This is a genomic window from Rhodopseudomonas telluris (genome assembly GCF_042432815.1).
GTDB classification, from domain to species: domain Bacteria; phylum Pseudomonadota; class Alphaproteobacteria; order Rhizobiales; family Xanthobacteraceae; genus Rhodopseudomonas; species Rhodopseudomonas telluris.
Genome location: NZ_JBHLWM010000001.1, coordinates 966,665 through 1,082,007, shown reverse-complemented (window position 1 = coordinate 1,082,007; position 115,343 = coordinate 966,665). Strand labels below are relative to the sequence as shown.

The 115,343-nt window shown below is 65.9% G+C and carries 97 protein-coding genes (2 of these 97 running past the window's edge); 49 read left to right on the top strand and 48 right to left on the bottom strand.

Annotation, left to right across the window (positions count from 1 at the left end; all coding sequences use genetic code 11):
- Positions 1-290: the 3' portion of an acyl-CoA thioesterase gene (locus ACFFJ6_RS04940; protein WP_378384950.1), read on the top strand. The gene continues 160 nt to the left of window position 1, outside the view; 290 of the gene's 450 nt are visible here — the last part of the coding sequence; its start codon lies beyond the left edge, outside the window; it ends in the stop codon at positions 288-290.
- A gap of 247 nt (positions 291-537) precedes the next feature.
- Here the strand turns inward: ACFFJ6_RS04940 and ACFFJ6_RS04935 are convergent, their stop codons facing one another.
- Both ACFFJ6_RS04935 and ACFFJ6_RS04930 read right to left on the bottom strand, forming a co-directional pair.
- Positions 538-858 (bottom strand): 2Fe-2S iron-sulfur cluster-binding protein, encoded by a 321-nt coding sequence (locus ACFFJ6_RS04935; RefSeq protein WP_238732486.1) that lies wholly within the window; start codon positions 856-858, stop codon positions 538-540.
- Positions 859-1,037: 179 nt separating this feature from the next.
- On the bottom strand, positions 1,038-1,379 hold the full coding sequence (locus ACFFJ6_RS04930) for an Hpt domain-containing protein (protein WP_378385739.1): 342 nt from the start codon (positions 1,377-1,379) through the stop codon (positions 1,038-1,040).
- Between the two features lie 410 nt (positions 1,380-1,789).
- On the opposite strand from ACFFJ6_RS04930, the gene ACFFJ6_RS04925 reads away from it, so the two are divergent.
- Complete coding sequence (locus ACFFJ6_RS04925; RefSeq protein ID WP_378384948.1) at positions 1,790-7,804, top strand: apolipoprotein A-IV repeat region-like domain-containing protein; 6,015 nt, start codon at positions 1,790-1,792, stop codon at positions 7,802-7,804.
- A gap of 296 nt (positions 7,805-8,100) precedes the next feature.
- Positions 8,101-9,246, top strand: coding sequence for a restriction endonuclease (locus tag ACFFJ6_RS04920; RefSeq protein WP_378384946.1), 1,146 nt, complete (start codon positions 8,101-8,103; stop codon positions 9,244-9,246).
- A gap of 1,311 nt (positions 9,247-10,557) precedes the next feature.
- Here the strand turns inward: ACFFJ6_RS04920 and ACFFJ6_RS04915 are convergent.
- The 5 genes from ACFFJ6_RS04915 to ACFFJ6_RS04895 form a co-directional block, all read right to left on the bottom strand.
- Positions 10,558-12,156, bottom strand: coding sequence for an MFS transporter (locus ACFFJ6_RS04915; RefSeq protein ID WP_378384944.1), 1,599 nt, complete (start codon positions 12,154-12,156; stop codon positions 10,558-10,560).
- Entirely contained in the window at positions 12,153-13,256 is a 1,104-nt protein-coding gene (locus ACFFJ6_RS04910) for an HlyD family secretion protein (protein WP_378384942.1), read from the bottom strand. Before ACFFJ6_RS04910 ends, ACFFJ6_RS04915 begins: the two co-directional genes overlap by 4 nt.
- Before the next feature lie 163 nt (positions 13,257-13,419).
- Entirely contained in the window at positions 13,420-14,337 is a 918-nt protein-coding gene (locus ACFFJ6_RS04905) for an MlaD family protein (protein WP_378384940.1), read from the bottom strand.
- Between the two features lie 116 nt (positions 14,338-14,453).
- A complete protein-coding gene (locus ACFFJ6_RS04900) occupies positions 14,454-15,224 on the bottom strand; it encodes an ABC transporter ATP-binding protein (RefSeq protein ID WP_378384938.1) in 771 nt (256 codons plus the stop codon).
- A 2-nt stretch (positions 15,225-15,226) separates the two neighbouring features.
- On the bottom strand, positions 15,227-16,378 hold the full coding sequence (locus tag ACFFJ6_RS04895) for an ABC transporter permease (RefSeq protein ID WP_378384936.1): 1,152 nt from the start codon (positions 16,376-16,378) through the stop codon (positions 15,227-15,229).
- Between the two features lie 104 nt (positions 16,379-16,482).
- Here ACFFJ6_RS04895 and dgcA point away from each other — a divergent pair, with 104 nt between their 5' ends.
- Positions 16,483-17,478: an N-acetyl-D-Glu racemase DgcA gene (dgcA, locus tag ACFFJ6_RS04890; protein ID WP_378384934.1), complete on the top strand. Its 996-nt coding sequence runs from the start codon at positions 16,483-16,485 to the stop codon at positions 17,476-17,478.
- Here the strand turns inward: dgcA and ACFFJ6_RS04885 are convergent.
- Positions 17,448-18,662: an MFS transporter gene (locus tag ACFFJ6_RS04885; RefSeq protein ID WP_378384932.1), complete on the bottom strand. Its 1,215-nt coding sequence runs from the start codon at positions 18,660-18,662 to the stop codon at positions 17,448-17,450. The genes dgcA and ACFFJ6_RS04885 overlap by 31 nt on opposite strands.
- 77 nt (positions 18,663-18,739) lie before the next feature.
- Here ACFFJ6_RS04885 and ACFFJ6_RS04880 point away from each other — a divergent pair, with 77 nt between their 5' ends.
- Positions 18,740-20,119 (top strand): cyclic nucleotide-binding domain-containing protein, encoded by a 1,380-nt coding sequence (locus tag ACFFJ6_RS04880; protein WP_378384930.1) that lies wholly within the window; start codon positions 18,740-18,742, stop codon positions 20,117-20,119.
- Between the two features lie 28 nt (positions 20,120-20,147).
- Here ACFFJ6_RS04880 and ACFFJ6_RS04875 read toward each other — a convergent pair whose 3' ends face one another.
- The 7 genes from ACFFJ6_RS04875 to thiD all read right to left on the bottom strand — a co-directional run bounded on the left by ACFFJ6_RS04875 (position 20,148) and on the right by thiD (position 26,073).
- The gene (locus ACFFJ6_RS04875; protein ID WP_378385737.1) at positions 20,148-21,131 is read right to left on the bottom strand and encodes a threonine ammonia-lyase; all 984 of its coding nucleotides are present in this window, start codon (positions 21,129-21,131) and stop codon (positions 20,148-20,150) included.
- Positions 21,132-21,189: 58 nt separating this feature from the next.
- Complete coding sequence (locus tag ACFFJ6_RS04870; RefSeq protein WP_378384928.1) at positions 21,190-22,248, bottom strand: glycosyltransferase family 4 protein; 1,059 nt, start codon at positions 22,246-22,248, stop codon at positions 21,190-21,192.
- On the bottom strand, positions 22,248-23,045 hold the full coding sequence (locus tag ACFFJ6_RS04865) for a UDP-2,3-diacylglucosamine diphosphatase (protein ID WP_378384926.1): 798 nt from the start codon (positions 23,043-23,045) through the stop codon (positions 22,248-22,250). The genes ACFFJ6_RS04870 and ACFFJ6_RS04865 overlap by 1 nt, the downstream gene beginning before the upstream one ends.
- Positions 23,046-23,098: 53 nt before the next feature.
- The gene (locus ACFFJ6_RS04860) at positions 23,099-23,755 is read right to left on the bottom strand and encodes a class I SAM-dependent methyltransferase (protein WP_378385735.1); all 657 of its coding nucleotides are present in this window, start codon (positions 23,753-23,755) and stop codon (positions 23,099-23,101) included.
- Between the two features lie 162 nt (positions 23,756-23,917).
- The gene (locus ACFFJ6_RS04855) at positions 23,918-24,502 is read right to left on the bottom strand and encodes a DUF1989 domain-containing protein (protein ID WP_378384924.1); all 585 of its coding nucleotides are present in this window, start codon (positions 24,500-24,502) and stop codon (positions 23,918-23,920) included.
- On the bottom strand, positions 24,499-25,167 hold the full coding sequence (gene gntA / locus ACFFJ6_RS04850) for a guanitoxin biosynthesis heme-dependent pre-guanitoxin N-hydroxylase GntA (protein ID WP_378384922.1): 669 nt from the start codon (positions 25,165-25,167) through the stop codon (positions 24,499-24,501). The genes ACFFJ6_RS04855 and gntA overlap by 4 nt, the downstream gene beginning before the upstream one ends.
- A gap of 105 nt (positions 25,168-25,272) precedes the next feature.
- Positions 25,273-26,073 carry a bifunctional hydroxymethylpyrimidine kinase/phosphomethylpyrimidine kinase gene (gene thiD, locus ACFFJ6_RS04845; RefSeq protein ID WP_378384920.1) on the bottom strand — a complete coding sequence of 267 codons (801 nt, stop codon included), beginning with the start codon at positions 26,071-26,073 and terminating at the stop codon, positions 25,273-25,275.
- Positions 26,074-26,222: 149 nt separating this feature from the next.
- Between thiD and ACFFJ6_RS04840 the strand changes: the two genes are divergently transcribed.
- A complete protein-coding gene (locus ACFFJ6_RS04840) occupies positions 26,223-26,468 on the top strand; it encodes an Lrp/AsnC ligand binding domain-containing protein (protein WP_378384917.1) in 246 nt (81 codons plus the stop codon).
- A gap of 10 nt (positions 26,469-26,478) precedes the next feature.
- Here ACFFJ6_RS04840 and ACFFJ6_RS04835 read toward each other — a convergent pair whose 3' ends face one another.
- The 4 genes from ACFFJ6_RS04835 to ACFFJ6_RS04820 form a co-directional block, all read right to left on the bottom strand.
- Positions 26,479-27,396 carry a c-type cytochrome gene (locus ACFFJ6_RS04835; RefSeq protein ID WP_378384915.1) on the bottom strand — a complete coding sequence of 306 codons (918 nt, stop codon included), beginning with the start codon at positions 27,394-27,396 and terminating at the stop codon, positions 26,479-26,481.
- Between the two features lie 188 nt (positions 27,397-27,584).
- Entirely contained in the window at positions 27,585-28,034 is a 450-nt protein-coding gene (locus ACFFJ6_RS04830; protein ID WP_378384913.1) for a c-type cytochrome, read from the bottom strand.
- A 209-nt stretch (positions 28,035-28,243) separates the two neighbouring features.
- Complete coding sequence (locus ACFFJ6_RS04825; protein ID WP_378384911.1) at positions 28,244-30,550, bottom strand: xanthine dehydrogenase family protein molybdopterin-binding subunit; 2,307 nt, start codon at positions 30,548-30,550, stop codon at positions 28,244-28,246.
- Between the two features lie 180 nt (positions 30,551-30,730).
- On the bottom strand, positions 30,731-30,997 hold the full coding sequence (locus ACFFJ6_RS04820; RefSeq protein ID WP_378384909.1) for a hypothetical protein: 267 nt from the start codon (positions 30,995-30,997) through the stop codon (positions 30,731-30,733).
- A gap of 481 nt (positions 30,998-31,478) precedes the next feature.
- On the opposite strand from ACFFJ6_RS04820, the gene ACFFJ6_RS04815 reads away from it, so the two are divergent.
- Positions 31,479-33,287, top strand: coding sequence for a carbamoyltransferase family protein (locus ACFFJ6_RS04815; protein ID WP_378384907.1), 1,809 nt, complete (start codon positions 31,479-31,481; stop codon positions 33,285-33,287).
- Positions 33,288-33,517: 230 nt separating this feature from the next.
- Here ACFFJ6_RS04815 and murJ read toward each other — a convergent pair whose 3' ends face one another.
- The 4 genes from murJ to ACFFJ6_RS04795 all read right to left on the bottom strand — a co-directional run bounded on the left by murJ (position 33,518) and on the right by ACFFJ6_RS04795 (position 38,559).
- Positions 33,518-35,047, bottom strand: a complete 1,530-nt coding sequence (gene murJ / locus ACFFJ6_RS04810) for a murein biosynthesis integral membrane protein MurJ (protein WP_378384905.1) — start codon at positions 35,045-35,047, stop codon at positions 33,518-33,520.
- 175 nt (positions 35,048-35,222) lie between these two features.
- On the bottom strand, positions 35,223-36,374 hold the full coding sequence (locus ACFFJ6_RS04805; protein WP_378384903.1) for a DegT/DnrJ/EryC1/StrS family aminotransferase: 1,152 nt from the start codon (positions 36,372-36,374) through the stop codon (positions 35,223-35,225).
- Positions 36,375-36,446: 72 nt separating this feature from the next.
- Positions 36,447-37,442: a Gfo/Idh/MocA family oxidoreductase gene (locus ACFFJ6_RS04800; protein WP_378384901.1), complete on the bottom strand. Its 996-nt coding sequence runs from the start codon at positions 37,440-37,442 to the stop codon at positions 36,447-36,449.
- A 133-nt stretch (positions 37,443-37,575) separates the two neighbouring features.
- Positions 37,576-38,559 (bottom strand): NAD-dependent epimerase, encoded by a 984-nt coding sequence (locus tag ACFFJ6_RS04795; protein WP_378384899.1) that lies wholly within the window; start codon positions 38,557-38,559, stop codon positions 37,576-37,578.
- A gap of 270 nt (positions 38,560-38,829) precedes the next feature.
- Here ACFFJ6_RS04795 and ACFFJ6_RS04790 point away from each other — a divergent pair, with 270 nt between their 5' ends.
- Together ACFFJ6_RS04790 and ACFFJ6_RS04785 are read left to right on the top strand one after the other, a co-directional pair.
- Positions 38,830-39,852, top strand: a complete 1,023-nt coding sequence (locus tag ACFFJ6_RS04790) for an MraY family glycosyltransferase (RefSeq protein WP_378385733.1) — start codon at positions 38,830-38,832, stop codon at positions 39,850-39,852.
- Positions 39,853-40,047: 195 nt separating this feature from the next.
- Positions 40,048-40,509: a GtrA family protein gene (locus tag ACFFJ6_RS04785; RefSeq protein WP_378384897.1), complete on the top strand. Its 462-nt coding sequence runs from the start codon at positions 40,048-40,050 to the stop codon at positions 40,507-40,509.
- A 53-nt stretch (positions 40,510-40,562) separates the two neighbouring features.
- On the opposite strand, the gene ACFFJ6_RS04780 is transcribed toward ACFFJ6_RS04785, so the two are convergent.
- The 3 genes from ACFFJ6_RS04780 to rfaD are packed head-to-tail and all read right to left on the bottom strand — an operon-like array spanning position 40,563 to position 45,000.
- Positions 40,563-42,491 carry an SDR family NAD(P)-dependent oxidoreductase gene (locus ACFFJ6_RS04780; protein WP_378384895.1) on the bottom strand — a complete coding sequence of 643 codons (1,929 nt, stop codon included), beginning with the start codon at positions 42,489-42,491 and terminating at the stop codon, positions 40,563-40,565.
- A gap of 31 nt (positions 42,492-42,522) precedes the next feature.
- Positions 42,523-43,995, bottom strand: a complete 1,473-nt coding sequence (rfaE1, locus tag ACFFJ6_RS04775; RefSeq protein ID WP_378384893.1) for a D-glycero-beta-D-manno-heptose-7-phosphate kinase — start codon at positions 43,993-43,995, stop codon at positions 42,523-42,525.
- A 24-nt stretch (positions 43,996-44,019) separates the two neighbouring features.
- Entirely contained in the window at positions 44,020-45,000 is a 981-nt protein-coding gene (gene rfaD, locus ACFFJ6_RS04770; protein WP_378384891.1) for an ADP-glyceromanno-heptose 6-epimerase, read from the bottom strand.
- 191 nt (positions 45,001-45,191) lie between these two features.
- Here rfaD and waaF point away from each other — a divergent pair, with 191 nt between their 5' ends.
- The 3 genes from waaF to ACFFJ6_RS04755 all read left to right on the top strand — a co-directional run bounded on the left by waaF (position 45,192) and on the right by ACFFJ6_RS04755 (position 47,475).
- Positions 45,192-46,268, top strand: coding sequence for a lipopolysaccharide heptosyltransferase II (gene waaF, locus ACFFJ6_RS04765; protein ID WP_378384889.1), 1,077 nt, complete (start codon positions 45,192-45,194; stop codon positions 46,266-46,268).
- Between the two features lie 81 nt (positions 46,269-46,349).
- Entirely contained in the window at positions 46,350-46,928 is a 579-nt protein-coding gene (locus tag ACFFJ6_RS04760; RefSeq protein ID WP_378384887.1) for a D-sedoheptulose 7-phosphate isomerase, read from the top strand.
- Position 46,929: 1 nt separating this feature from the next.
- Complete coding sequence (locus tag ACFFJ6_RS04755) at positions 46,930-47,475, top strand: D-glycero-alpha-D-manno-heptose-1,7-bisphosphate 7-phosphatase (RefSeq protein WP_378384885.1); 546 nt, start codon at positions 46,930-46,932, stop codon at positions 47,473-47,475.
- Here the strand turns inward: ACFFJ6_RS04755 and waaC are convergent.
- Positions 47,472-48,416 carry a lipopolysaccharide heptosyltransferase I gene (gene waaC / locus ACFFJ6_RS04750; RefSeq protein WP_378384883.1) on the bottom strand — a complete coding sequence of 315 codons (945 nt, stop codon included), beginning with the start codon at positions 48,414-48,416 and terminating at the stop codon, positions 47,472-47,474. The genes ACFFJ6_RS04755 and waaC overlap by 4 nt on opposite strands.
- A 186-nt stretch (positions 48,417-48,602) precedes the next feature.
- On the opposite strand from waaC, the gene galE reads away from it, so the two are divergent.
- The 4 genes from galE (at position 48,603) to ACFFJ6_RS04730 (ending at position 52,574) form a co-directional block, all read left to right on the top strand.
- Complete coding sequence (gene galE / locus ACFFJ6_RS04745; protein WP_378385731.1) at positions 48,603-49,616, top strand: UDP-glucose 4-epimerase GalE; 1,014 nt, start codon at positions 48,603-48,605, stop codon at positions 49,614-49,616.
- A 117-nt stretch (positions 49,617-49,733) separates the two neighbouring features.
- Positions 49,734-51,536, top strand: a complete 1,803-nt coding sequence (locus ACFFJ6_RS04740; protein ID WP_378384881.1) for an ABC transporter ATP-binding protein — start codon at positions 49,734-49,736, stop codon at positions 51,534-51,536.
- A gap of 64 nt (positions 51,537-51,600) precedes the next feature.
- Complete coding sequence (locus ACFFJ6_RS04735) at positions 51,601-52,302, top strand: fumarylacetoacetate hydrolase family protein (protein ID WP_378384879.1); 702 nt, start codon at positions 51,601-51,603, stop codon at positions 52,300-52,302.
- 134 nt (positions 52,303-52,436) lie between these two features.
- Positions 52,437-52,574, top strand: coding sequence for a hypothetical protein (locus tag ACFFJ6_RS04730; RefSeq protein ID WP_378384877.1), 138 nt, complete (start codon positions 52,437-52,439; stop codon positions 52,572-52,574).
- Positions 52,575-52,675: 101 nt separating this feature from the next.
- On the opposite strand, the gene ACFFJ6_RS04725 is transcribed toward ACFFJ6_RS04730, so the two are convergent.
- Both ACFFJ6_RS04725 and ACFFJ6_RS04720 read right to left on the bottom strand, forming a co-directional pair.
- On the bottom strand, positions 52,676-53,530 hold the full coding sequence (locus tag ACFFJ6_RS04725) for an NAD-dependent epimerase/dehydratase family protein (RefSeq protein ID WP_378384875.1): 855 nt from the start codon (positions 53,528-53,530) through the stop codon (positions 52,676-52,678).
- A gap of 136 nt (positions 53,531-53,666) precedes the next feature.
- Positions 53,667-54,854, bottom strand: a complete 1,188-nt coding sequence (locus ACFFJ6_RS04720) for an ATP-binding protein (RefSeq protein WP_378384873.1) — start codon at positions 54,852-54,854, stop codon at positions 53,667-53,669.
- Between ACFFJ6_RS04720 and ACFFJ6_RS04715 the strand changes: the two genes are divergently transcribed.
- On the top strand, positions 54,855-55,073 hold the full coding sequence (locus ACFFJ6_RS04715; RefSeq protein WP_378384871.1) for a hypothetical protein: 219 nt from the start codon (positions 54,855-54,857) through the stop codon (positions 55,071-55,073).
- Here ACFFJ6_RS04715 and ACFFJ6_RS04710 read toward each other — a convergent pair.
- Positions 55,049-55,711 carry a response regulator gene (locus tag ACFFJ6_RS04710; RefSeq protein WP_378384869.1) on the bottom strand — a complete coding sequence of 221 codons (663 nt, stop codon included), beginning with the start codon at positions 55,709-55,711 and terminating at the stop codon, positions 55,049-55,051. The genes ACFFJ6_RS04715 and ACFFJ6_RS04710 overlap by 25 nt on opposite strands.
- A gap of 120 nt (positions 55,712-55,831) precedes the next feature.
- On the opposite strand from ACFFJ6_RS04710, the gene ACFFJ6_RS04705 reads away from it, so the two are divergent.
- From ACFFJ6_RS04705 to ACFFJ6_RS04685, 5 genes are all read left to right on the top strand, one after another.
- Entirely contained in the window at positions 55,832-56,425 is a 594-nt protein-coding gene (locus ACFFJ6_RS04705; protein WP_378384867.1) for a hypothetical protein, read from the top strand.
- Positions 56,426-56,611: 186 nt separating this feature from the next.
- Entirely contained in the window at positions 56,612-57,706 is a 1,095-nt protein-coding gene (locus ACFFJ6_RS04700; protein WP_378384865.1) for a metallophosphoesterase family protein, read from the top strand.
- A 2-nt stretch (positions 57,707-57,708) separates the two neighbouring features.
- The gene (locus ACFFJ6_RS04695) at positions 57,709-58,164 is read left to right on the top strand and encodes a DMT family transporter (protein WP_378384863.1); all 456 of its coding nucleotides are present in this window, start codon (positions 57,709-57,711) and stop codon (positions 58,162-58,164) included.
- A gap of 7 nt (positions 58,165-58,171) precedes the next feature.
- On the top strand, positions 58,172-59,434 hold the full coding sequence (locus tag ACFFJ6_RS04690; RefSeq protein ID WP_378384861.1) for an MFS transporter: 1,263 nt from the start codon (positions 58,172-58,174) through the stop codon (positions 59,432-59,434).
- Positions 59,434-60,690 (top strand): arsenic transporter, encoded by a 1,257-nt coding sequence (locus ACFFJ6_RS04685; protein WP_378384859.1) that lies wholly within the window; start codon positions 59,434-59,436, stop codon positions 60,688-60,690. Before ACFFJ6_RS04690 ends, ACFFJ6_RS04685 begins: the two co-directional genes overlap by 1 nt.
- A 1,154-nt stretch (positions 60,691-61,844) precedes the next feature.
- Here ACFFJ6_RS04685 and ACFFJ6_RS04680 read toward each other — a convergent pair.
- Positions 61,845-65,045 carry a patatin-like phospholipase family protein gene (locus ACFFJ6_RS04680; RefSeq protein WP_378384857.1) on the bottom strand — a complete coding sequence of 1,067 codons (3,201 nt, stop codon included), beginning with the start codon at positions 65,043-65,045 and terminating at the stop codon, positions 61,845-61,847.
- 249 nt (positions 65,046-65,294) lie between these two features.
- Complete coding sequence (locus ACFFJ6_RS04675; protein ID WP_378384855.1) at positions 65,295-66,800, bottom strand: sensor histidine kinase; 1,506 nt, start codon at positions 66,798-66,800, stop codon at positions 65,295-65,297.
- A gap of 324 nt (positions 66,801-67,124) precedes the next feature.
- Here ACFFJ6_RS04675 and ACFFJ6_RS04670 point away from each other — a divergent pair, with 324 nt between their 5' ends.
- Positions 67,125-69,224, top strand: a complete 2,100-nt coding sequence (locus tag ACFFJ6_RS04670) for a DEAD/DEAH box helicase (protein ID WP_378384853.1) — start codon at positions 67,125-67,127, stop codon at positions 69,222-69,224.
- 215 nt (positions 69,225-69,439) lie between these two features.
- The gene (locus ACFFJ6_RS04665; protein ID WP_378384851.1) at positions 69,440-69,886 is read left to right on the top strand and encodes a hypothetical protein; all 447 of its coding nucleotides are present in this window, start codon (positions 69,440-69,442) and stop codon (positions 69,884-69,886) included.
- Between the two features lie 88 nt (positions 69,887-69,974).
- Here ACFFJ6_RS04665 and ACFFJ6_RS04660 read toward each other — a convergent pair whose 3' ends face one another.
- Positions 69,975-70,184: a DUF2934 domain-containing protein gene (locus ACFFJ6_RS04660; protein ID WP_378384849.1), complete on the bottom strand. Its 210-nt coding sequence runs from the start codon at positions 70,182-70,184 to the stop codon at positions 69,975-69,977.
- A 333-nt stretch (positions 70,185-70,517) separates the two neighbouring features.
- On the opposite strand from ACFFJ6_RS04660, the gene ACFFJ6_RS04655 reads away from it, so the two are divergent.
- The gene (locus ACFFJ6_RS04655) at positions 70,518-70,655 is read left to right on the top strand and encodes a hypothetical protein (protein ID WP_378384847.1); all 138 of its coding nucleotides are present in this window, start codon (positions 70,518-70,520) and stop codon (positions 70,653-70,655) included.
- A 94-nt stretch (positions 70,656-70,749) separates the two neighbouring features.
- Here the strand turns inward: ACFFJ6_RS04655 and ACFFJ6_RS04650 are convergent, their stop codons facing one another.
- Positions 70,750-71,709: a LysR family transcriptional regulator gene (locus ACFFJ6_RS04650; RefSeq protein ID WP_378384845.1), complete on the bottom strand. Its 960-nt coding sequence runs from the start codon at positions 71,707-71,709 to the stop codon at positions 70,750-70,752.
- A 102-nt stretch (positions 71,710-71,811) separates the two neighbouring features.
- Between ACFFJ6_RS04650 and ACFFJ6_RS04645 the strand changes: the two genes are divergently transcribed.
- From ACFFJ6_RS04645 to ACFFJ6_RS04635, 3 genes are all read left to right on the top strand, one after another.
- The gene (locus ACFFJ6_RS04645; protein ID WP_378384843.1) at positions 71,812-72,765 is read left to right on the top strand and encodes an alpha/beta fold hydrolase; all 954 of its coding nucleotides are present in this window, start codon (positions 71,812-71,814) and stop codon (positions 72,763-72,765) included.
- Positions 72,766-73,752: 987 nt separating this feature from the next.
- A complete protein-coding gene (locus ACFFJ6_RS04640; RefSeq protein WP_378385729.1) occupies positions 73,753-76,917 on the top strand; it encodes an autotransporter domain-containing protein in 3,165 nt (1,054 codons plus the stop codon).
- 191 nt (positions 76,918-77,108) lie between these two features.
- The gene (locus tag ACFFJ6_RS04635) at positions 77,109-77,645 is read left to right on the top strand and encodes a DUF6790 family protein (protein ID WP_378384841.1); all 537 of its coding nucleotides are present in this window, start codon (positions 77,109-77,111) and stop codon (positions 77,643-77,645) included.
- 225 nt (positions 77,646-77,870) lie between these two features.
- Here the strand turns inward: ACFFJ6_RS04635 and ACFFJ6_RS04630 are convergent, their stop codons facing one another.
- The 4 genes from ACFFJ6_RS04630 to ACFFJ6_RS04615 form a co-directional block, all read right to left on the bottom strand.
- On the bottom strand, positions 77,871-78,773 hold the full coding sequence (locus ACFFJ6_RS04630; RefSeq protein ID WP_378384839.1) for a restriction endonuclease: 903 nt from the start codon (positions 78,771-78,773) through the stop codon (positions 77,871-77,873).
- Between the two features lie 287 nt (positions 78,774-79,060).
- Entirely contained in the window at positions 79,061-80,476 is a 1,416-nt protein-coding gene (ahcY, locus tag ACFFJ6_RS04625; protein ID WP_378384837.1) for an adenosylhomocysteinase, read from the bottom strand.
- A 181-nt stretch (positions 80,477-80,657) separates the two neighbouring features.
- Entirely contained in the window at positions 80,658-81,854 is a 1,197-nt protein-coding gene (gene metK / locus ACFFJ6_RS04620) for a methionine adenosyltransferase (RefSeq protein ID WP_378385727.1), read from the bottom strand.
- 62 nt (positions 81,855-81,916) lie between these two features.
- A complete protein-coding gene (locus ACFFJ6_RS04615) occupies positions 81,917-83,269 on the bottom strand; it encodes a hypothetical protein (RefSeq protein ID WP_378384835.1) in 1,353 nt (450 codons plus the stop codon).
- Positions 83,270-83,465: 196 nt separating this feature from the next.
- Here ACFFJ6_RS04615 and ACFFJ6_RS04610 point away from each other — a divergent pair, with 196 nt between their 5' ends.
- The gene (locus ACFFJ6_RS04610) at positions 83,466-84,773 is read left to right on the top strand and encodes a UDP-glucose dehydrogenase family protein (RefSeq protein WP_378384833.1); all 1,308 of its coding nucleotides are present in this window, start codon (positions 83,466-83,468) and stop codon (positions 84,771-84,773) included.
- 12 nt (positions 84,774-84,785) lie between these two features.
- Here the strand turns inward: ACFFJ6_RS04610 and ACFFJ6_RS04605 are convergent, their stop codons facing one another.
- The 7 genes from ACFFJ6_RS04605 to ACFFJ6_RS04575 all read right to left on the bottom strand — a co-directional run bounded on the left by ACFFJ6_RS04605 (position 84,786) and on the right by ACFFJ6_RS04575 (position 91,117).
- Positions 84,786-85,193, bottom strand: a complete 408-nt coding sequence (locus tag ACFFJ6_RS04605) for a hypothetical protein (protein ID WP_378384831.1) — start codon at positions 85,191-85,193, stop codon at positions 84,786-84,788.
- A gap of 25 nt (positions 85,194-85,218) precedes the next feature.
- Positions 85,219-86,337, bottom strand: a complete 1,119-nt coding sequence (locus tag ACFFJ6_RS04600; protein WP_378384829.1) for a cobalamin-independent methionine synthase II family protein — start codon at positions 86,335-86,337, stop codon at positions 85,219-85,221.
- 20 nt (positions 86,338-86,357) lie between these two features.
- The gene (locus tag ACFFJ6_RS04595; RefSeq protein WP_378384827.1) at positions 86,358-87,080 is read right to left on the bottom strand and encodes an ABC transporter ATP-binding protein; all 723 of its coding nucleotides are present in this window, start codon (positions 87,078-87,080) and stop codon (positions 86,358-86,360) included.
- A 7-nt stretch (positions 87,081-87,087) separates the two neighbouring features.
- On the bottom strand, positions 87,088-87,840 hold the full coding sequence (locus ACFFJ6_RS04590) for an ABC transporter ATP-binding protein (RefSeq protein ID WP_378384825.1): 753 nt from the start codon (positions 87,838-87,840) through the stop codon (positions 87,088-87,090).
- Positions 87,837-88,859 carry a branched-chain amino acid ABC transporter permease gene (locus ACFFJ6_RS04585; protein ID WP_378384823.1) on the bottom strand — a complete coding sequence of 341 codons (1,023 nt, stop codon included), beginning with the start codon at positions 88,857-88,859 and terminating at the stop codon, positions 87,837-87,839. Before ACFFJ6_RS04585 ends, ACFFJ6_RS04590 begins: the two co-directional genes overlap by 4 nt.
- A gap of 4 nt (positions 88,860-88,863) precedes the next feature.
- Positions 88,864-89,730 (bottom strand): branched-chain amino acid ABC transporter permease, encoded by an 867-nt coding sequence (locus tag ACFFJ6_RS04580; protein WP_378384821.1) that lies wholly within the window; start codon positions 89,728-89,730, stop codon positions 88,864-88,866.
- A 211-nt stretch (positions 89,731-89,941) separates the two neighbouring features.
- Entirely contained in the window at positions 89,942-91,117 is a 1,176-nt protein-coding gene (locus ACFFJ6_RS04575) for an ABC transporter substrate-binding protein (protein ID WP_378384819.1), read from the bottom strand.
- A 98-nt stretch (positions 91,118-91,215) separates the two neighbouring features.
- Here ACFFJ6_RS04575 and ACFFJ6_RS04570 point away from each other — a divergent pair, with 98 nt between their 5' ends.
- Both ACFFJ6_RS04570 and ACFFJ6_RS04565 read left to right on the top strand, forming a co-directional pair.
- Positions 91,216-91,749: a hypothetical protein gene (locus tag ACFFJ6_RS04570; protein ID WP_378384817.1), complete on the top strand. Its 534-nt coding sequence runs from the start codon at positions 91,216-91,218 to the stop codon at positions 91,747-91,749.
- A 102-nt stretch (positions 91,750-91,851) separates the two neighbouring features.
- Positions 91,852-92,436 carry a DUF2939 domain-containing protein gene (locus tag ACFFJ6_RS04565; protein WP_378384815.1) on the top strand — a complete coding sequence of 195 codons (585 nt, stop codon included), beginning with the start codon at positions 91,852-91,854 and terminating at the stop codon, positions 92,434-92,436.
- Between the two features lie 330 nt (positions 92,437-92,766).
- Here ACFFJ6_RS04565 and purU read toward each other — a convergent pair whose 3' ends face one another.
- Positions 92,767-93,627 carry a formyltetrahydrofolate deformylase gene (gene purU / locus ACFFJ6_RS04560; protein WP_378384813.1) on the bottom strand — a complete coding sequence of 287 codons (861 nt, stop codon included), beginning with the start codon at positions 93,625-93,627 and terminating at the stop codon, positions 92,767-92,769.
- 130 nt (positions 93,628-93,757) lie between these two features.
- On the opposite strand from purU, the gene ACFFJ6_RS04555 reads away from it, so the two are divergent.
- The 17 genes from ACFFJ6_RS04555 to ACFFJ6_RS04475 all read left to right on the top strand — a co-directional run bounded on the left by ACFFJ6_RS04555 (position 93,758) and on the right by ACFFJ6_RS04475 (position 111,221).
- Entirely contained in the window at positions 93,758-94,603 is an 846-nt protein-coding gene (locus ACFFJ6_RS04555; RefSeq protein WP_378384811.1) for a uroporphyrinogen-III synthase, read from the top strand.
- 194 nt (positions 94,604-94,797) lie between these two features.
- Entirely contained in the window at positions 94,798-96,027 is a 1,230-nt protein-coding gene (locus tag ACFFJ6_RS04550; protein ID WP_378384809.1) for a branched-chain amino acid ABC transporter substrate-binding protein, read from the top strand.
- A 169-nt stretch (positions 96,028-96,196) separates the two neighbouring features.
- Positions 96,197-97,144, top strand: coding sequence for a branched-chain amino acid ABC transporter permease (locus tag ACFFJ6_RS04545; RefSeq protein ID WP_378384808.1), 948 nt, complete (start codon positions 96,197-96,199; stop codon positions 97,142-97,144).
- Positions 97,141-98,442 carry a branched-chain amino acid ABC transporter permease gene (locus ACFFJ6_RS04540; RefSeq protein ID WP_378384806.1) on the top strand — a complete coding sequence of 434 codons (1,302 nt, stop codon included), beginning with the start codon at positions 97,141-97,143 and terminating at the stop codon, positions 98,440-98,442. Before ACFFJ6_RS04545 ends, ACFFJ6_RS04540 begins: the two co-directional genes overlap by 4 nt.
- The gene (locus ACFFJ6_RS04535) at positions 98,439-99,188 is read left to right on the top strand and encodes an ABC transporter ATP-binding protein (protein ID WP_378384804.1); all 750 of its coding nucleotides are present in this window, start codon (positions 98,439-98,441) and stop codon (positions 99,186-99,188) included. Before ACFFJ6_RS04540 ends, ACFFJ6_RS04535 begins: the two co-directional genes overlap by 4 nt.
- Positions 99,188-99,883, top strand: coding sequence for an ABC transporter ATP-binding protein (locus tag ACFFJ6_RS04530; protein WP_378384802.1), 696 nt, complete (start codon positions 99,188-99,190; stop codon positions 99,881-99,883). Before ACFFJ6_RS04535 ends, ACFFJ6_RS04530 begins: the two co-directional genes overlap by 1 nt.
- A gap of 103 nt (positions 99,884-99,986) precedes the next feature.
- The gene (locus tag ACFFJ6_RS04525) at positions 99,987-100,421 is read left to right on the top strand and encodes a MerR family transcriptional regulator (protein ID WP_378384800.1); all 435 of its coding nucleotides are present in this window, start codon (positions 99,987-99,989) and stop codon (positions 100,419-100,421) included.
- Positions 100,354-100,749, top strand: a complete 396-nt coding sequence (locus tag ACFFJ6_RS04520; RefSeq protein ID WP_378384798.1) for a carboxymuconolactone decarboxylase family protein — start codon at positions 100,354-100,356, stop codon at positions 100,747-100,749. The genes ACFFJ6_RS04525 and ACFFJ6_RS04520 overlap by 68 nt, the downstream gene beginning before the upstream one ends.
- A gap of 162 nt (positions 100,750-100,911) precedes the next feature.
- Positions 100,912-101,490, top strand: coding sequence for a hypothetical protein (locus ACFFJ6_RS04515; protein ID WP_378384796.1), 579 nt, complete (start codon positions 100,912-100,914; stop codon positions 101,488-101,490).
- A 129-nt stretch (positions 101,491-101,619) separates the two neighbouring features.
- On the top strand, positions 101,620-103,551 hold the full coding sequence (locus ACFFJ6_RS04510) for a glycosyltransferase family 39 protein (protein ID WP_378384794.1): 1,932 nt from the start codon (positions 101,620-101,622) through the stop codon (positions 103,549-103,551).
- 253 nt (positions 103,552-103,804) lie between these two features.
- The gene (locus tag ACFFJ6_RS04505; RefSeq protein ID WP_378384792.1) at positions 103,805-104,629 is read left to right on the top strand and encodes an ABC transporter ATP-binding protein; all 825 of its coding nucleotides are present in this window, start codon (positions 103,805-103,807) and stop codon (positions 104,627-104,629) included.
- Positions 104,626-106,557: a long-chain fatty acid--CoA ligase gene (locus ACFFJ6_RS04500; RefSeq protein ID WP_378384790.1), complete on the top strand. Its 1,932-nt coding sequence runs from the start codon at positions 104,626-104,628 to the stop codon at positions 106,555-106,557. Before ACFFJ6_RS04505 ends, ACFFJ6_RS04500 begins: the two co-directional genes overlap by 4 nt.
- Positions 106,554-106,706 carry a hypothetical protein gene (locus ACFFJ6_RS04495; RefSeq protein WP_378384788.1) on the top strand — a complete coding sequence of 51 codons (153 nt, stop codon included), beginning with the start codon at positions 106,554-106,556 and terminating at the stop codon, positions 106,704-106,706. Before ACFFJ6_RS04500 ends, ACFFJ6_RS04495 begins: the two co-directional genes overlap by 4 nt.
- A 112-nt stretch (positions 106,707-106,818) precedes the next feature.
- Positions 106,819-107,712, top strand: a complete 894-nt coding sequence (locus ACFFJ6_RS04490) for a branched-chain amino acid ABC transporter permease (RefSeq protein WP_378384786.1) — start codon at positions 106,819-106,821, stop codon at positions 107,710-107,712.
- Positions 107,712-108,785: a branched-chain amino acid ABC transporter permease gene (locus ACFFJ6_RS04485; protein WP_378384784.1), complete on the top strand. Its 1,074-nt coding sequence runs from the start codon at positions 107,712-107,714 to the stop codon at positions 108,783-108,785. The genes ACFFJ6_RS04490 and ACFFJ6_RS04485 overlap by 1 nt, the downstream gene beginning before the upstream one ends.
- A 61-nt stretch (positions 108,786-108,846) precedes the next feature.
- The gene (locus tag ACFFJ6_RS04480) at positions 108,847-110,127 is read left to right on the top strand and encodes an ABC transporter substrate-binding protein (RefSeq protein ID WP_378384782.1); all 1,281 of its coding nucleotides are present in this window, start codon (positions 108,847-108,849) and stop codon (positions 110,125-110,127) included.
- Between the two features lie 254 nt (positions 110,128-110,381).
- Complete coding sequence (locus tag ACFFJ6_RS04475; protein WP_378384780.1) at positions 110,382-111,221, top strand: ABC transporter ATP-binding protein; 840 nt, start codon at positions 110,382-110,384, stop codon at positions 111,219-111,221.
- A gap of 11 nt (positions 111,222-111,232) precedes the next feature.
- Here the strand turns inward: ACFFJ6_RS04475 and ACFFJ6_RS04470 are convergent, their stop codons facing one another.
- Entirely contained in the window at positions 111,233-112,414 is a 1,182-nt protein-coding gene (locus ACFFJ6_RS04470; RefSeq protein ID WP_378384778.1) for a glycosyltransferase, read from the bottom strand.
- A gap of 295 nt (positions 112,415-112,709) precedes the next feature.
- Between ACFFJ6_RS04470 and ACFFJ6_RS04465 the strand changes: the two genes are divergently transcribed.
- Positions 112,710-114,317, top strand: coding sequence for a radical SAM protein (locus tag ACFFJ6_RS04465; protein ID WP_378384776.1), 1,608 nt, complete (start codon positions 112,710-112,712; stop codon positions 114,315-114,317).
- Positions 114,318-114,362: 45 nt separating this feature from the next.
- On the opposite strand, the gene ACFFJ6_RS04460 is transcribed toward ACFFJ6_RS04465, so the two are convergent.
- A protein-coding gene (locus ACFFJ6_RS04460; RefSeq protein WP_378384774.1) for an AGE family epimerase/isomerase crosses the window boundary here: on the bottom strand, positions 114,363-115,343 show its 3' portion. It continues 192 nt past the right edge of the window; the window shows 981 of its 1,173 coding nt (coding positions 193-1,173); its start codon lies off the right edge, out of view — the gene reads right to left on this strand; its stop codon occupies positions 114,363-114,365.

Here is a 115,343-nt window from a genome sequence, read left to right as displayed (position 1 = left end):
GGCTGGTTCCGCAGGGCATGTCCTGGGTGCTGGCGCGGCTCGACATTCACTTCCGCAGCGAGTTGCACTGGCCGGGAACGATCGAGCTCGGCATCGGCCTGGTGAAGCTCGGCCGCACCTCGACGCATTACGATCAGGCCGTGTTTTCAGGCGGCGTCTGCGTCGCCTCGGCCCGCGCCATCACCGTGCTGGTCGATCTCCACAGCCGCAAGCCGACGCCGCTGACCGATGAACTGATCGAAAAGCTGAAGCCGTGGTGGCGGCGCGGCTACGCGCAGGAGCAGGACTAACAGCAGGTTTGTCTTGATAGCCTGGAGCCCGCCTCGGCAGCGCTCGCCACAGGCACATCCTCATGGTGAGGAGGCGCGCAGCGCCGTCTCGAACCATGGGCAACGGGGAATGCGTCGCCCCATCCTTCGAGACGCCCGGCTTCGCCGGGCTCCTCAGGATGAGGATTCAGTGCCTGCGGACAGGTCGGATCGTTTCAATCGCGCGATGAAGCGCTCTAGAACGACATCCCAGTCAGTCCGAGCAAGCTCAGGCCTGCCGGTCGGGAGTCGACACGACGAGGCCGTCGAGTTCGTCCGAGACCTTGATCTGGCACGACAGCCGGGAGTTCGGCCGCACGTCGTAACCGAAGTCGAGCATGTCTTCTTCCATCGGCGTCGGGCCGCCGACCTTCTCGCGCCAGGCCTCGTCGATATAGACGTGGCAGGTCGCGCAGGCGCAGGCGCCGCCGCATTCGGCCTCGATGCCCGGGATGGCGTTACGGATCGCCGCTTCCATCACCGTCGCGCCGTTCTCGACATCGACCGTGCGGGTTTCTCCGGAGTGATCAACAAAGTGAATCTTGGCCATGATTGCTCGTCGGACGCTCTACAAGGTTCTGACAGGGAAAGGATGACGGGCTGTCCTATAGCGGGTCGATCGGCTTTCCGCCAGCGCCGCGGCGGCAAAACCGGCGCCGCCGCATCGGCCATTCGCCGCAACGATGCGACACAACCCGCGCCCGACGTGGTGCAGTGCGGCGAAGCCGGTCAGCGTTCCAGGAGATCCCCGATCGCCACCCGGGCATGATCGACGGCCGCATCCAGCGTCGCCAGAAGCTCGGTGGCGTCGCGACCGTCCCGGAGCGCATCCTCGAATTCGCTGGCTGCATCGGCCACCGCGAAGGCGCCGATGGCGCGGGCCGAGCCCTTCAGCGTGTGCGCCAGCGCGGCGGCATCCGCCGGCCAGGACGACAGCAGCGCCACCGTGCTGGCGGCCTGCGCCGAGAACATCGCCAGCACCTCGCGCTCCAGCGCCCGGTCGCCCAGCGTCATCCGCGCGAGATGCGCCTCGTCGATCGCGAAATCCGGCACCAGAGGCGGTGACGCCATCCACTCCACCCGTTCAACCTGCAGCGACACAGCGGCCTCCTCGGGCCGCTCCACAGGGCCGGCCACAGTTTTCCGGATCGAAGCACAGGATTGGTTAACGGATCATTATGGGACAGCCTCGCAAGTTTGAGGCCATTTTGTCGGTAATTTGCTGCCGTTTCCCGGGCTACGGCGGATTTCGGCGGCGGCGGAAGGGCTTAGCGGCCGATCACGTTAACGATGATTAAGAATGTCTTAACGTCGGCCATTTCATTCGAAGCACCGAGCCAATAGGATGTTTGCGGAAGTGGTGGACAAAAGTCCGGCGTCGAGGGGGTTCGACCGCGCCGGGCTGGCACCAGGCCGGCTGGCGGGCTGCGGCTGACATGCGCGCAGCGTCCCCCGGTGCGTAGAACGAGGGCGTAGGTCACATGGCGAATAATCCCAAGAAGATCAAAGATCCGACCGAAGTGGCACTGTCCGCGATTCAGGAAGCCCTGAATATCAGCGACGCGCCCGCCGCGACCGACGCCGAGTCCGCTGCACGCGACGAGAGCTCCGCGGCGCTGACGCCACCGCCCGCTTTCAACGATGGTGCGCCCGAACCGCGCATCACCGCCGAGCGTCCCACTTTCGAACAGGCCGACGACCGCCGCTTCGCCCAGCGGCCGGCCAACGACGATCGCGAGACCATCGGCCAGCTGCTTCAGGCGCTGCAGAAGGGCCGCCCCGCCCGCAACGTCTACACCCTCGCCTCGATCTTCGCCGGCGTGTGGGTGTTCGGCGGCCTAGTGCTGACCTTCAGCTTCCTGCCCTCGCTGCAGGCGATGGTCGGCCAGGGCGCCGGCGGCACCATGGCGCTGGTCGGACTCGTCGCGCTGTTCCTCGCGCCGGTGATCCTGTTCTACTTCCTCGCCAGCCTGACCTGGCGCGGCCAGGAGCTGCGCATGATCGCGCAGTCGATGGCGCAGGTCGCGATCCGCTTCTCCGAGCCTGAAATCGCCGCGAGCGATTCCGTCGTCACCGTCGGTCAGGCGATCCGCCGCGAGGTCGCCGCGATGGGCGACGGCGTCGAGCGCGCGATCGCCCGCGCCGGCGAACTCGAAACCCTGGTGGCCAACGAAGTCGCCGCGCTGGAGCGCGCTTATTCCGACAACGAAGTCCGCATCCGCGCGCTGCTGCAGGACATCGCGCATCAGCGCGACAACCTGGTCGGCCAGGCCGAGCAGGTGCGCAGCGCCATTTCGGGCGTGCAGATCGATCTGCGCCACGACATCGCGCTGATCTCCGACGCGATCGCGTCGCGCGTCGACGAAGTCGCCAAGAGCATCACCAGCGCGCTGGAAGAGCGCGGCGCGCACATCACCACGGCGCTCGGCCATGCCGGCGACAACATGATCCTGGCGCTCGGCGAGCGCGGCGGCGACCTGCTCGACCGCCTCGAGGAAGCCAGCGGCGAAACCACCCGCGCGGTGCTCGAAGCCAGCGAGCGGCTGACCGCCAGCCTGAACTTCAAGACCGGCCACGTTCACGACGAATTCGTCGAACTCGCCGACCGCGTCCACGAGATGCTGAACGAGCGGCTCGACCGCATCACCGCGGAATTCGAGCAGCGTTCGTCCAGCATCGTCGACGGCATCTCGGAGCGCACCGAGCAGGTCCACGACTCGCTGAAGAACTCGTCGGACTCGCTGCTGCTCGAACTCGAGCTGCGCAGCGGCGATCTCGTCAGCAAGATCGACGACGCCGGCAACCGCCTCGCCGACCAGATCCTCACCAGCGGCGACAAGGCCAGCGAAGCGCTCGACGTCACCGTCAACACCCTGGTCGCCAAGGTGGTGAGCCAGACCGAGAACGCGCACGACACACTCAGCCTGCAGATGAGCGCGTTCGACGACCTGGTGAAGCAGCAGGGCTCGGAGCTCGCCGAGAAGTTCGCGCGCGACTCCGGCACGCTGGGCGCACTGATCACCCGCCACATCTCCGAATTCGACCGCACGGTGAAGACCTATGGCGGCGAGATCGTCGAGCGCATGGGCCAGCGCACCGAGGACATCGCGAGCACGCTGAAGACCTACGTCGACAATTTCGACGAGCGCGTCACCTCGCGCGGCGGCGAACTCAGCGCCACGCTCGACCAGCGCCTGTCGCATTTCGAGAACGTGTTCGACTCCCGCGTCGGCAGCCTCGACGGCTCGCTGGAGAGCAAGATCAAGGCGTTCGACGACAGCGTCGGCACGCATCTGAAGTCGCTCGACGAGAACTTCGCGACCCGCACCCAGTCGGTCACCGAGAGCATCGACAGCCGCATCGCGCAGCTGTCCGAGACGCTGACCAACGGATCGAGCCAGGCCATCGGCCTGATCGACGAGCGCATCACGCAGCTGTCGACCACGATGGAAAGCGGCGCCAGCCACGCCGTCGAACTGATCGACGATCGCTTCAGCCAGCTCTCGACCACGATGTCGAGCGGCGCCGACAACGCGGTCGCGCTGATCGACAGCCGAGTCGAGAAGCTCTCCGAGACGCTGATCGCCGGCGCCGTGCAGGCGATCGAGTCGATCGACTCGCGGCTGACCCACCTCACCCACTCGCTGACCGACGGCACCGCGCAGGCGATCGGCGCGATCGACGAGCGCATCGCCAACGTCACCGAGACCATCGACAGCCGCAGCAACAATCTGGCCGCAACCGTCAGCGCCCGCTTCCAGGACATCCACGAGGGCCTCGAAGGCCGCGTCGGCACCGTGCTGACCGACATCGACCTGCGCGTGTCGCAGTTCGAGGACCTGCTCGGCTCCCGCATCGATGCGGTGGCGGGCCGGTTCGAGCACACCGGCCGCGAGGCCAGCGACCTGCTGATGGCGCGCGCCGAAGAGCTGTCGCTCGGCATCAAGTCGCACGTCTCCGATGCGGAGCGCTCGCTCACCAATCTGGCGATCAACACCACCGAGACGATCCAGACCGGCGCCCGCTCCGCCAAGGACGCGATGCTGTCGGTGTCGACCGAAGTCGGCGCCCAGTTGCAGCTCACCTCGTCGGAGATCGAACGCGCCCTCACCGCGGTCGGCACCAATGCCGCCAGCTCGGTGGTGGCGAGCGCCACCGAGGCGCAGTCGAAGCTGGCCGCCGCCTCCGGCGACACGCTGGCGCAGCTGCGGTCGCTGTCGGCCGATATCGAGCGCACCCTGTCGGTCGCCGGGACGTCCACCGCAGCGTCGCTGCTGGCCGGCGCCCGCGAGGCCCAGAGCACGCTGGTGTCGAGCTCGACCGACGTCACCAACGAGGTCAAGGCGCTCAGCGCCGAGATCCGGCGCACCCTGTCCGAAGTCGGCAGCACGGCCTCGAACGCCGTCCTGAACAGCGCCCGCGATGCCCAGGCAACCCTGGTGTCGTCGTCGACCGACGTCGCCAGCCAGATCCGTTCGCTGTCCGCCGACATCGAGCGCACCCTGATCGGCTCCGGCGACCAGACCGCCGCGTCGGTGCTGGCCAGCGCACGGGAAGCGCAGACCACGCTGGTCTCGGCCTCGACCGAAGTCACCGGCCAGATCCGTTCGCTGTCGACCGATATCGAGCGCACGCTCTACGCGGCCGGCAACGCCACCGCGGAGTCGGTACTGAGCGGCGCCCGCGCGGCGCAGACCACGCTGCTCGCCGCCTCGCAGGAGGCCGCCGAGCGCGTCAAGTCGCTCAGCGAGGACGTCCAGCGCTCGCTGTCGGACGTCGGCACCTCGACCGCCGGGGTGATCGTCTCCAGCGCCCGCGAAGCCCAGACCGCGCTGGTCTCCGCCTCGTCCGAGGCTTCGACCCAGGTCGCGGCGCTCACCAGCGATCTCGAACGCCGGCTCACGGCGGCCGGTAGCGCCACCGTCGAGACCATCCTGTCCGGTGCCCGCGAGGCGCAGCAGACTCTGCTGACGACATCGACCGACGCCGCCAACCAGGTGAAGTCGCTGACCGGCGACGTCGAGCGCACGCTGACGGCCGCCGGCAGCGCCACCGCCGGCGCGATCCTCGCCAGCGCCCGCGACCTGCAGGCCACGCTCGCCGCGTCCTCGACCTCCGCGTCCGACCACGTCCGGTCGCTCGCCGCCGAAGTCGAGCGCAGCCTGATCAGCGCCGGCCGGACCTCGGCCGACTCGATCGTCACCGGGGCGCGCGAAGCGCAGACCTCGCTGATGGCCGCGTCCGAGGAAGCCGCCAACCACGTCAAGTCGCTGACGACGGACGTCGAGCGCACGCTGACCACGGTCAGCGCCGCCGCGGCGTCGACCATTCTGGGCAGCGCCCGCGAAGTACAGGCGACGCTCACCACCAGCTCGTCGGAGGCCGCCAACCAGATCCGGGCGATCTCCGCCGACGTCGAGCGCACCCTCGCCGGCGTCACCAGCAACACCACCGACAACATCCAGGTCAGCGCGGCTGCGGCCCAGACGGCCCTGGTGGCGGTGTCCAACGAAGTGTCGTCGAAGATCAAGTCGACCACCGCGGAGATCGAACGTTCGGTGTTCGCCGCCAGCGGCAGCTTCGGCTCGACCATCACGGCGAAGAGCGACGAGATCGTCAGCTACGTCCAGCAGCAGGCCGACCGCCTGTCGCAGATCATGGACAGCAAGCGCGGCGTGCTGGTCGAGGCCCTCTCCGGCAAGACCAGCCAGCTCACGATCGACATCGACCGCGTCACCACAGACGCGCTCAACGCGATCGAAACCCGCGGCAAGGCGTTCTCGAACTCGATCGTCGCCAACGGCACCGACGTCGCGCGCTCGATCACCGGCGCCGGCGATCTCGCCACCGGCGCGATCAACAAGTCGCTCAAGGACCTCGAACTGGCGTCGCGCTCGGCGATCGACCAGTCGCGCCAGGTGTCGGTCGCGGCCGTCACCGAGATGCAAGAGACCAGCAAGATCCTGCGCAGCGACACGGTCGCGCTGTTCGAGCGGCTGCGCGAAGGCAACATCCTGCTGCAGGAAGTGCTCACCGGCGCCCACGAGAACCTCAACTCGCTGGAGCGCGCGCTGGTCACCCGCGTGGCCGACTTCGTCGCCACCATGAACGACGTCAACGCCCGCAGCACCGCCGCGACGCAGGGCCTGGAAGACCAGCTCACCGGCTTCCACGGCAAGACCTCGCGGGCGCTCGCCGATCTCAACGCGCTGTCCGAACAGTTCGAGGCCCATGGCCGCGCGCTGGCGGAAGCCGCCGAGCTGGTGCAGCAGAGCAACCGCAGCGCCTCGACCTCGGTCAACGACCGCAAGGAGTCGCTGGAATCGCTGGTCACCACCATCGACCTGCGCACCGCCGATCTCGACCAGCGGCTGAGCCGCTTCACCAGCCTGCTCGACGAATCCCTGGCCGCGGCCGAGGAACGCGCCCGCGACATCGCGCGGGTCGTCGCCGAGACCGCCGGTGCCGGCTCGACCACCATCACCCAGCAGTTCGAGGCGGTGCGTGCCGCCGCCGAACACGAGCGCCTGCTCACCACCGAGGCGATGCAGCAGGTCTATCAGCAGGGCACCCAGCAGGCCGACGCGCTGTTCAAGCAGTCCGCCGACCGCTTCGCGGCGATCGTCCAGGGCATCAAGCAGATGGCCGCGGAGATGCACGAGGAGCTGGAATCCACCCGCGAGGAGCTGCGCCGCGGCGTGCTCGAAATCCCGCAGGAAGCTTCCGAGAGCACCGCGCAGATGCGCAAGGTGATCGTCGACCAGATCGAGGCGCTCGCCGAGCTCAACCGCATCGTGGCGCGTCACGGCCGCGGCATGGACGTGGTCACGACCTCCCGCGCCACCACCGTGCGCGAGGAAGAGCCGATGCTGGCCGCCGCCGGCGGACGCAACGAGCCGGTTTCCCGCGCCGTAGAGCCGCCGGCACGGCCGGAGCCCGCGCCGCGCCCTGCCCCGCGCCGCGAGACCAGCGCCGCCACCCTGCCGCCGCCGGACCTCGGCCTGCCGACGCCGGCTCCGCGCCGCACCGAGGCGCCGCCGGTCGCTCCGACCGCCGATCAGGGCCGCGACGGCTGGCTGTCCGAGCTGCTCAACCGCGCCGAAACCACGCCGGAGCGTGAAGCGCCGCGCGGCCGGACGGCCCAACAGGCGGTAAGCGGCAATCCGCTGGAATCGCTGTCGCTCGACATCGGCCGGCTGATGGACCGCAACCTGGTGCTGGAGATGTGGGACCGCTATCAGCGCGGTGAGGCCAAGGCCTTCACCAAGCGGCTCTACACCCCGGCCGGCCAGAAGGCGTTCGACGAAGTCGCCCGCAAGTATCGCAGCGACCGGGCCTTCAAGCAGACCGTCGATCGCTACATCACCGAGTTCGAGCGCCTGCTCGACGAGGTCGCCCGCGACGAACGCGGCCAGCAGGCACTGCGCACGCATCTGAGCTCGGAGACGGGCCTGGTGTATACGCTGCTGGCGCACGCGGCGGGCCGGCTGGGATGAGGCCCGTCGCGCGGCGGGCCACGCGCCCGCCCCGCACGGTGTCCGCCAAGCGCGGTGATCGCTCGCGACCACATCGAGAGCCATCTCGAGCAACACCCAAGCGGAGGCCCCCGGCCTCCGCTTTTTTGTTGACCGCGCAAGTCGCAACCGTCGTTCGAGAGATTGCTGCTGCCGGGTCACTGCCCAGCCAGGGGTAGCTCGACGTGTCAGCCCCGCTCCGCAGCGCGCCCCCTCTCCCGCTTGCGGGAGAGGGCTGGGGTGAGGGCGACACGGGCAATGAGTCCGCGCGATCCGCTGTGCAGAGTGCGCTCACCAGGATCACTCCTCCATCGGACCTCACCGCCGAAACAGCTTTTGCCGTGATGGAATTAAGCAGCATTGAAACTCGCGATTTCATTTCCTACGCTGCCTTCGCGAATTTCAGCAAAGTTGATTTCATCATCGCAGCTCATCCAGCTGCACTATTCGGCTACTACGCCATGCTTGACCTGCCGCGAGAGGCTATTCGGCGCTGGCTCGTTGATCTCTTCGCCAACGCGGTCAAGCGGTTGAACAACCGCGAGGATCGTTTGCAAGCGATCAAGTGGCTCGGCCAGTCCCGTGAGATCGTCGGAAGCGATCTCAACTTTCCGGAAAAGGTTGGACGTCTCCGAGACTTGATCGATTCGCGGACAGTTGTGAAATTCGTCGCAGCGCGGGTTACCGAGTCGGTTCAGAACTACCGGAAGTCGAACCTTCCGCTAGCGGTGAAAATCGCGCTTCCCGCAACGCTCGCCGCACTGCCGTTCGTTGGCGGCCAGGCCGCCGGGATCGCAGCGTTCGGAGGCGCAATCGGAGTTCCTGTCCTTTTGCTCGTCTTCCTCGGCACTGCAGGGATCACCGCAATCATCGAAGCGGTCGCAAGAGATCCCAGTGTACGGCCAGAGGTCGCCGCGATCATCGATCTCATCATCGAAGATGAACGTCTGCGTCAATCCAGTTGGAAGATAAAGGCTGCCATGCGCGAACAGCCTTGCGATCCGGTTCGGTGCGCCACGCCCGAAAACGAGGATCTGCTGCGCGAGGCGCTGGGCAGGATGGACCCGTTCAAATTCGAGCGGCACGTGATGAGCTTCTTCGAGAGCGCCGGCTTGAAATCGATCGTCACACGAAAATCAAATGACCTCGGGGTTGATGGCTTCGCGGTTCATGACCACGCGCTGATCGTGGTCCAGTGCAAGCGAAACTCTGCGGAAAACAAAGTCGGACGGCCGGTCATCCAGCAATTCAAAGGCGTGATCGAGGAGCACAACGCTTTCCATGGCTTCGTTGTAACGACATCCACCTTTTCGGAAGAAGCCGAACAGTCAGCCTCCATGTCGAAACGGATGACACTCGTCGATATTCACTCGCTGATCTCCTGGCACGTGACCGCCCCCATCTTCGATCTTGGTCACGCTTGAAGCCATATATCATGATCAACTGCGCCCGCAGCGCGCCTCCTCTCCCGATTGCGGGACAGGGGGGTGAGGACAACGCCGGCAGTGAGTTCGTGTGTCGTTCGGCTCCCGCCGAGCTTAATCAGAACAGAAACTAACCGGTCCGGACAACCGCCCTCTCGTTCGTCATTCCGGGGCGCGCAGCGAAGCTGCGCGAGCCCGGAATCCATATTCCCTGAACTCTCAGTAAGCACACAGCGCGGCCACCGCAGAGCGTTATGACGATGCACAGTGGTTATGGATTCCGGGCTCACGCGCTGCGCGCGTGCCCCGGAATGACGAACGCGAGGGCGTGCATTGCGGCGAAGTAAGTATCCCGATGAGCGTGGAGATCAATCATTCGCCCCATCCGCAGCGCGCTCCCTCTCCCGCGTGCGGGAGAGGGTTGGGGTGAGGGCGTCCCACGCAATGAGTCCCTTGACAAAATTCCTAAAAGGACTATAGTCCGTCTCAACCCGCCCCGGGGAGAGGGGCGAAACGCGATCGTCACGGTTCGCGGGGCGGGGGGCGATGGACGCGGCAGCGTCAGGCGGGGACGTGAAGGCAGGGCGGGCTCCCTTCCACTGGAAGGCCCCGTGAGCCGACACCGAAGCGCTGACGACCACGCTGCCGCGGACGGCAAAGGCGTGTGGTCCTGATGTCCCGCGTGGCATCAAGCCCCGACCAGGCGTTCCGCTTCCACCGAAGCGCACGCGAACGGTCGGACGCGACGGCGACCAAAAACCGTGTCGGGCGCCGGGGAGAGCACGAGATAAGCCGTTAAAACCATCGCGCGCGGAACGCCGGATGTTTCCGGTGTGACCGTGGTTTCGAACTCGTGTGCATTTTGTTTTACGCACACGAGGCCGCGGGTGCATCGGGCACCCGGCGTTCCGCGCGCCCTCTTCCCAAGGAGGGCGAAGGGACCGCAGCAAACCTCGGGCGCTTCGCGCCGCGAGAATGCGGGCGCGTGGCTGTTTCGGGCTGCGCAAAGCGGTGGCGATTTGATCTTTGAAGCGCGTCGAAGGGGCTGTTTGATAGTTGAATCCGTTCGTTCGACGTGGAGCACGGGCGCAACCGCATCCTCCCACGTCATCGCCCGGCTTGACCGGGCGACCCAGTATCCCAGAGCGCTCGTCGGAGCGCCGTGCCTTCTCCTCCACCGCCCTGCGATACTGGATCACCCGCATGCGCGGGTGATGACGATCTATTTCGTGGCCGCGTTTCGCACCTTGATAGCGGCGCTCCGCCACACTCCGTCGTCATGCGCGGAGCGCACTGAAGGTAGCCGATCCCCTACCCGCTTTTGGGCGTGAACGGTCCCGGCGGGGCGCGGCCGATCAGGGCGACGCAGACGAGGCCGGCGAGCGCGAACCAGAAGGTCAGCCAGAAGCCGTCGATGAACGCGAGCGTGTTGGCCTGACGCTGCACCAGGCCGGCGAGCGTGCCGATGCTGCGGGCCTGGGCGAGGCTGTCGCCGTAGCCGGCGAACAGCTCCTTCAATTTCGTGAGCGTCCCCACCACGTCGGCGTCGCCGCTGGCGACGTGCTGGCCGAGCAGATTCGAGTGCGTCTGCTCGCGCACACGCAGCCATGTCGTCATCAGCGCGATGCCGATCTCGGCGCAGCCCAACCGCATCACCTGGATGTAGGCGGCGAACGCCGTGGCGCGGGTCGGATCGGAATTCGACAGCGTGATGATGATGATCGGCAGCAGCGTGAACGACACCCCGAGCGATTGCAGCAGCACCATCGGCACGAAGTCGGAAATCGACCACGCTGACGTCACGCGGGTGCCGAGCAGCGCGGCCGCCGCGAACGCCGCGAAGCCGATGATCAGCGTCAGCTTCGGATCGTAGCGCCGCACCAGATGCACCGACAGCGGCAGCAGCACGATCATCGGCGCCACCGCGCCCAGCATGAACAGCGGACCGGTCTGCTCCGGCTTCAGCTGCGCGATGGTGACGAGGAAGTTCGGCACCAGCGACGTATTGGACAGGCTGGTCAGCGAGAACAGCAGGATCGCCAGCAGCGCCAGCCCGATATTGCGCGACAGCAGGATTTCGGCGTGCGCCCACGGCCGCTTGACCACCGCTTCGTTGATGAAGAAGCCGATCAGCAGCAGCGCGCCGCCGCCGAGCAGCGCCACGATCGTGCCCGAGCCGAACCAGTCCAGCCGGTTGCCCTGGTCGAGCCCCGCATAGATCATCGCGACGCTGGAGCCGAACAGCAGCATGCCGCCCCAATCGGCCTCGCGCAGCACGCCGCGATTGATCGGATCGCCCGGCGTGCCGAGATACACCAGGAGCGCCAGCAGCGGCGCGACGATCACGTCCTGCCAGTAGATCCATTGCCAGCCGAGATGCTCGACATAGAAGCCGGCGATCGACACGCCCGCATTGAGTGTGAAGCCGACGCGGATGGCATAGATCGCGATCGCCGGCAGCCACCATTGCATCGGCAGGTTGCGGAAGATGATGAGCAGCGTCGCCGGCACGAAGGTGCCGAGCAGCAGGCCGTGAACGATGTGCAGCCCGAGCAGCAGATGATAATCGCGCACGAACGGGATCAGCAGCGAGATCGCCGCATAGACCAGCGCCGGAATGCCGAGCACGCGGCGCAGGCAGAACACCGTCGCCAGCCACGCGACGGCGGGCGCGATGAAGATCTGCGACGCCGTCGCCGCCGTCGCGATCCAGGCGCCCTGATCGAAGCTCAGCGCCAGCCCGCCCCGCACATCCGGCAGTCCGAGCGTGAACACGCGGGAGTCGACATTGGCGACCAGCGAGCCGAGCAGAACGGCGCCGACCGCGTAGTAAGGGTGGCGCGACAGCCCGCCGGTCGAAACCGGCCCGGCGACGAGGACGTGGGGCTCGGCGGCCGCGGCCCGCGTCATTGGCCCGCCGCGCTGGTGTCGATGCGGGCCGTCACCGACATGCCGGGCAGCAGCCGGGTCAGCAGCGGCTGATCCTTCTCGAACCGGATGCGGACCGGAATGCGCTGCACCACCTTGGTGAAATTGCCCGTGGCATTGTCGGGCGGCAGCAGCGCGAATTGCGAGCCGGACGCCGGCGAGATCCGCTCGACGCGGCCGCGCAGCTTCTCGCCCGAGAAGGTGTCGACGATGATCTCGACCGGCTGGCCCGGCTTGACGCGCGTCAGCTGGGTTTCCTTGAAGTTGGCCACCACATACACGTCCGGCAGCGGCACCACGCTGATCAGATAGGTGCCGATATTGACGTAGTCGCCCGGCTGCACCTGCCGCTCGCTCACCACGCCGTCGAACGGCGCGGCGATCCGCGTGTAGCTCAGCTTCAGCGCGGCGGCGTCACGTGTGGCCTTGGCGCCGGCAAGGTCGGCGGCGCGCTGCTTCTTGGTGCCGTTCAGCACTTCGAGCTGGTGCGTCTGCGCCGCGATCACCGCCCGGCTCGCCCTGACGTCGGCTTGCGCCTTGGCCTGCGCGGCGACGGCCTGCTCGAGGCGCTGCCGCGTTCCGGCCTCGGTCTGGCTCAGCGTCTTCTGGCGATCCAGCTCCTGCCCGGCCTCGACCTCCTGCGCCTCCGCCGACACGCGCTGCGCCTGGGCCTGGGCGATCGTGGCGTATTGCAGCTCGATCTGGTTGCCGAGATTGTCGAGCGCCGCCTGCGCCGCGGCCACCCCGGCCTCGGCCTGGGCGAGCTGCGCTTCGTAGTCCGCCGGATCGATCTGCAGCAGCAGGTCGCCCGCCTTGACGCGCTGAAAGTCGTTGACCGCGACCGCCTTCACCTCCCCGGCCACGCGGCTCGACAGCCGCGTCGTCTGCGCCCGGACATAGGCGTCGTCGGTCGACTGCACGGCGCGCTGGCCGATCCAGATATCCCAGCGCAGCGTCGCCAGGATCACGAAGCCCAGGGCGACCGCCACCGCGAGGATCGGCAGCGCCAACCGGCGCAACGTGGAGGCACCGGGCTCGGCCGCTGGCGGGGGAGATTGCGGCGGCTCTTGGACCTGGGACATCTTGTTCTCGTCTGCTGCAGTTGGCGCACAAGCGCCAGTCTAGCCAAGCCGCCCGCCGAACGCTTGGACAGATCGACGGCGCCGGCGCGCCCTCATGGCTCGCCAGCGATCAGGAACCGGTCAGGTTCCCAATCCGCGCTGAACTGTGGTCGGCCGACCGAGCTTACTGCTGGACGCGCCGCCGCGGCGGGCGGGGCTGCTCGGCGCGGGCCGCGGAAGGCGGGGCCGCCTGGACGCGTGGCGGCTGCGGCGGGGCCTGCTGCTCCTGCGCGCTGTTGCTCGGGCCGAACAACAGGCGCGTCGGGTTGCGGTCGAGATTGTTCACCGCGCGGCTGATATCGGCCAGCGTGCGGCGGCCGTCGATGATCAGCGCGCTGGAGCGCTTGTCGAGATTGTCGGCAAGCTCGCGGAAGGACTTCACCGCCTGGAACAGCTCGCCGCCGTCCTTGCCGCCCGCCAGCGCGTCGATGCCCTGCATCACGCTGTCGGTCTTGCCGATCACGCCGTCGACCTTGGCCATGATGCTGTCGATCTTGTCCGAGCTGCGCGCCAGGCTCGAGGTGAACACCTGCAGGTTCTGCAGCGAGTCCTTCACCGACTCGGCGTTCTCGGCGACCACCTTGTTGACATTGCGCAGCGTCGCCTTCACCGACTCCGAGATATCCATCAGGAGTTCCGGATCGGCGGTCAGCACCGGCACGCCGTCCTCATCGAGCGGCACCGGCGGGGCCGTTTCCATGCCGCCCTTCAGCGAGATCGCGGCGACGCCGGTGAGGCCCTGGAATTCCAGGCCGACCAGCGTGTCCTTGCGGATCGGCGCGGTGTTCTCGACCATCGCCAGCGCCACCACCCGCTTCGGATTGTCGAGCTTGACCGAGATCACCTCGCCGACGCGGACGCCGTTGAAATTGACGCTGCCGCCATTGCGCAGGCCGGACGCCGCGCCCTCGAACACCACGCGCAGCGGGCTGCGCGCCTTGGTGGAATGCAGGCTCTGGAACCACATCACGAAGCCGAACGCCGCGGCGATCACCGCGAGGGTGAACGTACCGATCAGAAAGTAATTCGCCCGCGTTTCCATTCACTCAACTCCAACACCGTCCGGCGCCGTCCGCTCGCGCGCTTTGCGCGCGAATTGCGGACTTAAAGCGGCGCAACCTCTGAAATAGTCCGAAACCGATCCGAACTGATCATCATCTAACCGACGACCGCACGAGCCCGCTTTCCGTGGAAGTAGGACCGCAGCCACGGATGCTGCGACGCCTGCATATCGGCCATCGACCCGGCCGCAATCACCTTGCCGTCGCCGAGCACGGCGATCCGGTCGCAAGCGGTGTGAAGGCTGTCGAGGTCGTGAGTTACCATGAAAACGGTGAGCCCCAAAGTGCGCTGCAGGGTGCGCACCAGCTCGTCGAATTCGCCGGCGCCGATCGGATCGAGCCCGGAGGTCGGCTCGTCGAGGAACACCAGCTCCGGATCGAGCGCCAGCGCGCGGGCCAGCGCCACGCGCTTGATCATGCCGCCCGACAGCTCCGACGGAAAACGGTCCGCCACCTCCGGCTTGAGGCCGACCATCACCAGCTTGGCGACGGTGATCTCGTCGAGCAGACGCTGCGACAGCTTGAGATATTCGCGCACCGGAAACTGGATGTTCTGCCGCACCGTCAGCGACGAAAACAGCGCGCCCTGCTGGAACAGCACGCCCCAGCGCCGCTCGATGCCGCGGCGCTCGGCCTTGCCGGCGGCGTCGAGATCGACGCCGAACACCTCGATCTGACCACCGAGCTTCGGCACGAGCCCGATGATGGTCCGTGTCAGCACCGACTTGCCGGCGCCGGACGGCCCGACGAAGCCCAGGATCTCGCCGCGGCGGACATCGAGGCTGAGATTGTCGAGCACCTTGGTGGCGCCGAACTGCACCGAGACGTCGCGCACCCGGATGATCGGATCGATCACTTCGTTCGGCATCGTCAGATCCCGATCGAGGCGAAGAAGATCGCGAACACGCCGTCCATCACGATCACGAAGAAGATGCCCTTCACGACCGAAGCCGTGGTGTGGCTGCCGAGCGACTCGGCGCTGCCCTTCACCGCGAGGCCTTCGACGCAGGCGACGATGCCGATCACCAGCGCCATCACCGGCGCCTTGAGCATGCCGACGGTGAAGTGATTGATCGAGATCGCGTCGCGGAGCCGCAGCAGAAACGCCTCCGGATCGACCCCGCCATACAGCCAGGCGACCAGGCCGCCGCCGTACAGCGCCGACATCGCGCCCAGAAACGTCAGGATCGGCAGAGCCAGAACCAATGCGATCAGCCGCGGCACGATCAGCACGTCGATCGGATCGAACCCCATGGTGCGCAGCGCGTCGATCTCCTCGCGCATCTTCATCGAGCCGAGTTCGGCCGTGTAGGCGCTGCCAGACCGGCCGGCGACCATGATCGCCACCAGCAGCACGCCGATCTCGCGCAGCACCAGTACGCCGAGCATGTCGACCACGAAAACGTCGGCGCCGAACCGGCGGAAATGGAAAATACCCTGCTGGGCGATGATGCAACCGATCAGGAAGGTGATCAGCACGATGATCGGCACCGCGCGCCAGCACACCTGCTCGAGGTGATGCACCGTGGAGGTCAGGCGAAACGTCGTCGGGTGCAAGATCGCGCGCAGCACACCGGCGAGCACAGCGCCCAGCATGCTGATCAGCGCGACGATATCGTCGGCGAAGCCGTACATGGTACGGCCGAGCTTCTCGATCGCGCCCCGCAAAGCGCTTCCCTGCCGCGGCGGCGGCCCGGCTGGATTGACCTGACGGACTTCGTCGACCAGGCTCGCATAGTTCGCCGACAGCCCGGCGATACTCGCCTCGGCGCCGTTCTGAGCCAGACTGCGGCGCAGCCGCTCGATCAGCCAGGCTCCGAACGTATCGAGCCGTGCGACGGCGGAAACATCGATGGAAATATTCGGCTTGGTCCCGGTGAGCCGCTCGGCATCCGCAACCATGCGCTCCAGCGCCGGCGCAAACCGCGCCGTCCATGAGCCGGCGGCGCACAGCGCCAGCCCGTCACCCCGCGCGATGCGCTCGAGCGTCGGATCGCTGTCCAATGCCAATTGCTGTACCATTTTGAGCCAACCCGTAGCGTAAACAGGAGCTTGTGAGAAAGGTTCACTACCAGCCATACTTAGTTGCGCGCGGCAACCCTCGGCGTGAGTTAACAGAAATTCGAATGACGTCCATCAATCCGTCCCATTTGCATACTTCAAGGGAGCGCTGGCCGATCGCCGGCGCTTTCACCATCAGTCGAGGCGCGAAGACCGAAGCCGTCGTCGTCGTCGCCGAAATCACGCGAGACGGCCGGACCGGCCGGGGCGAATGCGTTCCCTACGCCCGGTATGGCGAGACGCCGGAAACGACTCTTGCGGCCATCGAGGCCATGCGCCTGCCGCTGCGGCAGGGGTTGGACCGCGCCGCTTTGCAATCCGCAATGCCGCACGGCGCCGCCCGCAACGCGCTCGATTGCGCCCTGCTCGATCTCGAAGCCAAGCTGACCGGCCGACGCGCGTGGGAGGTGCTCGGCGTCGCCGTGCCGCGTGCGGCAACGACCGCCTACACGATCTCGCTCGGCACGGCCGAGGCGATGGCCGAGGCGACCGCCAAGGCAGCCTCAAGGCGGCTGCTGAAGATCAAGCTCGGCGGCGACGGCGACGAGGCGCGGATCGCTGCCGTGCGCCGCGCGGCGCCGCAGGCCGAATTGATCGTCGATGCCAACGAAGCCTGGACTCCCGACAACCTCGCCCGCAACCTCGCCGCGTGCGCCGACGCCGGCGTCACGCTGGTCGAGCAGCCGCTGCCCGCCGGCCACGACGACGCGCTGGCAACCATCCGGCGTCCGATCCCGGTGTGCGCCGACGAGAGCGTCCACGCGCGCGAGTCATTGGCCGGCCTGCGCGAGCGCTACGACGCGATCAACATCAAGCTCGACAAGACCGGCGGACTGACTGAAGCCATCGCGATGGCGCAGGCCGCGCAGGCGCTGGGCTTCGACATCATGGTCGGCTGCATGGTGGCGACCTCGCTGGCGATGGCTCCCGCGATGCTGCTGACACCGCACGCCCGCTTCGTCGATCTCGACGGCCCGCTACTGCTCGCCAGGGATCGCGACAGCGGCCTCCGCTACGAGGCCAGCACCGTCTATCCGCCGACGCCGGAGCTGTGGGGCTGATCGCTCGCGGGCGGCGCGTCCAGCCGGCGCCGCCAGATCAGGACGACCAAGGCGCCGCTCAGCGCCATTGCCGCCATCAGCCCATAGACCGCGATGCCGTAGCGCGCGAACAGAGCGCCGGACGCCATCGCGGCGCTGCTCATCGCCAGGCCCGAGCAGGCGGTGAAGTAGCCCTGCGCCCGGGCGATGACGTGGGTCGGCACGTGCCGCATCAGCAGCCCCATCATGCCGAGCTGGGTGAGCCCGAAGGTCGCCCCGTGAAGCAGCTGCACGGCGACCAGGACTTCGAGTGGCGGATCCTGCGCGGTAATCAACCATCGCACGATGGCGCAGAGCGCGCCGATCAGCATCATGCGCGACGGCGAGATCGTCAGTCGTGGCGACCACGCGAATACCACGATCTCTGCGAGGACGCCGAGCACCCACAGGCTCGCGATCGTCTTGCCGCCATAGCCCGCGCCCTGCCAGACGATCGAGCCGAACGTGTAGTACGCAGCGTGGCTGCCCTGGATCAGGCCGGCGGCGATGATGATCGCCAGGAACGTCGGATTGCGCAGCAGCGCGACACGCCGCACCGGCGCGGCCGGCCATGTCCCAGGCGCATCGAACGGCTGCAGGCCGAATGCGGCAAACACGCCCAGCGCAGCCGTGGCGGCAATCACCCAGATCAGATGCTCCGGCGCAATCAAATCGGCCAGGACGCCGCTCACCAGTGCCCCGACGACGAAGGCAGTCGAGCCCCACAGGCGCAGCGGCCCGTAGTTGAGACCGAACCGTGCCACAGCCTTCAACGCGTAGCCGTCGGTGAGCGGCACCAGCGGCGTCCATGCGCAGGCAGTGACAGCGAATACGGCGAGAACGGCCAGCGGCGATCCTCGTAACAGACCGAGGCAAATAAAGCCCAGCGCCGTCACGGTCGCCGTGGTAATCAATGCGGCGCGCAACGCATGACGTTGCTCGGCCTGGGCCGTGATAAAGGGAAGAATCGTGAACCGCGTGATCGAAGGCGCCGCGACGATCACCCCGATCCAGAACGCTTCGATGCCGATCGCTTTCAGCCACACCGTAAAGAACGGCAGATACGTGCCGGTGACACTGAAGACGGTCGCGTAGAACACCGCGAGCCCGACCGCGAATCGCTTCGGAGCCTTTGTTTTGATGGGGATTTTTGTTCCGGGAGACATCAATTCAATTGCGATTCAGCTCGGATCGTGATGATCGTTATCGTGACGCGCAGTGATTTGTGCAATGAGTCTCCCTGATGGCCGATGAAGCATTCGCACTTTCGCCGATCTCCGCCCGCGCGGCGATGCCGAGTGATGCGGACTACGACGCGATCCGCGAAGCCTTCATGGAGACTTCGCGCGGCCGCTGGTTTCTCAACGAATACGCCAAGCGCAATCGCAATGCCGACACCCGGATGGTGCTCGATGCAGTCGCGCGAATCGAGCAGAGCCTCGCCGCGCAGAAACAGCAGCCGGCCAACGGAGCGTCGCTGAGCGAATCGCTGATCGCGATCCGCGCGATCGTCGGCGAGGCCCGCGCCAGCGTGGCCCGCAGCATCGCCAGCCTCGAGAACGAAGCCGTGCTGACCGCTGCGCGCAATGGCGCCCGGGTCATTCGTGAAGTTTCGTGGACGCTGCGCGAATGCGGCGCCGATGTGCGGATCTGCAATCTGCTCGACAGCCAGTTGGGCGCGATCGACATCGGCCACCGCCTGATCGCCGAGATCGACACCAGCGCTGTGCTCGCCGCGTTCGACGGATTGCTCGATCATATCCACGATCTCGCCGGCGAACCGCGCCCGCGGACGGCGCAGCCTGCCCCGGTCCGGGATGAGCCGGAATCGCCGGCGGCCGATGGCGACCTGCCGGAAGCGGAGGCGATTGCGGCAGACCCCATCGCGGCGGCTGTCTCTACCGCGACGACCGAAGCGGCGGCTGAGCCGGAAGCCGCGAACGATCCGCCGCTGACGATCATCACCGGCTCCGCCTCCGAGGAGATCGAGTTCGTCGAAGCCGCGGATCATAGCGCAGCCCAGGCTGGCGCGGATGCCCCTGAAACGGTGCACTTCGTTGCGCCCGAGCCGCCGACCGCCCACGCCGAGGATGTCGATTCGGTCCTCGACCTCGTCGCCATGGAGATGTCGGCGCCGCAGCCGCACGAGCCTGGTGAACTCGAAGCCGCGATCGAGGCCGCGCGCATCGAATCCGACTATCCCGACGCTCCGGTCGAACCTGGCGATCCCGCGGACATCGCGCAGATTGCTGGCGAAGTCGCTGCGCCGCACGAACCGGCCGAAACCGAACTGCCGGCCTCCGAACCTTCAGAGGCCGCGGTCGACACGGCACCTGCGGAGACCGCAACGACCGAATTGCCGAACTTCGAGATCGGCGAGCGCGGCGAACCGCTCTACGTGCCGCCCCAGCTGGCCGAGCCCGTTGCGGCGCCTGTGGCTGTTCCGGTTATGACTGCTGCGCCGCCCGTCACGGCCGCCGCGCCGGCGACCGGCGCACATGCGTCGCTCGGCGCTGCGTTGCTGGCGAGCGGCGTGGTCGGCCAGCCGTTTCAGTCACGCAGTGATGCGCTCGCGCCGTTGCGGCGGATGAGCCAGCCCGAGAAGATCGCGTTCTTCTCCTGAGCGGCTGGCCCGACGGCGTTTTCTCGCTCTAGGCGATCAGTTCGGCAAACAGGTCGGCGTCGACGTTGCCGCCCGACAGCACGATCGCGACGGTCTTGCCGCGGGCATCGAGGCGATCGGCCAGCAGCGCAGCGAGTGCGACGGCGCCGCCAGGCTCGACCACCAGCTTCAACTCGCGAAACGCAAACGCGACGGCCGTCGCAACCTCGGCATCCGAAGCGATCACGCCCCGCGACAGAAGCTGCTGGTTGATCGCAAAGGTGAGTTCACCGGGGATCGACGCCATCAGCGCGTCACAGATTGTGCGACCCTCGGCCTTGTGGGGTTCGCGGCGGCCGGCCGCGATCGAGCGGGCGTGGTCGTCGAAGGCTTCGGGCTCGGCCGACATCACCGCAGCTTCCGGGAAGCGTGTCGTCACTGCGAGTGCGGTGCCGGCCACCAGGCCGCCGCCGGAAGCCGGCGCGACCACGATGTCCGGCGTGGCGCCCAGTGCGGCGAGATCGGCTGCAATCTCGCGACCGACCGTCCCCTGCCCGGCGATCACCTTCGGATCGTCATAAGGCGGCACCAGCGTGGCGCCGCGGCTGCTCGCGATGTCGCGGGCGATCGCCTCACGATCCTCGCGGTCGCGATCATACAGAACCACCTCGGCGCCGTAGCCCTTGGTGCGCTCGCGCTTCGACAGCGGTGCGTCGGCGGGCATCACGATGGTGGCGCGCATGCCGAGGATCTGCGCGGCCGCGGCGACGCCCTGGGCGTGATTGCCCGAGGAAAACGCCACCACGCCTCCAGCCCGTGCCGCCTGCGGGATCGACGACAGCTTGTTGAAGGCGCCGCGGAATTTGAACGAGCCGGTCCGCTGCAACATCTCCGGCTTCAGATACACCCGCGCGCCAGTGACGGCGTCGAGCGCAGGCGAAGTCAAAAGCGGCGTTCGAACCGCATAGGGTGCGAGAACTCCTGCCGCCGCTTCGATATCGGCGGCGGTGATCGGCAGCGAAACAGAATCCATCATGGCCTGACAGTAACGCTGCGCATCGACGGCCGGCAACGCACGTTGCCTTGAGGCGTCAGGCGACCAGGCTGCGCGGCTTGGCGGTTTCCCGAGACAAAGCCGGCCCCGGGTCCATCAGCCAGACCCGGGTGACGTTGTCGATGAAAGCGCGGGCCGAGGCAGCCCACGTGTGCTCTGCGGCAAACTGAAGGCACGCCTCGCGCGAGATCGACAACGCCCCGAGGCAAGCCTGCCGCAGATCGTCGCTGAGCACGCCGACCGGCGCATCGCCGATCACGTCCCGCGGCCCAGTCACCGGAAACGCGGCTACCGGAACACCGCTGGCGAGCGCCTCGAGCAGGACCAGCCCGTAGGTATCGGTCTGGCTCGGGAAGACGAAGACATCGGCCGAAGCATAGACCTGCGCCAGCGCCTCGCCCTGTTTGGCGCCGAGAAAGACGGCTTGCGGAAAATCGCGCTGCAGCGCGGCGCGCGCCGGGCCGTCGCCGACCACGACCTTGGTGCCGGGCAGGTCGAGCGAGAGGAATGCCTCAAGGTTCTTCTCGACCGCGACCCGTCCGACCGAGAGGAACACCGGCCGTGGCAGGCCGAGGTCGACAGCTTCGCGCGGATGGAACAACTCACTATCGACGCCGCGCGGCCACAGCACGACGTTGTGGAATCCGCGACCGCGGAGTTCATCGGCGAGCGCCGGAGTTGCCGCCATCACCGCGTGGCTGGCGCCGTGGAAGCGGCGGAGCAGCGCCCAGACCCAGGACTCCGGAATCGGCGCGCGCGCCGAGACGTATTCCGGAAAGCGGGTGTGGAAGCTGGTGGTGAAGCGCAGGCCGCGCTTGCGGCAGTAGCGCCGCGCCGCCAGTCCGATCGGCCCCTCGGTCGCGATGTGGATGCAGTCGGCCTGGGCCGCGCTGATCAGCCGGGCGACCTTTGCGGGGTTCGGAATCGCGATCCGCAGATCCGGATAGCTCGGCAGCCGCACGGTCGGGAACGTCTCGGGCGTGAGGAACACGATCTCGACGCCGAGCCCCTTGGCGGCCTCGGCCATCATCGTAAGCGTCCGCACCACCCCGTTGACCTGCGGATGCCACGCGTCGGTGGCGATCAGAACCCGCATCAGGCGGCTCGTGCCGCCACCGCTGCGACCGGCAGGTTGCGCTTCAGCGGATCGGTCCAGGTGATGATCTCGAACCGGCCGTCGTCGTGCTCGACCAGCGCGGTGCAGCTTTCGACCCAGTCGCCGCAGTTCATGTAGTGGATGCCGTGATCGTCACGGATCGCCGCGGTGTGGATGTGGCCGCAGATCACGCCATCGGTGCCGTGGCGGCGCGCTTCCTGAGCCAGCGTCTGCTCGAACGCGCCGATGTAGTTCACCGCGTTCTTGACCTTGAGCTTGGCCCACTGCGACAGCGACCAGTACGGCACGCCCGCCCAGCGGCGCAACGCGGCGACGATCCGGTTGAGCCGGATCGCCAGATCGTAGGCCTTGTCGCCGACATGCGCGAGCCAGCGCGCATTCTGGACCACGAGGTCGAACATGTCGCCGTGAATCACCAGATAGCGCCGGCCGTCCGCTCCGGTGTGGATCGCGCTTTCGGCGACCTCGATGCCGCCGAAATGCGTGCCGTAGTAAGAGCGCAGGAACTCGTCGTGATTGCCGGGGATGTAGACGACCCGCGCACCCTTGCGCACCTTGCGCAGCATCTTCTGGGCGAAATCGTTGTGCGACTGCGGCCAGTACCAGCTCGACTTGAGCGCCCAGCCGTCGATGATATCACCGACCAGATAGATCGTGTCGGCATCGTGGACGCGCAGGAAGTCGAGCAGCAGATGGGTCTGCGAGCCCCGCGCGCCGAGATGTACGTCTGAAATGAAAAGCGTACGGAAACGCCGTTCCGGTCCGTCGTCGCTCATCGTCTTTGTCCCATGCCAGGCTGCCGGCGGCAGCGAATGACAATGCGATGGCTTCACGCTGCCAGCGACGGGCCGGCTCGTTCGAAGCACACCAGCGTGTAGATGCCGAACGGCTTGATCTTGCGCCGCTCGACCAGGATTGCGTCGCTGTTGGCCTGCGCCCAGGCCTGCAGTCGCGCGAACGGAAATTCCGGGCGCAGCCCGAGTCCGCGCGTCTTCTGTGCGGCCCACCGCTCGACCGCGGCAGCGACACCGACTTCGGAGTACAAGTGATTCACCAGGATGATACGACCACCGGGCTTCACGACGCGGTGGCATTCCGAAAGCACCTGCTCGGGATTCTCGACCAGCGTGATGACGAATTGCGCGACGACGCAGTCGAAGCTCGCATCGGCGAATTCCATCCGGTGCGCATCCATCCGGCGCACGTCCTTGACCCACGGATAGCGGCCGGTCGCCATCTTGGCGCGCGCCTTCTCCAGCATCGGTTCGCTCAGGTCGATCCCGGTGATCTCGGTGGAGGCATCGTAGTCGTCGAACGACAGGCCGGTACCGACGCCGACTTCGAGGATCTTGCCGCCCTGCATGCGCGCTTCCGCTGCGGCGGCGCGGCGTCCCTTGACCATCACCGGTCCGCACACCGCGTCATAGATCGGGGCCCAGCGCGCGTAGGCGGTTTCCACCAGGGATTTGTCGAGGTCGGGAGTCATCGGGTCCGTCACGAATCTGGAAATCATCAGTGATTTCCGAATTAGCAGCGGAGTGCGACGGTGCTGCGACAACCCGTCCCGGGTCCTCCCCGGCCTTAGTCGAAGGCGGGGAAAACTCTTCCGGAACAAGGCCCTCCTGGTGCCGTTCCGGCTCAGCAGGGATCAGTCGATGCGGTATTCGATCGGCTTGAAGGAATAATTGTTGGACTGCAGGGCCGAACAGGCCGTGAGGCCGACAATGAGATCCATCTCGGCGCAGAACTTCACGTAGTCGCCGGCGCGGCTGAGCGGAGCCTCAACGGTCAGGGCCCCGGTCGCCGGCGCGATGACGACATTCATGAAACAGTTGAATGCCACCGGGATCGCATCGGACGCCACTCCATAAGGCGCGAGAGCAGCTTCAAGGTTTCCGAAGCAGCCCTGATGCGGATGTTCGTCGTGATAGATGATCCTGAACGTGTCGCGCGAACACGGTGTCAGCAGGAAGTCGTGACGGCCGACCGTATCCTCGACGATGGTCAGCACGACGTTGCTGCGGTTCGAGTAGATCAGGTCGCCGGTCGTCAGATAGAGCTTGCTGGCATAGTCCAGGCTTCGGCCCGAAGAGATCGCTTCGCGAATATCCTGCGCGTTGAAAACGACGAGGTCGGCGACCTGCTCGCCCTGCGGATCGATAACGGTCAGGCACTCGCCCTTCGCCAGCCGGAACGCGGTGCCGGACCGCGGCGGAATCGTTGTCACCGTCATGCCCGTTCCACGGGATGAAACGGACAAACCCATTCCGGCTCGGCAATGACCCGGCCGCTGTACTGACGCGCTTCCGAGATGACGCCATGGCGCGCCAGCATCGGATTCGGCGATCCAGCCAAGGCGATATCGCGCGCGATGATCTTCTCGCGCATTTTTTCATAGAGACCTTGCTGGCGTAGTTGCTCGAACTGATCGTGCAGATTGAACACCAGCACCGGCCGCTCGAACCGCCGCGCGGGCCGGCTCGCATGCGGATGCAAGCCGACGATGAAGAACGCTTCCTCGCCGAAGCTCAGCGAGAAATGCGGATTGCTCGGATCGCTGCTGACGCGCTGATCGTGCGGCTTGCCGAGCCAGGTGTCCTTGTTGGTCAGGCTTTCGGCCCGCGCCCACAAATGCTTCTCGAAGGTCTTTTCGTCGATTTGGTCGGGCCCCTCGAAAATCACCGCGAAGCTTCTGAACAGCGCACGGTCCGCCCTGTACTCTTCGACGACCTTGGTGATGCCGTCATAGATCCGTCGGTCATCCCAATTGGACCGGATATCCCGCGCCAGCAGCACGTCCAGCGTGCCCTTGGCGAGGGCGGATTTGGCACCGACGCAGGGGAATTCGGCCTGATGAATGAAATTGCGGAAACGGTCGGACAAACTGGGTGGCGTCATCGGGACTCCTTGGACCCCGCTAACGCGCTCGGCACGGATTCGTGCCGCCATTTGCGTTAATTCCGCGCCGCCTCAACGACGGCGTGTATCGACTTTGTGCGGGAACTATTCGAAGGCGTGGAAGTGGTGAATTGGCCCATGGCCCTTGCCGATTTCCAGCCGATCCGCAGTCGCGATCGCCTCGCTCACCCAAGCCTTGGCGTGGCCGACCGCGAGATCGAGTTCCTCGCCGCGGGCCAGGTGCGCGGCGATGGCGGAGGACAGGGAACAACCGGTGCCATGGGTGTTGCGGGTCGCGATCCGCGGCGCCATCAAGACGAGGGGGCCGGCGGCGCTGAACAAGTAGTCCGTGCTGGTCGGACCGACGCCGTGGCCGCCTTTGATCAGCACCGCCTCGCAGCCGAGCGCGAGAAGCGCGGCGCCCTGTCGTTCGATCGCACCCTGATCCTCGGCCATGGCGTCGTCCAGCAGGGCCGCGGCCTCAGGGAGATTCGGCGTGATGACCCGTGCGCGCGGAATCAGCATGGTCCGCAATGCGTCGATACAGTCGTCGTCGATGAGCCGATCGCCGGAAGTCGCTACCATCACCGGATCGAGCACCACGTTGGGCGGCGACCAGCGCGCAAGCCCCTCGGCGATCGCTTCGATCACCGGCCGCTGAGCCACCATGCCGATCTTGACGGCTGCCACCGCGAGGTCGCTGAAGACGGCGTCGATCTGCGCGGTGACGAAGTCGGCTGGTACCGCATGAATGCCGGTGACGCCGAGCGTGTTCTGGGCGGTCAGCGCAGTGATCACCGAGGCGCCATACACGCCATTGGCGGAGAACGATTTGAGGTCGGCCTGGATACCCGCGCCGCCACTCGAATCGGACCCAGCGATCGTCACTGCGATCGGAATTGCCATGTCTCGCCCGTCGTCGTCCGAGGATGGGGGCCTGCCGACCCCAAAGTGCACAATCCGTGGTATCGTGCCCCCTCGACGGCTGCAAGCTTGCCTCGTACCGCCGTTTTGGGCTTGATGGCGCCCGATCAAGCCCCGGAGAAGACAACGCGATGGTCCCGTTTTTCGTTCAGTTCAAATGCGAACTCGGCAAATCCTATGCGGTGGCGAACGCCATTGCCGAAGCGGAGATCGCGTCGGAGATCTATTCGACCGCAGGCGACTACGATCTGCTGGTGAAGTTTTACGTCGATCGCACCACCGACATCGGCCATTTCGTCGCCGAGAAGGTCCAGGTGATTCCGGGCATCAAGGACACCCACACCATCATCACCTTCAAGGCGTTTGGCCCGAAGTAATGTCGGCGCTTCACTTTCGCGGCGGCCGTGCTGGTCCGTCGACCGGCGGCAGCGACTTCAGATAGACGGCGATGGCGGCGCGATCCTCGGCGCTCAGGAGCGACGTGTTGCGGATCACCCGCGCCATCGAACCGCCGGCGCTGTCGCCGTCCGGCGTCATGCCGCTCTCCAGGAAATAGGCGAGATCCTTCTCGCTCCAGTCCTTGAGGCCCTTCTGGGTGATGTTCGGCACCCAGCCCTTGCCTTCCGGATCAGGCCCACCCGCAAACCGCTGGGCGCTGACGATGCCGCCGAGCGCATTGCGCGGGCTGTGGCACTCGGCGCAGTGGCCGAGGCTATTGACCAGATATGCGCCGCGATTCCATTGCGCGCTCTGCGCCGGATCCGGCGTGAACGGTTTGGTGTCGAAGAACAGCAGTTTCCACAGCCCGACAGCGCGGCGGATATTGAACGGGAACGGCAGTTCGTGCGGCGGCGCCGTGGCCGAAACGGCCGGCAACGTCTTGATGTAGGCGAACAGATCGCGGACATCGTCGACCTTGGCGTGGGCGTAGGACGGATAGGGAAACGCCGGATAGAGGTGCGCGCCGTCGGGCGCGGTGCCGCGCATCACCGCGGTGACGAACTCCGCCTCGCTCCATTTGCCGATGCCAGTGGCCGGGTCCGGCGAGATGTTCGGAACATTGAAAGTGCCGAACGGCGAGGTCATCGCCAGCCCCCCGCCCAGCCTGGTGCGATCCTCCTGCCCCGGGGTAGCATGACAGGACGCGCAGCCGCCGGCGTCGAATGCGACCTTGCCGTTGGCGAGGTCGGGCGTTCGGTCGGGAAGCGCGCTCGCAGCGATCGTCGCAGGCGTGGTCAACACCCACAGCACGGCGCCGGCGATCAGCGCCAGCAGCAACAGAGCAATGCCCAACCGTTTTGCCACGTTCGACCCTCTCAGAGCCTCGCCGCAAACTCGGCCGACGCTCTCAGCAACTGACCTCCTCACCCGTCACGCCCGGCCTTGAGCCGGGCATCCACGCCTTGTTGAGAAACCCGCGCGCAGACGTGGATGGCCGGGACAGGCCCGGCCATCACGAAACGGGTGAACGCGGCCGGCGACCCGCCGCCGGACTAGCCGTCCTTCAGGCGGAAGCCTTCGTGGCAGCTGCCGCAAGACTTGCCGATCGCCGGGAAGGAGGCCTTCAGCGTGTCGAGGTCCTTGACGTTGGCCTTGGCGTCGTTGACCGCCTTCGCGAAGGTCGCGATCTCGGCGTCGAACTTGGGGCGCTCTTCCCAGATCTTCGGCGAGGCGCTGTACTTGCTGTCGGTCGCCTTCAGGCCCTTCACGCTCTCCGGAAACTGCTTGGGCAGGTCCTTCGCGGTCTCGTCGAACTGCTTCAGCGCGGCGTCGACGGTGGCCTGATCGTAGGGCTTCTCGCCCTTGGCCATCGCGCCGAGCTGCATGATGTTCCGGCCGTTGTCCTTCATCAGCTTCTGCGTCTTGTCGACAACGCTCTGCTGCGCGGAGGCCGCGCTCACGCCGAGCAGCAAGGCTCCGGCCACCACAACTGTTCGCAACATCGACATCTCCCTTGGGCTTTCAAACGAGGACCAGTCCGACCGACGACCGGACCGATTCCAGCAACACCGATTTGATAGAACTATTCCATATCGAAAAAGATATGACAGCGCCCGGCGTGCGATCTCTCACCGCACCCGGCGCCAATTCCGCACGATCGTACCCGGCGATCGCCCCCGATCACGCAATCGTCATCGGGGCTGCCTCGATCTTACAGGCGATGCTGCCGCTCGTGCTCGCGGATCGCCATCCAGACCCGCTCCGGCGTCGCCGGCATGTCGATGTGGTCGATCCGATACTCGCGCCAAAGCGCGTCGATGATGGCATTGACGACCGCGGGGCACGATCCGATCGCCCCGGCTTCGCCCGCGCCTTTGACGCCCATCGGATTGGTCTTGCACGGCACGTTGTGAGTCTCGAACACGATCGGCGCCCCGTCGGCGGCGCGCGGCATAGCGTAATCCATGAAGGTGCCGGTGACGAGCTGGCCGTCTTCGGCGTCGTACACCGCCCGCTCCATCAGCGCCTGACCGATTCCCTGCATGGTGCCACCATGAACCTGCCCGGCGAGCAGCAGGGGGTTCAGCGTCACGCCGAAATCGTCGACGATGACGTAGTTGACGATCCGGATCTTGCCGGTGGCGGGATCGAGTTCGATTTCGACCAGATGCGTGCCGTTCGGATAGGTGCCGTCGGCGCTGGAGAAGGTCGCGCTGGCATTGAGCTTGGACGGATCGACGCCCGGACGCTTCGCCAGATCGGCGAACGAGATCGAGCGGTCGGTGCCGGCGATCCGGACGATGCCGTCGGCGATCTCGAGATCGGCGACACTGGTCTCCAGCGCATCGGCGGCGATCTCGCGCAACTGCTCGCCGAGTTGATGCGTGGCGCGCTGCACACTGACGCCGCCGGATGGAATCGACGCCGACCCGCCGGTGCCGAGCCCGGTCGCGACCTTGTCGGTATCGCCCTGGATGACACGAACCCGCTCGGGCGCGACGCCGAACTGTTCGGCGACGATCTGCGCGTAGGCGGTCTGATGCCCCTGCCCGCTCGACTGGCTGCCGATCAGCACGGTGAGGTCGCCATCGGGATCGAGCACGACCTTGGCGGTCTCCTCGCCCATCGTGCCGCAGACTTCGACATAGGAGGCCAGCCCGATGCCGCGGACCAGTCCCTGCTTCTTGGCGGTCTTGATACGCTTGGCAAAGTCCTTCCACTCGCCGACGTCCATCGCGCGCTTCAGATGCGCGGCGAAGTCGCCGGAGTCGTACACCTTGCCGGTCGCCGTGGTGTAGGGCAGCGCGCGCGGCGGAATGAAGTTCTTGCGGCGGACCGCGTCGGGCGACATGCCGAGCTTGCGCGCGCAGGCATCGACCAGCCGCTCGATCACATAGGCCGCCTCCGGCCGGCCCGCGCCGCGATACGCGTCGACCGGGACCGTGTGGGTGAACACGGTGCGGATGCGGCAGTGGAACGCCTTGATGTCGTACAGGCCGGGCAGCATGCCGGCGCCGCCATAGGGAATGTACGGGCCGAAGGTCGATAGATAACCGCCGAGATCGCCGATCAGATCGACATCCATGCCGAGAAATTTGCCGTCCTCGGCCAGCGCCATCCGGGCCGTGGTGATGTTGTCGCGGCCCTGCGAGTCGCCGACGAAGTGGTCGGAGCGATCGGCGGTCCAGCGGATCGGCTTGCCGATCTTCTTCGCCGCGACCGCCAGCAGTGCGTATTCGCGATACGGAAACAGCTTGGTGCCGAAGCCGCCGCCGACGTCCGGGCAGACCACCCGCATCTTCTCGGTCGGGATCTTCAGCACGTTCTGGCACAGGATATCACGCAGGCGATGGCTGCCCTGGCTGCCGATCGTCAGGGTGAAGTGATCGCGCTTGGCGTCGTATTCGCAGACCGCGGCGCGGGTCTCCATGTAGTTGGTGACGATGCGCGGATTGACGATCTTGATCTCGGCAACCGTGTGGGCCTTGGCGAACGCCGCCTCGGCCGCCGCCCTGTCGCCGATCGACGCGTCGAACAGGACGTTGCCGGGAAACTGCGGCCAGACCTGCGGGGCGCCGGGCTTGATGGCATTGCCGGCCCCGATCGCCGCCGGCTGCGGCGTCCACTCGACGGCGACCGCCTCCAACGCGTCGCGCGCATGCGCCAGCGTGTCCGCGACGACGAATGCGACGGCATCGCCGACATGCCGCACTTCGCCGCCGACGAGAATCGGGTAGTCGGGGCCCTGGAACGGGTTGTCCGGCAGATTGAACAGGCACGGCAGGCCGCCGAGATCCTTGACATCCTCCGCTGTGAGGATCGCCAGCACGCCGGGCAACTGCCGCGCCGCGTTGGCGTCGAGCTTGAACGTCGCGTGCGCGTGCGGCGAGCGCAGCACCAGCGCATGCGCGGAGGCTTGCGGCGCGTAGTCGTCGGTGTAGCGGCCCTTGCCGCGGATGAGAGGGTCGTCCTCCTTGCGCAAGACGCTCTGGCCGACGCCGAATTTGGTGGGAGCCATCGTTCACCCTCTCCTGCTGCTTTCGTCTATCTTGCAGCGGAACGGCCCGGCATGCAAACGCGCGGCCGCGCATGCACCTGCGCAAAAGCGCGCCAACCGGATACGAAAAAAGGTGCACCGGTTCGCCCGATGCACCTTCATCAACTCAATCGCCCTGTTGGCGATGTCGCCGGCGTGGCGTTAGTAGCAGATCACCCGGCCGTAGACCGGATTGAACACGCAGCCGCCGCCATAGCCCCAGCCGCGACCGCGATAATAGCCGCGACCGCCGCGGTAGAAGCCGCGCCCTCGTCCACCGCGATAGAACCCGCCGCCACGGCCGCGACCACGGCCGCGTTGCGCGTCCGCCTTGGTCGTGCTGGCGGTGAGGAACACCGCCGAGGTGCCCACGAGGCTGAGGCCATAGATGCCGGTCAGCGCAACAGCCGCGAGCACGCGCGCGAGCATTCCTTTTCGGGCCTTCGAAACATTTTGAGCCATCTACGTTCTTTCTCCCGGTGGTTTGAGGATTTTGAACACAACCTCGCCCGCATTGGTGCGAGGGGACAATCTGCGGGTTCAAAAGCCCATCGATCAAACCGATGTTTTACGGCTTCAATTCGACAAGATTAGGAGGACGTCACGATTTCGGCAAGCCGCGTTTGACAAATCCTCCTCGTTGAACAAAGGCTTGCCTCTCTGCGAAACACTCTCACGCGCTGAGAGTTGCATTTGTGCGCCGCGATATTCGGAGACGCCAGGACTGCATCGATCACCACCCCAGCGAACTCCGGGCGGACGCGGCCAATCCGCTGCAGACGCTGCTTTCGGACACTATATTGCCGACAATCGCCTGTTTCACTGAACCGTGGCCCTTTGCCATTCGACTTCAAAGGTGACGTTGCATCTCGCCGCCGTTCGGACAGTCCTTGCTTCAGAAAAGTGCTCAATGTCACACCCACACACCTACATCCTCGGCCTCAACACCTACGACCACGACGTCAGCGCCTGCCTGCTGCGCGACAGTGAGATCGCGTTCGGGATCGAGAAGGAGCGCATCACCCGCGAGAAGCATGCGACCGGTTTCTACCGGGAGGTCATCGACTATTGCCTGAATGCCGAGGGCATTACGCTGGCCGACGTCGATCTGGTCGTGCGCAATTGCTACATCCTTCCGGTGCAGGAAATGGAAGACCGGCTGATGTATCAGGACATGCCGGCCTTCCTGCCCGAGCACGAGCGCGCCGACGCCGGCATCCACGCGCTGTTCCGCAGCACCTCCAACAAGGTGATGACGATCTCGCATCATCTGGCGCACGCCTACAGCGCGTTCGCGCCCTCGCCGTTCGAAGAGGGCGTGGTGATGATCGTCGACGGCGTCGGCAGCTATCGCTCCGATGTCGACGAGAGCTTCCCCGGCGACGAAGCCTCGCCGCTCGCCCGGGAGTCCGAGAGCTACTATAAATTCAGCGGCTCCAAACTGGAGTGCCTGAAGAAGGTCTGGATGGAGCCGGAGCGCGGTTTCCTGTCCGATGAGTTCTACAACATGCCCGGGCTCGGCGCTTATTACAGCCGCGCATCGAGCTACGTATTCGGCGACTGGAACAAATGCGGTGAGTTGATGGGGCTGGCGCCATATGGCCGCCCGAACGTCATCCCGCCGATGCTGCAGTTCGAAAACAACAAGCTCACTGTCCCGCATTGGACGCCCGAGCTGAACCAGCCCTACATCATGGACGCGCCGGGCAAGTGGGAAACCCACCCCGCGATGAAGCATTGGGAAGACCTCGCCTGGCGCGTGCAGGACGACACCGAGCGCGTGCTGCTTGAGCGGGCGCGCTGGCTGCGCGAAACCACCGGCGCCAAGAACCTCTGCATCGCCGGCGGCGTCGCGCTGAACTGTGTCGCCAACGGCCGGATCGCGCGCGAAGCCGGATTCGAGAACGTCTGGATCCAGCCGGCCGCGGGCGACGACGGCATCGCGATCGGCTGCGCCTATTACGGCCACCTCGCCATTCAACAGAAGCCGCGCAGCTTCGAGATGAAGCATGCCTATATCGGCCGCCCCTATTCGGACGGCGAGATCGAGGAGGCGACCAAGCGCTTCTTCGTCAAGCCGCAGATCAACGTCGTGCGCAGCAATCAGGTTTACAAGGAAACCGCCAAGCTGCTCGCGGACCAGAAGGTGATCGGCTGGTTCCAGGGCCGTTCCGAATTCGGACCGCGCGCGCTCGGCCATCGCAGCCTGCTGGCGGATCCGCGCCACGCCGAGATGAAGGACATCCTCAACAGCCGGGTGAAGCATCGCCAACCGTTCCGCCCCTTCGCGCCGATCGTGCTGAAGGAGCGTGCCGATGAGATCTTCGAGGGCGTGGGCGATTCGCCGTTCATGCTGATGGCGAAGCCGGTCGCCGCAGCGTGGCGGGACAAGATTCCCGCGGTCGTCCATGTCGACGGCACCGCCCGCGTGCAGACGGTGGATGAGGAGACCGCGCCGGACCTCTACTACATCCTGAAAGAGTTCGAGGCGCTCACCGGCGTGCCGGTGCTGGTCAACACTTCATTCAACATCAAGGGCGAGCCGATCGTCGAGACGCCGCGCGACGCGATGGCCTGCTTCCTCACCACCGGCATCGACCATCTGGTGATGCACGACACCATCGTGTCGAAGAACAAGGCGCACCGCTTCATCAACCCGGTTCTCGAAGTGTACTCGGACGTCACCAATCTGGTGCGCTCGACGACGCGGGTGGGGTGACTCGAAAACACCACGCGTCGTTGAGAGGTGGGAGCGCGCTGTGACCCGACCACGCCGCCTCCCGCACAGCGTCGTCCCCGCGAAGGCGGGGACCCATAGCCCCTAGAGTCGCGGCGGAGTGATGACGGTCCTACACATACGCCGACGTTGCGCAGAACTTTGACGCCAGGGGTTATGGGTCCCCGCCTTCGCGGGGACGACGGGCCGAGAGGTTGTTCGGATCTCGTTAATCAGCCCCGCATCAGCCGCTTCAGCCAGCGCGGGCCGAACAGCAGCAGCACGGAAGCGCCGTAGACGATGGCGCCGACGATGATCAGCAACAGCAGTGCCGCCTCGTCGCGCAACGTTGGCAGTTGCGCGAGATACGGGGCGCCGAACCAGATCGTTGCCCTTAGCGCCACACCCAGCAGCACACCGACCGCAACGAACTTGACGATGGCCGTCGTCAGCGCACGGTCGAAGGCAAGGTAGCCGGCCCGCACCGAGAAGAAGATCACCAGCAGCAGGTTGATCCAGGCGCCGGCGGCGGTGGCGAGCGCGAGACCGACCTGGGCCAGCGGCCCCATCAGCAGCACCTTGAGAATGACGTTGGCGGCGACGCCGGTCAGCGCCGCCTTGACCGGAGTCGCGGTGTCCTTGCGCGCGTAGAACGGCGCGACCGCGCTGCGGATCAGCACGAACGGCACCAGCGCGATCGCATAGGCGGCGAGCGTCGCGCCGGCGGACAGCGCGTCGGCGCGGGTGAAGGCGCCGCGGGCGAACATCGCCCGCATGATCACGTCCGGCACCGTCAGGAAGGCGGCGAGGAACGGCATCGAAAACAGCAGCGTGAACTCGAAGGCGCGGCGCTGCGACGCCTTGGCGCCCGCGTCGTCGCCGGCAGTGAGCTGCCGCGACATCTCGGGCAGCAGCACCGTGCCGATGGCGATGCCGATCACGCCGATCGGCAACTGATTGAGACGGTCCGCGTAGTACAGCGCCGACAACGCACCAGCCGGAAGAAAGGTGGCGATGATGGTGTCGGCAAACAACGCAAGCTGCGTGCCCATCGAGCCGACCGTCGCAGGTCCCAGCGCGCGGAAGAACGCGCGGACATCGACATCGAGCTTCGGCCGCGAGAACCGCGGCAGACCGCCGTGCAACGACAGGTCGCCGGCGAGCAGGAAGTATTGCAGGAAGCCCGAGATCAGCACGCCCCACGCCGCTGCGTGGCCGGCGGTCGGGAAGAACGCGGCGAGCGCCAGCGTCGCCATCATCGAGATGTTGAGGAAGATCGACGCGGCCGCCGCGCTGGCGAAGCGCTGCATCACGTTGAGGATGCCGCCATACAGCGTCACCAGCGTGATCAGCAGCAGATACGGAAAGGTGATCCGCGTCAGCTCGATGGCGAGGCCGCGCTGCGCCGGATCGTCGGTGAAGCCCGGCGCCAGGATGCTCATCATCTGCGGCATGAACGCCAGCGCGAGCGCGAGCAGCACCAGCTGCGAGACGAACAGCAGCGTGAAGATGCGGTCCGCGAACAGCTTCGCGGAAGCTTCGCCCTTCTCGCCGTGGACGTGCGCATAGGCCGGCACGAAGGCGGCGTTGAACGCGCCTTCGGCGAAGATCGCGCGGAAATGATTGGGCAGCCGCAGCGCGACGAAGAAGGCGTCGGCGATCGGCCCGGCGCCGAGGATCGCCGCCAGCATGATGTCGCGGGCGAACCCGGTCAAACGCGACAGGAGCGTGAAGCCGCCGACGGTGAAAATGCGCCTGAGCATGCGCCCGCTTCTACAGGAAGTGGCGAGTCCGCAAAACCGGAAACAGGTGCCGATGCCCCCGGGCGAGTCATTCAGGAGTGCGCGCCAACGGCGCGCGAAGCCGAAATCCCGAAATTATCGAAAGGCAGCAAGTCCGGGTTCGCTCGCTCACGCGTGAGCCCCGGAATGACGGCGCTTAGCGGCCGACCGCGGCGTGAACGGCCGCGATGACGCGGTCCTGGGTCGGCGCATCGAGATAGGCGTGCATCGGCAGGCTGACGACGTCCGGCGACAGCCGCTCGCACACCGGGAGCCCGCCGTCCGCCACCGGGAAAGCGCGGTAGGCGGTCTGCTGATGCATCGACTTGGCGTAATAGATCGCGGTCGGAATGCCATGCGCCTTCAGCGTCGCCGCGAAGCCGTCGCGATCGACGCCCTTCGGCAGGCGAATGGTGTACTGCGCCCAGACCGAGCTGCAGCCCTCGGCCAGCCGCGGCACGGTGACGACATCGCTCAGGGCGGCGGAATAGCGCTCGGCGACCCGGTTTCGCGACGCGATCTCGTCGTCGAAGATCTTCAGCTTTTCGAGCAGGATCGCGGCCTGGATGGTGTCGAGACGGCCGGTCAGGCCGAGTCGGATGTTGTCGTATTTGTCGCCGCCCTGACCGTGGACGCGGACGCTGCGCAGCCCTTCGACCAGTTCGGCGTCGTCCGTGAAGATCGCGCCGCCGTCGCCGAAGCAGCCGAGCGGCTTCGCCGGGAAGAAGCTGGTCGCGGTCGCGAGGCCGAAGGTGCCGAGCTTCTTGCCCTGATAGGTCGCGCCGAAGCCTTGCGCCGCGTCGTCGAGCACGAACAGGCCCTCGTCGGCCGCTACCGCGGCGACGGCGGCATGATCGGCCGCCTGACCGAACAGGTCGACCGGGATCACAGCCCGCGGCTTCAGGCCGAGCTTCCTGGCCGTGCCGATACCGCGCTTGAGCGATGCGACGTCGATGTTGAAGGTCACTTCATCGACGTCGACGAACAGCGGCGTCGCGCCGGTGAGCGCCACCGCCTCGCCGGTCGCGCAGAACGTGAAGGACGGGCACAGCACCGCATCGCCTGGGCCGATGCCCTTGGCCATCAACACCATCAGCAGCGCGTCGGTGCCGCTCGAGCAGGTCACCACGTAGCGCGCGCCGGTGTAGGCGGCGAGTTCGGCTTCCAGCGCCAGCACTTCCGGACCGCCGAGGAACTGGCAGTGATTCAGCACCTTGCCGACGGCCTCGTCGAGCGAAGGGCCGAGCCTGCGGCGCTGCGCGCCGACATCGATGAAGGGCACAGGGTCGGTTCGAAGATGCTGATTCATGGAGCCCGGCTTGATCGGTGAGGATGAGGACTGGGATGCGGCGCGTGGCGCGTGAATGAGGAGCGGCTCCGCCTAGCCGGCGGCGCGCAGCGGTTCCTTGCGGCCGGCTGCGGCCTTCGGCGGCTGCTCGAGACACTGGATGGCGATCTCGAGGCTGGCGACGCCCTCCTCGCCGGTGACGGCCGGCACGCCATTGGTGCGCACCGCGTTGAGGAAAGCAATCAGTTCGGCGCGCAGCGGCTCGTCGTGCCCGACCGGCAGATGCCGCATCGAGTAGCTGCCGTCGGCCTTGAAGCCGAAGCATTCGGTGACCTGACGGGTCAACAGATCGCCCATCACGTATTTGCCGCGGGTCGCCACGGTGACGTTGCGCGCCTTGAACGGCGTCAGCCAGTTGGTGTTGATATGCGCCAGCACACCCGACCCGGTGCGGAATTGGAGCAGCGCGATGTCTTCGCGCTCGGCGACCGCGCAGGTCAGCTGCGGCTGCACGTCGACGATCTCGGATTCGGTGAACCAGCGAATCAGGTCGATGTCGTGCACCGCCAGATCGATCACCACGCCGACATTGGACATCCGCGGCGGGAAAGGCCCGACCCGGGTGATGCCGATGGAGAGAATGTCCTCGTTGCGAATCGCCTGCTTGATGGCGGCGACCGCGGGATTGAAGCGCTCGACGTGGCCAACCATCAGCGTCACGCCGGCTTTGCGGGCGGCGGCGACGATCTCGCGCCCTTCCTCGACCGTGGACGCGATCGGCTTTTCGACCAGCACGTGAACACCGCGACCGATGCAGGTCAGCGCCACTTCGTGATGCAGGTGCGTCGGCGCCGCAATCGTTACGGCATCGACGCCGGCGAGCAGCAGTTCATCGACCGTCGCAAACGTCTTGCAGCCGATCAATTCCACCGCACGGTTGCGATGCTCCTCAAGGGGATCGACGATTCCGATCAGCGACACGCCGGGAAGACCCGCCAGAACCCGCCCATGGTTGGTTCCCATCACACCCGCCCCGATGACGCCGACCCGGAGCGTGGATTTCGTGGTCTGATCAGAAGGGGACGTCATGGCAGGATGCCTCGGCAATTAGGGATGCGGCTTCCTAGCACGGCGTCACAGTTGTGGCGATCTCGCTCGGAAACTGCCCAAACACGTTTTGATTCAGACAATTACAACGTTCCGGTGAGGCCGCTGGGACACATTACACACCGTAATGAGAACGATACCAGGCAACGAAGCTGCGGATTCCGTCCTCGATCGCAGTTTCGGGCTTGAAACCGACGTCACGCATCAGATCGTCGACGTCGGCGAAGGTCTCCGGGACGTCGCCCGGCTGCATCGGCAGCATGTCCTTGACGGCAGCCCGGCCGAGTTCCTGTTCCAGCAGGCCGACGACATGCATCAGCTCCTCCGGTCGGTGATTGCCGACATTGTAAATGCGCGCAGGGGCGCGGCCGGTGGCATCTGGCGGGACCTGCTCGATCAAACGCAACACCACGCGGGTAACGTCCGCCACATAGGTGAAATCGCGCCGCATCCGGCCGTGGTTGAACAGCTTGATCGGCCGTCCCTGGGTGATGGCATCGGCGAACAGGAACAGCGCCATGTCCGGGCGATACCAGGGGCCGTAGATCGTGAAGAACCGCAGGCCGGTCGTCGGCAGCCGGTAGAGATGGCTGTAGGAATGCGCCATCACCTCGTTGGCCTTCTTGGAGGCTGCGTAGAGGCTGATCGGATGGTCGGTACGGTCCTCAACCGAGAACGGCAGCTTGGTGTTGGCGCCATAGACCGACGACGACGACGCGTAGATCAGGTGCATGCAACCGTTATGGCGGCAGCCCTCGAGCACGTTGAGAAAGCCTTCGAGATTGGCGTCGGCGTAATCGTGCGGATGGCTGAGCGAATGGCGTACGCCGGCCTGCGCAGCGAGGTGGATCACCACGGCAAATCGGCGCCCGGCGAACAGCGCTGCGGTCGCCGGCCGGTCGGCGAGATCGCCATGGATGAACGTGAAGCGGGGCGATTCGGCCAGCAAGGCGAGCCGCGCCCGTTTCAGCGCCGGGTCGTAATACGTGTTGAGGTTGTCGAGACCGACGACGGTGCGGCCCGCATCGAGCAGTTCGCGCGCGACGTGAAAGCCGATGAAGCCCGCGGCTCCGGTCACCAATACGGGTTCTTCCGCCATCAAGACCTCAAATTGGATGCACCCCTCGGTTTCGCGAAGCGGGGCGCCCAAAGCGCGCCTGTTTAGCCACCGGTAAGCCTGAGCGGCAAGCACCGAGTGGCGCGGACTTGCCAGATTGGCCTCAAAACCATACCAAACGGCGACTTCCGCTGCGCTATTGGCAGTTTTGCCGCTGCAGCACCCGATTTTTCACCGCAGCGAGTCCGATGCCCCGGCCCTCCCTCGCCTTCCGCCTTCCCATGCGACGCCCTCTTCGGGCGGCGGGCTGACATGGCCGGCTGGGACACATGGTTGACTGTGGCCGCCATTGCGCTGGCGGCGTTGGCCTGCGCAATGTTGATCGTCGCCATCATGCCGCTGCTGGCCCGTTACGCGCTGGCACGCCCGAATGCGCGATCGTCGCACAAGATCCCGACACCGCAGGGAGCGGGGATCGCGGTCGTCGCAGCGACCCTCACGGTGGCTGCAGGCGCGATCGCGGTCGTCTCATCGGCTGCAGCCATTCCGGCCCTGCTGTTCGGCGCGACGGTGCTCATCGCCGTGGTCGGCACGATCGATGACATCCATCCGATCCCGGTGCTGCCCCGGCTGCTGCTGCAGGCAATCGCGGTCGGCATCGTCCTGGCGGTGTTGCCGGAGAACCTGCAGATCCTTCCTATGGTGCCGGTGTGGATCGAGCGCGCCGTGCTGCTGGTCGCGGCGCTGTGGTTCGTCAACCTGGTGAACTTCATGGACGGGCTCGACTGGATGACGGTCAGTGAAGTCGTCCCGATCGCGCTGGCCCTGGTCGCGCTCGGCCTCGCCGGATTCCTTCCAGCCGACGCAACCCTGATCGCCGCGGCGCTCGGCGGTGCGATGCTCGGTTTCGCGCCCTTCAACCGCCCCGTTGCCAAGGTCTTTCTTGGCGATGTCGGCAGTCTGCCGATCGGACTGTTGCTCGGCTGGTGCCTGCTGCAACTGGCCTTGCACGGCCATGTCGCCGCCGCACTGCTGCTGCCGCTGTACTACCTCGCCGACAGCACGCTGACGCTGGTGCGCCGGATCGCGAAACGCGAAGTCTTCTGGGAGGCTCACCGGACTCACTTCTACCAGCGCGCGACCGACAACGGCTTCCCGGTGATCGGCGTCGTCGGTCGTGTGTTCGGGCTCAACCTGCTGCTGGCCGCTCTGGCCGGTGTCTCGGTCTTGCTCGGCTCCGCCGCAGTCGACGCAGTCGCGCTGCTCGGCGGTGCCGCCGCGGTGACGTTCGTCCTGGCGCAGTTCGGCCGCCCCCGCCGCATCGGCCTTGGGTGAGTGCATGCGCCGTCTTCATCCTGCCCGATGCTTTCCGACAGTCGCCCGCAGGAGCGGCGCCGAACGTTGCGGTCCGGACGGTGCGTGCCTCGTGCCACACTCGGCCGAAGGCCGCCGGCGGTCCCCCGAAAGATACGGACTCGCCCCCTGCTTGCTGCTATTTACCGCGATCAAGCGGAGCAGGACCGACGTCCAATGAAGTCGTTGTACAATCGCCTGCGTGAGCAGCGGCGCTCGCGGCCGATGATCGCCAAGATAGTCAGTTTTGCCGGAATCGGCGTGATCAACGCGCTGATCGACCTCGCCGTATTCACGCTCGCCTACGAGGTTCTGACGCTTCCGCTGGTGCCGGCCAACATCATGGCCTGGCTCGTGGCCGTGTCGTGCTCATACGTCATGAACAGCATGATCACGTTCCGCACCGAATCCGGACGGACGTTGAAGCGGAGCGCGTATCTGAGCTTCGTCGCCTCCGGCACCGTCGGTGTCGCCGCGGCGACCACCACGCTCGTGGTGCTGTCTCACTTCATTCCGGTGCTGGCCGCCAAGTTGCTGTCGATCGCGGTCAGCTTCGTGGTGAATTTTTCAATGTCGCACTTCGTGGTGTTCCGGACCAAGCCGGCCACCGGCGATCGCCCAGCAAACTCTGATCTTTGATCATGGTGACGCGGGGCGACCGGCGGAGCTGATCGGCACGCTGCCGCTGACATTCAGGCTTGGCCCGTGTCGCCGCCGGCTTTGTATTCGGGGACGGCGTTCTTCAGAATCGCAACGACTTCGTCATGCTGCCGGGCGGCGATCGCGGTCTCCAGCGCCGTAAGCCATGTCCGCAAGGTCTCGAGCGGTAGCTCATTGGGCCGCGCCGCGACAATGCCCGGGATGCCGATTTCGGCGAAGGGCTCGTGCTTGGCGAACAGGATCTCGTGCAGCCGCTCACCGGGACGAACGCCGGTGAACACGATATCGATATCGTAGCCCGGCTGCAGGCCGGACAGCCGGATCATGCGCTCGGCAAGATCGACGATCTTCACCGGCTGGCCCATGCTGAGCACGAACACCGACGCATCGGAATGCTGCTGATCGAGCGCGTGCGTGGCAGCCGTGATGACGAGATCACAGGCTTCGCGGATTGTCATGAAGTAACGCACCATGTCCGGATGCGTCACCGTCACCGGACCGCCGGCCTCGATCTGCGCCTTGAATTTCGGCACCACCGAGCCGTTCGACGCCAGCACGTTGCCGAACCGCACCGAGATCAGCCGCATTGGGGCCTTGTCGCCCTCGGCCGTCGCCGCGATGTCGCGATCCATGCTCTGGCAGTACATCTCGGCGAACCGCTTGGTCAGGCCGAGCATCGAAACCGGCTCGATCGCCTTGTCGGTCGAGATCATCACCATCGCTTCCGCGCCGGCGGCGCGCGCCGCATCGGCGACGTTCACGGAACCGAAGATGTTGGTCTTGACGCCCTCGCCCCAGTCCCGCTCCAGGATCGGCACGTGCTTCAACGCGGCGGCATGAAACACCAGATCCGGCTTGAAGGCCGTGATGAGCTGAAAGATCCGCTCCCGGTCGCGGATGTCGGCGATGTGCCCCTCGACCACCGTCTGGGTCACCTTGGCGGACAGCGTCTCCATCGCGGCATGCAAAGCCGGTTCTGAGTTCTCGATCACCAGCAGCCGGTCAGCGCCGAAGGTCGTCACGCGGTCGCACATTTCGAGGCCGATGGATCCGCCGCCGCCCGTGACGACGATCGACTTGCCCTTGAGCAGCAATTCGAGCCGGCGGTAATCGATCTTGACGCTGGGACGGAGCAGCAGGTCTTCGACCGCAACCGGAGCGAGGCGCGGCGTATCGCGGCTCTCTTCCAGCGACGGCAGCCGGCTGACGACGAGGCCGAGCTTGCGCGCACGCATCAGCACCGCCTCAGGCTGTGCCTCTGCCTCGAACGCCGACGGCGTCATCACCGCCCGCTCGATCGGACGACCGCGATCGGCGAAATCCCTGACCACGTTCGGCAGGTCGTCGATGCTGCCGAGCACCGGAATGCCGCGGATCGTCTGCCCGCGGTCCGCCAGCGAGGGCGACAACACGCCGACAGGCCACAGCCGCTTCACCGCTCCGCTCTCGATGCCACGCAAGAACACTTCGGCATCGGCGGCGAGGCCGATCAGCAGCGTCGGCGCCGCGTTCATCGTCATCGCCTTGTTGCGGGTCCGCGTGTAGCGGAAATAGCGATAGGCGAGCCGCGATCCCGAGAGCAGAGAGACTTCGAGAAACCAGTAGATGATGATGGTAGTCTTGCCGAGAAAGAACGTGCCGTAAACATTCGGCGCGAGGAAGATGTAGTCGAGCAGCAGCAGTGCGACGGTCAGGACGCTCGCCGCCCGCAAGATGTTCAACAGGTCCGGGATCGATACGAACCGCCACTTGGTGGTGGTGAGCTGGAACGCGTAGCAGACGAAGAAGCTGAAGATCACGAAATACGGCAGGATCTTCAGAAGCAGCGGCAGCCGGTCGAGCAGATTCTCGCCGTCGAAGCGCAGGAAGAAGCTGAGCACCACCGCGATCGCGGTGACCCCGGCGTCGTGGATCGCGATCAGCCAGTTGCGATAGGTGAACGACGAAATCCTGGTCAGCATCGTTCGTCTCGCTTGCAGACAGCCCGCCGTCTCATGTCGTTCCCTCGCGGGCCTTCTCGACCAGGGACGTCGTGCTGTGGCCGGGCAGAACGTCGACCAGCAGCACCTCGCCGCCTCCGGCCTCGACCACCTCGTGGCCGACCACCTGCTCGCGCGTATAGTCGCCGCCCTTGACCAGGACGCTGGGCACGATCTGCGTGATCAGGTTCAGGGGCGTATCCTCCTCGAAGATCACCACCAGATCGACGGCTTCGAGCCCGGCCAGTACCTCGGCGCGCGCACGCTCATTCTGCACCGGGCGGCCTTCGCCCTTCAGACGGCGTACCGACGCGTCGCTGTTGAGGCCGACGATCAGCCGATCGCACGCGCCGCGCGCGGCGGTCAGCACCTTGACGTGCCCCGGATGCAGAATATCGAAGCAGCCGTTGGTGAACCCGACGCGCAGCCCTTCGCGGCGCCATTCGGCGATGCGCCGGTCGAGATCGGTTTCGTTACCGATGATCTTGTCCTCGGCGGCGAGCGAGGCGTGCGGCAACAGCTTACGCCGCAGTTCAGCAGGCGTGACGACGGCCGTTCCGTTCTTGCTGACGGCGACCGCCGCGGCGGCACTCGCGGCCCGCATTGCAGTGGCCCAATCCTGGCCCGCTGCGAGGACCACGGCCAGCACCGCTGCCACCGTGTCGCCTGCGCCCGAGACGTCGCGCACCTTCACAGGTAGCGCCGGCACATGAATCGGCTCGCCGCCGCGTGGCACCAGTGTCATGCCGTGCTCGCTCTGCGTCACCAGCATCGCCGCGCAGTCCGCCAGGGCCATTGCCTCCTGCGCAGCCGCGGCGATGCCTGCGAGCGTGTCGGCGGCACAGCGGGTCGCCGTGACGAATTCCTTGCGATTGGGCGTCAGCAGCGTCGCGCCGCGATAGGTCACAAAATTCGGGCTCTTCGGATCGACGATCACCCGCTTGCCGCGCTGGCGAGCGACGTCGATCACCCGCGCGATCACCTCTGGGGTCAGCACGCCCTTGGCGTAGTCGGACAGCAACACGATATCGGCCCGCTCGAGCTGCGGCAGGATCGCGTCCAGCAGCCGCGCCTCGATCTCGGCGGAAGCCGCCGACGCGGTCTCCCAATCGGCACGCAGCATATGCGTGGAGAAATGCTCCGAGACGAACCGCACCTTGCGCGTGGTCGGGCGCGACGGATCGCAGACCAGCAACGGCGCGATCCGCGGCTCGCGCGCAAGCTCAGCGGTCAGCGTCTGCCCCGCTACGTCATCGCCGATCAGGCCGACGAAAATGCAGCGCGCGCCGATCGCCGCGATATTGCGCGCGACGTTGCCGGCGCCGCCGACATTGATCTCGCTGCGCTGGACCGCGATCACAGGTGCGGGCGCCTCCGGCGAGATCCGGGAGACCTCGCCGTAGACGAATTCGTCGAGCATCAGATCGCCGACGCACAGAACCGTGGTGTTCTCGATCGATTGCAGCAGGGTCTCAAAATTGAACATCAAACTTCACGGGTTGGAGCGCGATCAGCGGAAACGATCGCCGGCGTCGAGATATCCCTGGACGTAGGAAGCAACCGCATCCTCGAGCGGCGTGAAGCCGCCATTGTAGCCTGCGGCCCGCAGCCGATCGCCTTTGCTCTCGGTGAAATACTGATAGCTGCCCCGGATCTGTTCCGGCATGTCGACGTACTCGATCTGCGGCGGCGTGCCGAGCGCCGAATAGGCGGCAAGGATCAGATCGCGAAAACTTCGGGCATGGCTGGTGCCGACATTGAACAGGCCGCTGACCGAAGGCGAGGCGAACAGCCACATCATCACCCGCACGACGTCGTCGACATAGATGAAGTCGCGGCGCTGATCGCCGTCGGCGATGCCGTCCCGATGCGACTTGAACAGCTGGACGATGCGGCCGGCCTTGATGTCGTCGAACCGCTTGGCCAGCACGCTGGCCATGGCGCCCTTGTGGTACTCGTTGGGCCCGAACACGTTGAAGAACTTCAGCCCGGCCCATTGCGGCGGCAACCGTTCGCCGCGCGCGGCGCGTTCCGCCACGACCAGATCGAACAAGTGTTTGCTCCAGCCGTACAGGTTCATCGGCCGAAGCTGCTTCAGCGCGTCCAGTGACGGATCATCGTCGAAGCCCTGATCGCCGTCGCCGTAGGTCGCCGCCGAGGATGCGTAGATGAACGGCACACGATTCTCGGTGCACCAGTCGAGCAGCCGCATCGACAACCGGAAGTTGGTGTCGATGACGAGGTCGCCGTCGGTCGCGGTCGTCTCCGAGATCGCGCCCATGTGGAACACCGCGTCGACCCGGCGGCCCCTCAACCAGTCGGAGAGTTCGGCCGGCGGCACCATGTCGGCGAGCTGGCGCTTGGCCAGATTCTTCCACTTGCCCTCGTGGCCGAGGAAATCGCACACCGCGACGTCGCTGCGTCCCGCCTCGTTCAGCGCCGCCACGATATTCGACCCGATAAAACCGGCGCCTCCGGTTACCAGCAGCATGACTCCCCCGCCTCAATTGACGCGGCCACCTTTGCCCCACTCCGCCCGGGCAGGCAACTTGAACTCCAGCGCCGTGTTCTCTGGGAACCCGCATCACGGCAAAATCACGGCTGGACGCCGGGCGGCGCAAGCGCTAACCGGCAGCACCGCGTTCACTGAGGGGCCCGTCGGCGCCTCTGCCAGACACCGCAATGAATTACGATTCACTCAAATCCATCCTGGCGACCGCTCCGGATCGGTCGGAGACCAGCCCGGTTCTGCTGATTCCCTATATGTGGATCGGCGATTTCGTGCGCTGTCACACCGTGGTGCGGGTGCTCAAGGACCGCTGGCCGAACCGGCCGGTGGATGTGTTGACCACGACGCTGTGCGCTCCGCTGGTCGACTATATGCCCGGCGTGCGCCAGGGGATCGTCTGGGACCTGCCGCGCGGCAAGCTCGCGCTCGACCAGCAGCGGGCGTTGGCCGCCCGGCTGCGGGCCGAAGGCTATGGCCGGTCGCTGGTGATGCCGCGGACCTTCAAATCGACCATCGCGCCGTTCCTGGCCGGCATTCCGCAGCGGACCGGCTTCATCGGCGAGGTCCGGTTCGGGCTGCTCAACGACTGGCGACGCGGCGAGAAGGCGCTGCCGCGGATGATCGACCGCTGCGCCGCCCTGGCGCTGCCCGCCAATATCGAGCTGCCGATGGACTGGCCGGAGCCGCAGCTCGTGGTGCCGAAGGATGCCATCGCCGCGTGGCGGCGCGCCAACGGGTTCGAGGGCCGGACCGCCGTGGCGCTGGCGCCGGGCGCGGTCGGGCCGTCGAAACGCTGGTCCTATTATGTCGAGGCAGCGATGGCTTTGACCGACCGCGGGCTCGACGTCTGGGTCATTGGCGGGCCGGGCGAGACCGAGAAGGCGCAGGAGATCGTCGCCGCAGCCGGGCCGAACGCCCGCGACCTCACCGGCACCGACCTGCGCAACGGCATCATGGGTCTGGGCGCGGCCGATCTGGTGATCTCCAACGATTCCGGCCTGCTCCACGTCGCTGCCGCGATCGGCAGCCGCACCATCGGCATTTTCGGCCCGACCAGCGCCTGGCATTACGCGCCGCTCAACCCGATCGAAGCGGTGATCGAAACCAAGACCGACGTGCCCTGCCGCCCCTGCCACAAGCCAGTGTGCCGGATGCAGCATCACAAATGCATGCGCGACATTCCGGTCGACGACGTCATGGCCGCGGCGCAGAAGGCGCTTGGCGCCGCCGGCCTGGCTCCGGCGCTGTGATCCGGCCCAGCATCCGCTTGCGCTTGCCCTCGCCCCGCCTCGCGCCTAACCAGTGCCGACCTTCCCGCCTTCAGGTGTGACGTGAGCCAGAACCGGATCGCCCTGCATTTCGAGAATTCGCTCGCCGCGATGACCGCCGCGGCCGGCGATGCGTCCTTGCTCGCCGCCTCGCAGGCCATCGCGGCCGCGGCGATCACGGCGCTCCGCCAAGGCCGCAAGATCCTGCTCGCCGGCAACGGCGGCAGCGCCGCCGACGCCCAGCACATCGCGGCAGAAATCATCGGACGCTACAAGCAGGACCGGCCCGGCTGGCCGGCGATCGCCTTGACCACCGACACCTCGGCTCTCACCGCGATCGCCAACGACTACGGCTTCGAGCGGGTGTTCGCGCGGCAGGTCGAGGGCCTCGGCCGGCCCGGCGACCTGTTCATCGGCATCACCACCTCGGGCCGCTCGCCGAACATCCTCGCGGCTCTGGAGGTCGCGCGCGACCGCGGCCTCGTCACCATCGGCATGACCGGGCCGAGCGGAGCGTCGATGGCTGCGCGGTGCGATCATCTGCTGATCGCCCCGGCGCCCGAGACGGCACTGGTGCAGCAAATTCATCTGATGGCCGCGCATGCGATCTGCGACGAGATCGAATGCGCGCTGATGGCGTAGCATGACCACCGCCGACCAGCGCGCACGCAAGCCCGCGGCGTTTCTCGATCGCGACGGCGTCATCAACCATAACGATCACTACATCGGCACGCGCGATCGGTTTCGCTGGATGCCGGGCATCGCGGCGGCAATCCGCCGCCTCAACGACGCCGGCTACTACGTGTTCGTGATCACCAACCAGTCCGGCGTCGCGCGCGGCATGTTCGGCGAAGAGGACGTGCGCGCGCTGCATCGGTGGATGCTGGATGAGCTGAGCCAGCAAGGCGCCCGGATCGACGACATCCGCTACTGCCCCTACCATCCCGAAGGGACCGTCGAGGCGTATCGCCGAGCGAGTGACGATCGCAAACCGGGCCCCGGCATGATCCTCGATCTTGCGCGCGCATGGCCGATCTCGATGCAAGCGAGCTTCGTGATCGGCGACAGCGACGTGGACATCGAAGCCGCGCGCGGCGCAGGGATTCCGGGCTTTCTGTTCAAAGGCGGCGATATCGATACGTTCGCCGCCGACGTCCTGCGCCAGATGACGCGTACCGGCGGCAACTAACCGAGCAGACGCTCCGCCGCGTCGATCGCCTGCCGCGCCGAGGGTGCGCCGCTCTTGCCGCCGAGCACCGTCATCGGACCGCTGCCGACCGGGCCGGTCAGGCCGGGATCGGTCGACACATAGATGCCGACCAGCGGCACGCGATAGGCCGCGGCGAGATGCATGAGGCCGGTGTCGACACCGACCACAAGCGCCGCATTGGCGATGACTTGCGCGGTGAGATCGAGCCGCTGCTTCGGCAGCACACGGCTGCCGGCAATCTCTGCGGACAGTCGGTCCGCAGTCTGCCGCTCCGTCTCGGTGCCCCACGGCAACACGACCTCGATCCCGCGCGCCTGCAGCCAGCGGCCGGTCTCGATCCAGTCCTCCGCGCGCCACTCCTTCGACGTTCGCGAGGTGCCGTGCAGCAACACCGCATAGGCGCCCTCGTGGACGCGCGGCGGCGCGATGAGACCGTAGTCGATCTCGTCCGGCGGCTGATAGCCGAGCGACAACGCCGTCAGCAGACGGTTGCGCGTCACGGCGTGCAGGCTGCGCCCGACCGTATGCGTCACGTCGTAGAACCGTGCGGCCAGCGGCTCGCGAATGCTGCCGGCGTCGTAGCCGTGTCGTTCGCCATGGGCGAGGCGCGCGATGATGGCGGAGCGGATCAGCCCTTGTGTGTCGATCACCTTGTCGAAGTCAGGCTCGCGCAGGCGCGTATTGAAATCCGCGATCTCACGCCAGGTGCCGCGTGCCGTCAGCTTCGAGCGCCAGCGCCGCGTCGCGACCGGAATGACCTCGGCGACGCTCGGATGCAACTGCGCCAGCGGCGCGAACGCCTCCTCCACCACCCACGTCAGCCGCAGCCCGGGAACCGCCCGCGCAGCATCGGTGATCGCGGGCATCTGATGCACCACGTCGCCGAGCGAGGAAGTCTTGATGATGAGAATGTCCGACATCGCGCCGATGGCCGCCACAACACCGGGCACTCGTTACAGATTGGCAACCATATTGTCGATTCCCCCTGTGGAACGCCGGAAATTCGCGAAGATCAGCGATCTGGCGACGACGTCCGTCTATTGTGGGGCGAAAGACTGAAGCGGCCTGCGGGAATGCAGTTCGCAGTCTTACACGGGGGCCACGCGATGACCGTGCTCGTGACCGGCGGCGCCGGCTATATTGGAAGTCACACCGTGCTGGCGCTGGCAGAGGCCGGCGAGAGCGTGGTCGTGATCGACAATCTGAGCACCGGCTTCTCCAGCCTTCTCCCCGAAGGCGTGCCACTGTTCATCGGCGACGCCGGCGACGAGAACCTCGTCGAAGGCGTGATCGCCTCGCAGCGCGTCGACGCCATCATCCATTTCGCCGGCTCGGTCGTCGTCGCGGAGTCGATGCGGGATCCGCTCGCCTATTATCGCAACAACACCATGACGTCGCGAAATTTGCTTAGCGCGGCGGTGACGCGCAACGTGCGCAATGTCATCTTCTCGTCGACCGCGGCGGTTTACGGCAACCCCGACCGCACGCCGGTGGCTGAAGAAGCACCGACGCGGCCGCTGTCGCCCTACGGCTGCTCCAAGCTGATGACCGAGATCATGCTCCACGACGCCGCCGCCGCTTATGGCGTGAACTACGTCGCGCTGCGCTACTTCAACGTCGCCGGTGCCGATCCGCAGGCGCGTATCGGCCTCGCGACCGCGGGCGCCACCCACCTGCTGAAGATCGCCGTGGAAGCTGCGACCGGTCAGCGGACACAAGTTGACGTGTTCGGCACCGACTATCCGACCCCGGACGGAAGCTGCATCCGCGATTTCATCCACGTCACCGATCTGGCGCAGGCCCATGTCGCGGCGCTGCGCTATCTGCGCGAGGGCGGGGCGTCGACCACGCTGAACTGCGGCTACGGCCGCGGCTATTCGGTACTGGAAACCCTTGAGGCGGTCCGGCGTGTCGCCGGCCGCAATTTCGCAGTCACGACCGCATCCCGGCGACCGGGCGACATCGTCGCGATGGTGGCCGACACCAGCCGGATTCGCGCCACGCTCGACTGGACGCCGCGTTACGACGATCTCGACAACATCGCGGCGCATGCGCTGGCGTGGGAGCACAAGTTGCTCGCCCAACGCCAAGCCCCTGAACTTCAAGCCATTTCAGCCTAGAACCGGGTTCCACCGGCAGCTTTGGCTTGAAAACCCCGCCCATCGGGGGCAAGGAGGCGGCCAGACGCACGCCAGCCCGACGCGCGCGACCAGATCGACGCCGTCGATGGAACGCGGATGACCAACGCCCCACGCAAGATTACCGATGATCCGTACGGCGCCGCCCAGCTCGTGCGCCGGCTGGTGATGGAACAGGCCGCGGTCTATTGGCGCCGCTATCTGATGGCGTTCGTGCTGATGGCGATCGCCGCCGCTGCGACTGCCCTGTCGGCCTATCTGCTTGGCCAGGTGATCAACCAGGCCTATGTCGACCGCAATCTCACCGGCATCGTCGTGCTGTCGCTGGTCAGCCTCGCGATCTTCACCGTCAAGGGCGTGGCGACCTACGGCCAGTCGGTGATCCTCACCCAGATCAAAAACGCCATCCTCGCCAACAATCAGCGCCGGCTGTTCGACAAGCTGATGCACGAGAGCCTCGGCTTCTTCTCGCAGCGGCATTCCTCGGAATTTCTCGCCCGCCTCACCTCCGGCGCCAACTCCGTCACCGAAGTCCTCAACCTGCTGATCAACGCGATCGGCCGGGATCTGCTGTCGCTGATCGGCCTCGTCATTGTGATGGTGACGCAGGATCCATTCATGGCGCTGTTCGGCCTGCTGATCGCGCCGCCGGCCGTGCTGGTGCTGCGCAAGCTGGTGCGACGCGTGAAGGGGCTCGCTTACACGCAATTCGCCGGCAATGCCGAAATCCTCGAAACGATGCAGGAATCGCTGCAGGGCATCCGCACCGTCAAGGCGTTCTCGCTCGAACAGACGATGCGCGATCGCATCGGCGCCAGCATCGAAGCGGTGCGCAAGAACGCCGACAAGATGGCGCGGGTCTCGAACCGCTCCAGCCCGCTGATGGAAACGCTCGGCGGCTTCGCGGTCGCAGCCTCGCTGATGTATGGCGGCTATCGCGTGGTCGCGATGGGTGCGACCCCGGGTCAGTTCTTCTCCTTTCTCACCGCGTTCCTGCTCGCCTACGAGCCGGCGAAGCGGCTGGCGCGGCTCAACATCGAACTCAACAGCGGCCTCGTCGGCGCCCGCATGCTGCTCGAGATCGTCGACAGCCCGCAGAGCGAGCCGGACGACAGTGACAAGCCCGCGCTTGCACTGACCGAGGCCCGTGTTGAATTCGACGCCGTGCGCTTCGCCTATAGGGCCGACGAGCCGGTGCTCAAGGCGATGAGCTTCGTCGCCGAGCCGGGCAAGATAACCGCGCTGGTCGGGCCGTCGGGCGGCGGCAAATCGACTGTGCTGGCCCTGCTGTTGCGTTTCTACGAGCCGTCCGCCGGCGGCATCCGGATCGACGGCCAGTCGATCTCCGCAGTTTCGCGCCATTCGCTACGAGAGCAGACCGCGTATGTCGGCCAGGACGTCTATCTGTTCCGCGATACGGTCCGCGCCAACATCGCGTTCGGCAAGATCGGCGCCAGCGAGGATGAAATCGTCGCCGCCGCGAAGGCCGCTCATGCGCACGACTTCATCATGGGCTTCCCGCTCGGCTACGACACCCCGGTCGGCGAGCACGGCGCACAACTCTCCGGCGGCCAGCGCCAGCGCATCGCGGTCGCCCGCGCGCTGCTGCGCGACGCCCCGATCGTGCTGCTCGACGAAGCGACAGCCGCGCTCGATTCCGAATCGGAAAAACTGGTGCAGGAAGCGATCGAGCGGCTCTGCCACAACCGCACCACCATCGTGATCGCGCATCGGCTGCACACGATCATGCATGCCGACTCCATCGTGGTGGTCGAGGCCGGCGAGATCGTCGAACAGGGCCGGCACGACGACCTACTGCGCCGCGGCGGCCGCTACGCGTCCTTCTTCCGCCTGCAGCAGCGTCACACCGCGCCGCTGGCCGTGGTCGATACCGCCGTTTAAATGACCTGATCGCCTTGCCGCGCGTCCGCCCTCTGATCCCGCCACCTTGCTGCGAGTTAAACTCATGAGCACTGCATCTTCCGTGATCGCCCCGCTGCCGCAGCCCGCCCTTGCCGTGCAGGGTGACAGCAAGACGTTTCCGGTGCGCCGGATCTGGTGCGTCGGCCGCAATTATCTCGAACACATCCGCGAACTCGGCAACGACGAGCGCAACCCGCCCTTCTTTTTCGCCAAGCACGCCGACATGATCGCGCCGGATGGCGCGACGATCCCGTATCCCACGCTGACCAAGGACATGCAGCACGAGGTCGAGCTGGTCGTGGCGCTGAAGAGCGGCGGTCTCAATATTCCGACCGACAAGGCCCTCGATCACGTCTGGGGCTACGGCGTCGGCATCGATCTGACGCGACGCGATCTGCAGACCGCCTCGCGCAAGAAGGAGCAGCCCTGGGAGATCGGCAAGTCGTTCGACCTCTCCGCGCCGTGCGGCGCGCTGCGTCCCGCCTCTGAGATCGGTCATCCGGCGACGGGCAAGATCTGGCTGTCGGTCAACGGCACCGAGCGCCAGAAGGGTGATCTGTCGGAGATGATCTGGAACGTCGCGGAAATCATCTCGAAGCTGTCGCTGCAGGTCGCGCTCGGCGCCGGCGACATCATCATGACCGGCACGCCCGCCGGCGTCGCCGCGCTGGTGCCGGGCGACAAGGTCGAATGCGGTGTCGACGGTGTCGGCACACTGAAGATCACGATCGCTCAGCCGGCCTGATCACCGGCCGCAGCCTCAGCCTTGAGATCTGGAATAGCTCGACAATGGTCGAAATTGACCATCGTTGAGCTGGCGTTAGCAATTCATTAAGCATAACACCTGAGGATCATACGGGGGCTGTAAGGGCGTGCGTCATGGTCTCGGATCTCAGACGATTTGTGTTGCTCTCGGTCGCGACGGCGCTGTTTCTAGCTGCGGCGCAGGCCTCGGCGGGGTTGTCGTGGCGCAACAGTGAGCCGGCCCGCGTAGCGACCGTCGGCATTGTCCGCTAACCAGCCAACGGGATTGAGGCCGCAGTTGCGCTGCGGCCCGAGAAGGCAGCACTCGCCTCAGATCGAACGAGCCCCGCTTACTAATCGTCTTCCACCGCGTCCTAATCCTTGAACTGCGGATAGAATGGCCGCGGCTGCCAGCCGATCTCGGTGGCGGCGGGCGCAAGATCGAAGGTCATGTCCTTCGTCATTCGCGTCGCCATCGTGGCTGATAGTCCCGGCAGCACGCGCACGGCGAGCGGCAGCATCAGGCGCCATGCCCAATCCGGGATCGGCACGATGACGCGCGGCAGGCCGAGCCCGTCGAAGATCCGGCCGACCATCTCGCGATAGTTCAGCGTTTCGCCACCCGGCAGATCGTAGATCTTGCCGGCGCAGGCAGGCCGCGCGGCCGCCGCGATCGCCGCCGCAGCGAGGTCGTCAGCGTGGACGGGCTGGCGCAGCCCCTCGCCGCCGCCCATCAGCGGGAAGAAGCGGAAGCGGCGGATCAGGCCAGCGATGCGGCTGACATTGCCATCGCGTCCTTCGAGATAAATCAGCGTCGGCCTGAGCACGGTCCAGGCCACACCGGCAGCGTGACAGGCCTCGATCAACCGCGCCTCATCGGCCCCCCAACGCCGGATCGCGGCGCGCTCGTCCGGATCGGGCGAATTCCATTTGGTCGCGATGCTGGTCGAGGTGAACACCACGAGGCGCGTCATGCCGGCCGCCGCGAGAGCTGGCACCGCGTCGGCGACGAGACCGACCGGTGCGGTCGCATACACCACGTCGAGCGGCGGCAGCACAGCATGCGCGAGCCGGGCAAGATCGGCACCGAACCACGAGACGCCGTCCTGCGCGATCTGCGGCCGCCGCGACAGGCCGACCGGTGTCGCGCCGTCGGCCGCCAGACGGCGCAGGATCGCACCGCCGACCATGCCGGTCGCGCCGATCACCAAAGGCGAAGCCCTACTCATTGCAGAAGCCGCCTTTGGACCGCGCAAATCGCGGAGAGTGAAGCATCATCAGCATCCTCGCTGAATAGCAGGATCGGTGCGCGAAGTCCGCCCGAGTTGCGCAAAGGTTCGACATCCGTTCGGCTGCGGATCGGCACTAGGCCGCCGGCAGACGAATCTCGGCCCGCAACCCGCCGAGCTCGGATCTGCTCAACGTCAACGCCCCCGCATAAAGCTCGGCAAGTTCGCGCGTGATGGACAAACCGAATCCGAAGCCCGGGGCGCTCTCGTCGAGACGACGGCCCGCCTGAACGGCATTCGCCATCTGCTCGGCGGACAGTCCCGGTCCGTCGTCATCGATGGTCAGCACGACGCTGCGTCGCTCCACTGCAGCCTTCACGTTCACTTTGGCCCGGCACCATGCGAAAGCATTCTCGAGCACATTGCCGAGCATCTCGTCGACATCCTGCTGCTCGCAGGCGACCGCCAGGGATGGGGCGATGCTCTGCGCGACGTCGATCGGCTTCTCGGCATTGACCCTGGTGAGCACGAGAACCAGATCGGCGACGCGCGGTGCGAGCTCGGTCCGTGCACGCACCGGGCCACCCAACGCCGCCGAGCGTGCGCGGCCGAGATGATGACGGATCCGGCGATCCATCAGCAGCACGAGGCTTTGCACATCGTCGGCACCGGGCGCCTCCTTGCGCAGCGCGACCGACATGGTGGCAAGCGGCGTCTTGAGTCCATGCGCCAGGTTCGACACGTGGCGGCGGGCGCGATCGAGATTGGCGGCGTTCTCACCCAGCAACGCGTTGAGTTCGTCGGCGAGCGGCCGCAATTCGCGCGGCTGCTCCTCGGGAACGCGCTCCCGAACGCCCGCGCGGACGTCCGCGATCGCGCGGCGCAGACTTTCCACAGGTCGCAGCCCGAGCCGCACCTGCAGCAGCATCGCGGTGATCAGCGCGATCCCCAACACAGCGAGCGAGATCGCCAGCGTGCGCATCGCTTCGCCGAGCGGACCGAGCACGGCGTCGCGCGGCGCCGAGGCCGCGATGGTGACGCGCACGCCCGCGACCGTCTGGGTCGCGATCCGGTAGTGCAGCATCTGGCCGTCGGGCCCGACACCGTCGGCCGGCACCGGACGGTCTTTCGGCGGACCGTCGTCGCCGGGTGGCGGGCGCGGAGGCGGCGGCGGCGCGGGCCGGTTGCCGAGGTCCGGTAGCTCAAAATCGGCAGGGCCGAGCGAACGCGAGCGCAGCACGTTCGCGGGACCTGAGATTTTCCAGTACCAGCCGCGCCCCGGTCGATCGAATGGCGGGCCATCGGCGGTGCCGGCGAGCTTCAATTGTCCATCCTTGCCGACCTGCAGCATCGACGAAAGGAAGGCGATCTGGGCATCGAGCCGCTGATCGATCTGACCTTGCACGAAGCGATGCAGCACGAACGCGATCAGGACCGCCGCGACCATCAGCGCGACGGCGATGAACGCGCCGGCCGCAATCAGCAGGCGCTTGCCGAGAGAAGCGGTCGCGCGCGCCATCACTGCCCCGCGGTGAGTTTGTAGCCGCGGCCGCGCTCGGTCTCGATCATCGTCTTGCCGATCTTGCGGCGAAGCCGCGCGACGATCACTTCGATCGAATTGGAGTCGGTGCCGACATCGCCCTCGTAAACCTTCTCGGACATCAAGCCGCGCTCGACCACGCTCTCCTTGCGCATGATCAGACACTCCAGCACGCGCCATTCCAGCGCGGTGAGCTTCAGCGGCAGGCCATTGAGTTCGAACTGTCCGGTCGGCGCCTCGAAAGTCAGCGGCCCGCAGGAAATACGTGACGCCGCATGCCCGGCCGCGCGGCGCACCAGCGCGCGCAGCCGCATCACCAGCTCTTCGACCCGGAACGGCTTGGTGAGATAATCGTCAGCGCCGGCCTTGAAGCCTTCGACCTTGTCGGTCCAGCCGTCGCGTGCGGTGAGGATCAGTACGGGAAAATGCCGTTGCTGCTTGCGCCAACGCTGCAGGACCTCGACGCCCGGCACTTTCGGCAATCCGAGATCGAGCACCGCGGCATCGTAGGATTCCGTCTCGCCGAGATGCTGTCCGTCTTCGCCGGTCTCAGCGATGTCGACCGCGAAGTTCTCCTCGCGCAACGCGCGGGCGAGCTCTTTCGCGAGCATGCGATCGTCTTCGACCAGCAGGATCTTCATGTGCTTACCTCGCGACGGGAACTACGTTGCCGAGCTTAACCCAAGCTGAACGAAACGGTTCAGGCTGGATTTGGCGCCGGATGTCTAGGCTGGTCCATCCTCACTCATGAGAGATGGACCATGACAGATCAAGAGACCCACGTAGCGAACAGCCCTCCTCCGCGCCGCTTGAGCCGGCGGCACGGCCTGCTCGGCGGCATCGCCCTGGCGGTTCTGGCCGTTGGCGCCGCGGCCGGCGCGGGCGGCGTGAAGCTCGCGCAGAACTGGCAGACGCCGAGCGTGATGCTGCTGCAGCCCACCGCAATCGACCAGATGCAGCCCGGCCAGCCCGTCGCGGTGAAAGGCAACGTCGCCGAGATCTACGGCAACAAGTTCGTCCTCGACGACGGCCGTGGTCGCGCGCTGATCGATCTTGGGCCGCGCGGCGAAGACGTCAATGCGGTGACGCGCGGCGAGACAGTCACCGTGCAGGGCGTGTTCGATCGCGGCGTGGTACGCGCCCAGATCGTCGCGCATGCCGATGGCCGCAATGAAGCCTTCGGCCCTCCGGGGCCGCCACCCCCGCCGCCGCCACGCCCCGGACGCGCCGAGGCCCCGCCGCCTCCGCCGCCCGGCGCACCGCCCCCGCCGCGCGCGGATGCGCCACCGCCTCCGCCTCCGCCCGGACCGCCGCGGGCTGACGCTCCGCCGCCGCCGCCGCCGCGCGCATTATGATCAGACCCGGCGACGTAGCTCGCAGCCGGAACTAACAGCCTCGTTAGCAGCCTGCATCGCCGCCGCGGCGATGCAAGGCTCGGGCGAGTTACTTCCCTGCGTTGCGAAAAGAAATAACTCGCCTTCCGGAACTGCGACATCTTGGCTTCGATTATCCGGCTGAGACACGGCAAGGTACCCACCACGATGAGCAAGGCCTCCGACACGCCGCTGCGCTTCGCGCAGATCGGCGACCTGCATCTGACTGATCCCGGACTTCCTAACCACGGCGACTTCACTGCGATCGTCCAGGAACTGAATCAGCAAGCCAAGACCGGCCTGGATTTCGTCTACCTCCCCGGTGACAATGCCGACGACGGCACCCGCGATCAGTTTGCGCTGGTCCGCGCCGGCCTGAACCAGCTTCGCCTGCCGTATCACGTCATTCCCGGCGACCACGATTTCAAGCCGCGTTCGCTTCAGGCCTTCTACAGCGGGCTCAACGTTCCCAAGCTGCCGTATCGCGCGGAGGTTCGTGGTCAGCTCTGCCTGTTCCTCGATGTGGTGTCTCACGGCAGCGGCGGCCCTGACTTCCGGCTCGGCGACCAACAATTCGCGTGGCTGAGCGATCAGCTTGCGGAGGCCAAGCGCGACAACAAACGGTGCGTCGTATTCATGCACGCCTATCCGGCCGACCTCGGCCCGGAAGCCGATCGACTGTCACGGCTGCTGGATTCCAGCCCTGCGCAGCTCGTGGCCATGGGCCACACGCACTACAACGAACTCTCGCACGACGGTCATACGATCTATGCGGCGACGCGCTCCACCGGCCAGATCGAGGAAGGCCCGGTCGGCTTCAGCTTGATGGCACTCGACGGCGATGTCGTGAGTTGGCGCTTCAAGCTGCTCGCCTCGCCCTGGCCCTTCGTGATGATCACCTCGCCGGCCGATCGACGACTGAGCTTCGAGCGAAGCGGACCCGCCGATCGGGTGCGAGCCTCGGTGTGGGGAGCCGCGCCCATCACGCTGGCGGAGTGCCGGATCGGCGACGGAGCATGGCGCCCGATGCAGAGCTGCGGAGACGGCCTGTTCGAAGCCCCGCTTGAGCAGAGCCACGACAGCTTCGAACTGGCAGTCCGCGTCTCCGACGAGACCGGATCGCTCGGACACGATCGTATCGAGGTCGGGCCGGCAACACCGCGAAGCTCCACCGGGAGCGACGCCGGCAGCGTCGGCGCGTGGCCTGATCGTCATTTGTTCGGCACCCAACTGGGCCCGAACCGCAACGGCAGGAAGTGGTGAGCATGCAGAATTTCAGCGCCGTCTGGCTCTATCCGATCATTCTCATCGCCGGCGCCCTGCAGGCGTGGGGGCCGCCGATGAACAATGCGTTGCGCGAGGCCATCGGCAATCCGTGGCTCGCCAGCGTGATCTCGTTTCTGCCTGTCGTGTTCGCGCTCGCCTGCGTCGCGCTGTGCCTGCCGCATCCTTTGCCGACCGCGGAAGGGCTCGCCAAGATGCCGTGGTGGGCGCCGCTCGGCGGACTGATCGGCGCGTTCGCGGTCGTTGCCGGATTGATGTTCGTCGGCCAGGTCGGCGCCGGCGCCTTCGCGGGCCTCACCATCACCGCAAACATTCTGATGTCGTTGGTCATCGATCGCTTCGGCCTGTTCGGCATGACGGTCCACGAGCTCAGTGCCGGCCGCATTGCCGGCGCGGTGCTCATGGTCGCGGGCATCACCCTGATCTCGAAATTCTGAGGACGCAGTGACAACGACATCGTCGCAACAGCAGCGCGCGCTGCGGCCGCTGCTCGCGCTCAACTTCTTCATGGCCGACATGCAGGCGGGGATCGGCCCGTTCCTCGGCGTGTTCCTGCTGGCGCATGGCTGGCAGAGCGGCTGGATCGGAACGGTGATGACCGCGGGTGGCGTCGCCGGGATGCTGATGACGACGCCGGCGGGCGCGCTGATCGACGCCACCCGCAGCAAGAAGCTGTTCGTCATCATCCCTGGCATCTGCACCGTGCTGGCGTCGGGCCTGGTCTTGCTGTCGCAGGAGTTCTGGCTGGTGGCCACCTCGCAGGTCGCCACGGCGATCGCAGGCGCCGCGATCGGCCCGGCGGTCGCCGGCATCACGCTGGGCATTGTCCGGCAGGCCGGTTTCAACCGGCAGAACGGCCGCAACCAGGCTTTCAACCATGCCGGCAATGTCGCCGGCGCGGCGCTGTCCGGCCTGCTCGGCTGGGCCTATGGCTTCACCGCGGTGTTCTGGCTGGCGGCGGCGTTCGGCGTGCTGTCGATCTGCTCGGTGATGATGATCCCGAGCGAGGCGATCGACGACGACGCGGCGCGTGGCCTGGAGCATCGCAACCGCGGCGACGACAAGGCCAGCGGCTTTCGCGTGCTGCTGGAGTCGAAGCCGCTCTTGATCTTGGCGGCCGCCTTGTTGTTCTTTCATCTTGGCAACGCCGCGATGCTTCCGCTCTATGGGCTCGCCGTGGTGGCCGATCAGAAGGTCGATCCGGCGACCTTCGTGGCGATGACCATCGTGATCGCGCAGGGCGTGATGATCGTGACGTCGCTGGTCGCGATGCGGATGGCGGAGAAGGAAGGCTACTGGCTCGTGCTGCTGATTTCGTTCATGGCGCTGCCGCTGCGCGGCGTGATCGCCGCCTGGATGCTCAACAAGTCGGGCGTCTACCCGGTGCAGATCCTCGACGGCATCGGCGCCGGGCTGCAGAGCGTCGCGGTCCCCGGCCTGGTGGCGCGCATCCTCAACGGCACCGGACGGGTCAATGCCGGCCAGGGCGCGGTGATGACCGTGCAGGGTATCGGCGCCTCGCTCAGCCCGGCGATCGGCGGCTGGATCGCCCAGGAGCTCGGCTACGGCCCGATGTTCCTGATCCTCGGCGCCTTCGCGGTCGGCTCGGTGATGCTATGGGTTGGCTTCGCGTCGCTGCTGCGGCCGGCCTGCGCCGGCACGTCGGATGACGTCGGATCCGCCGCCGCGCCGGTGGGAGCGGCCTGATGGTCACCGTCACCGCCGCAACCTGCGGCATCGCTGCGCTGGCCACGCTGGGGGTCGTCGCGCGGCCGTGGAATCTGCCGGAATACATCTGGGCCGCCGCCGGCGCTGTGCTGCTGGTGGTGCTGCAACTCTTGCCCTGGCAGGATGCGGTCGCCGCCGCCGGCAAGGGCCTCGACGTGTACTTCTTCCTGATCGGCATGATGCTGCTCGCCGAGGTGGCGCGGCAGGAAGGGCTGTTCGACTGGCTCGCCGTGCAGGCGGTGCGGCAGTCGCGGCATTCGGCGTCGCGGCTGTTCACCATCGTCTATGCGGTCGGCACGCTGGTGACGATCTTCCTGTCGAACGACGCCACCGCCGTGGTGCTGACGCCGGCCGTGTATGCGGCGGCGCGCGCCGCGAAGGTCGAGCCGCTGCCGTATCTCCTCGTCTGCGCGTTCATCGCCAACGCCGCCAGCTTCGTGCTGCCGATCTCCAATCCCGCCAACCTCGTGGTGTTCGGCGATCGGATGCCGACGCTGCTGGAATGGCTGCGGGTGTTCGCGCTGCCGTCGCTGGTGGCGATCGTCGTGACCTTCGTGATGCTGCGCTTCAGCCAGCGTCGGCATCTGCGCGGCAAGGTCGAGACCGATGTCGCCGCGGTGAAGCTGACGCGCGGCGCCGCGATCGTCGCCGGCGGCATCGCGCTCACCGCCGTGGCGCTGCTGGCGTCCTCGGCGCTCGGCCACGATCTCGGCCTGCCGACGCTGATCTGCGGCGCGCTGGTCACCGTGATGGTGCTGCTGATCGGCCGCAAATCGCCGCTGCCGGTGATCAAGGACGTGTCGTGGTCGGTGCTGCCGCTGGTCGCCGGCCTGTTCGTACTTGTGGAGGGCCTCAACCACACCGGCCTGTTGCCGCAGCTCTCGGATCTGCTGCGCGAACAGGCCGCGGCGTCGCCACGGGCGACCGCGTGGGGTGCGGGTCTCATCACCGCCTTCGCGTCCAACCTGGTCAACAATCTGCCGATGGGCCTGATCGCCGCGACCACGACGCAGGCGGCGCACGCCTCGCATCAGATCACCGGCGCGGTGCTGATCGGCGTCGACCTCGGGCCCAATCTCTCGGTGACCGGCTCGCTCGCCACCATCCTGTGGCTGATCGCGCTGCGCCGCGAAGGCGAACACATCGGCGCGCTGCGCTTCCTCGGCCTCGGCGCCCTGATCATGCCGCCCGCGCTGATCCTGTCGCTGCTGGCGCTGCTGCTGATGCCGGCGTGACGAGGAGCGGATAAGCCCGCGTCTGTCAGTGAGGCGCTGCGTCGGCGCCAACGACATCCGTCATTGCCGGGCTCGACCCGGCAATCCACCCCCTTCGCAAGACGACTTCTGCTTCGCACGACGCCATCATTCAGCGCGCTGCGCGCGACGGATGCGCGCGCTCTTGCTGCACCGAAGGGGCTCCGGGCCCGCAGGCGGGTCGAGCCCGCGCATGACGGCGGAGTGAAGGTCGAGGCGCTCCCAAGAAAGAGGCCGTCATCACCCGCGAAAGCGGGTGATCCAGTATCGCAGAGCGGTGGAGGAGAAAGGCACGGCGCTCAAACGAGCGCTCTGGAATACTGGGTCGCCCGGTCAAGCCGGGCGATGACGTGGGAGGATGCGGTTGCGCCCGTACTCCACGTCGAACGAACATATTCAACTATCAAACAGCCACTTCGACGCGCTTCGGAGATCAAATCGCCATAGCTTTGCGCAGCCTGAAACAGCCACGACTGCGCAACAGCCCGACGCAGCCACGCCTTCGCGATCTCGCGGCGCGATGCGCCCGAGGTTTGCTGCGGTCCCTTCGCCCTCTTGGGAAGAGGGCGCGCGGAACGCCGGGTGCCCGATGCACCCGCGGCCTCGTGTGCGTAAGTAAAAAGCACACGAGTTCGACACCACGGTCACACCGGAGAACATCCGGCGTTCCGCGCGCGATGGTGCTTCCGGCTTATCTCGTGCTCTCCCCGGCGCCCGACACGGTTTTTGGTCGCCGTCGCGTCCGACCATTCGCGTGCGCTTCGGTGGAAGCGGAACGCCTGGTCGGGGCTTGATGCCACGCGGGACATCAGGACCACACGCCTTTGCCGTCCGCGGCAGCGTGGTCGTCAGCGCTTCGGTGTCGGCTCACGGGGCCTTTCGATGAAAGGGAGCCCGCCCTGCCTTCACGTCCCCGCCTGACGCTGCCGCGTCCATCGCCCCCCGACCCGCGAACCGTGACGATCGCGTTTCGCCCCTCTCCCCGGGGCGGGTTGAGGCGGACTATAGTCCTTTTAGGAATTCTGTCAAGCCGCCCATCGACCGCCGCACGACACCGTCGACTCTTCACGACCGGCGGGGGATCGCGGCGCATTCCAACTCAGCATCGAGCAACTGCCCCCCGTGACAGCCAGCCGTCATCTGTCCGGGTAACTTCGCATCGCCCTCACGAGGTCATGCCATTTCTCCATATGAAGGTCGCGCGGGCCGGCCGATGCGGCGGTCGGCTCGCAGATCCAGCGCCACACTTTCCTGGCTTCGCCCTTGAAGTCCTGCCGGCCGCAGAATTCGTCGTCGGGCTCGTGCAGCCCGCTCCAGAGCTGGCGCAGATCGGCCTGATTGATCTCCGCCTTGCGGTCCCGCCCCCACGAGGATGGAAGGAAATTGGCAGCCGGAATTGCCCGCGGCCGCGGGTCGTTCAGGTGATACGTCTTGGCGTACATCCAATGCGTGCCGAAGCCGCCCCGCGCGCGAAACGCCAGCGGAAGGCCGAGATAGTGATACTTGACCTTGGCGGCATTCTTGTTTCGCTTGGCGAGAAGCGCCTCGAGCTCGGCGGTGAGACCGTGGGTCAGTCCACCCGCCAGGCGCTCGCGTGAGCTGCCGACGGCCGACATGCCACGATCCTGACCGTAGTCGTAGGAGATCGCGGACGCCTCGGCCAGAACGATGTGGATCGGCCGGATCGCCTTGCCATCTTCCACGGCCGCGACCGCGCCTTGCAGCGCGTAGAGCGCGGATAGCAGTCCGAGATTCTCCACGGCGCCGCCGTCGGTCACGTAGTAGTCGCGCGGGCAGTCATCCGGCTTGTCCGCCTTGATACTGATCCGCGCGCTGGGAAACACGGGCGGGAAATTGGCATTCAGGGCGGCGGCGACCGCCAGCGGCACCTTGCCGTCGCGCACCACCTGGTACGGGAACAGCACGTCCACGATGGGAGCCGGTCCGCCGGGGAAGCGCTCGGTGTCGCGCAGGTTGGTGAAGACGAGCCGGCCGCCGCTCATCAGCTTGTAGACCCGTTCGTGCTCCTGGCAGCTGGGGTCGGCCGCCAGGCTCGGCGGCGGATCCAGGGTGCGTCGGAGCAGATCGGAATCCTGCCAGGGATGGCTGACGATCGCCGTATTCAGGATCAGGCCCGGCCCTTGAAGCTCGCTGATCAGCGCGTCTTTGAACAGCCGCCGTTTGAAGCTCTCTGCCAACAGAACCGACAGTGACGTGTTTGAAAACACGCGCCACTCGGTCGCGCCATTGAGGACGTCCTCGATGAACGGCTTGGTCATGCGATCGTTGAAGCAATCCCAATTGCCGGAGGCGCCGGGCGAGTTCTCATCGCAACCGCCGGGATCGTCGGCCCGCGCCTCGACCAGAGCCTGAGAATTGGCCGCGAAATAGGTGAGCGCGACACCGCCGCCCGAGACGCCGCTGAGCAGCACGATGTCCTTGTCGACGCCGAGCTTGTGCAGGCCCCGCAGCACCGACGCGGTGTACAGCGCCGCCCGGGTGCCACCGCCCGAGGCGACGACGACGAGCGCCGGGCGCACCGGCTGGTCCGGCTGCTGAACCAGAAGCGACGCGAGGCTGACGGGAGCCGGCGCCGTCTGCTCCGCCGACGTCCTGAGCACCGGCGCGATGCCGCCGGTCCCGATATTGTGATTGTAGATATAGTAGCCGAGAAACCCGCCGGTGATCAGCACCATCAGGATGTTCATGATCAGGAAGTAGTTCCCGGATCGCCGCCCGATGTCGATGACATAGGACATCTGGTCGGAGGTCGTGGCGCGGCGGCTGAGCCGGTCGAACAGCTCGCCGAAATAATAGCTGTTAAAAGCAACCTCCGGCCCGCGACCGGCCGTGTGCCCGGGCTTTGCAGTGGGCGGCTGCCAGTAGCCCAACGCGATGAAGCGTCCGGTCTCATGCAACTGCACGAAGCGGTTCTCGGCACGGACGCCGATGCCGGCCGGGATCGGCGGGTTGCGCGGATAGGCGATGGTGATTTCGCTGGGCCCGGTGCCGAGGATCCGCAGCAGGCCAACGGCAAGCGCCCGGTTCATCCAGTATTCCAGGAACCAGAACAGCAGATAGATCATCACGATCAGGCCGAAGATGGTGCCGAACGGCAGCGCATCCAGGATGGTCGAGATGTAATCGACCTGAAAGACCCGCATCAGGCCGAGGGCAATCACCAGCGTCGACACGATCAACGGTCCGCCACGCAGACACCAGCGGTCGAGATGGACGTTCATCTCGTCCCACCGCGTGGACACGTTGCCCCACACCAGCATCAGATAGGACACGGCGAACGACAGGGCGACGGCGACGTAAAGCACCTCTGGCGGCACCACCAGGGCGGTCCAGGCCGGCAGCAGAAGCAGGTGCATCGGGTGGTAGAACGGACCGTAGAAGAACGCATAAATCAGCCGCCGCCAACTCAGCTTCGGTTCATCGCGCGGGTCGAACAGTTCAGTGTCGGCCAGCCAGGACCTGAAGGCCTCCGACTCCACGGCGAGATTGTTGGGATCGCCGGCGATCGGCGGCTTGCCGACGGGAAACATCAGCCTGACGAGCGGCGGTGCCAGCAGCAGCACCGCGGCCATGCAGGGCGCCCAGAACGCGAACACGTGCCGGTACGGCAAGTCGTCGGCCTGGCGCGTCTCCGCGTCGGAAAGCAGGAACCACTGCACCGCGGCGACCATCACGATCGCCCCGATCTGGAGAACGATGAGCTGCGCGGTCGATCGCAGCCGCGCCCCGATCAGACCGACCGCGACGACCGTGAAGAGGCACAGCGCGAAGCGGAGCTGGGCGTAGCTGTCGGCATGCTGAACAGCGCAGACCATCGGCCCGCTACGCCAGCCCGCGAGATAGGCCGCGCTCCACAGCGCCGCCGCCACCGGAACGAGCGCCACCACCCGCGCGAGGACGACCACGATCAGTTCGCGCGCAGGCGACACCGCTTCGCCATTGGCGGCCAACCGCCGGAACCGACGATGCACGAGATCGGCCGGCACACTGCGATAGCGGACGGCGGCGACGAGCGTTGCCGCGGCGATGACGACGCCGAAGGCGATCCGCAGAAGCGCGACGATCTCCGCCGACGCGATCGCGCACAGCCCGTTGGGATTTGGACCGTAGCTGACGAAATACACGAGCACGACGAACATCGCGTAATGCGGCATCGTCCACAAAGCACGCGGCGCGGGATGTCCGGGATCATCGAGCCGGTAGATCGTCTCGGCATGCGCGTGGAAATCGAAGCGACGCCACGCGCTGTCGATCAGGCTCGGGATGTCGAGAAACAGGATCTTCGCGAATGAATTGTGGACGCCGGGGTTACGCATGCCACGCCCCTCCCCTGCTACGTATCCTTACGAGGACGTCGTCGTAGCCGGCACACTCTAACACGTCACAAACAAAGCGGACAATTTGTGCGACCTAACAGACGCGTGACGTATTGATGCAAGTCAAATACCGACGGGTGTCCGGCAACGGAGACATGTTACTTATCGCACAACGGTGGCCGATACACCGACGCGCCGACCGAAAACAGGCGACGTAGTCATCAACTGACGTCGGGTTTTCGCTCACTCTCAAGACAGGTGAGTCGCAGCGGGAGTCCCCGCCCGGTTCGTCGGCAGCTCGATCGCGAATGCGGCGCCGCTTTCCTGCTCGATCAGCTCGATGGTGCCGCCGAGGGTCGAGACCACCAGGTTGAAGGCGATGTGCAGGCCGAGGCCGGCGCTGCCGGTGTCGCGGCTGGTGGTGAAGAACGGATCGAAGATGCGATCGCGCAGCTCGGGCGTGATGCCAACGCCGCGATCGGCGCAGACGATGCGGACCGTCGCCGGGTCCGGCTGCGTCGCCGTCACGGTGAAGACGCCGCCGGCGCCGTTCGGGTAGCCGTGCTCGGCGGCGTTGAAGGCGAGGATGCCCATCACCTGGCCGAGCGCGCCCGGGAAACTGTGCAGCAGGACGCCCGGCGGCACGGAGATATCAACCGCGAGGCCGCGCCGCGCCAGCAGCGGCTTCAGCTTGTCGAACGTCGCGCCGAGCCAGCCCTGTAGCTCGAACGTCTCCTGCTGCTCGTTGGCCTGATCGACCGCGACCTGCTTGAAGGTGTGGATCATCTCCGAGGCGCGGTGCAGGCTTTGCCAGGTGAGCTGCAGGCCCTGCTCCAGCCGGCCGATGCCGCGCACCAGTTCGGAGCGGCGGACCTGCCCGCTGCCGACCATCTGCGACAGGCCCTGGACGTCGCCCTGCATCGTGGTCGAGGTGGTCAGCGCGAGGCCGAGTGGCGTGCTGACCTCGTGGGCGACGCCGGCGACGAGCTGGCCGAGCGAGGCGAGCTTCTCGGCCTGCACCAGATGCGCCTGCGTGGCCTGCAGCGCCTGCAGCGACGCCTCGGCGCGCGCGGTTTCGCGGCGCAGCGCCTCGGTGGTCTCGAACAGCCGGCGGGCGCGATACTCACGCGCGCCGACCGCGTAGAGCGACAGCAGATAGGCATTGCCGATCAGGAAGTGATTGATGAAGCCGAGCCCGCTCGGCAGCGACGGCGCCAGCCACTCGACGAAGGCGAAGGCCAGCCAGGTGGTGACGCAGAAAACCAGCAGCGAGCCGACCCGCAGCGGCAGCATGGTGGAGACGAACAGGATGACGATGATCATCCCCGCCGACGCGAAGGTGAAGCCCGACGGCAGCACCAGATAGATGAACGGCAGCACGCAGCCGGGAATGACGCAATAGAGCAGCAGGATCGGCTCGGTCCAGTTGCGGGCGAAGGCGATCAGCGCGGTCAGCGGCAGCAGCACGACCAGCGCCGTGCCGCCGCGGATCGCCAGCGTGGTCGGCACGACTTCGGGATACAGCACCCAGTCCCAGAACGTGTAGCCCGCATAGGTCATGGCGCCGAGCAGCATCGCCGCCTGGGTCCAGCGCAGGCTGCCGTGCACAAAGGTTTCGACGAAGTGGCGCTCGACGGCGGCGTCCTCGAAACGCAGCCCGATGCGCTGCATCAGCCCGACCACGCGCTGCGCCAGCGACACCGGCTGATCGGCCGCCGGCGGCCGGACGAGACTTTGACGATCGGACGAGGACATCGCGAGCACGGATGGCGCTGACGACCGGGCCAGCGGCTGAAAAAACTGCGGGCAGCCCGCCCCGCAACCATACGCGAGGTTGTGGAAGCACGACTAGAGGTAATATCCGACAGGCGCCCAAGGGCCGGGTTCCGGCCGCCGCAGCCCCTGCGGCCGGGCCCGGAAACGGCCTCTCCGAGGAATGATTGGCGCTTTGGCCCGTCTTGGCGTAAACGTTCCCGACCTCCCATCATCGCCTGCCGCTTGCGGCCGCGGATTGTCACGGCTCCGATCGAGCCGTCGGGATTTCCCATTCGGCGTTATCGCCCAGAAGGTTGCCTGCCCGTGCCATTTTCGTCTTCTCCCCCGCCGCTCGCGCGAGCCCTGGCGGCGCGCCAATATTCCGAGGCGACACCGGTGCAGAGCGCCGTGCTGGCGCCGGACGCCGCCGGTCGTGATCTGCTGGTGTCGGCGCAGACCGGCTCCGGCAAGACCGTCGCCTACGGCCTCGCCATCGCCCGCGACCTGCTCGGCGATGCCGAACGCTTCGACCGCGCCGCCGCGCCGCTGGCGCTGATCGTGGCGCCGACCCGCGAGCTGGCGCTGCAGGTGCACCGCGAGCTCGGCTGGCTGTATGGCGAAGCCGGCGCGCGCGTCGTGTCCTGCGTCGGCGGCATGGACCCGCGCCGCGAACAGCGCGAACTCGAAGCCGGCGCCCATATCGTGGTCGGCACGCCCGGCCGGCTGTGCGATCACTTGCGCCGCCACCGGCTTGATGTGTCACAGCTCAAGGCGGTCGTGCTCGACGAAGCCGACGAGATGCTCGATCTCGGCTTCCGCGAGGATATGGAGTTCATCCTCAAGACCACGCCCGAGACCCGCCGCACGCTGCTGTTCTCGGCAACGCTGCCGCGCACCATCATCACGCTCGCCAAGACCTATCAGCACGACGCCTTCCGGATCGAAGTCGCCGGCCGCGACGGAGGCCACGCCGATATCGAATATCGCGCTGTGCGGATCGCGCCGAGTGATGTCGAGCATGCGGTGGTCAACACGCTGCGCTACGTCGAGTCGCCGACCGCGATCGTGTTCTGCGCGACGCGCAGCGGCGTGACGCATCTGACGACTGCGCTGCTCGAGCGCGGCTTCTCGGTGGTGGCGCTGTCGGGCGAACTCACCCAGAACGAACGCACCAATGCGCTCAACGCGCTGCGCGACGGCCGCGCCCGCGTCTGCGTCGCCACCGACGTCGCGGCGCGCGGCATCGACCTGCCCAATCTCGGCCTCGTCATCCACGCCGACCTGCCGAACGATCCCGAAGTGATGCAGCATCGCTCGGGCCGTACGGGCCGCGCGGGCAAAAAGGGCATCAGCGTCCTGCTCGTTCCGCCGGCGCGGCGGCGGCGCGCCGAGACGCTGCTCAACCTCGCCGGCATCGACGCCGTGTGGGGCACCGCGCCGCAGGCCGAGGAGATCCGTGCGCTCGATCAGCAGCGCATGATGCAGGACGAGCTGTTCACCGAAGAGGCCAGCGCCGACGATCAGGCGCTGGCGCAGACGCTGCTCGCCGAGCGCAGCGCCGAAGAGATCGCGATCGCACTGGCCCGGCTGTATCGCGCGCGGCTGCCGGCGCCGGAAGACATTCTCGATCCGGGCGAGCGCGCGCCGCGGGGCCGCGACGATCGCGACGCCGGCAGGAACGCCCGCGCGCCGCGCGAGGAGCGCGACTACGGCCCGCGGGACAAGGCTCCGCGGGCGCGCTCGGCGAAGGCCGGCGAGAAGCACAGCATGGCCGACGGCGTGTGGTTTCGCGCCGCGATCGGCAAGCGCAAGAACGCCGAGGCGCGCTGGCTGCTGCCGATGATCTGCCGCCGCGGCGGCATCACAAGGCAGGACATCGGCGCGATCCGCATTCTCGACACCACGACCGAATTCGAAATCTCGGCCGCGGCCGCGGTGGATTTCGCCGCGCAGATCAAGCGTCCCGACAAGGACGACAATATCCGCATCGAACCGTTGATCGGCGCCAAGCCGATCGTGGAGCGCGACGAGCGGCCGGCCGCCAAGTCCTCGCACGAGGCGAAGGCTCCCTACGAGCGCAAGTCCGAGCGCGCGACGCGGCACAGCAAGCGTCCGGATTCCTGGTCGCCGCAGATCGAGCCGCTGGCCGATCCGCGCCGCGACGAGCGACCGCGCAGCAAGAGCTTCGACGATCAGCGCGCGCCGCGCGGCAAGGATGCGGCCTTCAAAGAGGCCGGCTCCCGCCCGAGCAAAGACGGCTTCAAGAAGGACAGCTACAAGAAGGACGGCTTCACGCCGGAGGGCTTCAAGAAGAAGCCGAAGTCGCGCGACGACAAGCCGGCCTATGTCAGCAAGGCGCGCCGCGCCGATCCGTCGGCCAAGAGTTCGAGCTTCAAGAAGAAGGCGAAGAAATTTCGCAGCTGACGACAGCGCTCTGCGTCGCGATCCGCGCCATCACGAGCTACGCGCCTTTGATCTCGATCAAAGGCGCGGCTGTCGCTACAATCCTAACTAACCGATTCCATTTCCGTTCACCCGCCGCCCGCACAACTATCCCCGTTACTCAGGTTCGCGGCGACGTGCCGGCCGGTTCGACACCGACGGGACCCTCGCTCGCGACACGTTGCGAGGAGGGATCATTGCGGATTTCAGCACCACTCATTGGACTCGTACTGGCGCTCGGCGGCGTATCGAGCGCCGTCGCGGGAATGTCGCAGCAGCGCAGCAGCTACACCGAAAGCTACACGCATAACGGATCGGCCGTCGCCATGGAGTTCAATGGCGACTCGGTGACGATCGTTTACGCGGCGCCGCGGCCGGGGCTGGCTTCGGTCGGCGTGCGCGAGGGCACGATCCTGTTCACCGGGCGCCGGATCGGCGCGCGGGTCGATGGCGTCGCCTATGTATTTAAAGCGGGCTGCAGCCCGGCGCCCTACGAGGTCAGCGGGCGTTTCGATGGGCGTGAGAACCTGATCCTCAGCGGCCCCGCGCCGCGCTGGGATCCGCGATCCTGCGCGATCATCGGCTACACCCAGGCGACGAGGCACTCACAACTCGTCTTCCTGGAAGCCTATGGCGACATCTGACCATCATCGCGGCGGCAGCTTCGCCGCCGCGCACCGGCTCTCCGCCGCCAAATGAGCTGCCGGCCGCGCGGCCCGCAGCCCGGCCGGCTCACGCCGCCTTGCACTTGCGCGACGACGATGCCTTCTTGGCGGCCTTCTTCGGCTCGGACGGCTTGACGGTCGCGATCTGCTCGAGCGACTGCGCCAGCAGTTCGCGCTGCGCGCTGAGCCAGAACGCGTCGGGATTGCCGTCCGGCCGGCCCGCTTCGGTCCACAGATGATACGCGCGCTCGCGGATCGCTTGTTCCATATCCTGCATCGACAGCTCCTGTTGCGTTGCGGTGACGATGCCGGGTCACGGTTAAAAAACTGCCAAAGCGTTGCGTGCCGCATGACGCTAGAGCGTTGAGATGACGTATCAAATGATATCAGCTCCGCGCTCACCGACGGCGGGCGCCCGCGCCGGCGCGCTCGTCTGCGAACCGCTCAGGCCGATCGGCGCGCATTGCTCCGGCCGCGCGAAATCCATGGATCATCCGCCGCGAGAAGCGCACGGTGCGCCGGCGAGCGTGCGCGGCCACTGAGTCGCCGCCGCGGCTCCGCGCGTGTCGAGATCGGCATCCAATTCATCCCATCCAACAGGAGGCCTGTCATGGCCAAAGGCGAGCAGAAGAGTAATCGCGAGACCAAGAAGCCCAAGAAGGAAAAGGCCAAGACGATCGCCGCCGCGCCGAGCCAGAAGCCCGGCAACTGGCAGCCCTCGTTCGACTCGAACAAGAAGAAGAAATAACTCCGGGCGGCGACCGGACGAAGGGTGACGCGATCCGGTGAACGCGGACGCGGCATCGCTCGATGAGCTGTCGTCTGTCGCTTCGCTTACCCGGCTACGCCTGCCGGGCCGCTGATCGGCCGCCCGGGCGCGCCGGCTTCGAGGTCTTGCCGGCGCTATCGCCGAGCTGCTCGATCAAATAATCGACGAACACACGGATGCGCGCCGGGGTGTTGGCGCCGCCGACGAACACCGCGTGAAAGATCTCCCGGTCGCCGGGATTGAACGCTTGCAGCAACGGCACCAGCCGGCCCTGTGCGATGGCGTCGCCGAGCGCGAAGTCGCCGACGCGGGCGATGCCGACGCCGTCGAGCGCGAGCTGCACCAGCGTCTCGCCGCTGTTCGCCTCGATCGCGCCGCTCACCTTGAGTGCGTAGTCGAGCCCGTCGCGGCGAAACGGCCACACCGGCTCGGCGCGGCGGAAGCTGAAATTGAGACAGTTGTGCTGGTGCAGATCCTCCGGCACCTGGGGCACGCCGCAGCGCGCCAGGTAATCGGGCGACGCCACGATGGTGCGGCCGTTCTCGCTGAGGCGCCGCGCCATCAGCGCGCTGTCGGCGAGCGGGCCGCCGCGGATCGCGATGTCCGCCTGCCCGGCCGCGACATCGACCAACGCGTCGCTGAGATTGATGTCGACCAGGATGTGCGGATAGCGCCGCACAAATTCGCCAAGCAGCGGCACGATGCAGATGCGGCCGTGCGCGAGCGCGGCGCTGACCCGGATGCGGCCGCGCGGCGCGCCCTGATCGGCGATCGCCTGCTCGGCTTCGTCGAGGTCGGCGAGGATGCGGCGCGCGGCGGCGAGATAAGCGCGGCCTTCCGCGGTCAGCGTCAACACGCGCGTGGTGCGCAGCAACAGCCGCGCGCCGAGCCGCGCCTCGATGCGGTCCAGCGTCCGGCTGATCGCCGACGGCGTCAGGTCGAGCTTGCGCCCCGCCGCCGAGAAGCTGCCGCCATCGACCACGGCGCAGAACACTTCGAGCTCGCGGGCACGGTCGGAGGTTTCGACAGGCATCTTTGCGTCCCGATCAAAAATCCTTCGCCTGCTCCCTGACTAATCGCAAGCCCGGCCGGCGTCTAGCTTGTGCGCATCGAAGAACGCACCGAGGAGATCGCCATGACCAAAGCTGCTGCCCTGCGCCGGCTGACCACGACTGCCGCCGCGCTGATCACTCTATCCGGCGCACCAGCCGCGCGCGCGGCCGAGGCGACTGACTTTCCGGCCGGCTTCCGCACGCAGGAGATCGCCGCCAACGGCACCACCCTGCACGTCCGCATCGGCGGCAGCGGGCCGGCGGTCGTGCTGCTGCACGGCTATGGCGAGACCGGCGACATGTGGGCGCCGCTCGCGGCCGAACTGGCGCCGACCCGCACGGTGATCGTCCCCGATCTGCGCGGCATGGGGCTGTCGGCCCGCGCCGACACCGGCTTCGAGAAGGTCAACCAGGCCGAGGATATCGCCGGCGTGATGGACGCGCTGCACGCGACGCGCGCCGAGGTGGTGGCGCACGATATCGGCAACATGGTCGCCTATGCGCTGGCGGCGCGGCACGGCGAGCGCGTGACGAAGCTGGTGCTGATGGATGCGCCGGTGCCCGGCATCGGGCCGTGGGAGGAGATCCTGAAGAACCCGCTGCTGTGGCACTTCCGGTTCGGCGGGCCGGACATGGAGCGGCTGGTCGAGGGCCGCGAGCGGATCTATCTCGACCGGTTCTGGAACGAGTTTTCGGCCGATCCAAAACACTTCCCCGAGGCCGCGCGCGTCCACTACGCCCGGCTCTACGCCGCTCCCGGCAAGATGCACGCCGGCTTCCGGCAGTTCGCCGCGTTCGATCAGGACGCGATCGACAACCGCGCCTGGCTTGCCGCGCACGGCAAGCTGACGATGCCGGTGCTCGCCATCGGCGGCTCGGCCTCGTTCGGCGCCGGGATGGCCCAGGTGATGCAGGCCGGCGCCAGCGACGTCCAGGACAGCGTGATCGCCGGCTCCGGCCACTGGTTGATGGAGGAGCAGCCGGCCGCGACCGTGGCGGCGATCCGGACGTTCCTCGATGCCAAGCGCGGCCAGTGATGGCCGCGCTCCACAAGCAGTGATGCGACAAGCCGGATCGTGACCTTGCAGGACAGCGCGAATGCCGAACGCTCGATCGAGGGGAAATACGCGCGATCCTGCGGTCGGCACTATCGAGAAACCGACTCGCGGAATTTGACGCTGTCTTACGCGCGCGAAGCAATCCGCCGGCTTCCGGATTTCAGCAAGTAACACGTCCCCGGTACACCCGTCGTCTCCTACGTGATGTACCGCACAAAATCGCACGCCGGCCTTTCGCGATCAGCTTCGGCCATCGCCCCCGCTCGGCTTGTGTGACGACTGAACGAATCTCGCTCGGACAAGCACTCGCGTGTGACGTCATCACCGTCGGAAGGTACTTCGATAAGGATCAATCTCTGATCGATAACGAACACCATCACCGAAATGCACCAGATTCACGTCGAGCGCACACACCGCAAACGAGCATCAGGCAACCCCTCGCTACTCTACGGCGATAACGAAACTTATCCCGCTGTACGAGGCGTTTTTCACCGCGCCGCGCCTTGCCGACAATCGCTTCTCCGACTATCAAGCGGTGCTCAGACACCCTACGCATTCCTCTCCCCGCAATTTTCCGGTTGTTACTAATTAGCAACGAGATCCAAAAATCGGAACTTTGCACCACCCGCTTCAGATTCCAGCGTGGAGCACGTCGATGAAGCATGCTTGTATTTGAAAGGCGCGCGGATCGCGCGGCGCGTTTCGATAGCAAGCTATTACTTCAAAGCTCCGGTTGAAATCTGGCGAGGAAAGATGCGGTATTTCCAATTCGACTGCGACGCCGTCGATACGGCCGGTCGCCGGAATAGCGACATCGATCACACGGACGTACCGAACTACGTACGCGGTCACAGCGATGAGCTGCTCCACACGACGGCCCTAGTCCCGGCTACCACCGCGCGGCGCCGGCGCCGCTGGCTCGCATGGGCTTTGGTGGCTGCGAGCAGTTTGTTCGCCACCCAAGCCATGGCGATCGACGTCGCCAATCAGGCCGATTGGAATACCGCGGTGGCTGCCGTCGCCGCGGCGGGTCCGAACTCGACCGTGACGATCAACGTCACCTCCGGCTTCACCCTGTCGAGCTCTCTGGCGCAACTTCAGGCGAGCAATTCCGGCGTCGTCGTCAACATCACCGGCAACGGCCAGACCATCAACGGCGCTTCGGCGTTTCAAGGCATCCAGGTCAATGGCGCCAATGCGCCGACCGTGAACATTTCCAGCCTGACGATCAGCAACACCGCGGCGATCGGCGGCAACGGCCAGAACGGACAGAACGGTTACTACAGCGGCGGCCTGTCCTACGGCTCCGGCGGCGGTGGCGGCGGCGGTCTCGGCGCGGGCGGCGGCCTGCTGGTCGGCAGCGGCGCCAACGTCACGATCGCGAACGTGACCTTCACCGGCAACACCGCCACCGGCGGCGCTGGCGGCAATGGCGGCAGCGCCCAGAATGCGGCGGCCGATCCGGTCAATGGCGGCAACGGCGGCGCCGGCGGCGCGGCCAATAATGGCGGCGCGAGCGGCGGCGGCGGCGCGGGCGGCACCGGCGGACACGCCGGCGGCCAGGGCACGGCCGGCACCGCAGGCGCAGGTCTTGGCGACGGCGGCGGCGGCGGCGGCGGCTCCGGCACCACCAACAGCACGACCTATACGAATAACAACCCCGGCGGCTCCGGCAACGCCAATGGCGGCAATGGCGGCACCGGCGGCGACGGCGCCACCAACGCCAGCGGTGCGGGCGGCCCCGGACCAGGCTCCGACGGCGGCGCCGGCGGCAACGGCGGCGCCGGCAACGGCGGCGCGATCTACGTGGCGACCGGCGGCACGCTGACCATTCTCGACTCGCCGATCAGCGGCGCGGCCGTCACCGGCGGTGCAGCCGGCACGCCCGGCATCGGCATTGGTCCGAGCGCCATCAACGGCTTCAGCGCCGCGGCCGGAGCCGCGCAGGGCGCCGGCATCTTCCTCAGCGGCGTCACCGCCAATATCGGCGTGACCGGCGGCACCGTGACCTACGCCAACACCATCGGCGGTACCGGATTGACGACGGGCGGCGTCAACACGGCGATCAACAAGACCGGCCCCGGCATGCTGGTGCTGTCGGCCGCCAACACCTTTACGGGCAACGTCAACATCAGCGCCGGCACGCTGTCGGTCGCCGCCACCACCAACCTCGGCAACGTCGCCAATGACGTCGTGATCTCCAGCGGCGCCACGCTGGCCGTGACCGGCACGACGACGTTCGCCAACGGCCGCGACTTCAAGCTGACCGGCTCGGCGACCATCGACGTCGCCAGCGCGACCACCACGACGCTGCAGGGCGTGGTCGCCAACGGCGCTTCGGCCGGCACGCTGAACAAGAGCGGCGACGGCACGCTGCTGCTGTCCGGCACCAACACCTACACCGGCGCCACCAACGTCAACGGCGGCACGCTGCGCGCCGGAACGGCCGCGGCGTTCGGGGCCAGCACCGATTTCTCGGTCGCCTCCGGCGCGACGCTGGACCTCAACGGCTTCAACAAGACCTTCGGCACGCTGAGCGGCGCCGGCACGGTGACCGGCGCCAACGCCACGATCAGCGGCACCTTCACGCCCGGCAACGGCACGCCCGGCTCGTCGATGGCGATCGTCGGCAACCTCGCCTTCCAGTCCGGCGCGCAATATCTGGTGCAGGTCAATCCGACCACGGCGTCGTTCGCCACCGTCACCGGCACGGCGACGCTCGGCGGCGCGGCGGTGGGCGCGACCTTCGCGAACGGCAGCTACATCCAGAAGCAGTACACCATTCTGACCGCGACCGGCGGCATCAGCGGCACCTTCGGAGCGGTGACCGGCACCAACACGCCGAGCAATTTCCATTCGACGCTGAGCTACGATGCCAACAACGCGTATCTCAACCTGGTGCTGAATTTCCAGCCGCAGCCCGGGCCGGGCAATGCCGGCCTCAACACCAACCAGCGCAACGTCGGCAACGCGTTGACCGGTTTCTTCAACCGCACCGGCGGCATTCCGGCGGTGTACGCCAATCTGTCGCCGAACGGCCTGTCGCAGGCCGCCGGCGAGAGCCCGACCGGGACACAGCAGACCACCTTCAACGCCATGACGCAGTTCATGGGGGTGATGACCGATCCGTTCGCGGCGGGCCGCGGCGAGGCCGGCAATGGCGGCCGCGCGCCGGGCTTTGCGGCCGAGGACGACGCACTCGCTTACGCGGGCAAGCGCAACCCGAACAACGCGCTCGCGGCGATCTACACCAAGGCCCCGCTGGCGCCGCCGGCGCCGGTGCAGCCCTGGAGCATCTGGGCCGCCGGCTTCGGCGGATCGCAGACCACCGACGGCAATGCCGCGGTCGGCTCCAACACCGCGACGTCGCGGATCTACGGCACCGCCGTGGGCGCGGACTACCGGTTCTCGCCGTTCACCATCGCGGGCTTCGCGATGGCCGGCGGCGGCACCAACTACAGCGTCGCCAATGGCGGCAGCGGCAGCTCCGATCTGTTCCAGATCGGCGCGTTCGCGCGGCACACGGTCGGCCCGGCCTATCTGGCCGGCGCGCTCGCCTATGGCTGGCAGGACGTCACCACCGATCGCACCGTGACGGTCGCCGGCGTCGATCGCCTGCGCGCGCGCTTCAACGCCAATGCCTGGTCGGGCCGCGCCGAAGCCGGCTATCGCTTCATCGCGCCGCTCACGGACGGCCTCGGCGTCACGCCCTATGCGGCCGGTCAGTTCACCACCTTCGATCTGCCGTCCTACGCAGAAACCGTCGTGTCCGGCGCCGGCACCTTCGCGCTGGCCTATGCGTCCAAGAGCGTCACCAGCAGCCGCAGCGAACTCGGCGTCCGCACCGACAAGGCCTATGTGCTCGACAGCGCCATCCTGACGCTGCGCGGCCGCGCGGCCTGGGCGCACGACTTCAACCCCGATCGCGGCATCGGCGCGACCTTCCAGGCGCTGCCCGGCGCCAGCTTCGTCGTCAACGGCGCCGCGCAGGCCTCCGACTCCGCCCTCGTCACCGGCTCCGCCGAAGTGAAATGGCTGAACGGCTGGTCCACCGCCGCCACCGTCGAGGGCGAGTTCTCCAACGTGACCCGCAGCCTCGCCGGCAAGGGCGTCGTCCGCTACACGTGGTAACGTCCAGGCCCGGGCCGCCGCCGCGGTGAGCCCGGGCCGCTGACGATCGGCCTCCGCAGACACGCGCGATACCCGTCACAGAGCGTTGAGCTGCGCTTGACGGCCCGTGTCCGACTTGGTGCTATCCACGCCCCGCTTGCGCCCCGCATGGTGCGTTTCGGCGCGTCTCGTCACCGAGCGGAGAAAGCGGCATGGCGGAATGGATCAGGGCATCGATCGTCTTCGTGCTGTCGAACTATTCGCTGAGCTTCCTCGTCATCGGCCTGCTGGTCGCGTTGGGTGCGATCGCCCGCGCACCGAAGCCGCGGCGATCGCATGACGTGATCGAACGTCTACTGGCCTGGCACGTGTTCTGGTCGATCGGCGTCTGCTACTTCTACAACTTCGTCATGCACGGCTTCTTCGGCAAGATGTCTGCGGCGTTCATCGGCTGGGCCGACAGCCCGTTCCAGTTCGAAGTCGCCACCGCGAGCCTCGGCTTTTCCGTCGTCGGCTTCCTCGCCGCCTTCCGCAGCTTCGACCTCCGCCTCGCCGCGATCGTCGGCGCCAGCGTATTCACGCTCGGCGCTGCCGTCGGTCACATCAATCAAATGGTCACGCAGCACAATTTCGCCCCGGGCAATGCGGGGGCGGTGTTTTACACGGACATCGGCATTCCGCTGTTTGGTGGGGTGCTATTGTGGCTGTGGCGGCGGAGCGAGAGCGTTTCCCCTCCCGGAGCCAACTAATTCTTTGCGATGCCGCACGATGACGGCGAGTTTTCGCGCGAGCCCGTGCGGATGCGCGACCTCGATCTGCGATTTTCCTGATCGACCCTGTGACGCTGTTCGAACCGCGCGAGCGGAAGCGCAATCGTAGGGCTCGTGTCGGCGCAATGGCGGATTACGCTGCGCTAATCCGCCCTACGGGAATCCAACTTACGAACTTCGCCTTTCATCTCAAAGAACCGGATATCAATCCTCAGGTGTCAAAAAATAGATCGGCGAGAGCGGAAGTCGCTGCCGAGACTTCTGATCCAACTTTGGATATGCCTCAATCCAAAGCTCCACTAGACGCTCGGCGTTGATCAGCGTCACCTTGCGGCCAGTTTGCTTGCGAGCAGTATCCTCGGCATCCTTGGTAAATCCGCCAACCGATACGTAAAGCCCCACATCGCCGCTGTCGACGACTGCGAGAAAGGAATTCAGAGTAGGCAAATCGATTTTCTGATTGCCGCCTTTGACCTGAACCTTTATTCGCGGCGGCTGCGTCCCGAGCGGGTCCGTATGCGCAATGATGTCGATGCCGCCGTCCTTTCCGGGTGGAGACACCCACGCGATGTGATAGCCAAGCCCCTTCAGAAGTCCGGCGACCAAGTCTTGCATCTCGTAGGGCGGCATTGCCCGCAGGTGAGTTTCGATCTCGTCCCAAGCTTGTTCATCCGCCCTTTCGTAGGTAATACTAGCTTCAGCTTTTGCGGATTCCGCGGAGTCGAATTCCTCCAAGCCCTCAACTTGGGGCTTGGTTGGAGCGCCGACCCGCCATTCTCGGTAGAGCCTTATTGCCTCACGATAGAAAGCTTCTGGATCAAAGAAGTCTTTATACGCCTGCTGACCGGCGTGGGTGACCGACCAAATTCCCTTGTTCTTCACAAGCCAGCCGGCCTTCACGCAATCAATCGTAGCGAAACGAACAATTTTCTCAAATCGAGGCGTGCCGGTGCTCTCGTATAGTCCAGCCTCATACGGTGTCAGTTGTACGGACGCTGCCAATTGTTTGAGGGCTTCACGGGCTTGCAGCCCCTCAGGATTCGCCAAAAGTATTTCAAACAACCTACGTAAGTGTGCGCCAGTGCGCGGAATTGTAATCTCAGGCATGAGGCACCCTACTTCATTCGATAAATATTTCCGCAGCAAGCGCATCGGATAACGCATTGCGGGGACATGGAGAGTACTAATGGCGCAACGATATCGAGCGTCTAGCCTGCGTGCAACTGAGCAAGTCGTATCAACTTCAGCGAGAAGCTGTGGCGCAACCAAGCAAAAAGCCCCGGATCACTCCGGGGCTTTTTGTTTTCAGAGGGATCGCCGGGTCAATCCCGGCCATGACGGCGTGAGCAGGTAACAGCGGCCGCGCCAAACCGCGCCCGCCGCCCTTCCCCTTCTCAATACCGATAATGATCCGCCTTGAACGGCCCCTCGACCTTGACGCCGATGTAATCAGCCTGGTCCTTGCGCAGTTCGGTCAGCTTGACGCCGATCTTGGCGAGGTGCAGGCGGGCGACCTTTTCGTCGAGGCTCTTCGGCAGGACGTAGACTTCCTTCTTGTACTTGCCGTCCTTGTTGTTGGCGAACAGTTCGATCTGCGCCAGCGTCTGGTTGGTGAACGACGCCGACATCACGAAGGACGGATGGCCGGTGGCGTTGCCGAGGTTCACGAGGCGGCCTTCCGACAGCAGCACGATGCGCTTGCCGTCCGGGAAGGTGATCTCGTCGACCTGCGGTTTGATGTTGTCCCACTTCATGTTCTTCAGGGTGGCGACCTGAATCTCGTTGTCGAAGTGGCCGATGTTGCAGACGATGGCGCGATCCTTCATCGCGCGCATGTGCTCGATGGTGATGATGTCCTTGTTGCCGGTGGCGGTGACGAAGATGTCGGCGATCGGCGCCGCGTCTTCCATGGTCACGACCTGATAGCCTTCCATCGCCGCCTGCAGCGCGCAGATCGGATCGACTTCCGACACCATGACGCGGGCGCCGGCCTGGCGCAGCGACGCCGCCGAGCCCTTGCCGACGTCGCCGAAGCCGGCGACCATCGCGACCTTGCCGGACATCATCACGTCGGTGCCGCGGCGGATGCCGTCGACCAGCGATTCACGGCAGCCATACAGGTTGTCGAACTTCGACTTGGTCACCGAGTCGTTGACGTTGATCGCCGGCCACAGCAGCGTGCCGGCCTTCTGCATGTCGTAGAGGCGATGCACGCCGGTGGTGGTCTCTTCGGAGACGCCCTTGATGTTCTTGGCGATCTCCGCGAAGTAACCCTTCGGCTTCTCCTTGAGCTGCTTCTTGAGCAGCGCGAAGAAGATCACTTCCTCGTCGGAGCCGGGCTTGTCGAGGAAGGCGGTGTCGCCGTTCTCAGCGCGCAGGCCGAGATGGACGTACATGGTGGCATCGCCGCCGTCATCGAGGATCATGTTCGGGGTGCCGCCACCGTGCCAGTCGAACATCCGGGCGGTGTAGGCCCAGTAGTCCTCGAGGCTCTCGCCCTTGATGGCGAACACCGGGATCCCGGCGGCGGCGATCGCCGCGGCGGCGTGGTCCTGGGTCGAATAGATGTTGCACGACACCCAGCGCACGTCGGCGCCGAGCGCCACCAGCGTCTCGATCAGCACCGCGGTCTGAATCGTCATGTGCAGCGAGCCGGCGATCCGTGCGCCCTTCAGCGGCTGCTTCGGGCCGTATTCCTCGCGGGTCGCCATCAGGCCCGGCATTTCGGTCTCGGCCAGCGAGATCTCCTTGCGGCCGAATTCGGCGAGGCCGATGTCCTTGACGATGTAATCGGTGAACTTGGCGGTCATGCGGGTTCCTGCGGTTTAGAGAGGTTGTCGGCAACGCCGATGATTGCGCCCTCTCCCCTTGTGGGAGAGGGCTGCACAAACGCTCGTTCCATATTCGATTGGGTGAGGGGTTTTGCGAAGTCCCCTCACCCGCCCTCACTTCGTTCGGGCACCCTCTCCCACAAGGGGAGAGGGGAAGCGGTTACACCGCGCGCTTGAGCGCGTCGGCAAGATCGGTCTTCTCCCAGGAGAAGCCGCCGTCGGCGTCCGGGGTGCGGCCGAAATGGCCGTAGGACGAGGTGCGGGCGTAGATCGGCTTGTTGAGGTCGAGATGGGTGCGGATGCCGCGCGGCGTCAGGTCCATTGCCTCGGCGACCGCCTTCTCGAGCCTGTCTTCCGAGACCTTCCCGGTGCCGTGGGTGTCGATGTAGATCGACAGCGGCCGCGCCACGCCGATGGCGTAAGCGAGTTGCAGGGTGCAGCGATCGGCCAGACCCGCCGCGACGATGTTCTTGGCGAGGTAGCGCGACGCATAGGCGGCCGAGCGATCGACCTTGGTCGGATCCTTGCCGGAGAATGCGCCGCCGCCGTGGGGGGCCGCGCCGCCGTAGGTGTCGACGATGATCTTGCGGCCGGTCAGGCCGGTGTCGCCGTCAGGACCGCCGATGAAGAACTTGCCGGTCGGGTTGATGTGCCAGATCGTCTTGTCGGAGATCCAGTCGGCCGGCAGCGCCTGGCGGACATAGGGCTCGACGCGCTCACGAACCTGCTCGGAGGTCATGTCCTCGACCAGGTGCTGATGCGACACCACGATCTCGCGGACGCCGACCGGCTTGCCGTTCTCGTATTGGATGGTGACCTGGCTCTTGCTATCCGGGCCCAGCACCTTCTCCTTGCCGGAGTGGCGGGCTTCGGAGATCAGCCGCAGGATCTTGTGAGCGTAGAAGATCGGGGCCGGCATCAGGTCGGGCGTCTCGTTGGTGGCGTAGCCGAACATGATGCCCTGGTCGCCGGCGCCCTCTTCCTTGTTGGTGCCGGGCTGCAGCGCGTCGACGCCCTGCGCGATGTCGGCCGACTGCGGATGCAGCAGGATCTCGATGTCGCAGGTGTTCCAGTGGAAGCCTTCCTGCTCGTAGCCGATGTCCTTGATGGCGGCGCGAACGACGCTCTCGATCTGGTCGTTGGTGACCGATGACGGGCCGCGGGTCTCGCCGGCGATCACAACCTTATTGGTGGTCGCGAGCGTCTCGCAGGCGGCGCGAATCGCCCAGGGATCGATGCCGGCCTTCGGGCCTTCGCGGAAGAACAGATCGACGACTTCGTCGGAAATCCGGTCGCAGACCTTGTCCGGATGACCTTCCGACACCGACTCACTCGTGAACAGATAAGACGCACGCATCACCAACCCCTTATCCACCGGACCCACCGGCGGCGCTTCGTGAATGATATATCCCTGAAAAGTCAGTCGCGTCGACGCGAGATGACGTAGGATTCGTCGTAAAACCAGAGCCCGCTGTGCTTGCGCAAAACCTCTCTGGTGGCTTCCAGATAGTGGCCGCCCTGGGTCATTTCCGTCAGCCGGTCATCCTCGATTTGCGCGACATACACCGCGGCATTCCAGGCTGCAAAGGCCGTCGAATTGCCGATAGACCCCGTGACCTCGTTTGGCAGCGCCTCCATATCATAACGGAAGATCGACCGGCTATCCGCATAAGCGTTAAAATTGAGGTCCCGCCCGGCCGATCCGAGCTCGTATTTCACCGCACGCAGCAGCTCGTGGCGGCTCACAGAGAACGGGTTTTCATCGGGCCAGACCGCCTGGACGATTTCCAGCCCCGGATCGTGGCCGTGGGAGTGAATTCCGATCAGCCGCCCCCCGGCCCGCAGCGCGCGGGCCAGCGGCGCGATGATCCGCTTAGCCCTAAAGTTGACACTCGATTTGGCCCGGTAGGGTTGCGAAGCGATGATCAGGTCGAAATTCGCTTCGGTCCGCCCCGCCCGCGGGATCACCGAATCGAGCAGGAACCGGTGGTCCTCCCGGTACAGCACGATCGCCACCGGGCGCTCGTACACCGGCATTCCCGAGCGCGGGCTGACGGCGGCGCGCCAGTTCTCCTGCAGGAACGGCCCGAGCTCGGCGATCTGGGTCTCGAATTCGCCCGAGGATGCGCCGCGCAGCGGCACCTCGTGCCAGATCATGCCAGCGGCCGCGGTGGGCGACGCCGGCGTCAGCCACGGCGCCTCGGCGTAGTACATGTTGGTGAAGACGAACACCGAGGCCGGATGCTCGAACAGCCGGTCCGCCACCTTCTCCAGCGTCAGCCGGAGATCCTCGAGGCTGAGTTCCTTGCCGGCGACGTAGAACGGCATATGCGGGAACCGGCCATGCATGGCCCGCAGCACGCGCGCCAGCACCGTCCCATCGCCGCAGCCGGCGTCGAACACCCGCAGCGCCGGCGGGCGCGGATGGATGCTGCCGAGTTCCAGCGCGACTCGGTCCGCCACCACCCGCTTCTCGCTGCAGGTGTGAACGAACAGCAGATATTTCTGGCGGTTCTCGAAAAAGCGGAAATTGCTGCGCGGGTCGCGCCGCTCCGGCGGCACCACCAGGCCGCGCGGCGGCGGCGGCGTGCCGAGGCCGGCGGCCAGAAACGCATCGATCCGCTCCAGCGTATCGACGGTGATCCGCTTCCCCTCGCGCAGCCGGTGCACCAGCTTGCCGTCGTTGACGGCCCGGCGACCGAACGTCGACTCGGCCATCCCCGCCAGGCGGCAATAGTCGGAAATCCGGCTGAGGAGCTGGTCGTTCTTCATACGTCCAAAGTGGGAAGATCGAGTTCAGTGGGAAGCCGCACCATCGCCTGCCCACCGGACAAAAGCAACCCTCCGGCTCAAATTGGAACCTGGAAAGCCTCGCGCCGATATCCGGCTGTCATTTGGAAACGCCCCTGTTTCTGTTAAGAGGCCACCACCCCGCCAATCTGCCGGGGCGCCAAACGACGAGTGTGCGATGCGAATAGCGATGATCGGAACCGGCTATGTGGGGCTGGTATCTGGGGCGTGTTTTGCCGATTTCGGCCACGACGTGACCTGCGTCGACAAGGACGCCGACAAGATCGCGGCGCTGCATCACGGCCAGATCCCGATCTACGAGCCGGGGCTGGACGAGCTGGTGGCCGCCAATGTGAAGGCCGGCCGGCTCGGGTTCACCACCGACCTGACCGCCCCCGTCGGCGAGGCCGATGCGGTGTTCATCGCGGTGGGCACGCCGTCGCGGCGCGGCGACGGCCACGCCGACCTCAGCTACGTCTATGCGGCGGCCCGGGAGATCGGCGCGGCGCTGAAGGGCTTCACCGTGGTGGTCACCAAGTCGACCGTTCCGGTCGGCACCGGCGACGAGGTCGAGCGGCTGATCCGCGAGACCAACCCGGACGCCGACGCGGCGGTGGCCTCGAACCCGGAATTCCTGCGCGAGGGTGCGGCGATCCGCGACTTCAAGTTTCCCGACCGCATCGTGATCGGCACCTCGGACGAGCGCGCCCGCAAGGTGCTGGGCGAGATTTACCGGCCGCTGTCGCTCAATCAGGGGCCACTGATGTACACCGCGCGGCGCACCGCCGAGCTGATCAAATACGCCGCGAATGCGTTTCTCGCGACCAAGATCACCTTCATCAACGAAATGGCGGATCTCGCCGAGAAGGTCGGCGCCGACGTCCAGGACGTCGCCCGCGGCATCGGCATGGACAACCGCATCGGCCCCAAATTCCTGCACGCCGGCCCCGGCTTCGGCGGCTCGTGCTTCCCCAAGGACACCCGCGCGCTGGTCAAGATCGGGGCAGATCACGAGACACCGCTGCGCATCGTCGAAGCCGTGCTGACCGTCAACGACAACCGCAAGCGCGCGATGGCCCGCAAGGTGTCCCATGCGCTCGGCGGCAATCTCCGCGGCAAGACCATCGCGGTGCTCGGCCTCACCTTCAAGCCCGACACCGACGACATGCGCGAGGCGCCGTCGATCCCGCTGGTCACCGGGCTGATGGACATGGGCGCGAAGGTGCGGGCCTTCGATCCGGTCGGCATGACGCAGGCCAAGACCGAACTCCCCGACATCACCTATTGCGAAGACGCCTATGCGTGCGCCGAGGGCGCCGACGCACTGGTGATCGTCACCGAATGGGTGCAGTTCCGCGCCCTCGACCTCGCCCGCCTGAAGGCCGCGATGCGGCAGCCGGTGATCGTCGACCTGCGCAACGTGTACCGGCCCGAACAGATGGCCGAGCATGGCTTCAACTACCACGGCGTCGGCCGCGGCGGCTGAGCGGCCGCCGGATCAGGAGCCGAGCCAGAGGCGGCCGTAGACTGCGTTGACGGTCCATTCGCGGCCGCCGGTGACGATCCGCATCGTCATATAAAGACGATCGCCGCGCTGTTCGAAGTCGGCCGTGAATTGCTTTCCGTCGAGCCGGCTGCTCCGCACCTGCCATCGGCCGCTGCCGGTGAGAATGACGCGGTCCGGGCGCGGCTGCTCAGCCACGACGGCCGACCAACCGTTGTTGGCGGCGACCATCACATCATCGCCGCGACTCGACAGGTTGATCCGGCAGGTCGGGCATTTGCCGGCGTTGCTGGCGATCTGCTGCCAGTCGCCGAGCAGGAACGCGGCCTGGGCGTGAGCGGGCGGCGTGCCGCCCGCTGCGATCACGTTGAAGACGAGCAGCAGCGCGGCGAGCCGGACCATGCCGTGCCCCGCTCGCGCCACCCGCTTACTTACCCCAGACTTCCTGTGCGACTTCGACGGCGAGGCGCAGCTTGTCCCACTGCTCCTGCTCGGACAGGATGTTGCCTTCCTCGGTCGAGGCGAAGCCGCATTGCGGGGACAGCGCGAGCTGCTCCAGCGGGGCGAACTTGGCGGCCTCTTCCAGCCGGCGCTTGATGTCTTCGCGCTTTTCGAGCTCGCCGAACTTGGAAGTGATGACGCCGACCACCACGACCTTGTTGCCCTTCGGCAGGAAGCGCAGCGGCTCGAAGCCACCGGCGCGCTCGGAATCGTATTCGAGGAAGTAGCCGTCGTAGTTGATGCCGGCCAGCAGCGTCTCGGCCACGGGCTCGTAGCCGCCGGACGAGATCCAGGTCGAACGGAAGTTGCCGCGGCAGACGTGCGTGGTGATCACCATGTCGCTCGGCCGATCGGCAATCGCGTAGTTGATCACGCGAGCGTAGATCTGCTGCAGATTATCCGGATCGTCGCCGCGGGCGCGCGCTTTCTCCAGTTCGTCCTGCGAGCACAGATAGGCCCAGACGGTGTCGTCGAACTGCAGGTAGCGGCAGCCGGCGTCGTAGAACGCCTTGACGGCCTTGCGATAGGTCTTGGCCAGATCCTCGAAGAACCCGTCGAGATCCGGATAGACCTCCTTGGAGATCGCCTTGCGGCCGCCGCGGAAGTGCAGCACGGCCGGCGACGGGATCGTCATCTTCGGCGTCACATGCGCGATGTCGGCGTGCTTCTTCAGGAAGCGGAAGTGATCGAGCATCGGGTGATCATCGGGGAAGTCGAGCTTGCCGATGACGCGAATCGAATCGTTACGGGTCTGCACACCGGCGAACTGGATGCCGGTGTCGGGATGATAGAGTTCGGCGCCGGTGAGCTTGGCGAGAAAGTCGAAGTGCCACCACGAGCGGCGGAATTCGCCGTCGGTGGCGAGCTTCAGCCCGATCGCCGACTGCTTGTGGACGACCTTCTCGATCTCCATGTCCTCGATCTTCTTCAGATCGGCGGCGGTGATCTCACCCTTCTCCAGCTTGGCGCGCGCATCCTTGATGCTCTGCGGGCGCAGCAGGCTGCCGACCTCGTCGGCGCGGAAGGGGGCTTTGGTTCTTTGCATCGTCTCACTCCCAGGCAGGATCAGCTCTTGGTGGCAGCGGCGCCGGAGACGCCGAGATAGCGTTCGAGCGTCGCCGGATCGTCCTTCAGCGCCGCGCTGGGCGCCTCGTGAACGACCGTTCCGCGCTCCAATATCACAACGCGATCCGCGAGCCCGAGGATTTTTCGCGCATTCTGCTCGACCACGATCGAGCAGATACCGCCCGACCGCGTGATGGCGCCGATCGCCACCAGCAGCTCGTCGACGATGATCGGCGCCAGCCCCTCGGTCGGCTCGTCGAGCAGCAGCAGCTTCGGATTGAGCGTCAGAGCCCGGCCAATCGCCAACATCTGCTGTTCCCCGCCGGAGAGCTGATTGCCGAAATTGCTGCGGCGCTCTTCGAGCCGCGGAAACATCTCGTAGATCCGCTGGACCGTCCACGGCCCCGGCCGCGCCACCGCAGTGAGGTTCTCCTCGACGGTGAGCGACTTGAAGATGTTGCGCTCCTGCGGCACCCAGCCGATGCCGGCGCGGGCACGCTGGTCGGGCCGCAGCGAGGTGATATCGACACCGCCAAGGCTGATCCGGCCGGAGAACCGCCGGGTGACGCCGACGATCGAATTGATCAGCGTGGTCTTGCCGGTGCCGTTGCGGCCGAGCAGCGCCAGCACCTCGCCTTCCGGAAGACGCAGCGACATCTCGGGCAGCACCACCGCCTCGCCATAGCCGGCGCGCAGCTTGTCGATGGTCAGCAGCTCAGACATGCCCGCCTCAGACATGCGCGTCCTCGCCGAGATACACCGCCTTGACCTGCGGATCGCGCGCGACCTGGTCGGGCGGACCTTCAGTGAGCAGCCCCCCGGAGACCAGCACCGAGATGCGGTCGGCGAAGGAGAACACCAGGTCCATGTCGTGCTCGATCAGCAGTACGGTGACGTCGCGCGGCAGGTTGGCGACCGCGGCCAGAATGTCGTGACGCTCGCTTTCCGGTACGCCCGCGGCGGGCTCGTCGAGCAGCAGCACCCGCGGCTTGGTGGCGATCGCGACCGCAATCTCCAGCAACCGCTGCTTGCCGTAAGGCAGCCGGCCGGTCGGCTCGTTCATCACGTCGAGCAGATGGAAGCGCGTGAGATTTTCAGCGATCTCGTCGTTGATGTCGGCGCGCGTGCCCATCCGCCGCCACCAGTCGCCGCCGTGGCCGGAGCGCTCCGAGACCGCGAGACCGATGGTCTCCAGCGGCGTCAGATCGGCATAAAGCTGGTTGATCTGAAAGGTCCGCGACAGGCCGCGCAGCACGCGCTTGTGCACCGGCATCGCGGTGATGTCCTGCCCTTCGAGCAGGATACGGCCGCCATTCGGCTTGAGGACGCCGGTGAGCTGGTTGATCACCGTCGTCTTGCCGGCGCCGTTCGGCCCGATCAGCGCGTGGCGCGCGCCGGGCGCGATATTGAGCGACAAATCGCGGGTGACGTGGAGGCCACCGAAATGCTTGTCGAGGCCGATGGTCTGCAGCGCGTAGCTCATGCGGCGCCTCCGCCGGCCGGCTTCGAGCCGCGCAGCAGCTTCGTCAGCCGGCGCGGCACATACAGCACCCAGCGCTCCAGCCTCTCGCGGCCGATCAGCACGATCGTCACCAGCACCAGGCCGATCCAGAACAGCCAGTATTGCGGCGTGATGGTCGAGAAGATTTCCTGCAGGATCTTGAAGATCACCGCGCCGATCAGCCCGCCATAGAGATAACCAGTGCCGCCGAGCACCAGCACCAGCACCAGATCGGCCGAGCGTTCGAACGAGAACACGTCGAGCGAGGCGAGCTGCGTGGTCTGGGTGAATAGCGCGCCGGCGATGCCGGCGTAGAAAGCGCCGAGCGTATAGACCGCGACCAGCCGGCGGTTGACCGGAATGCCGACCGCCGCGGCGCGCAGCGGATTGTTGCGGATCGCGCGCAACGACAGGCCGAACGGCGAATGCACGATGCGCCGCGCCAGCAGGAACATCACGAACAGCACCGCGACGCTGTACCAGAACCCGACCTTGCCGAAGATGTCGAACTCGAACACGCCGAGGATCGGCTGCATCACGATGCCCTGCAGGCCGTCGGTGCCGCCGGTGATATCGGAAAAGCGTTCGGCGAGTGCTTCCATCAGCAGCGCGATGCCGAGCGTCACCATCAGCCGGGTGAGATCGACGCCGCGGATCACCAGGAAGCTAGTGGCGAAGCCGAGCACGGCGGCAGCGAGCCCGGCGACCAGCAGCGCCAGCACCGGCTCGGGCACGATCCCGTGCAGCGCCATCAGGCCGGCCGCATAGGCGCCGACGCCGAAGAAGGCGGCGTGGCCGAGCGAGACGATGCCGGCGTAGCCGAGGATCAGGTCGAGCGACAGCGCGAACAGGCCGATCCGCACGATGTCGGTCATGATCAGATAGCGCGACGGGAACAGGAAGCCGACGGCGATCAGCGCCAGCCAGAACACGAATTCGGCAGCGCGCCAGCGGCCGCTGCGGCGGGCGTGAAAACCGACATTGTCAGCAGGGGCGCTCATGCGGTTACCGGGCGGCGGTGCGGCCGAACAGGCCGTTGGGGCGCCAGATCAGGATCACGATCATGATGGTGTAGATCATGAACGGACCCATTTTCGGCAGATAGTATTTGCCGGCGACGTCACCGATGCCGAGCAGCAGCGAGGCGAGGAAGGGACCGGTGATCGACGACGAGCCGCCGACCGTCACAACGATCAGGAAGTAGATCATGAACTTCAGCGGGAAATACGGATCGAGCCCCAGGATCTCCGCGCTGAGCGCGCCGCCGAAGCCGGCGAGCCCGCAGCCGAACGCAAAGGTCAGCGCGAACACCTGCGGCACGTTGATGCCGAGGCCGGAGGCGACGCGCGGATCATCGACTGCGGCGCGCAGCCGGCTGCCGAACCGCGTCTTCGCCAGCGTCAATTGCAGCGCGACGGTGAGCAGGCCGCAGATCACGATGATCATCAGCCGGTAGCGGCCGATGCCGACGCCGAACAGGTCGATCTGCCCCTGCAGCACCTCCGGCAGCGTGATGAACACGCGCGACGAGCCCATGACGAAATCGACCGCCGCGACCGACATGAAGACGAGGCCGACGCTGAACAGCACCTGATCGAGATGCGAGCGATCGTAGAGGTGGCGATACAGCAGCCGCTCGAACAGCGCGCCGATCAGCGCGCTGGCGAGGAAGGCGATCGGCAGCGCCGCGAAGAACGGCCAGCCCATCTTGTTGACCAGCACGGCGCAGACATAGCCGCCGGCCATCGCAAAAGCGCCGTGGGCGAGGTTGACGAAATTCATCAGCCCCAGCGTCACCGCCAGCCCACACGCCAGCACGAACAGCAACATGCCGTAAGCGACGCCGTCGAACAGGATGGTGAGGAAGGTCATGCGAGACTATTCACTTCGCTGTCGTCATTCCGGAATGCGCCCCGTGTTCGGGGTGCATCGGAAGGAGAGGAGAAGCCCTCATGCTGAGGAGGCCCGCAGGGCCGTCTCGAAGCACGAGGGCTTCGGGCGTGAGGCCCATCCTTCGAGACGCCCGGCTTTGCCGAACGAGCAAAGCCCGACTCCTCAGGATGAGGTCTCGCTTGTGGCTCAGTTACTTCTTCGTCTTGCCGGGGTCCTTCACCGCGTCGAACTTGGCGAATTCGATGTTGTAGAGTTCGCCGTCGACCTTCTCGACCTTGCGGATGTAGATGTCCTGGACGATGTCGCGGGTTTCCGGATCGATCGAGATCGGGCCGCGCGGGCTTTCCCACTTCATGCCCTTCATCGCGGCGACCAGCGAGTCGCCGTCGGTCTTGCCGCCGGTCTTCTTCAGCGCCTCGTAGATCAGGTGGATGCCGTCATAGCCGCCGACCGCCATGAAGCCGGGGCGCTGGCCGAATTCCTTCTTGTAGTCCGCGACGAACTCCTTGTTCATCGCCGACGGATGCGCGGCCGAGTACATATGCGCCGTCACCACGCCGAGCGCGGCGTCGCCCATGCTGTTCAGAAGGTCGTCGTCCATCACGTCGCCGGGGCCGATCACCTTGATGCCGCTCTTGTCGAGGCCACGCTCAGCGAACTGCTTCATGAAGTTGCCGCCCTGCCCGGCCGGCACGAACACGAACATCGCATCCGGCTTGGCGTCCTTCATGCGCTGCAGGAACGGCGCGAAGTCCGGATTGGCGAGCGGCACCTTGATCTCTTCGACGATCTGGCCGCCGCCGGCGGTGAAATTCTCCTTGAACGAGGCCAGCGCGTCGTTGCCGGGCGCGTAGTCCGAGGTCAGCGTCGCGACTTTCTTGATGCCGTTCTTGGCGGCCCAGTCGCCGATGATGCTGGAGGACTGCGGCAGCGTGAACGAGGTGCGGACGATATAGGGCGAGCGCTCGGTGATGATCGAGGTGCCGGCCGCCATCACGATCTCCGGCACCTTGGCCTGGGTCGCGAGCGGCGCGGCGGCGAGCGCCGCCGGGGTGATGCCAAAACCGGCGATCACGTTGACCTTCTCGTTAACGATGAGTTCTTGCGCCAGCCGCTTGGTATTGTCCGGGATCGCGGCGTCGTCCTTGAGGATGACTTCGATCTTCTTGCCGGCGACGGTGGCGCCGTGCTTCTTCATGTACAGCTTGATCGCGTTGTCGATCTGCTTGCCGGTCGACGCCTGGCCGCCGGTCATCGGCACGATCAGGCCGATCTTGAAGACGTCCTCGGCCTGCGCGGCGATCGGTGTGGCTGCCGCGACGGCAATGCAGGCGGCCTGAAGCAGTGTTCGTCTGCCAATCAACATGAGTGTTTCCTCTTGTCCCGGTTGGTCCGGGGTTTTTACCCCGTTGCCATTCTAGCCGAGGCGCCGCCGCAGAGTCTTGCGGCGTTCGTCGGCTTTGCATGGTGCTTGCGCACGATCTCGGCGCCCTGGTCGCGCCTCACCACGTGAAGGCTCGCGGCTTCGATCGGCGGATTGGCCACATCATTGCCATGGAAACCGGGATGATGGTGCGATATCAGGTATGCCTTATAAGGATAGCAGAAAGAACGCGCCGCGCAGTTGCGGCGGCCGCTATCCGGACCTTCCCATCCCGCCCGCCGGCGCCTCGGCCGACTAACCAGGACATCAAGATACCAATGCGAGCGAGTTCGTTGCGTCTATCGGTCGCGGCCCTTGTCGGACTCGTGCTGAGCGGCCTTGGCGGCTGCGGCACCATCAATGAGAAACTGACCGAGGGGATGGCCGACCACGTCCCGCAATGGGCCGGCGGCCTGCCGCCCAACGCCCCGCCGCGTCAGGGAACGGCCAAATACGAGGCCTACATGAAAGAGCAGGAGCGGCGGCGCAACATGCCGGCCGCCGAGCGCGAGAAGCTCGAAGGCAAGGCAGGCACGGATACCGGACAGGCCGCGGCGACGCCGCCGGCTCGCTGAGCGGCCGCGGCTACCGCGGCCTCGAACGGAGCGAAATGGCACGGCGCGAGTTGACGAAGGACCTCGCGCCAACCGGCCCGAGGGACGACTTCGGAGATGCTCATGCGCTGGTTGCTCGGCAGCCTCGTCACCCTGATCCTTCTGCTGGCAATCTATCTGGGTTCGGCGCTGTGGTCCCTCGCCGCACTGGCGAACGCCGTCCGGACCGGCAACGGCGCGGAGGTGATCGAACGCACCGATGTGACGTCGCTGAAGCAATCGATCGCCGATCAGGTGGTGGCTGCCTATCTGGCCCGCATCGGCGAGAGCCGCCAGGTCGGTTCGACCGAGCGGATGCTGATCCGCGCGGCCGGCGGCGGCGTCGCCGAGGCGATGATCGCCAAACTGCTGACCGCCGAGCGTCTGACCGAAATCCTGAAAACCGGGAAGATTGAGGGCGTTCAAGAACTGCCGCCGATCAGCGGGCTGCCGCGGCTGGCTGATCTCGACACCGGGAATGCGCTGGCGATGCTGCAGCGGCTCCGCTTCATCCAGCCGACGGAGTTCGGCATCAGGCTGACCGACGCGACCGCCGACCGCTTCGGCGAGGCGCGGCTGCACTTCGCCGGCACCGGATGGAAGTTGTCCGGCCTCACCCTGCCGGCGGACGTCATCAACAACCTGGCGGCCTCACTGCCGGCAAAGTAGCTCCGCCGTGCAGCAGGAACCCTGATGAGCCCTGCGACCTGACAGCGCCATCCTGCGGCGCGAGTGCGGCCAGCCTCAATAAGCCCCTGAGAGCCTGACCCGAAACGCAGCCTTTGAAATCAGGCATTTCCGCTTCCACCCGTCATGCCCGGCCTGTGCCGGGCATCCACGTCTCGCTGCGGGAAAGGCGTGGATGGCCGGGGCAAGCCCGGTCATGACGGAATTTGTAAGCATATCAAGCGATCTACAAAGTCGCCGAGAATTCAGTTCGAATTTTGAGTCGGACTCTGAGAATGCTTGCGGCTTTACGAAGCTCAGCCGGACGTCCGTTTAGTTGAACACCACCGTCTTGCGGCCGTTGAGGATGACGCGGTCGTCGAGGTGATAGTGCATGGCGCGGGCCAGTACGCGGCGCTCGATGTCGCGCCCCTTGCGTACCAGGTCGGCCGGCGTGTCGCGATGGCTGATGCGCTCGACGTCCTGATCGATGATCGGACCTTCGTCCAGCGCGCTGGTGACGTAATGCGCCGTCGCACCGATCAGTTTGACGCCGCGGTCGAATGCCTGGTGATAGGGCTTGGCGCCCTTGAACCCGGGCAGGAACGAATGGTGGATGTTGATGCAGCGGCCGGCGAGGCGCTGCGCCATGTCGTCCGACAGGATCTGCATGTAGCGCGCCAGCACCACGAGATCGGTCTTGGTCTGCGCCACCAGCGCGGTGATGGCGGCCTCCTGCTGACGCCGCGTCTCTTTGGTCACCGGCATGTGATAGAACGGGATCTCGCCGAAATCGAAGCCGCTGAACGTTTCGCGCGGATGATTGGATACGATCGCGGTCGGAATCATCGGCAACTCGCCGATCCGCCAGCGATACAGGATATCGGCCAGACAGTGATCCGACTGCGACACCAGCAGCATGACCCGGCGCCGGCTTTCGCGATCACGCATGTGCCAGCCCATCGTGAATCTGACCGCGACGGCTCCAAACCCGGTCCGCAGATCCGCCAGCGGCACCACCCTGCCGGCCGCATTGAACACCACGCGCATGAAGAAGTGGCCGCTCTCGGTGTCGTTATATTGCTGGGCATCGAGAATGTTCTGGCCATTCTCGAACAGGAAGGTCGTGACCGCCGCGACAATGCCGGCGCGATCGGGACAGGACAGGGTCAGCACATATTGACGATGGGGCATGGCGATCTTGGTATCAGCGCGGATGCGCCGGAACTGCGGGTGGGTCTGCTCTAGCACCGCCTCCGCCCTTGCGCCAATCCCGATCAAAGGCGCAAGATGATCAAACCAAAGGCGATCGGCGGGAGACTGAATGGCTGGACGGCTCGACGGGTATCGCATCCTGATCCTGGAAACCCGGGAGGAAGCGCAGTTTTCCCGGCTGCTGGCCGAGCAAGGCGCAGACGTTCTGCAGTGTCCCATGGTGGCGATTGTTGATGCCCCCGACCCGGCGCCGGTCGCGGCATGGATCGACCGGCTGATCGCGCGGCCTTTCGACGACCTGGTGCTGACCACCGGCGAAGGCCTGCGTCGCCTGCTCAAGCTGGCGCGCAGCCTCGGTCGTGACGCCGAATTCATTGCTGCGATCGGCCGCACGCGTCGTTTCGCGCGTGGCCCGAAGCCCGGCCGGGCGCTGCGCGAGATCGGGCTCGATGCCGACGTCACCACCGAAACACCGACATCCGAGGGCATCATGGCGACGCTGGCGCGCTACGATCTGGGCGGCCGCGTCGTCGGATTGCAGCTCTACCCGGACAAGGATCATGCGGCGCTGGTCGGCGCGATCGAGGCGCAGGGCGCAACCGTCGATACCGTCCTGCCCTATGCGTATGACCCGCGCGCCGCTGAAGAGAATGTCATCAACGCCATCGACGAAATGGCCGGAGGCCGCGTCGATGCGATCGCGCTGACCAGTTCGAACCAGTTCCGACGGTTGCTGGATGTGTCGCAGGCACGTGGATGTGAAGACCGCTTGCGTCAAGCTCTCCTGACAACGCCGATCGCCTCGGTCGGGCCGGTGGTATCCGACGAACTCAGACAGCACGGATTTACGCCCGCCATCACGCCGCCGGAAGGCGCGTTCTTCATGAAGCCGCTGATCAGCGCGATGAGCACGGCGCTAAGTGGCCGCGCGCCACGAACGGCGGCCTCGGCCTGAAATGCTATCGACTTCCCGCCACCAGCTCATCGCCATGCCAGCGGCGTCCATCATTCGGACGCGGCTCGGCGGGCCGCGAAAAGTAAGGATGTTTTCGGAAGAACATCAAGCGCCGGGTTGAAACCGCTCGGTGATTTGCGCTAACACGCCAATAATACAAAAAAGCCCCTCGGGGATTTAGGGAGAGGAACCAGATGAAGCGATTTCTCGCAGCCGTTGCGATCGCAGCGCCGATGTTCACGTCGGCGGCAATCGCCCAGGAGACCGTGAAGATCGGATACATCGATCCGCTCTCCGGCGGCGGTGCCAGCGTCGGTGAAGGCGGTCTGAAGACCTTCCAGTATCTTGCCGACGAGCTCAACGCCAAGGGCGGCATTCTCGGCAAGAAGGTCGAGATCGTCCCGCTCGACAACAAGACCAATCCGCAGGAAAGCCTGATCCAGGCGCAGAAGGCGATCGACTCCGGGGTTCGCTACGTCACCCAGGGCAACGGCTCCTCGGTCGCCGGCGCGCTGTCGGACTTCCTGACCAAGTACAACGAGCGCAACCCCGGCAAGGAAGTGCTGTACTTCAATTACGCGGCGGTCGACCCGATCCTGACCAACGACAAATGCAGCTTCTGGCACTTCCGCTGGGACGCGAACTCCGACATCAAGATGGAGGCGCTGACCAACTACATGAAGGACGTGCCGGCCATCAAGAAGGTTTACCTGATCAATCAGGACTACTCCTTCGGTCAGTCCGTGCGGACCCAGGCCCGCGCGATGCTGGCCAAGAAGCGTCCGGACATCCAGATCGTCGGTGACGAACTCCACCCGCTGCTGAAGATCAGCGACTTCGCGCCCTATATCGCCAAGATCAAGGCTTCCGGCGCCGATACCGTGGTGACCGGCAACTGGGGCCAGGACATCGCGCTGCTGCTGAAGGCCGCGGCCGACGCCGGCCTCAAGGTGAGCTGGTACACCTACTACGCCGGCGGCGCCGGCGGTCCGACCGCGATCAAGCAGGCCGGGCTCGACCATCAGGTGTTCCAGATCACCGAAGGCTTCGCCAACGTCGCTCACAAGCCGTCGCAGGAGTTCGAAAAGGCGTTCCGCGCCAAGGTCGATCTGAGCCTGTGGTATCCGCGTGCAGTCAACGAGATGCGGATGTTCGCGGCCGCGGCCGAAAAGGCCAAGTCGCTGGATCCGGTGAAGGTCGCCTACGCCCTCGAAGACATGAAGTTCGAAGTGCTCGACGGCGGCGAAGGCATCATGCGCAAGGACGATCATCAGTTCTTCCAGCCGATCTACATCTCCTCGTTCGGCGACATTCCCGCCGGCCAGTTCGACGAGGAAAAGACCGGCTGGGGCTGGAAGCAGGTCGCCAAGGTCGACACCGCCCAGACCATGCTGCCGACCACCTGCAAGATGGACCGGCCGTAAGCTTCCACCAACGTCATGCCCGGGCTCGTCCCGCCTGCGGGGCCGTAGCCCCTTCGGCGCGGCGAAGGCCCGGGCATCCACGTTTGACGACGTGGCGACTCAAGAACGCGGATGGCCGGGACACGCCCGGCCATGACGGCCCCACTGTAGTCAGGCGGTCTGGAATAAAATGCTCGAACTGATCGTCATCTCCACCCTCAACGGCGTTCTGTACGGAATGCTGCTGTTCTTGATGGCGAGCGGGCTCACCGTCATCTTCAGCATGCTCGGCGTGCTGAACTTCGCCCACGCCAGCTTCTACATGCTGGGCGCCTTTTTCGGATTTCAGATCAGCCGATGGTTCGGCTTCTGGCCGGCGCTCCTGATCGCGCCGCTGCTCGCAGGCGCCATCGGTGCCGCGGTCGAACGCTTCGGTCTGCGCCGCGTTCACAAGAACGGGCACGTTGCCGAGTTGCTGTTCACCTTCGGCCTTGCTTTCGCGATCGAGGAAATCGTCGGCATCATCTGGGGCAAGGTCCCGGTCGACTACCGCGTGCCGACCCTGCTGGACTTCCCGGCCTTCACGATCTTCTCCACCAACTATCCCGCCTACAAGATGTTCATGCTGGCGGTGTCGATCGTGATCTTCATCGGGCTGCTGCTGGCGCTGAAGAAGACCCGGGTCGGCCTGATCGTGCAGGCCGCGCTGACCCATCCGCACATGGTGGCGCATCTCGGTCATAACGTCGAACGCATCTTCATGCTGGTGTTCGGTGTCGGCACCGCGCTCGCCGCTGTCGCCGGCGTGATCGCCGGCCCTTCGCTGGTGACGCAGTCGAACATGGCGGCGCTGCTCGGGCCCATTCTGTTCGTTGTCGTGGTGGTCGGCGGGCTCGGCTCGCTGCCCGGCGCCTTCATCGCCTCGCTGCTGATCGGGCTGGTGCAGACCTTCGCCGTGTCGATCAACGGCTCGCTCGCCTCGGTGTTCGGACCGCTTGGTCCCGACCTGGCGCAATCCTGGCTCAGCGACATCTGGAACGTGACGATCGCGCAGATCGCTCCGATCATTCCGTATCTGCTGCTTGTGCTGATCCTGATCTTCCGGCCGATGGGGCTGTTGGGAACTCGCGAAACATGACCGACCTCGCTGCTCGCGTGGCGCCGCCACGGCCGGGTGTCTCCGACCGGCTGAAGTTCTACGGAATCTGGATTGGCACCGCCCTGATCCTGCTGCTGCTGCCGAAGGTGTTTTCCTCCGGCGGCTCGCTGACGACCTTCAGCCTGGTAGGCATCTCGATCATCTTCGCGCTGTCCTACAACATCCTGCTCGGCCAGACCGGCATGCTGTCGTTCGGCCACGCGGTTTATTACGGGCTGGGCGGCTTTCTCGCGATCCACACCATCAACTTCCTCGGCTTCAACAAGTGGGCGATCCCGCTGCCGCTGGTGCCGCTGATCGGCGGCCTTGCCGGACTGTTCTTCGCCGCCTTGATCGGCTGGGTGATGACGCAGCGCTCCGGCACGGCGTTCGCGATGATCTCGCTCGGCCTCGCCGAGCTGGTCGCCTCCTCGGCCCTGATCCTGCGCACCTTCTTCGGTGGCGAGGCCGGCATCTCGGCCAACCGCGCCAAGCTGTTCAAGGTGTTCGGGCTGTCGTTCGGCCCGCAGATCCAGATCTACTACATGATCGCGGCCTGGACGCTGATCGCCATGATCGCGATGTATGCGCTGACCCGGACGCCGCTCGGCCGGATGTGCAACGCCGTCCGCGACAATCCGGAACGCGTGCAGTTCGTCGGCTACGATCCGCACGTCGTGCGCTACCTCGCCTTCTGCTTCTCCGGCTTCTTCGCCGGCATCGCCGGCGCGCTGGCGGCGATCAATTTCGAGATCGCCAATTCGGCCTATCTCGGCGCGGTGCAGTCGGGCACCGTGTTGTTCGCCGCCTATATCGGCGGCATCGGCTTCTTCATCGGCCCGATCGTCGGGGCGATCTTTGTCACCGTGCTGTCGCTGGTGCTGAGCGACCTGACCCAGGTCTGGCAGCTGTATTTCGGCCTGTTCTTCATCGCCGTCGTGGTGTTCGCGCCGGGCGGCATCACCGGCCTGCTGATGATGCACCGGCCGCTGATCAAGGCAGGCCTGCTGAGCCGGATGCTGCCGAGCTATCTGCTGGCCGCGCTGCCGACCCTGGCACTGTGCACCGGCCTCATGCTGATGATCGAGACCATCGTGCACTACACCGTCAACCCGCACGAGGATCCGAACCGGGTCGCGTTCGGCGTCCCGTTCAACGCCGCCAGCCCGCTGACCTGGGCCGCATCGGCCGCGCTGATCATCGTCGGGTTCATCCTCGCGAAGATGGCGTGGAAGCGCGTCGCCGAACGCTGGGACACCACGCTGACCGAAGCCCGCGCCAAGGTTCACGCCGCATGACCGCCGCCATCGAACTCACCAACGTCGAAAAAAGCTTCGGCATCACCAAGGTGATCCAGAACGTGACGCTGTCGGTCGCGCAGGGCGAGCGCCACGCGCTGATCGGCCCGAACGGCGCCGGCAAGTCCACCACGTTCAACCTGATCAGTGGCTACATGAAGCCGACGTCGGGCAGCATCCTGCTGCGCGGCGAGGAAATCTCCGGGCTGCGGCCCTTCCAGATCAACCGCCGTGGCCTTTCGCGCTCGTTCCAGGTCACCAACGTGTTCGCCAACATGACGGTGTGGGAGAATCTGCGCTGCGCCGTGCTGTGGGCGACCGGGCACCGCTACGCATTCTGGAAGAACGTCGACAACCTGCCGGAGGTTCGCGAGCGCACCGCACAGATCCTGGAAGACATCCACCTCACCTCGCGCCGCGACATTCCGGCCGGCCTCCTGACCTACGCCGAGCAGCGCGCGCTGGAGATCGGCATCACCATCGCGGGCGGCGCCAACGTGATCCTGCTCGACGAGCCGACCGCCGGCATGAGCAACGCCGAGACCGAGCGCGCGGTGTCGCTGATCCGGCGGCTCACCGAAGGCCGCACGCTGCTGATCGTGGAGCACGACATGAGCGTGGTGTTCGGCCTCGCCGACCGCATCTCGGTGCTGGTCTATGGCCAGGTGATCGCCTCCGGCACGCCGGAGGAGATCCGCGGCAATCCCAAGGTCAAGGAAGCCTATCTCGGCGAGGAGGCGGCCTGATGCTCGAGATCAAGGACCTGCACGCGTATTACGGCAAGAGCCACATCCTGCAGGGCGTCGACATGCAGATCGGCGCCGGCGAAGTGGTCAGCCTGCTCGGCCGCAACGGCGTCGGCCGCTCCACCACCGTCAAGGCGGTGATGGGCGAAGTGCCGCCGCACGGCACGATCCTGTTCAAGGGCAAGAATATCGCCGGGCTGCCGAGCTACAAGATCGCGCATCTCGGCCTCGGCTACGTGCCGGAGCATCGCGACATCTTCCCGGGCCTGACGGTTCGTCAGAACCTGATGCTCGGCGTCAAGAACCCGCGCAATCCCGGCAAATGGCGGCTGGACGACATGCTCGACATGTTCTCCAACCTCAAGGCCCGCGCCGACACGCCGGCCGGCGTGCTGTCCGGCGGCGAAAAGCAGATGCTGACGATCTGCCGAACGCTGATGGGCGATCCCGAACTGGTGATGATCGACGAGCCGACCGAAGGCCTGGCGCCGCTGATCGTCCAGCAGGTCGGCGACCTGATCGCCGAAATCGCCCGCCGCGGCGTCGCCATCCTGCTGGTCGAGCAGAAACTGTCGATCGCGATGCGCATCTCGCACCGGCTCTATGTGATGGGCCACGGCAAGATCGTGTTCGAAGGCACCCCGGACGACCTCAAGGGCAACGCGGCTGTGCGAAAGGAATGGCTGGAGGTGTGAGCCGCCGGTCGCGGCTGCCGGTCTGCACGCTTGGGAGATTGTGCTTGACTTAGAGCGCACTCTAACCTGTAGCAACAGGGCGTCGTGACGGACAGAGCAGGCCATGAAGATCGGAGACCTCGCCCGGCGAACCGGACTGACGGCCCACACGCTGCGCTACTACGAGCGGATCGGGCTGTTGCCTCGCGCCTCGCGCGATGCATCCGGTCAGCGTGACTACGACGCGTCGATCCTGGTCTGGATCGAATTTCTCGGTCGTCTCAAGACCACCGGGATGCCGATCCGGGACATGCTGCGCTACGCCAAGCTGCGCGCCCGCGGCACTGCCACCGAGGATGCCCGGCGCATCCTGCTGGAGCAGCACCGTGCCAAGGTGCAGGCGCATGTCGCCGAACTGAAAACCTGCCTGACCGTCCTCGACACCAAGATCGCCGGCTATGCGGCCGGCGCCAGCAAGGTGGAGACGGACGATGACGCAACTCACAACCGACCAGCACGAACGATACGACCGCGGTCTGCGCGCGCTCGCAGCGATTGACGGCGAAGCCGGCCACAAGGTCGTCGAATCCCTGGCAGAGATCGCGCCGGATTTCGCCCGCTATCTGATCGAGTTTCCGTTCGGCGACATCTGCAGCCGTCCGGGCCTCGATCTGCGCGCGCGGGAGATCGCCACCATCGCCGCGCTGACCGCGATGGGCAACGCCGCGCCGCAGCTCAAGGTCCATATCGAAGCCGGCCTGAATGTCGGACTGAGCCGCGACGAGGTCACCGAGATCATCATGCAGATGGCGGTCTATGCCGGCTTTCCGGCAGCGCTGAACGGCCTGTTCGCCGCGAAGGAGGTCTTCGCGGCCCGCGCGTCCTAAGCCGATCGCGACGCTTCCGTCTGCCGCAAGCGCTCCGTCAGAGTGTTGCCGGTCGGCGCAGCTGCAGCGCGCGGCGGGAGCTCGCTCCGCCTTCCTGAACCGATCTTTCGGGACTAGGATACGGGGAACGCCAGCCGCGCCTTGCGCCGATCGTGAGCCTGAATGCTGCCAGCACCTTTGACGCGAATCACCGACTGGTTTCGCGCCTATGCGGACAATCCCGATCCTCTCGCCGCGACCGGCAATCTCGTTGCCCTCGTGCTCGCCGGCAACGGACCGTTCTATCCCCTGTACGTGGCGTATGTGGCCGGCGTCGGCGGGATGCCGTGGCTGCTGCTGACGCTTCTGTCGGCGCCGTTTTTCTTCGCAGTGCCGGCTCTCGCCCGCATGCATTCGCGCCTCGGGCGCGTGGCGCTATCGCTGTTCGCCACCGGCAACACTGTGTTCTGCACCTGGCTGCTCGGTGAGCCCTCCGGCATCGAATTGTTTCTGCTGCCCTGCGCGATGCTGGCGAGCGTGCTGTTTCGCCCGAGCGAGCGGTTGCTGATGCTGCCGCTCGCCGGATTACCTGTCGCGGCCTACCTTTTTCTCCACGGTCGCTACGGTGCGCCGCCGCACCTCTACCAGGCGGGGGAATATGCCGGGCTGCTGTCGATGAATGCCTTCAGCGCCGCCATGATCTCGATCTTCATCGGCATCGTCGTGTCGCGGCTCTACGCGGATCGGGCCGGCCGCTCCTAGATCGCGAGTCCGCCGCCGCGGCAGACGAATCCCGACACGTTCTGCCTTATCGCTGCCGCCGCCGGCATGCTATCGGAGCGCCGGGTCGATCCGGAATCCTTCGGGTGGCCGCAGCTTCCAGGGATATCGATGGCGAGCGCCGAACGAGACGACGATCAGACCGGCCGGGTCGGCGCAGCACCGCGCCCCGGCGCAAACGCCGAGCGCGGCGCGGGACACTGGTTCGACACGCTGGCGTTCCTGATCGTCGTCGCCGTAGCGGTCGGAATCGCCGGCATGATGCTGGCTGCTTATTATCGGGCGCCCGATCTGCTGTGGCGCGCCTTCTACCACGACCGCAATTCGCACTACAGTTTCGGCCTGGACCTCGCGCTCGCGATCCGCAATCTCGATCCGGCGTGGTTCTTCAGCGAGCTCGAGAAAGCCAAGGTCTGGCCGCCGTTTCATGGACTGGTGCTGAGCGCTGTGCTGCTGATCGGCGGCCCCGACCATCGCCTCGCGATCGTGCCGAGCCTGATCGGCTGGGTCGCCACAATTTCGTTCGTCTGGCTGATCGCTCGCCGGCTGGTCACCGACCGGATCGAGGGTGTGTTCGCTGCGGCGATCGCCGTCATCCTCACCGCCGCCAGCCCGGCATTCCGGCTGATCAGCGCCGACGTCATGTTGGAAGGTCTCGGTGCTGGCCTTTCGGCCGCCGCGCTGTGGGCCTATCTGCGCGCCTTCGCCCAGCCGAACGATGCCCCACGGTGGCGACTGGTCGCGGTTCTGCTGACCGTATTGTTCTTCCATAAAGGCAATTACTGGGGGCTGCTGCTCGCGGCGATGGCGATCGCCTTCGCCTCCGAGCATCATGGCGGCACCTTCCGGCTGGCGAGGACGCTCGGCCGGATCAAGGTCGGTAACCTGATCATCAGCGTGGTTCGGCAGCCGCTGCTGATCCTTGCGGCGCTCATCGCCATCCTGATCGGCTACATCTACGCGCGCGGACCGACCGCGATGGAGCTGTTCGGCAAGTCGGTCTCGCTGTATCCGCCGGAGAACCTGATCACCCTCTCCTACGGGCTGGTGTTTCTGTGGTGGTCGCTGCTGTGGTGGCGCAACAAGGCGGCGATCGACGCCGCGCTCGGCGTGCCGGGACGCGCGCTGCTGTACTGGCACCTGACCCCGATCGCGATCTCGTTCCTGTTGCCGCACCGCTTGTCGCGCTTTCTGTGGTTCGTCGGCCCGGCGAACAATCCCGACCCGAATGCGACGTTGTGGACCAGTGCCCAATTCTACTGGCAGGTATTTGCGGACAGCTTCCACGCGTCGCCTGCGATTGCGCTGCCTGTCGCGGCGTTGGCGCTGATCGGCCTGCTAGGCCTTCCCCGCCTCGCGCCCGGGGCGCGCGTGGTGTTTCTGTTCGCCATCGTCGCCTGGGCCGGTGTGGTGATTCATCCGCAGCATCAGGGCCGCTTCATGTCGACCTGGCTGTTCGCGGTGTGGATCTGTTCCGGCGTCGGCGCCGCGCTGCTGCTACGCCGGTTGCGCGGCGCGCTGTCGCCCTGGGTGAGGGGAATCGTCGCCGCCGCGGCCGTGGCGTCGCTGCTCGCCGTCACCATCGGTCGTCCGATCCCGAGCGCCGCTTACATCGCCGCGATCCATCCGACCGAGGGGCCGACCGATCTCGATCTCGTCCGCCCCTATCTTCCCGAGCTTGACGGCACCAGCGAAGTCGCCGTGTTCACCACCTTCGGCGCCAGCAAGCTGTTCGCCTGGGTGATCCGCGAGCGTTGCCGCTGCCACCGCGTCGTCGACGATCCGTATATCGACAACCAGCCCTCGCGGGAGGACGTCCGAAAGCTGATGACCGAGCGCGTTGCGCAGTCCACCGCCGACGTCGTCGTCATCATCGACGCGCCCGACAGCCGCTATTCGCTACCCTGGGCAGGCTGGGAGTATCCGCGGATGGTCGGGATCGTCGACGCCATGGCCGAGCAGACACGCTACAAGCGAACGGCGACTTACGAGCTGCCCGATCAGCAGGGCCGCGCGACCATCTGGCGGCGTTCTGATAGGTGACCTTGCTGCATTGCAGCACGAACGAACTGCAGCATGCGGCAAGAGGTCGCCGCCGCCGGAATCAGTCCGATCGCCAGCATCAGTAGTGGCCCGCTTGCGTCCAGTGTCTTTCCCCAGGCTAAAATAGTCGAATATCATCAGCCATTCGGCTGATATAAGGTTCGAACGGCGGATCAACCGCCGGATAAGGCGCGCAAAAGCGCCGGGAGCATCACAGACCGCAAATGCGGCGGATGCTCGGGGAGGAGCAGGCTTGGAACACGCGTTAGAAGTGCGCAATGTGTCCCTTCGTTTCGGCGGCGTCCGCGCGCTGAGCGAGGTGAGCTTTGCCGTGAACGACGGCGAGCTGTTTTCGATCATCGGCCCCAACGGCGCCGGCAAGACGTCGATCGTCAACTGCATCTCCGGCCGCTACCGGCCGACCGAAGGCCAGCTGCTCTATCATGGCCGCGATATCACCGCGCTGAAGCCGAACGCGCGCGCCCCGCTCGGCATCGGCCGCACCTTCCAGAACCTCGCGCTGTTCCACCATATGAGCGTGCTCGACAATATCATGGTCGGCCGCCACCATTTGCTGAAGAACAACTTCCTCACCGGTGCGCTGTACTGGCTCGGCGCGCGGCGCGAGGAGTTGCAGCACCGCCACAAGGTCGAGGAGATCATCGACTTCCTCGACCTGCAGTCGGTGCGCAAGGCGACCGCCGGCACCCTCTCCTATGGCCTGCGCAAGCGCGTCGAGCTGGCGCGCGCGATGGCGCTGGAGCCGAAGCTGATCCTGCTCGACGAGCCGATGGCCGGCATGAACTTCGAAGAGAAGGAGGACATGGCCCGCTACATCGTCGATCTCAACGAAGAGTTCGGCATGACGGTGGTGATGATCGAGCACGACATGGGCGTGGTGATGGATATCTCCAACCGTGTCGTCGTGCTGGATTTCGGCCGCAAGATCGCCGAAGGCGAGCCGGCCGCGGTGCTGGCCGATCCACACGTCAAGCGGGCCTATCTCGGCGAGGAAGACGAGGTTCTGACCGATCCGGACGACGCGCCGGCTCATTCCGCTGCGGAGCGCGTCGCATGATGGACTATGCCGGCCGCGTCGCGGCAGCCGACACTTTCCCCAAGCTGCTTCGTCTCAACGCCCGCGAATTCGGCGACGCCATCGCGTTGCGCGAAAAGGATCTGGGGCTGTGGCGGGAATTCACCTGGGCCGACTATCAGGCCCGCGTGCATGATTTCGCGCTCGGCATGGTCGAGCTCGGCCTGGGCAAAGGCGACGTCATCGGCATCATCGGCGACAACCGGCCGGACTGGGTGTCGGCCGAGATCGCCACCCACGCGATCGGCGCGATGAGCCTTGGCCTCTATCGCGACGTACTCGACGAGGAAGCCGAATATCTGCTGAGCTACGGCGAGGCCCGGCTGGTGTTCGCCGAGGACGAGGAGCAGGTCGATAAGCTGCTGACGCTCGCCGAGCGCGTGCCGAACCTTCAGCACATCGTCTATTCCGACCCCCGCGGGATGCGGAAATACGACGATCCGCGGCTGCTGCCGGCCGATACGCTCGCCGCGATGGGCCGCGCCCGCGCCCAGCGCGAGCCGGGGCTGTACGATCGGCTGGTCGATGCAACGCAAGGCGAGGACGTCGCGATCCTCTGCACCACCTCGGGCACCACCGCGCATCCCAAGCTGGCGATGCTGGCGGCCGGCCGCGTCCTGAAGCATTGCGCGACGTATTTGTCGTTCGATCCGAAGGGCCCGGACGACGAGTACGTGTCTGTGCTGCCGCTGCCGTGGATCATGGAGCAGGTCTACGCGCTCGGCAAAGGGCTGCTGTGCCGGATGAAGGTCAACTTCGTCGAAGAGCCCGACACGATGATGAACGACTTCCGCGAGATCGCCCCGACCTTCGTGCTGTTCGCACCGCGGGTCTGGGAAGGCATCGCCGCGGACGTGCGCGCACGGGTAATGGACGCCTCGCCGCTAAAGCAGCGATTGTACGACACCGGCATGAAGGCCGGCCTTGCCGCGCTCGAGCAAGGTAGGCACTCGGCCTTCGCCGACGCCGTGCTGTTCCGCGCGCTGCGCGACCGGCTCGGCTTCACGCGGCTACGCTCGGCCGCGACCGGCGGCGCCGCGCTCGGGCCGGACACCTTCCGGTTCTTTCGCGCCATGGGCGTGCCGCTGCGCACGCTGTACGGCCAGACCGAGCTGCTCGGCGCCTATACGCTGCATCAACCCGACGCAGTCGATCCCGACACCACCGGCGTGCCAATGGGATCGGAGATCGAGATCAAGGTGCTGAACCCCGACGTGCAGGGCATCGGCGAGATCGTGGTGCGACATCCCAACATGTATCTCGGCTACTACAAGAACGAGGAGGCCTCCGCCGCCGACATGAAGGACGGCTGGATGCACTCCGGCGACGCCGGCTATTTCAACCCGAGCGGCCAGCTCGTCGTCATCGACCGCATCAAGGATCTCGCCGAGACCTCGCATGGCGAAAAGTTCTCGCCCCAGTACATCGAGAACAAGCTGAAATTCTCGCCCTATGTGGCCGAGGCCGTGGTGCTGGGCGCCGGGCGGGATCATCTCGCGGCAATGATCTGCATCCGGTACTCGATCATCTCGAAATGGGCCGAGAAGAAGCGGATCGCCTTCACCACCTATTCGGACCTCGCCTCGCGCTCCGAGGTCTACGAGCTGCTGCGCGGCGAGGTCGAAACCGTCAACGCTACTCTGCCGACCGCGCAGCGCATCAGCCGTTTCCTGCTGCTCTACAAGGAACTCGACGCCGACGACGGCGAACTCACCCGCACTCGCAAGGTGCGCCGCTCGGTCATCAACGAGAAGTACGGCGACATCATCGACGGCATTTACGGCGGCAAGGCCGAGATTCCGGTCGACACCGTGATCCAATTCCAGGACGGCACCACCCAGCGCATCCGGACCTCGCTGAAGGTGGTCGATTTAGGCAGCGGCCAAGCTCATGTGGAGGCGGCGGAATGAAGCCGGTCCTCTCCGCCGTCATGGCCGGGCTCGTCCCGGCCATCCACGAACAGCGCCCGCGGCCAGACGTGGATGCCCGGGACAAGCCCGGGCACGACGTGGAAAAGGCGAATTCAAAAGCCGACGCGCGCACGGAGGCGACCGAGTGAGCACGGCAGCGCAACTTATGAAGGCGTCATACGCGGGCTCGACCCGCGTATCCATCATCCGAACAGGATGGATTGCGGGGTCAAGCCCAGCAAAGACGAAGTGGGAATCAAGATGAACTCGCATCTCCTGATCCAGCTTCTCGTCAACGGCCTCGTGGTCGGCACGCTGTACGGCGTCGTGGCGATGAGTTTCGTGCTGATCTACAAGGCGACGCAGGTCGTCAATTTCGCGCAGGGCGAACTACTGCTGATCGGCGCCTGGGTGTGCTGGACGCTGCTCACCAAATATCAGGTGCCGTTCTATCTCGGCATGCCGATCACGCTCGTGTTCATGTTCGTGTTCGGCATCGCGATCCAGATCGTGGTGCTGCGGCCAATGATCGGCGAGCCGATCATTTCGGTGATCATGGTGACGATCGCGCTGTCGACCGTGTTTCAGGCCGCCCTGAAGTGGATCTACGGCGTCAATCCGCAGCCGTTCCCGCAGATCTTCAGCAGCCAGTCGGTGTCGTTCGCCGGCTTTCAGCTACAGACGGTCTACGTCATGAGCCTCATCGTTTCGCTGGCGATGATGGTCGGCATGGCTTGGTTCTTCAAAGTGTCGAAATACGGCCTCGCGATGCGCGCCACCGCGTTCAACCAGCAGGTGGCGCAGTCGCTCGGGATTTCGGTGAAGAGCGTGTTCGCGATGGCCTGGGCGATCTCTGCGACGGTGTCGGCAGTCGCTGGCGTCGTTGTCGCCGTGGTCAACGGCGTGTCGTCGGGCCTGTCGGCCTACGGCATCAAGGTGTTTCCGGCGGCGATCCTCGGCGGGCTCGACTCGATCGGCGGCGCCGTGCTCGGCGGCATCATCATCGGCCTTCTCGAAAACATCGCCCAGTATGTCGACAGCGAATATCTGCACTGGGGCAATCTCTACGAAATCGCGCCGTTCTACGTGCTGATCATCATTCTGATGATCAAGCCCTACGGCCTGTTCGGCACCAAGGACATCGAGCGTATCTGATGGCGAATGCTTCTCTCATCCCCGCCGGCGACTTCCGCTCGTCCTACGCCGCCGACACCACGATCTTCCCGACCAAAACCAGCCGCAACATGGCGATCTTGGGCGTGGTGCTGATCGCCTTCGCACCGCTGGTACTGTCGGGCTACTGGCTCAGCATCCTGATCCAGATCGGCATCTTCGGCATCGCGGCGCTCGGGCTCAACATTCTGGTCGGCTTCACCGGCCAGATCTCGATCGGCCACGCCGCCTTCTTTCTGCTCGGCGCCTACACCTCGGCCTATCTCAACAACAATCTGCCGATCCCGGTGTTCTTCACCATCCCGCTCGCCGGTGTCGTCACCGCACTGGTCGGCCTGATCTTCGGCCTGCCGGCAGCACGACTGAAAGGTCTGTACCTCGTCATCGCCACGCTGGCGGCGCAGTACATCCTGATCGACTTCTTCTCGCGCGCCGAATGGTTCTCCGGCGGCTCGGTGCCGGCCTCGGCCAACCCGTTCTCGCTGTTCGGCTACACGCTGCGCGGCGACAAGCAATATTTCTACGTGGTGCTGGCCTATCTCTTGGTCAGCTACATTCTGGTCACCAATCTGATGCGCACCCGTGACGGCCGCGCGCTGGTGGCGGTGCGCGACCATTATCTCTCCGCCGAGATCATGGGCATCAACCTCACCAAATATCGCACGCTGTCGTTCGGCCTCGCTGCGTTCTTCGCCGGCATCGCCGGCGCGCTGTATGCCCACTACCAGCTCGTCGTCTCCAACGAGGGCTTCGGCATCGAGCGCTCGATCCTGTTCCTGGCGATGATCATCATCGGTGGCATCGGCTCGATCTCGGGCACGCTGATGGGCACGGCCTTCGTGGTGCTGCTGCCGGAGGCGATGGAGTGGATCAGCATGGAACTGAAGGGCAGCGCGATCGACCGGGCGCTGCTGCTCAACAACAACCTGACTTTCCTGCGTGAAATCGCGATCGGCCTGATCATCATCGCCTTCCTGGTGTTCGAGCCGGACGGGCTCGCGCATCGCTGGCGGCAGATCAAGGCGTATTGGAAACTCTACCCGTTCTCGCATTGAACGGGCCGACGACGGACGCACGAGCAGACTTCAATAAGAAAGACACTGGAGGAGAACACCAATGACGATGAAATCCCTTTTGAGCACCGCCGCGATGGCGCTGATCATTGCCGGCGCTTCGGCGACCGCGCAGGCGCAGATCGCGATCGGCCATCTCGCCGATTATTCCGGCGGCACGTCCGACGTCGGCACGCCGTACGGCCAGGCCGTCGCCGACACCTTCGCCTGGGTCAACAAGAACGGCGGCGTCGGCGGCAAGCAGCTCAGCGTTGACACCAACGACTACGGCTATCAGGTGCCGCGCGCGATCGCGCTGTACAAGAAATGGTCGGGCGGCGACAAGGTCGCAGCGATCATGGGCTGGGGCACCGCCGACACCGAGGCACTGACCGGCTTCCTCGCCAACGACAAGATCCCCGATCTGTCGGGCTCCTACGCGGCGGCGCTGACCGATCCGGAAGGCAGCAGCGGCAAGGCCAAGCCGGCGCCGTACAACTTCTTCTACGGCCCCTCCTACTCCGACGCGTTGCGTGCCGAATTGATGTGGGCGGCGGAGGACTGGAAGGCGAAAGGCAAGTCCGGCGCACCGAAATTCGTCCACATGGGCGCCAACCATCCCTACCCGAACGCGCCGAAGGCCGCGGGCGAGGCGCTCGCCAAGGAGCTCGGCTTTGAGGTGCTGCCGCCGCTGGTGTTCGCGCTGGCGCCGGGCGACTACTCGGCGCAGTGTCTGTCGCTCAAGAGCTCGGGCGCCAACTACGCGTATCTCGGCAACACCGCTGCGTCGAACATTTCCGTGATGAAGGCCTGCAAGGCCGCCGGCGTCGACGTGCAGTTCATGAGCAACGTCTGGGGCATGGACGAGAACGCCGCGAAGACCGCCGGCGATGCCGCCGACGGCGTCATCTTCCCGCTGCGCACCGCGGTCGCCTGGGGCGGCAGCGCGCCCGGTATGAAGATCGTCGAAGAGGTCTCGAAGATTTCCGATCCGTCCGGCAACGTCTATCGCCCGGTACATTACGTCGCCGCGGTGTGCTCGGCGCTGTACATGAAGGAAGCGATCGACTGGGCCGCCAAGAACGGCGGCGCCACCGGTGAGAACGTCCGCAAGGGCTTCTACCAGAAGAAGGACTGGGTCCCGGCCGGGATGGACGGCGTCTGCAATCCGTCGACCTGGACCGACAAGGACCACCGCGGCACCACCAAGGTCGACCTGTATCGCGCCAAGGTGTCCGGCCCGACCGACGGCGACCTCAAGGACCTGATCGCCAAGGGCACCATCAAGCTCGAAAAGGTCAAGACCGTCGACCTGCCGCGCAAGCCGGAATGGCTGGGCTGGTGAGCTGAAAGCGCGGCTGCAGCCGCGGCGTAACGGCGAGGAACGTGCGCGCCGCGTCGCCCGGAGCCGCGGCGTCGCGACGTAAACAACCGTCATCCCCCGCGCATGCGGGGGATCCAGTACGCCGCAGCGTCAACGTTCAACGACGGGCGCTCTGGAATACGGGGGCGCCCGCTTTCGCGGGCGATGACGCCGGGAGTGGGTCGAGCACCATCCCCCACGACCAAGTTCAGCGAGTCGAGAACGTAGGACCGATCATGACCGAAGCCGCCGCACTCGATCGACCGAAGCCGGGCGTGGGCGCCTCCGCCCCGCTGCTCAGCGTCAGCAACATCGAGGTCGTCTATGACGACGTCATCCTGGTGCTGCGCGGGCTCAGCCTCGAGGTGCCGCAGGGCGCGATCGTGGCACTGCTCGGGGCCAATGGCGCCGGCAAGTCGACGACGCTGAAGGCGATCTCCGGGCTGCTGAAGACCGAGGACGGCGAGGTGACGCGGGGCGAGATCGTGTTCGACGGCGAACGGATCGACGGCATCGATCCGGACAAGATCGTTCGCCGCGGCATCTTTCAGGTGATGGAGGGCCGGCGCATCGTCTCCGACATGACGTCGCTGGAGAATTTGCGGCTCGGCGCCTTCACCCGCAGCGACCGCGAGGTCGGCCGCGACATCGAGATGGTCTACAACTACTTCCCGCGGCTGAAGGAGCGCACCGGCCTCGCCGGTTACCTCAGCGGCGGCGAGCAGCAGATGCTGGCGATCGGCCGCGCGCTGATGGCCCGACCGAAGATGATCCTGATGGACGAGCCCTCGATGGGCCTTTCGCCGCTGCTGGTGAAAGAGGTGTTCGCGATCATCAAGCAGATCAACCGCGACCTCGGCGTCACCATCCTGCTCGTGGAGCAGAACGCCCGCGCCGCCCTCTCGGTCGCGAGCCACGGCTACATCATGGAGCAGGGCAAGGTCGTGCTCGACGGCACCGCCGACGAACTACGCGACAACGAGGACGTCAAAGAGTTCTACCTCGGCGGCGCCGGCGACCAGCGCAAGAGCTTCAAGAATCTGAAAAGCTTCAAGCGGCGCAAGCGCTGGCTGTAATCGCAGGCCGGCTATTTGTCGCCGCCGACAATCGCCAGCATCGTGTCCAGGCGCGCGTCCCAGGAGTTTCTGGTGAGGACCGGATGGTCGAGCGGGAGCACGGCGTCCCCGGGATGGTCGAGCGCGGCCTGCACTTGCGCTTCGAACTCCTCCGCGTCGAACGCGACGCGATGAACAGCGCGATACTCGGCGAGCGCTGGCAACGCCGTCGCCACGACCGGGAGTCCCGCGGCGAGATACTCAAAGAACTTCATCGGAAACATCGCGCGGCTGTAGTCGTTGATTTGCTGTGGCAGCAGCGCGACGTCGGCACCGCGCAGATAGTCCGGAAGATCCGCATAAGGCCGCCAGCCGAGGAAGTGCGCATTGGGCATCGCCCGCATCTTCGCGATGATCGGATCCCTCTGCCCCTCCCGCTCATCGCCGATCACGACGAGATGCCAATCCGGACGCGCCTGCGCCAGACGCGCGAGCAGCCCGAGGTCGATCTTGAAGTCCGACAGCGCTCCGACATAGATCAGACGCGGCGTCGGGATCTCCGAGAGGTCTGCGGGTAGCGGCCGGTCCAGACGGGCTGAACCGAAATGCTCGATGTCGGCCACGTTGTTGAAGTAGTGCGTCCGCGCTCCGGCGATCTCGCGGCAATGCGCTTCCAGCGCCAGGCTCGTCACGAACACATGATCGGCCCGCTGCAACAGCCTCCGCTCGACCGCGTGGTATTCGGCCTTGTCCACGCCCGGGATCGCGCCGAGATCGTCGACCGAGTGATACACGATGGCGCTCGGCTGCACCGCCTCTGCCGCTTCCAGCATGTACGGATGGTAGGTCCACACGATGGGGTGTTTTGCCTTGCGCCGGCGCAGCCATGATTGAATGCGGACCGCCAACTGCCAACGGTTGAAGAGGCTCACCGCGGCATAACGCTGTCCCAGCGGCACGGTCAGCGGCGAGAACACCCACAGGTTAGGCTTCACCTCGCGGATCGGGGCCGTTCCCCGCTGCAGCCGGGCAACGATGCGCCGGAGATCCATGGCGTTGAGGCCCGGCCGACGGATCCCGACGGTCTCGACATAGAGAACCTGATATCCGCGATCAGCCAGACGGCTCGCGATATGCTGCTTGTTCGTCCAGTACGGCGAATCCCAATCCGCGGTAGAGAACAGCACGACGGTTTTCGAATTGGCTGCGACCATGGTTCCGCGGCGGATAAGCGCGCAAGGCGCCTCGGCACCCCTCGCGGCCAGACCTGATGCAATCCGCAACGTCTGACGAGAGCGATTCGTCCAGGTCCGGCTGCTGCTCGAGCCTTACTCGCATCTGCCGGCCAGGCCCGCAAGCGCCTCGCTCAGCTTCGAATACCGAGCCCTATCGGCACCCCAGCACCACAACCTATGGTTACAATATACCGTTGACGCATAGTAAATGCAGAACTATCGAGGGCTCTTGTTTGCAAATTTCAGAATGTTTTGACGCGACGAGAGGCCTGCGATGGTTACGGCCAAGGAACAGCTGTTTCGAGACGGGTGGCACCCCGTCGAAACTCACGGCAATCTGGCGTGGCGCTGGTCCAGTAAAGTCTCGCAGCTTCAAGTGCCGGCGGAGGCCGGTCGCTATCTGCTGATCGACTACGCACGCCCTGAATCCTTTGGCAGTACCGATTGTAAAGTCATCGGCCCTTCCGCCGACGCCTCGCTCGACGTCCCACTGGGGCGCGGCAAGCTACTGATCGATCTGGCTCACTTGCAAGCGCGCTCCGGTGACGTTCTGCAATTCGACCTGTCGGCTCCGGTGCGTCCGGATGGCGATCCGCGGGATCTTGGTCTCATGGTGTTTGACGTCGATACGCCCTCGAACGAGGCGATCAACCGTTACAAGCGTGAGGTTGGCCTTCGCGAACTCCCCCTGCGAGCCGACTATACGCCGAGCGAGCTGACGATCGCGGTGAGCGACAAGTGCAATCTGCGCTGCGTCACCTGCTTCGCGCATCACGCGCAGGAGGGCGACAACAACGCGAACTATGATGATTTCCCGCCGGAGTGGATTCCGAAGATCAAGGACGCCGCGATGGGGGCCGCGCGCATCCAAATTCACGGCGGCGCCGGCGAGCCGCTGATGGCACGCAAATTCTGGGACTGGTTCACGCTGCTCGAAGACAATCCCAGTGCCAAGATCGAGTTCAATACCAATGGCCTGACGCTCAATCCGAAGAACATCGAGCGGCTATTGCAGTACAACGTCGATCACATCAGCGTCTCGTTCGATGCCGCGACGCCGGAGACCTACGCCAAGATCCGAGGCGGTGACTTCACGCGGCTGCTGAACAACATGCGCTCGCTGGTGGCACAGCGAAAGGCGGCGCGCCATCCGATCCGCGTTCTGTTCAACATGACGGTGAACAAGACCAACGCGGCTGACGCTCCCCAGTTGGTTCGCCTCGCACACGACATCGGCGTCGACGGCGTGGAGCTCTATCATCTGAACTCCGGTGACGCCTTCGACTGGACCGTGGTCAAGGCCGGGCACACCTTCGATTACCGGGATAATCTGCCGGAACGCAATGTGGAACTGATCCGGCCCTTTATCGAACAAGCCCGCGCGTTGGCGGACAAACTGAAGATCTACCTGTTCGTCGACCCGCGATTCCAAGTGACGCTCTACGGCCGCGCCGACGAGACCTCGACCGAGATGCCCGATTACAGCGAATGCCGCGCGCCGTGGCATTGGCTCGCGCTGGAAGTGAACGGCGGCGTCAAACCCTGCTGCATGGCCGCCAAGCCGATTGGCAACCTCAAGGACAACTCGGCGCTCGAGATCTGGAACGGCCCGGCGATGCAACGTCTGCGCAAGAACATCACGGAGAACCGGTTCGATCCGATCTGCATAGGCGCAAGCTGCCGCTACGTGATGAAGCCCCAGACCAACGACACCAGCCTGGCGGGGCTGAAACGCAAAATCCAGGAGCTGACTGCAGCCCGCAACCGGGAGAAGCAACGCGCCGACGAGTTGGAGAGCTCCCTGTCCTGGCGCGTGACAAGGCCCCTGCGGTTGATCAGCAAGACGCTTGGGCTTTATCGTCGGAGAACCGGCATCTCCTGATTGCTGCGGAACACGAACCGCTGCGCCGTTCGCGCGACCGCAGGGTCAGCCTAGAACCTGTTCCGCCTCATGCACGGCACAGAACACGTGGTAGAACGTCGATGCCGGCACGGCATCGACAAGCGAACGTCCGCTCTGATCGAACTGATCGTACCAGCCCCCGCGCACCGGGTGGCAGAGATAGTTGCTGTACAGGCTCTGCAACGCCGTACGCGCAGCCTGCTCCGCCCCCGCCACGCCATGCTGGGCCTGGGCCAGCCAAGCCTTCGCGAGTTCGGTCTGCGGCCAGCAGCGGCGGGTCGATTTGGTGATGACACCCTCGGCGTTGCCTTCATCGACCAGACAGCCTGAGGCGTCCTGATAGCGCAAGGTTGACGTCAGCAGTTGCTCTCGGTACGCGGCGGTGTCGTGTCCGCTGATCCGCTGATACTCTTTCAGCAGCCAGGTCCATTCGGCCTGATGACCCGGCTCGACGCATACCGGCTCGATCATGGTCCAGTCGGTCTCGAAGTACTCACCCAGCACACAGCGCTGCTGATCGTAGAAGCGGCTGGTGAACAGCGCGAACAACTCACCCGCAAGATTCCGGAATGCCACATCGCCGGTGGCGTCGAATGCGGCGATCATGGCTTCCAGCAGATGCATGTGCGGATTCTGCCGACGTGGCAGCGCGTCCGGCAGACTCTCCCGGTAGCCGCCGCTCTCGGACCGCATCGGACCGTCGAGGAATGCCGTGAGTTCATCGATCTCGCCGCGCACCTGCGCATCCTGGTCCAGGGCATAGACATTCGACAGCGCGAGCAGAACAAAAGCGTGGTCGTAACAGTCGCGCCGACTGTCCAATGTTGTGCCATCAGGCCCGAGCGTGTGGACATAGCCAGGCTTGCCGTCCCGCCCCTTCGCCTTGCTCAGGAGATAGTCGAGCCCTTTCAGCGCCAGCGCCCGGCCTTCTGGGTACCAGCCGCATTGCGCCGCCTTGGCGAAGCAGTAGATCTGCCGGGCCTGCACGCGCACCCGCCGAGTCGC

Coding starts and splice junctions, on each gene's coding strand:
- ACFFJ6_RS04935 (WP_238732486.1), bottom strand. CDS start 858: ATGGCCAAGATTCACTTTGTTGATCACTCCGGAGAAACCCGCACGGTC.
- ACFFJ6_RS04930 (WP_378385739.1), bottom strand. CDS start 1,379: ATGGCGTCACCGCCTCTGGTGCCGGATTTCGCGATCGACGAGGCGCAT.
- ACFFJ6_RS04925 (WP_378384948.1), top strand. CDS start 1,790: ATGGCGAATAATCCCAAGAAGATCAAAGATCCGACCGAAGTGGCACTG.
- ACFFJ6_RS04915 (WP_378384944.1), bottom strand. CDS start 12,156: ATGACGCGGGCCGCGGCCGCCGAGCCCCACGTCCTCGTCGCCGGGCCG.
- ACFFJ6_RS04910 (WP_378384942.1), bottom strand. CDS start 13,256: ATGTCCCAGGTCCAAGAGCCGCCGCAATCTCCCCCGCCAGCGGCCGAG.
- ACFFJ6_RS04905 (WP_378384940.1), bottom strand. CDS start 14,337: ATGGAAACGCGGGCGAATTACTTTCTGATCGGTACGTTCACCCTCGCG.
- ACFFJ6_RS04900 (WP_378384938.1), bottom strand. CDS start 15,224: ATGCCGAACGAAGTGATCGATCCGATCATCCGGGTGCGCGACGTCTCG.
- ACFFJ6_RS04895 (WP_378384936.1), bottom strand. CDS start 16,378: ATGGTACAGCAATTGGCATTGGACAGCGATCCGACGCTCGAGCGCATC.
- dgcA (WP_378384934.1), top strand. CDS start 16,483: ATGACGTCCATCAATCCGTCCCATTTGCATACTTCAAGGGAGCGCTGG.
- ACFFJ6_RS04885 (WP_378384932.1), bottom strand. CDS start 18,662: ATGTCTCCCGGAACAAAAATCCCCATCAAAACAAAGGCTCCGAAGCGA.
- ACFFJ6_RS04880 (WP_378384930.1), top strand. CDS start 18,740: ATGGCCGATGAAGCATTCGCACTTTCGCCGATCTCCGCCCGCGCGGCG.
- ACFFJ6_RS04875 (WP_378385737.1), bottom strand. CDS start 21,131: ATGGATTCTGTTTCGCTGCCGATCACCGCCGCCGATATCGAAGCGGCG.
- ACFFJ6_RS04870 (WP_378384928.1), bottom strand. CDS start 22,248: ATGCGGGTTCTGATCGCCACCGACGCGTGGCATCCGCAGGTCAACGGG.
- ACFFJ6_RS04865 (WP_378384926.1), bottom strand. CDS start 23,045: ATGAGCGACGACGGACCGGAACGGCGTTTCCGTACGCTTTTCATTTCA.
- ACFFJ6_RS04860 (WP_378385735.1), bottom strand. CDS start 23,755: ATGACTCCCGACCTCGACAAATCCCTGGTGGAAACCGCCTACGCGCGC.
- ACFFJ6_RS04855 (WP_378384924.1), bottom strand. CDS start 24,502: ATGACGGTGACAACGATTCCGCCGCGGTCCGGCACCGCGTTCCGGCTG.
- gntA (WP_378384922.1), bottom strand. CDS start 25,167: ATGACGCCACCCAGTTTGTCCGACCGTTTCCGCAATTTCATTCATCAG.
- thiD (WP_378384920.1), bottom strand. CDS start 26,073: ATGGCAATTCCGATCGCAGTGACGATCGCTGGGTCCGATTCGAGTGGC.
- ACFFJ6_RS04840 (WP_378384917.1), top strand. CDS start 26,223: ATGGTCCCGTTTTTCGTTCAGTTCAAATGCGAACTCGGCAAATCCTAT.
- ACFFJ6_RS04830 (WP_378384913.1), bottom strand. CDS start 28,034: ATGTTGCGAACAGTTGTGGTGGCCGGAGCCTTGCTGCTCGGCGTGAGC.
- ACFFJ6_RS04825 (WP_378384911.1), bottom strand. CDS start 30,550: ATGGCTCCCACCAAATTCGGCGTCGGCCAGAGCGTCTTGCGCAAGGAG.
- ACFFJ6_RS04820 (WP_378384909.1), bottom strand. CDS start 30,997: ATGCTCGCGCGCGTGCTCGCGGCTGTTGCGCTGACCGGCATCTATGGC.
- ACFFJ6_RS04815 (WP_378384907.1), top strand. CDS start 31,479: ATGTCACACCCACACACCTACATCCTCGGCCTCAACACCTACGACCAC.
- murJ (WP_378384905.1), bottom strand. CDS start 35,047: ATGCTCAGGCGCATTTTCACCGTCGGCGGCTTCACGCTCCTGTCGCGT.
- ACFFJ6_RS04805 (WP_378384903.1), bottom strand. CDS start 36,374: ATGAATCAGCATCTTCGAACCGACCCTGTGCCCTTCATCGATGTCGGC.
- ACFFJ6_RS04800 (WP_378384901.1), bottom strand. CDS start 37,442: ATGACGTCCCCTTCTGATCAGACCACGAAATCCACGCTCCGGGTCGGC.
- ACFFJ6_RS04795 (WP_378384899.1), bottom strand. CDS start 38,559: ATGGCGGAAGAACCCGTATTGGTGACCGGAGCCGCGGGCTTCATCGGC.
- ACFFJ6_RS04790 (WP_378385733.1), top strand. CDS start 38,830: ATGGCCGGCTGGGACACATGGTTGACTGTGGCCGCCATTGCGCTGGCG.
- ACFFJ6_RS04785 (WP_378384897.1), top strand. CDS start 40,048: ATGAAGTCGTTGTACAATCGCCTGCGTGAGCAGCGGCGCTCGCGGCCG.
- ACFFJ6_RS04780 (WP_378384895.1), bottom strand. CDS start 42,491: ATGCTGACCAGGATTTCGTCGTTCACCTATCGCAACTGGCTGATCGCG.
- rfaE1 (WP_378384893.1), bottom strand. CDS start 43,995: ATGTTCAATTTTGAGACCCTGCTGCAATCGATCGAGAACACCACGGTT.
- rfaD (WP_378384891.1), bottom strand. CDS start 45,000: ATGCTGCTGGTAACCGGAGGCGCCGGTTTTATCGGGTCGAATATCGTG.
- waaF (WP_378384889.1), top strand. CDS start 45,192: ATGAATTACGATTCACTCAAATCCATCCTGGCGACCGCTCCGGATCGG.
- ACFFJ6_RS04755 (WP_378384885.1), top strand. CDS start 46,930: ATGACCACCGCCGACCAGCGCGCACGCAAGCCCGCGGCGTTTCTCGAT.
- waaC (WP_378384883.1), bottom strand. CDS start 48,416: ATGTCGGACATTCTCATCATCAAGACTTCCTCGCTCGGCGACGTGGTG.
- galE (WP_378385731.1), top strand. CDS start 48,603: ATGACCGTGCTCGTGACCGGCGGCGCCGGCTATATTGGAAGTCACACC.
- ACFFJ6_RS04740 (WP_378384881.1), top strand. CDS start 49,734: ATGACCAACGCCCCACGCAAGATTACCGATGATCCGTACGGCGCCGCC.
- ACFFJ6_RS04735 (WP_378384879.1), top strand. CDS start 51,601: ATGAGCACTGCATCTTCCGTGATCGCCCCGCTGCCGCAGCCCGCCCTT.
- ACFFJ6_RS04730 (WP_378384877.1), top strand. CDS start 52,437: ATGGTCTCGGATCTCAGACGATTTGTGTTGCTCTCGGTCGCGACGGCG.
- ACFFJ6_RS04725 (WP_378384875.1), bottom strand. CDS start 53,530: ATGAGTAGGGCTTCGCCTTTGGTGATCGGCGCGACCGGCATGGTCGGC.
- ACFFJ6_RS04710 (WP_378384869.1), bottom strand. CDS start 55,711: ATGAAGATCCTGCTGGTCGAAGACGATCGCATGCTCGCGAAAGAGCTC.
- ACFFJ6_RS04705 (WP_378384867.1), top strand. CDS start 55,832: ATGACAGATCAAGAGACCCACGTAGCGAACAGCCCTCCTCCGCGCCGC.
- ACFFJ6_RS04700 (WP_378384865.1), top strand. CDS start 56,612: ATGAGCAAGGCCTCCGACACGCCGCTGCGCTTCGCGCAGATCGGCGAC.
- ACFFJ6_RS04695 (WP_378384863.1), top strand. CDS start 57,709: ATGCAGAATTTCAGCGCCGTCTGGCTCTATCCGATCATTCTCATCGCC.
- ACFFJ6_RS04685 (WP_378384859.1), top strand. CDS start 59,434: ATGGTCACCGTCACCGCCGCAACCTGCGGCATCGCTGCGCTGGCCACG.
- ACFFJ6_RS04680 (WP_378384857.1), bottom strand. CDS start 65,045: ATGCGTAACCCCGGCGTCCACAATTCATTCGCGAAGATCCTGTTTCTC.
- ACFFJ6_RS04675 (WP_378384855.1), bottom strand. CDS start 66,800: ATGTCCTCGTCCGATCGTCAAAGTCTCGTCCGGCCGCCGGCGGCCGAT.
- ACFFJ6_RS04660 (WP_378384849.1), bottom strand. CDS start 70,184: ATGCAGGATATGGAACAAGCGATCCGCGAGCGCGCGTATCATCTGTGG.
- ACFFJ6_RS04655 (WP_378384847.1), top strand. CDS start 70,518: ATGGCCAAAGGCGAGCAGAAGAGTAATCGCGAGACCAAGAAGCCCAAG.
- ACFFJ6_RS04650 (WP_378384845.1), bottom strand. CDS start 71,709: ATGCCTGTCGAAACCTCCGACCGTGCCCGCGAGCTCGAAGTGTTCTGC.
- ACFFJ6_RS04645 (WP_378384843.1), top strand. CDS start 71,812: ATGACCAAAGCTGCTGCCCTGCGCCGGCTGACCACGACTGCCGCCGCG.
- ACFFJ6_RS04640 (WP_378385729.1), top strand. CDS start 73,753: ATGGCGATCGACGTCGCCAATCAGGCCGATTGGAATACCGCGGTGGCT.
- ACFFJ6_RS04635 (WP_378384841.1), top strand. CDS start 77,109: ATGGCGGAATGGATCAGGGCATCGATCGTCTTCGTGCTGTCGAACTAT.
- ACFFJ6_RS04630 (WP_378384839.1), bottom strand. CDS start 78,773: ATGCCTGAGATTACAATTCCGCGCACTGGCGCACACTTACGTAGGTTG.
- ahcY (WP_378384837.1), bottom strand. CDS start 80,476: ATGACCGCCAAGTTCACCGATTACATCGTCAAGGACATCGGCCTCGCC.
- metK (WP_378385727.1), bottom strand. CDS start 81,854: ATGCGTGCGTCTTATCTGTTCACGAGTGAGTCGGTGTCGGAAGGTCAT.
- ACFFJ6_RS04615 (WP_378384835.1), bottom strand. CDS start 83,269: ATGAAGAACGACCAGCTCCTCAGCCGGATTTCCGACTATTGCCGCCTG.
- ACFFJ6_RS04610 (WP_378384833.1), top strand. CDS start 83,466: ATGCGAATAGCGATGATCGGAACCGGCTATGTGGGGCTGGTATCTGGG.
- ACFFJ6_RS04605 (WP_378384831.1), bottom strand. CDS start 85,193: ATGGTCCGGCTCGCCGCGCTGCTGCTCGTCTTCAACGTGATCGCAGCG.
- ACFFJ6_RS04600 (WP_378384829.1), bottom strand. CDS start 86,337: ATGCAAAGAACCAAAGCCCCCTTCCGCGCCGACGAGGTCGGCAGCCTG.
- ACFFJ6_RS04595 (WP_378384827.1), bottom strand. CDS start 87,080: ATGTCTGAGCTGCTGACCATCGACAAGCTGCGCGCCGGCTATGGCGAG.
- ACFFJ6_RS04590 (WP_378384825.1), bottom strand. CDS start 87,840: ATGAGCTACGCGCTGCAGACCATCGGCCTCGACAAGCATTTCGGTGGC.
- ACFFJ6_RS04585 (WP_378384823.1), bottom strand. CDS start 88,859: ATGAGCGCCCCTGCTGACAATGTCGGTTTTCACGCCCGCCGCAGCGGC.
- ACFFJ6_RS04580 (WP_378384821.1), bottom strand. CDS start 89,730: ATGACCTTCCTCACCATCCTGTTCGACGGCGTCGCTTACGGCATGTTG.
- ACFFJ6_RS04575 (WP_378384819.1), bottom strand. CDS start 91,117: ATGTTGATTGGCAGACGAACACTGCTTCAGGCCGCCTGCATTGCCGTC.
- ACFFJ6_RS04570 (WP_378384817.1), top strand. CDS start 91,216: ATGGTGCTTGCGCACGATCTCGGCGCCCTGGTCGCGCCTCACCACGTG.
- ACFFJ6_RS04565 (WP_378384815.1), top strand. CDS start 91,852: ATGCGCTGGTTGCTCGGCAGCCTCGTCACCCTGATCCTTCTGCTGGCA.
- purU (WP_378384813.1), bottom strand. CDS start 93,627: ATGCCCCATCGTCAATATGTGCTGACCCTGTCCTGTCCCGATCGCGCC.
- ACFFJ6_RS04555 (WP_378384811.1), top strand. CDS start 93,758: ATGGCTGGACGGCTCGACGGGTATCGCATCCTGATCCTGGAAACCCGG.
- ACFFJ6_RS04550 (WP_378384809.1), top strand. CDS start 94,798: ATGAAGCGATTTCTCGCAGCCGTTGCGATCGCAGCGCCGATGTTCACG.
- ACFFJ6_RS04545 (WP_378384808.1), top strand. CDS start 96,197: ATGCTCGAACTGATCGTCATCTCCACCCTCAACGGCGTTCTGTACGGA.
- ACFFJ6_RS04540 (WP_378384806.1), top strand. CDS start 97,141: ATGACCGACCTCGCTGCTCGCGTGGCGCCGCCACGGCCGGGTGTCTCC.
- ACFFJ6_RS04535 (WP_378384804.1), top strand. CDS start 98,439: ATGACCGCCGCCATCGAACTCACCAACGTCGAAAAAAGCTTCGGCATC.
- ACFFJ6_RS04530 (WP_378384802.1), top strand. CDS start 99,188: ATGCTCGAGATCAAGGACCTGCACGCGTATTACGGCAAGAGCCACATC.
- ACFFJ6_RS04525 (WP_378384800.1), top strand. CDS start 99,987: ATGAAGATCGGAGACCTCGCCCGGCGAACCGGACTGACGGCCCACACG.
- ACFFJ6_RS04520 (WP_378384798.1), top strand. CDS start 100,354: ATGACGCAACTCACAACCGACCAGCACGAACGATACGACCGCGGTCTG.
- ACFFJ6_RS04515 (WP_378384796.1), top strand. CDS start 100,912: ATGCTGCCAGCACCTTTGACGCGAATCACCGACTGGTTTCGCGCCTAT.
- ACFFJ6_RS04510 (WP_378384794.1), top strand. CDS start 101,620: ATGGCGAGCGCCGAACGAGACGACGATCAGACCGGCCGGGTCGGCGCA.
- ACFFJ6_RS04500 (WP_378384790.1), top strand. CDS start 104,626: ATGATGGACTATGCCGGCCGCGTCGCGGCAGCCGACACTTTCCCCAAG.
- ACFFJ6_RS04495 (WP_378384788.1), top strand. CDS start 106,554: ATGAAGCCGGTCCTCTCCGCCGTCATGGCCGGGCTCGTCCCGGCCATC.
- ACFFJ6_RS04490 (WP_378384786.1), top strand. CDS start 106,819: ATGAACTCGCATCTCCTGATCCAGCTTCTCGTCAACGGCCTCGTGGTC.
- ACFFJ6_RS04485 (WP_378384784.1), top strand. CDS start 107,712: ATGGCGAATGCTTCTCTCATCCCCGCCGGCGACTTCCGCTCGTCCTAC.
- ACFFJ6_RS04480 (WP_378384782.1), top strand. CDS start 108,847: ATGACGATGAAATCCCTTTTGAGCACCGCCGCGATGGCGCTGATCATT.
- ACFFJ6_RS04475 (WP_378384780.1), top strand. CDS start 110,382: ATGACCGAAGCCGCCGCACTCGATCGACCGAAGCCGGGCGTGGGCGCC.
- ACFFJ6_RS04470 (WP_378384778.1), bottom strand. CDS start 112,414: ATGGTCGCAGCCAATTCGAAAACCGTCGTGCTGTTCTCTACCGCGGAT.
- ACFFJ6_RS04465 (WP_378384776.1), top strand. CDS start 112,710: ATGGTTACGGCCAAGGAACAGCTGTTTCGAGACGGGTGGCACCCCGTC.